This window comes from Cryobacterium sp. AP27 (genome assembly GCF_056680495.1).
The window spans coordinates 57,672-173,014 of sequence record NZ_CM155285.1 but is presented as its reverse complement, the minus strand read 5'-3'; the positions used below and the strand labels follow the sequence as shown (position 1 = coordinate 173,014).

96 protein-coding genes, 13 pseudogenes and 1 riboswitch (1 of these 110 only partly in view) are annotated in these 115,343 nt (G+C 64.8%); of the genes and pseudogenes, 44 read left to right on the top strand and 65 right to left on the bottom strand.

The window, feature by feature from the left end:
• Nucleotides 1-73 precede the first annotated feature (73 nt).
• The 3 genes and pseudogenes from AC1MB9_RS00815 to AC1MB9_RS00805 all read right to left on the bottom strand — a co-directional run.
• Nucleotides 74-562 (bottom strand): VanZ family protein, encoded by a 489-nt coding sequence (locus AC1MB9_RS00815; protein WP_479963160.1) that lies wholly within the window; start codon nt 560-562, stop codon nt 74-76.
• A gap of 133 nt (nt 563-695) precedes the next feature.
• The gene (locus tag AC1MB9_RS00810) at nt 696-1,103 is read right to left on the bottom strand and encodes a transposase (RefSeq protein WP_479964554.1); all 408 of its coding nucleotides are present in this window, start codon (nt 1,101-1,103) and stop codon (nt 696-698) included.
• A 180-nt stretch (nt 1,104-1,283) separates the two neighbouring features.
• Nucleotides 1,284-1,664: pseudogene (locus AC1MB9_RS00805) on the bottom strand (IS110 family transposase); the annotation flags it as partial.
• Between the two features lie 601 nt (nt 1,665-2,265).
• Between AC1MB9_RS00805 and AC1MB9_RS00800 the strand changes: the two are divergent.
• Nucleotides 2,266-3,227, top strand: a pseudogene (locus tag AC1MB9_RS00800) (transposase).
• Between the two features lie 81 nt (nt 3,228-3,308).
• Here AC1MB9_RS00800 and AC1MB9_RS00795 read toward each other — a convergent pair.
• A pseudogene (locus tag AC1MB9_RS00795) lies at nt 3,309-3,758 on the bottom strand (integrase core domain-containing protein); the annotation flags it as partial.
• A gap of 573 nt (nt 3,759-4,331) precedes the next feature.
• On the opposite strand from AC1MB9_RS00795, the gene AC1MB9_RS00790 reads away from it, so the two are divergent.
• Together AC1MB9_RS00790 and AC1MB9_RS00785 are read left to right on the top strand one after the other, a co-directional pair.
• Nucleotides 4,332-5,792, top strand: a complete 1,461-nt coding sequence (locus AC1MB9_RS00790) for a lipopolysaccharide biosynthesis protein (RefSeq protein WP_479963159.1) — start codon at nt 4,332-4,334, stop codon at nt 5,790-5,792.
• A gap of 83 nt (nt 5,793-5,875) precedes the next feature.
• Nucleotides 5,876-6,346 (top strand): annotated as a pseudogene (locus AC1MB9_RS00785) (transposase); the annotation flags it as partial.
• A gap of 54 nt (nt 6,347-6,400) precedes the next feature.
• Here the strand turns inward: AC1MB9_RS00785 and AC1MB9_RS00780 are convergent.
• Nucleotides 6,401-7,652: pseudogene (locus AC1MB9_RS00780) on the bottom strand (IS3 family transposase); the annotation flags it as partial.
• A 68-nt stretch (nt 7,653-7,720) separates the two neighbouring features.
• On the opposite strand from AC1MB9_RS00780, the pseudogene AC1MB9_RS00775 reads away from it, so the two are divergent.
• Nucleotides 7,721-8,029 (top strand): annotated as a pseudogene (locus tag AC1MB9_RS00775) (ATP-binding protein); the annotation flags it as partial.
• Nucleotides 8,030-8,357: 328 nt separating this feature from the next.
• A pseudogene (locus AC1MB9_RS00770) lies at nt 8,358-9,319 on the top strand (transposase).
• Between the two features lie 18 nt (nt 9,320-9,337).
• Here the strand turns inward: AC1MB9_RS00770 and AC1MB9_RS00765 are convergent.
• Nucleotides 9,338-10,231 (bottom strand): O-antigen ligase family protein, encoded by an 894-nt coding sequence (locus tag AC1MB9_RS00765; protein ID WP_479963158.1) that lies wholly within the window; start codon nt 10,229-10,231, stop codon nt 9,338-9,340.
• Nucleotides 10,232-10,893: 662 nt separating this feature from the next.
• Nucleotides 10,894-11,946, bottom strand: a complete 1,053-nt coding sequence (locus tag AC1MB9_RS00760) for a hypothetical protein (RefSeq protein ID WP_479963157.1) — start codon at nt 11,944-11,946, stop codon at nt 10,894-10,896.
• Between the two features lie 752 nt (nt 11,947-12,698).
• Between AC1MB9_RS00760 and AC1MB9_RS00755 the strand changes: the two genes are divergently transcribed.
• The 3 genes and pseudogenes from AC1MB9_RS00755 to AC1MB9_RS00745 form a co-directional block, all read left to right on the top strand.
• Nucleotides 12,699-13,490 (top strand): DUF4422 domain-containing protein, encoded by a 792-nt coding sequence (locus tag AC1MB9_RS00755; RefSeq protein WP_479963156.1) that lies wholly within the window; start codon nt 12,699-12,701, stop codon nt 13,488-13,490.
• Nucleotides 13,491-13,549: 59 nt separating this feature from the next.
• On the top strand, nt 13,550-14,686 hold the full coding sequence (gene glf, locus AC1MB9_RS00750; RefSeq protein WP_479963155.1) for a UDP-galactopyranose mutase: 1,137 nt from the start codon (nt 13,550-13,552) through the stop codon (nt 14,684-14,686).
• 428 nt (nt 14,687-15,114) lie between these two features.
• Nucleotides 15,115-15,303, top strand: a pseudogene (locus tag AC1MB9_RS00745) (helix-turn-helix domain-containing protein); the annotation flags it as partial.
• Between the two features lie 45 nt (nt 15,304-15,348).
• Here the strand turns inward: AC1MB9_RS00745 and AC1MB9_RS00740 are convergent.
• The 3 genes and pseudogenes from AC1MB9_RS00740 to AC1MB9_RS00730 form a co-directional block, all read right to left on the bottom strand.
• Nucleotides 15,349-15,467 (bottom strand): annotated as a pseudogene (locus AC1MB9_RS00740) (EF-Tu C-terminal domain-related protein); the annotation flags it as partial.
• A 268-nt stretch (nt 15,468-15,735) separates the two neighbouring features.
• On the bottom strand, nt 15,736-16,227 hold the full coding sequence (locus AC1MB9_RS00735; RefSeq protein WP_479963154.1) for an ExeA family protein: 492 nt from the start codon (nt 16,225-16,227) through the stop codon (nt 15,736-15,738).
• Entirely contained in the window at nt 16,155-16,547 is a 393-nt protein-coding gene (locus AC1MB9_RS00730; protein WP_479963153.1) for a hypothetical protein, read from the bottom strand. The genes AC1MB9_RS00735 and AC1MB9_RS00730 overlap by 73 nt, the downstream gene beginning before the upstream one ends.
• Nucleotides 16,548-17,043: 496 nt before the next feature.
• On the opposite strand from AC1MB9_RS00730, the gene AC1MB9_RS00725 reads away from it, so the two are divergent.
• The 3 genes and pseudogenes from AC1MB9_RS00725 (at nt 17,044) to pseI (ending at nt 20,342) form a co-directional block, all read left to right on the top strand.
• Nucleotides 17,044-18,048, top strand: coding sequence for an IS481 family transposase (locus tag AC1MB9_RS00725; RefSeq protein ID WP_479963152.1), 1,005 nt, complete (start codon nt 17,044-17,046; stop codon nt 18,046-18,048).
• A pseudogene (locus AC1MB9_RS00720) lies at nt 18,048-19,009 on the top strand (transposase). Before AC1MB9_RS00725 ends, AC1MB9_RS00720 begins: the two are co-directional and overlap by 1 nt.
• Before the next feature lie 277 nt (nt 19,010-19,286).
• Complete coding sequence (pseI, locus tag AC1MB9_RS00715) at nt 19,287-20,342, top strand: pseudaminic acid synthase (protein WP_479963151.1); 1,056 nt, start codon at nt 19,287-19,289, stop codon at nt 20,340-20,342.
• Here the strand turns inward: pseI and AC1MB9_RS00710 are convergent.
• The 4 genes from AC1MB9_RS00710 to pseB all read right to left on the bottom strand — a co-directional run bounded on the left by AC1MB9_RS00710 (nt 20,339) and on the right by pseB (nt 24,824).
• On the bottom strand, nt 20,339-21,757 hold the full coding sequence (locus AC1MB9_RS00710; protein ID WP_479963150.1) for a GNAT family N-acetyltransferase: 1,419 nt from the start codon (nt 21,755-21,757) through the stop codon (nt 20,339-20,341). The genes pseI and AC1MB9_RS00710 overlap by 4 nt on opposite strands.
• A 64-nt stretch (nt 21,758-21,821) precedes the next feature.
• Nucleotides 21,822-22,547, bottom strand: a complete 726-nt coding sequence (locus tag AC1MB9_RS00705; RefSeq protein ID WP_479963149.1) for a cytidylyltransferase domain-containing protein — start codon at nt 22,545-22,547, stop codon at nt 21,822-21,824.
• A 26-nt stretch (nt 22,548-22,573) separates the two neighbouring features.
• The gene (locus tag AC1MB9_RS00700) at nt 22,574-23,701 is read right to left on the bottom strand and encodes a DegT/DnrJ/EryC1/StrS family aminotransferase (RefSeq protein ID WP_479963148.1); all 1,128 of its coding nucleotides are present in this window, start codon (nt 23,699-23,701) and stop codon (nt 22,574-22,576) included.
• Between the two features lie 142 nt (nt 23,702-23,843).
• On the bottom strand, nt 23,844-24,824 hold the full coding sequence (gene pseB, locus AC1MB9_RS00695) for a UDP-N-acetylglucosamine 4,6-dehydratase (inverting) (RefSeq protein ID WP_479963147.1): 981 nt from the start codon (nt 24,822-24,824) through the stop codon (nt 23,844-23,846).
• A gap of 916 nt (nt 24,825-25,740) precedes the next feature.
• Between pseB and AC1MB9_RS00690 the strand changes: the two genes are divergently transcribed.
• The 3 genes and pseudogenes from AC1MB9_RS00690 to AC1MB9_RS00680 all read left to right on the top strand — a co-directional run bounded on the left by AC1MB9_RS00690 (nt 25,741) and on the right by AC1MB9_RS00680 (nt 28,884).
• Entirely contained in the window at nt 25,741-26,985 is a 1,245-nt protein-coding gene (locus AC1MB9_RS00690; protein WP_479963146.1) for an IS256 family transposase, read from the top strand.
• Nucleotides 26,986-27,304: 319 nt separating this feature from the next.
• Nucleotides 27,305-28,363, top strand: a pseudogene (locus AC1MB9_RS00685) (discoidin domain-containing protein); the annotation flags it as partial.
• Nucleotides 28,364-28,443: 80 nt separating this feature from the next.
• Entirely contained in the window at nt 28,444-28,884 is a 441-nt protein-coding gene (locus AC1MB9_RS00680; RefSeq protein WP_479964553.1) for a carbohydrate binding domain-containing protein, read from the top strand.
• 236 nt (nt 28,885-29,120) lie between these two features.
• On the opposite strand, the gene AC1MB9_RS00675 is transcribed toward AC1MB9_RS00680, so the two are convergent.
• From AC1MB9_RS00675 to rpoB, 22 genes are all read right to left on the bottom strand, one after another.
• Nucleotides 29,121-29,282, bottom strand: coding sequence for a hypothetical protein (locus AC1MB9_RS00675; RefSeq protein ID WP_479963145.1), 162 nt, complete (start codon nt 29,280-29,282; stop codon nt 29,121-29,123).
• Nucleotides 29,283-29,445: 163 nt separating this feature from the next.
• Nucleotides 29,446-30,639, bottom strand: a complete 1,194-nt coding sequence (gene tuf, locus AC1MB9_RS00670) for an elongation factor Tu (RefSeq protein WP_479963144.1) — start codon at nt 30,637-30,639, stop codon at nt 29,446-29,448.
• A 133-nt stretch (nt 30,640-30,772) separates the two neighbouring features.
• Entirely contained in the window at nt 30,773-32,887 is a 2,115-nt protein-coding gene (gene fusA, locus AC1MB9_RS00665; RefSeq protein ID WP_479963143.1) for an elongation factor G, read from the bottom strand.
• A 99-nt stretch (nt 32,888-32,986) separates the two neighbouring features.
• The gene (rpsG, locus tag AC1MB9_RS00660; RefSeq protein WP_479963142.1) at nt 32,987-33,457 is read right to left on the bottom strand and encodes a 30S ribosomal protein S7; all 471 of its coding nucleotides are present in this window, start codon (nt 33,455-33,457) and stop codon (nt 32,987-32,989) included.
• A complete protein-coding gene (rpsL, locus tag AC1MB9_RS00655) occupies nt 33,457-33,831 on the bottom strand; it encodes a 30S ribosomal protein S12 (protein WP_035834602.1) in 375 nt (124 codons plus the stop codon). The genes rpsG and rpsL overlap by 1 nt, the downstream gene beginning before the upstream one ends.
• Nucleotides 33,832-34,149: 318 nt before the next feature.
• A complete protein-coding gene (locus AC1MB9_RS00650) occupies nt 34,150-34,821 on the bottom strand; it encodes a spermidine/putrescine ABC transporter substrate-binding protein (RefSeq protein ID WP_479963141.1) in 672 nt (223 codons plus the stop codon).
• A 26-nt stretch (nt 34,822-34,847) separates the two neighbouring features.
• On the bottom strand, nt 34,848-35,336 hold the full coding sequence (locus tag AC1MB9_RS00645) for a DUF6121 family protein (RefSeq protein WP_479963140.1): 489 nt from the start codon (nt 35,334-35,336) through the stop codon (nt 34,848-34,850).
• Between the two features lie 75 nt (nt 35,337-35,411).
• A complete protein-coding gene (locus AC1MB9_RS00640) occupies nt 35,412-36,395 on the bottom strand; it encodes a hypothetical protein (RefSeq protein ID WP_479963139.1) in 984 nt (327 codons plus the stop codon).
• Nucleotides 36,396-36,593: 198 nt separating this feature from the next.
• Complete coding sequence (locus AC1MB9_RS00635; protein WP_479963138.1) at nt 36,594-37,292, bottom strand: hypothetical protein; 699 nt, start codon at nt 37,290-37,292, stop codon at nt 36,594-36,596.
• A gap of 2 nt (nt 37,293-37,294) precedes the next feature.
• A complete protein-coding gene (locus tag AC1MB9_RS00630; protein ID WP_479963137.1) occupies nt 37,295-37,954 on the bottom strand; it encodes a hypothetical protein in 660 nt (219 codons plus the stop codon).
• Nucleotides 37,951-39,000 carry a type IV pilus assembly protein PilM gene (gene pilM / locus AC1MB9_RS00625; protein ID WP_479963136.1) on the bottom strand — a complete coding sequence of 350 codons (1,050 nt, stop codon included), beginning with the start codon at nt 38,998-39,000 and terminating at the stop codon, nt 37,951-37,953. The genes AC1MB9_RS00630 and pilM overlap by 4 nt, the downstream gene beginning before the upstream one ends.
• Nucleotides 39,001-39,040: 40 nt before the next feature.
• A complete protein-coding gene (locus tag AC1MB9_RS00620) occupies nt 39,041-39,895 on the bottom strand; it encodes a prepilin peptidase (protein WP_479963135.1) in 855 nt (284 codons plus the stop codon).
• Nucleotides 39,892-41,454 carry an RICIN domain-containing protein gene (locus tag AC1MB9_RS00615; protein WP_479963134.1) on the bottom strand — a complete coding sequence of 521 codons (1,563 nt, stop codon included), beginning with the start codon at nt 41,452-41,454 and terminating at the stop codon, nt 39,892-39,894. Before AC1MB9_RS00615 ends, AC1MB9_RS00620 begins: the two co-directional genes overlap by 4 nt.
• Nucleotides 41,451-42,128, bottom strand: coding sequence for a PulJ/GspJ family protein (locus tag AC1MB9_RS00610; protein ID WP_479963133.1), 678 nt, complete (start codon nt 42,126-42,128; stop codon nt 41,451-41,453). The genes AC1MB9_RS00615 and AC1MB9_RS00610 overlap by 4 nt, the downstream gene beginning before the upstream one ends.
• Nucleotides 42,121-42,741, bottom strand: a complete 621-nt coding sequence (locus AC1MB9_RS00605) for a prepilin-type N-terminal cleavage/methylation domain-containing protein (RefSeq protein ID WP_479963132.1) — start codon at nt 42,739-42,741, stop codon at nt 42,121-42,123. The genes AC1MB9_RS00610 and AC1MB9_RS00605 overlap by 8 nt, the downstream gene beginning before the upstream one ends.
• A gap of 102 nt (nt 42,742-42,843) precedes the next feature.
• The gene (locus AC1MB9_RS00600; protein ID WP_479963131.1) at nt 42,844-43,251 is read right to left on the bottom strand and encodes a prepilin-type N-terminal cleavage/methylation domain-containing protein; all 408 of its coding nucleotides are present in this window, start codon (nt 43,249-43,251) and stop codon (nt 42,844-42,846) included.
• Between the two features lie 136 nt (nt 43,252-43,387).
• Nucleotides 43,388-44,617 carry a type II secretion system F family protein gene (locus tag AC1MB9_RS00595; protein WP_479963130.1) on the bottom strand — a complete coding sequence of 410 codons (1,230 nt, stop codon included), beginning with the start codon at nt 44,615-44,617 and terminating at the stop codon, nt 43,388-43,390.
• Nucleotides 44,617-46,080: a type IV pilus twitching motility protein PilT gene (locus tag AC1MB9_RS00590; RefSeq protein ID WP_479963129.1), complete on the bottom strand. Its 1,464-nt coding sequence runs from the start codon at nt 46,078-46,080 to the stop codon at nt 44,617-44,619. Before AC1MB9_RS00590 ends, AC1MB9_RS00595 begins: the two co-directional genes overlap by 1 nt.
• Before the next feature lie 29 nt (nt 46,081-46,109).
• Nucleotides 46,110-47,780 (bottom strand): GspE/PulE family protein, encoded by a 1,671-nt coding sequence (locus AC1MB9_RS00585; protein ID WP_479963128.1) that lies wholly within the window; start codon nt 47,778-47,780, stop codon nt 46,110-46,112.
• A 105-nt stretch (nt 47,781-47,885) separates the two neighbouring features.
• A complete protein-coding gene (locus AC1MB9_RS00580) occupies nt 47,886-50,789 on the bottom strand; it encodes a putative bifunctional diguanylate cyclase/phosphodiesterase (RefSeq protein ID WP_479963127.1) in 2,904 nt (967 codons plus the stop codon).
• Nucleotides 50,790-50,940: 151 nt separating this feature from the next.
• Nucleotides 50,941-54,837, bottom strand: a complete 3,897-nt coding sequence (gene rpoC, locus AC1MB9_RS00575) for a DNA-directed RNA polymerase subunit beta' (protein WP_479963126.1) — start codon at nt 54,835-54,837, stop codon at nt 50,941-50,943.
• Between the two features lie 41 nt (nt 54,838-54,878).
• Complete coding sequence (rpoB, locus tag AC1MB9_RS00570) at nt 54,879-58,370, bottom strand: DNA-directed RNA polymerase subunit beta (RefSeq protein WP_479963125.1); 3,492 nt, start codon at nt 58,368-58,370, stop codon at nt 54,879-54,881.
• Nucleotides 58,371-58,659: 289 nt separating this feature from the next.
• On the opposite strand from rpoB, the gene AC1MB9_RS00565 reads away from it, so the two are divergent.
• Nucleotides 58,660-59,529, top strand: a complete 870-nt coding sequence (locus AC1MB9_RS00565; protein WP_479963124.1) for a spermidine synthase — start codon at nt 58,660-58,662, stop codon at nt 59,527-59,529.
• Here AC1MB9_RS00565 and AC1MB9_RS00560 read toward each other — a convergent pair.
• Genes AC1MB9_RS00560 through AC1MB9_RS00545 form a run of 4 tightly spaced genes read right to left on the bottom strand, consistent with a single transcriptional unit; the run spans nt 59,514 to nt 64,523 of the window.
• On the bottom strand, nt 59,514-61,073 hold the full coding sequence (locus AC1MB9_RS00560) for a dipeptide ABC transporter ATP-binding protein (RefSeq protein WP_479963123.1): 1,560 nt from the start codon (nt 61,071-61,073) through the stop codon (nt 59,514-59,516). The genes AC1MB9_RS00565 and AC1MB9_RS00560 overlap by 16 nt on opposite strands.
• The gene (locus AC1MB9_RS00555) at nt 61,070-61,915 is read right to left on the bottom strand and encodes an ABC transporter permease (RefSeq protein WP_479963122.1); all 846 of its coding nucleotides are present in this window, start codon (nt 61,913-61,915) and stop codon (nt 61,070-61,072) included. Before AC1MB9_RS00555 ends, AC1MB9_RS00560 begins: the two co-directional genes overlap by 4 nt.
• Nucleotides 61,912-62,880, bottom strand: a complete 969-nt coding sequence (locus tag AC1MB9_RS00550) for an ABC transporter permease (protein ID WP_479963121.1) — start codon at nt 62,878-62,880, stop codon at nt 61,912-61,914. The genes AC1MB9_RS00555 and AC1MB9_RS00550 overlap by 4 nt, the downstream gene beginning before the upstream one ends.
• Nucleotides 62,877-64,523, bottom strand: a complete 1,647-nt coding sequence (locus AC1MB9_RS00545) for an ABC transporter substrate-binding protein (RefSeq protein ID WP_479963120.1) — start codon at nt 64,521-64,523, stop codon at nt 62,877-62,879. The genes AC1MB9_RS00550 and AC1MB9_RS00545 overlap by 4 nt, the downstream gene beginning before the upstream one ends.
• A 454-nt stretch (nt 64,524-64,977) precedes the next feature.
• Between AC1MB9_RS00545 and AC1MB9_RS00540 the strand changes: the two genes are divergently transcribed.
• The 4 genes from AC1MB9_RS00540 (at nt 64,978) to AC1MB9_RS00525 (ending at nt 67,545) form a co-directional block, all read left to right on the top strand.
• The gene (locus AC1MB9_RS00540) at nt 64,978-65,415 is read left to right on the top strand and encodes a hypothetical protein (RefSeq protein ID WP_479963119.1); all 438 of its coding nucleotides are present in this window, start codon (nt 64,978-64,980) and stop codon (nt 65,413-65,415) included.
• Between the two features lie 14 nt (nt 65,416-65,429).
• Nucleotides 65,430-66,569 (top strand): PQQ-dependent sugar dehydrogenase, encoded by a 1,140-nt coding sequence (locus AC1MB9_RS00535; RefSeq protein ID WP_479963118.1) that lies wholly within the window; start codon nt 65,430-65,432, stop codon nt 66,567-66,569.
• Complete coding sequence (locus AC1MB9_RS00530; protein ID WP_479963117.1) at nt 66,562-67,056, top strand: SprT-like domain-containing protein; 495 nt, start codon at nt 66,562-66,564, stop codon at nt 67,054-67,056. Before AC1MB9_RS00535 ends, AC1MB9_RS00530 begins: the two co-directional genes overlap by 8 nt.
• 102 nt (nt 67,057-67,158) lie before the next feature.
• Nucleotides 67,159-67,545 carry a RidA family protein gene (locus tag AC1MB9_RS00525; RefSeq protein WP_479963116.1) on the top strand — a complete coding sequence of 129 codons (387 nt, stop codon included), beginning with the start codon at nt 67,159-67,161 and terminating at the stop codon, nt 67,543-67,545.
• Between the two features lie 35 nt (nt 67,546-67,580).
• On the opposite strand, the gene AC1MB9_RS00520 is transcribed toward AC1MB9_RS00525, so the two are convergent.
• The 3 genes from AC1MB9_RS00520 to AC1MB9_RS00510 form a co-directional block, all read right to left on the bottom strand.
• Nucleotides 67,581-68,120, bottom strand: a complete 540-nt coding sequence (locus AC1MB9_RS00520) for a 2-phosphosulfolactate phosphatase (RefSeq protein WP_479963115.1) — start codon at nt 68,118-68,120, stop codon at nt 67,581-67,583.
• 124 nt (nt 68,121-68,244) lie between these two features.
• The gene (locus AC1MB9_RS00515) at nt 68,245-69,495 is read right to left on the bottom strand and encodes a hypothetical protein (RefSeq protein ID WP_479963114.1); all 1,251 of its coding nucleotides are present in this window, start codon (nt 69,493-69,495) and stop codon (nt 68,245-68,247) included.
• 163 nt (nt 69,496-69,658) lie between these two features.
• Nucleotides 69,659-70,099 carry an EVE domain-containing protein gene (locus AC1MB9_RS00510; RefSeq protein WP_479963113.1) on the bottom strand — a complete coding sequence of 147 codons (441 nt, stop codon included), beginning with the start codon at nt 70,097-70,099 and terminating at the stop codon, nt 69,659-69,661.
• 43 nt (nt 70,100-70,142) lie between these two features.
• Here AC1MB9_RS00510 and AC1MB9_RS00505 point away from each other — a divergent pair, with 43 nt between their 5' ends.
• The 15 genes from AC1MB9_RS00505 (at nt 70,143) to AC1MB9_RS00435 (ending at nt 84,296) form a co-directional block, all read left to right on the top strand.
• Nucleotides 70,143-70,679 carry a hypothetical protein gene (locus tag AC1MB9_RS00505; protein WP_479963112.1) on the top strand — a complete coding sequence of 179 codons (537 nt, stop codon included), beginning with the start codon at nt 70,143-70,145 and terminating at the stop codon, nt 70,677-70,679.
• Nucleotides 70,680-70,756: 77 nt separating this feature from the next.
• Complete coding sequence (locus AC1MB9_RS00500) at nt 70,757-71,419, top strand: DUF1684 domain-containing protein (protein ID WP_479963111.1); 663 nt, start codon at nt 70,757-70,759, stop codon at nt 71,417-71,419.
• 132 nt (nt 71,420-71,551) lie between these two features.
• Nucleotides 71,552-71,986 carry a hypothetical protein gene (locus AC1MB9_RS00495; RefSeq protein WP_479963110.1) on the top strand — a complete coding sequence of 145 codons (435 nt, stop codon included), beginning with the start codon at nt 71,552-71,554 and terminating at the stop codon, nt 71,984-71,986.
• Nucleotides 71,987-72,086: 100 nt separating this feature from the next.
• The gene (locus tag AC1MB9_RS00490) at nt 72,087-72,680 is read left to right on the top strand and encodes a DUF305 domain-containing protein (RefSeq protein ID WP_479963109.1); all 594 of its coding nucleotides are present in this window, start codon (nt 72,087-72,089) and stop codon (nt 72,678-72,680) included.
• A 332-nt stretch (nt 72,681-73,012) separates the two neighbouring features.
• A complete protein-coding gene (locus tag AC1MB9_RS00485; RefSeq protein ID WP_479963108.1) occupies nt 73,013-73,672 on the top strand; it encodes a M23 family metallopeptidase in 660 nt (219 codons plus the stop codon).
• Nucleotides 73,665-74,963, top strand: a complete 1,299-nt coding sequence (locus AC1MB9_RS00480) for a peptidoglycan DD-metalloendopeptidase family protein (protein WP_479963107.1) — start codon at nt 73,665-73,667, stop codon at nt 74,961-74,963. The genes AC1MB9_RS00485 and AC1MB9_RS00480 overlap by 8 nt, the downstream gene beginning before the upstream one ends.
• On the top strand, nt 74,956-75,912 hold the full coding sequence (locus AC1MB9_RS00475) for a F510_1955 family glycosylhydrolase (protein WP_479963106.1): 957 nt from the start codon (nt 74,956-74,958) through the stop codon (nt 75,910-75,912). The genes AC1MB9_RS00480 and AC1MB9_RS00475 overlap by 8 nt, the downstream gene beginning before the upstream one ends.
• A 97-nt stretch (nt 75,913-76,009) precedes the next feature.
• Nucleotides 76,010-76,261 (top strand): SHOCT domain-containing protein, encoded by a 252-nt coding sequence (locus AC1MB9_RS00470; RefSeq protein ID WP_479963105.1) that lies wholly within the window; start codon nt 76,010-76,012, stop codon nt 76,259-76,261.
• Entirely contained in the window at nt 76,261-77,721 is a 1,461-nt protein-coding gene (locus tag AC1MB9_RS00465; protein ID WP_479963104.1) for a multicopper oxidase family protein, read from the top strand. Before AC1MB9_RS00470 ends, AC1MB9_RS00465 begins: the two co-directional genes overlap by 1 nt.
• Nucleotides 77,722-77,804: 83 nt before the next feature.
• Nucleotides 77,805-79,904 carry a heavy metal translocating P-type ATPase gene (locus tag AC1MB9_RS00460; protein ID WP_479963103.1) on the top strand — a complete coding sequence of 700 codons (2,100 nt, stop codon included), beginning with the start codon at nt 77,805-77,807 and terminating at the stop codon, nt 79,902-79,904.
• Nucleotides 79,905-80,173: 269 nt separating this feature from the next.
• On the top strand, nt 80,174-81,739 hold the full coding sequence (locus AC1MB9_RS00455; protein WP_479963102.1) for a DEAD/DEAH box helicase: 1,566 nt from the start codon (nt 80,174-80,176) through the stop codon (nt 81,737-81,739).
• A gap of 108 nt (nt 81,740-81,847) precedes the next feature.
• A complete protein-coding gene (locus tag AC1MB9_RS00450; protein ID WP_479963101.1) occupies nt 81,848-82,339 on the top strand; it encodes an N-acetyltransferase family protein in 492 nt (163 codons plus the stop codon).
• Nucleotides 82,340-82,373: 34 nt separating this feature from the next.
• On the top strand, nt 82,374-83,339 hold the full coding sequence (locus tag AC1MB9_RS00445) for a nucleoside hydrolase (protein WP_479963100.1): 966 nt from the start codon (nt 82,374-82,376) through the stop codon (nt 83,337-83,339).
• Nucleotides 83,340-83,460: 121 nt separating this feature from the next.
• Nucleotides 83,461-83,718, top strand: coding sequence for an SHOCT domain-containing protein (locus AC1MB9_RS00440; protein WP_479964552.1), 258 nt, complete (start codon nt 83,461-83,463; stop codon nt 83,716-83,718).
• The gene (locus AC1MB9_RS00435; RefSeq protein WP_479963099.1) at nt 83,715-84,296 is read left to right on the top strand and encodes a sulfocyanin-like copper-binding protein; all 582 of its coding nucleotides are present in this window, start codon (nt 83,715-83,717) and stop codon (nt 84,294-84,296) included. Before AC1MB9_RS00440 ends, AC1MB9_RS00435 begins: the two co-directional genes overlap by 4 nt.
• Before the next feature lie 67 nt (nt 84,297-84,363).
• Here AC1MB9_RS00435 and AC1MB9_RS00430 read toward each other — a convergent pair whose 3' ends face one another.
• Nucleotides 84,364-84,948 carry an NUDIX hydrolase family protein gene (locus tag AC1MB9_RS00430; protein WP_479963098.1) on the bottom strand — a complete coding sequence of 195 codons (585 nt, stop codon included), beginning with the start codon at nt 84,946-84,948 and terminating at the stop codon, nt 84,364-84,366.
• A gap of 46 nt (nt 84,949-84,994) precedes the next feature.
• Nucleotides 84,995-85,420 (bottom strand): DUF6157 family protein, encoded by a 426-nt coding sequence (locus tag AC1MB9_RS00425; RefSeq protein ID WP_479963097.1) that lies wholly within the window; start codon nt 85,418-85,420, stop codon nt 84,995-84,997.
• Between the two features lie 45 nt (nt 85,421-85,465).
• Here AC1MB9_RS00425 and AC1MB9_RS00420 point away from each other — a divergent pair, with 45 nt between their 5' ends.
• The gene (locus AC1MB9_RS00420; protein ID WP_479963096.1) at nt 85,466-86,098 is read left to right on the top strand and encodes an alpha/beta hydrolase; all 633 of its coding nucleotides are present in this window, start codon (nt 85,466-85,468) and stop codon (nt 86,096-86,098) included.
• A 191-nt stretch (nt 86,099-86,289) separates the two neighbouring features.
• On the opposite strand, the gene AC1MB9_RS00415 is transcribed toward AC1MB9_RS00420, so the two are convergent.
• Nucleotides 86,290-86,733 (bottom strand): DUF5997 family protein, encoded by a 444-nt coding sequence (locus AC1MB9_RS00415; RefSeq protein ID WP_479963095.1) that lies wholly within the window; start codon nt 86,731-86,733, stop codon nt 86,290-86,292.
• A 64-nt stretch (nt 86,734-86,797) separates the two neighbouring features.
• Between AC1MB9_RS00415 and AC1MB9_RS00410 the strand changes: the two genes are divergently transcribed.
• A complete protein-coding gene (locus AC1MB9_RS00410) occupies nt 86,798-87,601 on the top strand; it encodes a LysR family substrate-binding domain-containing protein (RefSeq protein ID WP_479963094.1) in 804 nt (267 codons plus the stop codon).
• Nucleotides 87,602-87,604: 3 nt separating this feature from the next.
• Here the strand turns inward: AC1MB9_RS00410 and AC1MB9_RS00405 are convergent, their stop codons facing one another.
• From AC1MB9_RS00405 to AC1MB9_RS00365, 9 genes are all read right to left on the bottom strand, one after another.
• Nucleotides 87,605-87,991: a VOC family protein gene (locus tag AC1MB9_RS00405; RefSeq protein WP_479963093.1), complete on the bottom strand. Its 387-nt coding sequence runs from the start codon at nt 87,989-87,991 to the stop codon at nt 87,605-87,607.
• Nucleotides 87,992-88,028: 37 nt separating this feature from the next.
• A complete protein-coding gene (locus AC1MB9_RS00400; RefSeq protein ID WP_479963092.1) occupies nt 88,029-88,853 on the bottom strand; it encodes an ABC transporter permease in 825 nt (274 codons plus the stop codon).
• Nucleotides 88,850-89,860: an ATP-binding cassette domain-containing protein gene (locus tag AC1MB9_RS00395; protein WP_479963091.1), complete on the bottom strand. Its 1,011-nt coding sequence runs from the start codon at nt 89,858-89,860 to the stop codon at nt 88,850-88,852. The genes AC1MB9_RS00400 and AC1MB9_RS00395 overlap by 4 nt, the downstream gene beginning before the upstream one ends.
• A 43-nt stretch (nt 89,861-89,903) precedes the next feature.
• Nucleotides 89,904-90,845, bottom strand: a complete 942-nt coding sequence (thiD, locus tag AC1MB9_RS00390) for a bifunctional hydroxymethylpyrimidine kinase/phosphomethylpyrimidine kinase (RefSeq protein WP_479963090.1) — start codon at nt 90,843-90,845, stop codon at nt 89,904-89,906.
• On the bottom strand, nt 90,842-91,507 hold the full coding sequence (gene thiE, locus AC1MB9_RS00385; protein WP_479963089.1) for a thiamine phosphate synthase: 666 nt from the start codon (nt 91,505-91,507) through the stop codon (nt 90,842-90,844). The genes thiD and thiE overlap by 4 nt, the downstream gene beginning before the upstream one ends.
• Complete coding sequence (thiM, locus tag AC1MB9_RS00380; RefSeq protein ID WP_479963088.1) at nt 91,504-92,316, bottom strand: hydroxyethylthiazole kinase; 813 nt, start codon at nt 92,314-92,316, stop codon at nt 91,504-91,506. The genes thiE and thiM overlap by 4 nt, the downstream gene beginning before the upstream one ends.
• A riboswitch (TPP riboswitch) is annotated at nt 92,308-92,405 on the bottom strand. Its footprint overlaps the gene before it by 9 nt.
• Nucleotides 92,406-92,455: 50 nt before the next feature.
• Nucleotides 92,456-93,787 carry an enolase C-terminal domain-like protein gene (locus AC1MB9_RS00375; protein ID WP_479963087.1) on the bottom strand — a complete coding sequence of 444 codons (1,332 nt, stop codon included), beginning with the start codon at nt 93,785-93,787 and terminating at the stop codon, nt 92,456-92,458.
• Nucleotides 93,788-93,794: 7 nt separating this feature from the next.
• The gene (locus AC1MB9_RS00370; protein ID WP_479963086.1) at nt 93,795-95,426 is read right to left on the bottom strand and encodes an aldehyde dehydrogenase (NADP(+)); all 1,632 of its coding nucleotides are present in this window, start codon (nt 95,424-95,426) and stop codon (nt 93,795-93,797) included.
• A 108-nt stretch (nt 95,427-95,534) separates the two neighbouring features.
• Nucleotides 95,535-96,473, bottom strand: a complete 939-nt coding sequence (locus tag AC1MB9_RS00365; RefSeq protein ID WP_479963085.1) for a LysR substrate-binding domain-containing protein — start codon at nt 96,471-96,473, stop codon at nt 95,535-95,537.
• Between the two features lie 115 nt (nt 96,474-96,588).
• Between AC1MB9_RS00365 and AC1MB9_RS00360 the strand changes: the two genes are divergently transcribed.
• From AC1MB9_RS00360 to AC1MB9_RS00345, 4 genes are all read left to right on the top strand, one after another.
• Nucleotides 96,589-97,515: a 5-dehydro-4-deoxyglucarate dehydratase gene (locus tag AC1MB9_RS00360; RefSeq protein WP_479963084.1), complete on the top strand. Its 927-nt coding sequence runs from the start codon at nt 96,589-96,591 to the stop codon at nt 97,513-97,515.
• 95 nt (nt 97,516-97,610) lie between these two features.
• Entirely contained in the window at nt 97,611-98,411 is an 801-nt protein-coding gene (locus AC1MB9_RS00355; RefSeq protein WP_479963083.1) for an IclR family transcriptional regulator, read from the top strand.
• 57 nt (nt 98,412-98,468) lie between these two features.
• On the top strand, nt 98,469-99,761 hold the full coding sequence (locus tag AC1MB9_RS00350; protein ID WP_479963082.1) for a glucarate dehydratase family protein: 1,293 nt from the start codon (nt 98,469-98,471) through the stop codon (nt 99,759-99,761).
• Nucleotides 99,758-100,750, top strand: coding sequence for a 2-hydroxyacid dehydrogenase (locus tag AC1MB9_RS00345; RefSeq protein WP_479963081.1), 993 nt, complete (start codon nt 99,758-99,760; stop codon nt 100,748-100,750). The genes AC1MB9_RS00350 and AC1MB9_RS00345 overlap by 4 nt, the downstream gene beginning before the upstream one ends.
• A 19-nt stretch (nt 100,751-100,769) precedes the next feature.
• Here AC1MB9_RS00345 and AC1MB9_RS00340 read toward each other — a convergent pair whose 3' ends face one another.
• The 6 genes from AC1MB9_RS00340 to AC1MB9_RS00315 all read right to left on the bottom strand — a co-directional run bounded on the left by AC1MB9_RS00340 (nt 100,770) and on the right by AC1MB9_RS00315 (nt 107,135).
• The gene (locus tag AC1MB9_RS00340; protein WP_479963080.1) at nt 100,770-101,492 is read right to left on the bottom strand and encodes a sulfite exporter TauE/SafE family protein; all 723 of its coding nucleotides are present in this window, start codon (nt 101,490-101,492) and stop codon (nt 100,770-100,772) included.
• A complete protein-coding gene (locus tag AC1MB9_RS00335; RefSeq protein ID WP_479963079.1) occupies nt 101,489-102,517 on the bottom strand; it encodes an ABC transporter ATP-binding protein in 1,029 nt (342 codons plus the stop codon). Before AC1MB9_RS00335 ends, AC1MB9_RS00340 begins: the two co-directional genes overlap by 4 nt.
• Entirely contained in the window at nt 102,510-103,532 is a 1,023-nt protein-coding gene (locus AC1MB9_RS00330) for an ABC transporter ATP-binding protein (RefSeq protein WP_479964677.1), read from the bottom strand. Before AC1MB9_RS00330 ends, AC1MB9_RS00335 begins: the two co-directional genes overlap by 8 nt.
• The gene (locus AC1MB9_RS00325; RefSeq protein WP_479963078.1) at nt 103,532-104,416 is read right to left on the bottom strand and encodes an ABC transporter permease; all 885 of its coding nucleotides are present in this window, start codon (nt 104,414-104,416) and stop codon (nt 103,532-103,534) included. Before AC1MB9_RS00325 ends, AC1MB9_RS00330 begins: the two co-directional genes overlap by 1 nt.
• Before the next feature lie 131 nt (nt 104,417-104,547).
• On the bottom strand, nt 104,548-105,528 hold the full coding sequence (locus AC1MB9_RS00320) for an ABC transporter permease (protein ID WP_479963077.1): 981 nt from the start codon (nt 105,526-105,528) through the stop codon (nt 104,548-104,550).
• Nucleotides 105,529-105,560: 32 nt separating this feature from the next.
• The gene (locus tag AC1MB9_RS00315) at nt 105,561-107,135 is read right to left on the bottom strand and encodes an ABC transporter substrate-binding protein (RefSeq protein WP_479963076.1); all 1,575 of its coding nucleotides are present in this window, start codon (nt 107,133-107,135) and stop codon (nt 105,561-105,563) included.
• A gap of 316 nt (nt 107,136-107,451) precedes the next feature.
• On the opposite strand from AC1MB9_RS00315, the gene AC1MB9_RS00310 reads away from it, so the two are divergent.
• Complete coding sequence (locus tag AC1MB9_RS00310) at nt 107,452-108,462, top strand: 2-hydroxyacid dehydrogenase (RefSeq protein ID WP_479963075.1); 1,011 nt, start codon at nt 107,452-107,454, stop codon at nt 108,460-108,462.
• A 60-nt stretch (nt 108,463-108,522) separates the two neighbouring features.
• Here AC1MB9_RS00310 and AC1MB9_RS00305 read toward each other — a convergent pair whose 3' ends face one another.
• Both AC1MB9_RS00305 and AC1MB9_RS00300 read right to left on the bottom strand, forming a co-directional pair.
• Nucleotides 108,523-109,809, bottom strand: coding sequence for an ATP-binding protein (locus AC1MB9_RS00305; protein ID WP_479963074.1), 1,287 nt, complete (start codon nt 109,807-109,809; stop codon nt 108,523-108,525).
• 335 nt (nt 109,810-110,144) lie between these two features.
• Complete coding sequence (locus AC1MB9_RS00300; protein WP_479963073.1) at nt 110,145-111,095, bottom strand: hypothetical protein; 951 nt, start codon at nt 111,093-111,095, stop codon at nt 110,145-110,147.
• 294 nt (nt 111,096-111,389) lie between these two features.
• On the opposite strand from AC1MB9_RS00300, the pseudogene AC1MB9_RS00295 reads away from it, so the two are divergent.
• Nucleotides 111,390-111,656, top strand: a pseudogene (locus tag AC1MB9_RS00295) (DNA-3-methyladenine glycosylase); the annotation flags it as partial.
• Nucleotides 111,568-112,025: pseudogene (locus tag AC1MB9_RS00290) on the top strand (DUF488 domain-containing protein). The pseudogenes AC1MB9_RS00295 and AC1MB9_RS00290, both read left to right, overlap by 89 nt.
• A 234-nt stretch (nt 112,026-112,259) precedes the next feature.
• Here the strand turns inward: AC1MB9_RS00290 and AC1MB9_RS00285 are convergent.
• The gene (locus AC1MB9_RS00285; protein ID WP_479963072.1) at nt 112,260-112,841 is read right to left on the bottom strand and encodes a hypothetical protein; all 582 of its coding nucleotides are present in this window, start codon (nt 112,839-112,841) and stop codon (nt 112,260-112,262) included.
• 190 nt (nt 112,842-113,031) lie between these two features.
• Here AC1MB9_RS00285 and AC1MB9_RS00280 point away from each other — a divergent pair, with 190 nt between their 5' ends.
• The gene (locus AC1MB9_RS00280) at nt 113,032-113,520 is read left to right on the top strand and encodes a DUF2231 domain-containing protein (protein WP_479963071.1); all 489 of its coding nucleotides are present in this window, start codon (nt 113,032-113,034) and stop codon (nt 113,518-113,520) included.
• Nucleotides 113,521-113,749: 229 nt separating this feature from the next.
• On the opposite strand, the gene AC1MB9_RS00275 is transcribed toward AC1MB9_RS00280, so the two are convergent.
• On the bottom strand, nt 113,750-115,343 hold the 3' portion of the coding sequence (locus tag AC1MB9_RS00275) for a trehalase-like domain-containing protein (RefSeq protein WP_479963070.1). 800 nt of this gene lie beyond the right edge of the window; only the last 1,594 of its 2,394 coding nucleotides appear in the window; its start codon lies off the right edge, out of view; its stop codon occupies nt 113,750-113,752.

Below are 115,343 nucleotides of genomic sequence, written 5' to 3'. Positions count from 1 at the left end.
TATGCTACCGCCCAGTTCACGAGCCACCGGGTGCGCGCATGGCACGCACCCAAGATTGCGCAAAGACTGTTGTCTAAACGCGCACGCCACGCTCCCACAGCGCACGAGCCACGAGCTTTTCGTCGCGGGAGTAGACCGCATGACGCAAGATGACCGCGAGAATGATGCCGATGAGCGCTCCGATCGAGTTCGCGACCACGTCGATGATCGTGGCGAATCGCGCCGACAATGCCACGGCCTGTGTGAACTCAATTCCGATGGACAGTGCCGGGCAGAGAATGGGGGCCAGCCATAACACCCTGTTCGGCAGCAAAAGCGAAACAAGAAAACCTACCGGCAGAAACATCGCGATGTTTGCCGTGAACTCGAGCTTGTGGTAGCCGAACCACGTCGGAATTCCGTTGCGGTGAAGCACCGCCAGGAACTTCTCAACAGCAGGTCCGTATTCTTGGTCGAGTGGCGTCGGCCACATCGTCGCCAGAAGGACGATGCCAAGGCACACAACAAGCGCGATGGTGCTCAGCCATTCCCGCGCTCTACTCTTCGGCGGATTGCCATCCATGTTCGTTCCCCCGTGTCGTGGCTACAAGACGAGTATGCACCCCGATGCTGCAAAACCCTCGTACGGACCCGGCGGAGCGGGTGAACAGGACGGTGCCCTGGCCATTAGAATGGCCGCAGGGAGCCGCTTGTCATCACAGAAGCTTCGTGGCTGAGGCGGTGTTGAGGTGCCGGTAGATGCTCCGGGCGAAGTAGCGTTTGAGGATCCGGCGGATCTCTCTGTCGGTCTTGCCCTCGGCGCGTCGGCGTTCGACGTAGGCGCGGGTGCCGGAGTCGTGGACCATTCGGACCATGGCGATCACGTTCAATGCGCGGTTGAGTTGTCTGTCTCCTCCGCAGTTGAGGCGATGTCGTGTGGTGTTGCCCGAGGATGCGGGGATCGGGTTCACGCCAGCGATCGAGGCGAACGCTGCTTCGTTTCGGACCCGCCCTGGGTGTGACCACGCAACGAGAGTCCTGGCTGTTGTGACCGGGCCGATGCCGGTCTTGTGGAGGAGCTCGCCGGCGGGGCTGGTTTCAACAATGTCGCGAATGCGAGTCATGTTCTGGTCGAGCTCCGCGTCGAGCTCAAGGATTCGTTTGGCCAGCCGGATCGCCTCGGCCCGGGCCGTAGCGGCGGCAATGGGTTCTGTTCGGGTGCGCCAGCGGGCCGCCTCAGCGATCTTGCGTTGGCCGAGCGGGCGACGCGCGTCGATGCCAAGGTCGGTGATACGTAGCAATGCGGTGAGTGCGTTTACGGCCCGAGTCCGTTCGCCAGCGAGTTCGTCACGAGCGGTGAGGAGGATCTGTGTCGCGGCGCGTACGCCGTCATCCTGCCGAGGGGTGCGGAGTTGGTCGGTGGGCAGGGACAGCACAGCGGGGGCGATCCGTCGTGCGTCGAGCGGGTCGGGCTTACCCAGGCCGCGCCGGCCACCACTCATGCGGGCGGCCTCGACGACGCGGTAGCCAGCGTCAGCTACGTTGCGAGCCAGCTGAGCACCGTAGCTGACTGCTCCCTCGATCACCCAGAGCGCATCGGTGTCACCGCTCGAGCGGCGCCCGGCCCAAGAGATCGCGCGGGAGCGACCAGCCGCGGTATTCGGGAAGGTCTCGGTTCCGAGATGCTGACCTGTCGCCGCACAGCGTTCCGGTTCCTTTCCTTGAGATGGGCGATGTTCCGGTCACTGAAGACCGGCGCCAGTCCGGAAGGAATAACTTCGGGGCATACCTGTGATGAGCCACGACCTCGCAGGGTCGGGCATGCTTCTAATTAAGCCAGTGAGGTGGGCCGGGCCAGCGTCGGTCACCCACCGCGACCGAACAGTTCATAGGCAAGGCACCCCGCGAGGAGGCCAGTTTTGTCATGAGTCACAACCACGGCGGAGCGACCAACACCAACTCTGCCAGCCAGTCCCGGACCAGCCAATCCAATCCAATCCAATCCAATCCAATCCAATCCAATCCAATCCAATCCAATCCAATCCAATCCAATCCAATCCAATCCAATCCAATCCAATACTCACAGTTTGTCAAGGCGTTTGCGTTGATGCGGCGGCCGTCAGGGTTCGGTGGATCTGCCTCGTGATGTAGCGCTTCAGGCAGCGCATGATCTCCCTTTTCGTGCGGCCCTCGGCGAGGCGCTTGAGGACGTAGGCGGGGACTGTCTCTTAAGCGGTGTTTCCGGCCTGACGCGCTGGACATAGGTCTGGCGGGAAGGGTGCCGTGATGACGACACTTGATGCTGTGACGAAGAAGACGAAATCTGAGCCCACCCGTGAGTCGGTGGCTGCGAAGGAATGGGTGCGCCTGGCTAAGGAGCAGGGCCTGGCTCTGGACGGTCCTGACGGTCTGCCGGGCCAGTTCACCAAAACGTTTCTCGAGGCAGCGCTGAACGAGGAAATGACCGATCACCTCGGCCATGAGAAGAACCGTGCCCCGGACGAGCGCGACGACTCCAACGTGCGCAACGGGACGAGGTCCAAAACGGTGGTCAGTCCCACGACGGGGCCCGTGACCATTCAGGTGCCTCGTGACCGGGACGGCACGTTCACTCCGGCCATCGTGCCGAAACGACATCGCCGGCTGACCGGGGTGGATGAGATCGTGCTGTCGTTGTATGCCCGCGGCCTCACCACCGGGGAGATCAGCGCGCACTTCAACCAGATCTCCGCGCGCAGGTATCGAAAGAGACCATCTCCCGCATCACGGACAAGGTGATCGAGGAGATGCAAACGTGGCAGTCCCGCCCGCTGGACGGCGTCTACGATTGGGATGCGATGAAACGAGCGGTGAAACCGATCTATACCGCGCTGACCGTCGACGCCGCACGGGCAGCTCTGGACGAGTTGACTGAGACCTGGGGCAAGAAATACGGTGCGATCATCCGGTTGTGGGAATCCGCGTGGGAAGAGTTCACCCCGTTCCTGTCCTACGACCCCGAGATTCGCCAGGTGATCTGCTCCACGAATGCGATCGAGTCGCTGAACGCCCGGTACCGGCGGGCCGTGCGTGCTCGAGGACATTTCCCCACCGAGCAGGCGGCCCTAAAATGCTTGTATCTGGTCACTCGCAGTCTCGACCCCACCGGAGTCGGCCGAATGCGATGGACGATGAGGTGGAAGCCAGCTCTGAACGCGTTCGCCATCACCTTCCGTGACCGCTGGCCGAACGCAGAATCCTACTCATGAAAAACGCCGGAAACACCCTTAACGAGACACACTCGGCAAGTCACCCGTCGACCGCGTTCACAACGTCAACGGGAAGAACACCTAGGCAGCTGGTTCAACATCGGTTGGTTGCTCCTTCTGTTCAGCGTTTGTGGTCTCCAAGGGTTTGTTGATCCAGGTCGTTCCCGGCAGAGCGAGGATCTTGGGATCGATGGTGGTGAAGAACCTGTGCGGGCTCGCTGCGCGTGCGGTCTGTAGGACTGCGGAGCGGTCCTTGGCGGTGGCGGCCGCGACGCCGCAGTGGGCATCGGCGGGGGTGTTCAACCCGATGCCGGTGTGTCGATGATTGTGGTTGTAAGTCTCGATGAAATCGGCCATGAAGCTGCGGGCGTCGCCGAGGTTGGCGAAGCGTTCCGGAAATACGGGAGCGTATTTCAAGGTCTTGAAGCGGCCCTCGCTGAACGGATTATCGTTGCTCACGCGGGGCCTCGAGTGCGACCGGGTGATCTCCAAATCTGACAACAGCGCGGCAACAGTTTTTTTCAATCGCGACTTCGTAAGCGGAAAGATGGGCAAGTTTCTGAGCCGGCGTGATCGAGCGTCTCCGCGTTGGACCACCCGACCTCGGCCCCTCGGGGTTGCTGTTGTTCATAGCACTATCGTCGCGCACGACGCTCCTCGATGGGCTGGACATGGTGAATCGGATCTTAGTTCTCGCCCTGCGACACGGCGAACCTGCTCTTAGCTGCTGGCCTCACCCGATCCTGACACGCGGGGACTGTCCGAGATATCCGCGGCAGGTCACACCATCGCAAGGTTAGTTCAGCGCACAAGCGAGGCCCCGCGCATATGTTATTCTCGTCACCGGGGCCGGCGGGACCGCCACGTGAACCCTACCTATGCCTCGTCGGTGCGCTGAGGGAAACCTATGACCTGCACTGACGCAGCGCACCCCGTTGCTGGTATAAGAAGATCTGTAACGGCGTGCAGCGGCTGTATGTTTTATTTGCCCTGAATGGAGCTGAATTGGAGCTGATCCGGTGTCTGAGCTGAGGGACATCCCACTGCGTGTCATCCCGGCACTCTCAGAGCCGCTATTGGCGAGAAGTCGCATAACTCTCCGCCATGACTAGTACCGCTCGTCGGCTCGTCGCTGCTGGTGGTTTGTACACGCTGGCCACTGTCGCACCACTCTTGACGCTTGTAGCCGTTACCCCTTTGGTCACTCGAATACTCTCGGCAGACGAGTATGGGTCAGTCGCAGTAGCCATTAGCGTCTATCAGTTCAGCTCGGTCCTGCTGGCGTTCGGCCTTCCCGTCGTCGTCACCCGCAATGCGCTCATCGCTGGAGGTGGCTTCGCAACTGCCTCCGGTATCGCAGTGGCGGGCTCCGTGATTTCTGTTTGCATCGGCGCGGTCTTCATAGTCTCGGCTCCACTATGGACCAGTCGAGTCTTCCCTGGAACGCCCCCCTCTGTCGTGGCTTTCGCGATCTGCGCGGGGACAGGGCTCGCTATCATCACACTCGTGCAAGCGCTTATGCGTGCGGCCGAACGCGTATGGACTTTTGTGTTCATCGGAGCCGCAGCCGCATTCATTCCCCCTGTTATCGGACTCGCACTGATACGTGCGTTGGATGCGAGTTCAGCACTTTACGTCGAAGGCCTTGCCTTAGGGTATGGTCTGGTAGCGCTAGCCTCTCTGTCAATCTGCGTTAGACATGCGCGGCCAACAACCAATCTGCGAGAGCTTCTCGACGCCTTGCGGATCGGAATACCAACGGTCCCGCACTCCCTAGCGGTGCCGCTGCTCCTGACAATTGCGCTCTCCATCGTCATCCACTCAAGTGGTCCAACGGTCGCGGGTAGGGTCCAAATTGCGGCGCTTCTGGGTACCTCCATCGTGACCGTTTTGAATGCCTTGAACAACGCGTGGGCACCGTTGATATACAGCGCGCCGAACACGCGACTCCGACAAGTGCTCGGAGACTCCACCTTCGTCGTTGCTCTTTGCGCGCTACTTCTAATGTGTGGCTACGCTGTGATTGGGCCCATGGCGATCGGCGTCGTGGGTGGTCCACTAATCACGGGAAGTACTGTCGCCCGAGTCTCAATGATTATCGCGTTTTCGAGCGTCTTCCACGTACTTTATCTTGCGAACATTCATCTCACATTTCTGTCGGGTCGCACGCTGCCATTGGCACTCCTTACGCCGCTTTCGGCAAGCCTCGCACTAGCGGGCATGTACGTGTCCATGCAGCTCAACGCAACCCCACTGGGCGTGCTCATCGCCTTCGGGGCAGTTTGGCCGGTCTTTTATGCCCTCCAAGCGATATTCGCGTTGTTTCTCGCCGCCCGCGGTCCGTACAATATGGCGAACGTGCGCTGGGCTTTGATCCCGCTGTGCATCTCGGCGCTAGTCGCCTTCCAGGCGACGTTAACCTCGCCTCAACCCCTCAACAGTGTATTCGCGTCAGTCGCGGCCCTCATCGCAGCATCAGTCGTGTACGCGCTCAAGAAGCGCGCTCAAGAAGCGCGCTCAATACGAAATTTAGAGACGTCGCACGGAAACGCCTTCGTTACTTAGCCTCAATACCGTTCGGGACTGTAAATTATTTGGTGTAAATCCGGAATAGAGTTACTCAGATGTTTGATGCAAGTGCAGACGTGATGGAGGTGGCAGCCGTGGCGGCGGTGAAAACGGATGACGTGGTTGATGGCCGCCTCCTGGAGCAGCTGGTGGGCCGGGCCCGTGAGCAGGGCGTCGCCCTGACGGGCGAGACCGGGCTGCTCGGCCAGTTGACGAAACTGGTGCTGGAGTCAGCGCTCGAGGGCGAGATCACCGATCACCTCGGCTATGACAAGCACGAGCGCCGAAGCGGCGTCGAACGCGCGCAACGGCTCGCGAACCAAGTCGGTCCTGACCGATATCGGGCCGGTGCCATCTAGGTCCCGCGGGACCGGGACGGCTCGTTTCAGCCGCAGATCGTGCGCAAACACCAGCGGCGCCTGTCCGGGGTGGATGAGATGGTCCTGTCGCTGTCGGCCCGCGGGCTCACCCACGGTGAAATCAGCGCCCACCTGGCCGAGGTATATGGCGCCGAGGTGTCCAAAACGACGATCACCGACCGGGTGGTTGAACCGTCCCGGGTTTCTTGCCGCCGTTTTGTTGGCGGCTTCGATTTTCATCGGGCCGTTTGTCCCAGCGTAATAGTTGAGCTCATATTCGGCTGGCGGCATGTTCCCCAGAGCGCTGTGTAGTCGCCGATTGTTCTGCCAGTCGAGCCAGTCGAAGGTGAGTTTCTCGACGTCGGCGAGGGTCTTCAACGGGCCCGTGATGAAGGGTGAGTTCTTCGCTACGGCCTCGTTCTTGTAGAGGCCCATGACGGTCTCGGCGGCCGCATTGTCATACGCGTCACCCACCGTCCCGATGAATGCGACCAGGCCCTCGAGCGCGACGGTCTCCGTGAATCTAATGGACGTGCATTGCGAGCCGGCATCGCTGTGATGGATAAGCCCGGGCTGGACGGTGTGTCCGGCGTTGTCTCGGCGCCAGAGCGCCATCTTCAAACACACCTCAACGAACGGCGTGTCCTTGACCGTGGATGCATGCCAGTCGACGATCGCACGAGAATACAAGTCGATCGCGAAGGCCACATAGACGAACCCGCCCCACGTCGGCACATACGTGAAGTACGTCACCCAGCTGTGGTTCGGGTGGGGCGCGCTGAAATTGCGTTTGAGTAGGCCAGGTGCGCGGGCCGAATCCTTCCCGGTCGTGACGGTGCTACGCGGCTTACGGCCGCGAACGAGGCCGTTCATGCCTTCCAGTCGCGCATCAACCGGTCCACGGTGTGCTTGGACACGCCGACGAACTCACCGCGGCTCAGCCAGGCCGTCATCTTCCGGCGGCCATAGAGAATCTCCGGCTGTTGCCGGCCCTGCACGTCCCGCGCCTTCAACGCTTTGAGCCGATCCAGGAGGACAGCGTCGCTGCGGGTCCGAACCGCGGCAGCGCGAATCTTCCATGCACGATACGACCGGGAAGTGACCGCGACGCCCTGCTCTCGCAGGACGCCACACGTCAGCTCGGCTCCATGGCCGTTCGCCTTCATCTCAACGACGAATGCGACTATGGACGGTTGCGAGGGTCGAGCTCCCTCGCGAAGAAAGACGCCGCTGCTTTCAGGATCTCGTTGGTTTCCCGCAGGTCCCGGTCTTCGCGCTTGAGGCGCTTGATCTCCTCGAGCTCTTCGCTCGTTGGGCCGGTCCGTTCTCCGGCGTCGGATTGCGCCTGCCTGACCCACTTCCGCAACGTCTCCGGGCCGACATTGAGCTTAGGTGCGAGGTCGCGGCACGCGGCCCACATCGACGGGTAATCCTTCACACGATCAAGCGTCATACGAACCGCTCGCTCGCGAACCTCATCTGGGTATTTCTTGGGCATAACCGAATCCTTTCACTAGAAAGAAAGCGGCCGGAAATCAGGGACGGTTCACCCACCGATCCGACGACAGCGTCACCCGAGTCGTCACCCGCATCCTCCGCGCCGACTTGATCGTGGTCGATGACATCGGCCTGCTCCCCGTCGGCACGGACGCCGCCGAAGGGCTCTATCGCCTCGTCGACGCTGCCTATGAAAAACGGTCCATCGCGGTCAGCTCAAATTTGCACCCCGCCGGGTTCGACGAGCTCATGCCCAAAACCCTCGCGACCGCGACCGTTGACCGGCTGCTACATCACGCCCACGTTTGCCAAACCACAGGCGAATCGATCCGCCTCACCGAGGCCCTCGCCGGGAAGGGCGTCACCCCGATGACCTAACCCGCTCCCACACATGGCCAACGCCACCAACCCCTGGTGGGCAGATCTGTTGGCCATGACTGGGCAGTTTTCATGGCCACCAGCGGGCATTTCTACTGGCCGCCCATGGGCAGTTCGGATTGGCCATTGACAGGCACCACAGGTGGTGCCCATCGAAGCCAATATTCATCGGTGGATCTGCCTCGTGATGTAGCGCTTCAGGCAGCGCATGATCTCCCTTTTCGTGCGGCCCTCGGCGAGGCGCTTGAGGACGTAGGCGGGGACTGTCTCTTAAACGGTGTTTCCGGCCTGACGCGCTGGACATAGGTCTGGCGGGAAGGGTGCCGTGATGACGACACTTGATGCTGTGACGAAGAAGACGAAATCTGAGCCGACCCGTGAGGCGGTGGCTGCGAAGGAATGGGTGCGCCTGGCTAAGGAGCAGGGCCTGGCTCTGGACGGTCCTGACGGTCTGCCGGGCCAGTTCACCAAAACGTTTCTCGAGGCAGCGCTGAACGAGGAAATGACCGATCACCTCGGCCATGAGAAGAACCGTGCCCCGGACGAGCGCGACGACTCCAACGTGCGCAACGGGACGAGGTCCAAAACGGTGGTCAGTCCCACGACGGGGCCCGTGACCATTCAGGTGCCTCGTGACCGGGACGGCACGTTCACTCCGGCCATCGTGCCGAAACGACATCGCCGGCTGACCGGGGTGGATGAGATCGTGCTGTCGTTGTATGCCCGCGGCCTCACCACCGGGGAGATCAGCGCGCACTTCAACCAGATCTCCGCGCGCAGGTATCGAAAGAGACCATCTCCCGCATCACGGACAAGGTGATCGAGGAGATGCAAACGTGGCAGTCCCGCCCGCTGGACGGCGTCTACGGTTGGGATGCGATGAAACGAGCGGTGAAACCGATCTATACCGCGCTGACCGTCGACGCCGCACGGGCAGCTCTGGACGAGTTGACTGAGACCTGGGGCAAGAAATACGGTGCGATCATCCGGTTGTGGGAATCCGCGTGGGAAGAGTTCACCCCGTTCCTGTCCTACGACCCCGAGATTCGCCAGGTGATCTGCTCCACGAATGCGATCGAGTCGCTGAACGCCCGGTACCGGCGGGCCGTGCGTGCTCGAGGACATTTCCCCACCGAGCAGGCGGCCCTAAAATGCTTGTATCTGGTCACTCGCAGTCTCGACCCCACCGGAGTCGGCCGAATGCGATGGACGATGAGGTGGAAGCCAGCTCTGAACGCGTTCGCCATCACCTTCCGTGACCGCTGGCCGAACGCAGAATCCTACTCATGAAAAACGCCGGAAACACCCTTAACGAGACACACCCCGGTCAGCCGGTGGATCGAGGCTTAGGCCGCGCGTCCACGGCAGACGGCCCCATGATCGTGCAGGCGAAAATGGATTAGAATAACTCATCCAAAAAAGAAGCAACATACCAAGTGACGCATACGACATGTAATTGTTCACAAGGTTAGCGGTCGTGATCAAAAGAACAATCCCGACTCCAATCCAGTCCTTCGTGTTGACACTCATGGTGACGGCCAACGCGACCACCAATACGATCAGGATCAGGCCGACAATCCCGCGGTCGAAATAGATCTGTATAAATCCGTTGTGCGAATGATTCGCCGAACTCATGCCAGAGAAGTCGGGTTCCACCCCAATTCCCGCGCCCAAGACTGGTGAGCTTGCAGCCTGAGCGAATGTCGATGCCCAAAGATCCGTGCGCCCAGTGAGAGTTGAGGATCTTCCGACAACGGCAAAGGCTCGGTCCACGAGGTTCGAGTACCCAACGAATATCCCCGCAACTGCAGTAACGCAGAAGCTCGCGCCCGCGAAAGCCAACGTAAGTTTGAGTCGGTGGACAAGCAGTAACCAGACGAGCCCAATACCCAATACGACTAATGAGGCGACAGAATTCGAGATGACGACTGCTGTCACGTTGATCGCGGCCATAGCAAAGTGCCACCATCTATTCGCCGTCAGGAACCGCGAGAATGCGATAAGCGCGCCGATGCCTGCTGAAAAGCCGAAGTCGCTATTCCATATGAAAACCCCTATCGGCTGTATTAGCCTACCCTCTGTCGGATGATCGACAACTATCGTGCTTATCGCCGGGACCACAAATATTAGAATGATAGACACGGTTGACGTACCGGTGAACAGCCACATGAGAAGCCGTTTTATGTCGATCTGGCGGTCCATTATTACCATTGAGCACGAGAGAAGAACAATCGTGCACATACCCGCCAGTGTTGTCGTGGATTCGATCGTGTTTGATGTCCAAAACAGAGTCAGTGCACTCCACACAACGAAGGCGACAACAAGGAAATTTCGCAACATTAGCTGCGCTAGTGGCCTAATCAGGCTTATCGCAAGCACGACGCTCAAGCTGGCTGCAAGGACCCGCAGTTCAAAGTATCCGTGAAGCCAGCCAGCTCCAACACCCGCAGTTGCCAGAATCGCGATGCCTAGAAGGAAAAGTCTCCACACGGTAGCGGCATCGTTACACCTTCGGGTGCTCTTGCGCATGCGGTGCATAGCTTTCGTCAATCATCTCTCGAGTAGAAGTTGTACGGTTAGATCTGCGAGCAGACACGTGACCTCGAACAGCGGCTTGGCATCTCATGCGCTGGGTATCTCTCATCTCCGCGCAAGTTTCTGGGAGACGCGCTGAGAGCACGCCAGTGCACCGACGTGCACGACAGGAAAATCATTTCCGTGTCGGCTTCGTCGCCAAGTCCCATGGAGTCTACCGTGCAGACTATACCGAAACTCTCCGTGGGCGTTGATTGATGGTTCGATGCGCACGAGATGACTGCCGCTATTTGACGAGATTGACCAACGCCTAATCCAATCGCCTAGCATTACACACCACCCATCGCCGGATGTCTTGAGATAGCAAGTCGGAGCGATTCGACCGCACGGGGAATGTCTATTGGTGAGAAGACCATTGACGACAACTCGGCCTCTTGCGATGAACGAGCGAGAAGCGCCCCGTCGAGAGGTTCCTCGGACAACCACGACAACTCGCGACCGACCGACACACCAGGCAGGCGATAGAGACTGACCCCAACGCCAAGATATTGCGCCTCGAATGCGAAGGTTGACCTCGGCGCGTATATGTGATCCTGCGCCCTTAGGCAACGCAGGAAATCACTCGGTGTCGCATGGTCAATTGTAACGTTTACGAATCGTGGGTCCGTGTCGTATGGGTATGTGTCGCGTGGGTGGACCCGCAAAATAATCGCCTCTGAAGAATCGACCGCTATCGCTGTTGCGATGGCATTAACCTGAACGCGATGCGCCTCTTCGTGGCCGTGAGCGGAGAGTGCGGACGTCAGAAGGATCGTTCTGCCAGAGCCGTGCAGCAGCAGTGGTTTCTCCGCGAGCCATATCGGCCCAACCATGAGAATGGATTCTTGCAGTGCACCACGAGCTACCAGGAAGTGTCGATTTAGATCACCGACCGTCCATAGAACGTCGGCAGAGTATGTATTTGCAAGTGACCCGAGAAGCGTCCCAACAATCGGCATGGCCGCAAGTGCGTCCGAGAATCCAGAACGAACCGTCGGGTCGAACAATAATCCTCGAAAATATGCGATGTGGGTGGCATTCGATATCCGCCTCACGAGTCGATGTTTAAACATCGAGAAGCCCGACAAGATTACATGAGGGCGGAACTGGCGGGCGAGATTAACAAACTGGACGAGCGCACGCACTTTGGCGTGTAAGTCACCATAGCCTGCGTGCGGGACCGTGACTCTAGCGAACTCGACTCCGCATGTATCAAAGTCTCCGATAGTCGACGGTACGACGATCATGACCTTCAATGGATCACCGAGCCGCGCGACGACGGTTAGTAGCTCTTCGAGTTCCTCACGGACATCGGCACATATTAGGATTCGAGGAGTTGCCATCTCCTTGAGCATATCGCTCCGGCAACGTTTGAGCGTAGCTAGTGTCCTACGTCGGAAGTTCGTTGGAGAAGTCGTGGGAGGGATTCCGGGATGTGTTCTGCGGATTTGGCCCAAATATAAGGTCTTCGGGTTTTCGTTCCACGCTTTCACCCAGGTGCGCAACGCGGCGGAAAACCGCCTATGGTGGCCCCATATTCATGGCAAGCGACACCCGGTCACGAACCTCTGCTGCGTGTTTTTTCGGCACAACCGAATCCTTTCACCAGAAAGCAAGCGGCAGGAATCAGGGACGGTTCAGGCAGCGAATGCAAGCTAGAGTAGATGGGATGATCATCGTAGTTGAACGAACCAGAGCGGAAGCCTTCCACGCCGGGGGCAATCGCACCTGACGATTCGACTGTGCGCAAGACTTGAGAGATTACTTTTCCAACCGGATTTTGCCTCGAGTTATTCTCAGCTCAAATGCTTACAGCCGTGGGTCGTGATGCGACAGCGCCAAAACAACACCCACACGTGGCGATTTAGATCTACGACGAGAGGTACGCAAGCCGCAGAGCCGGCCACCGAAAAACTCGCGTGCACAATATTTCTGAGAATCGTTCGAGGTTGGACACTCCCGATCACCTGCACCGGTTGCTTATAGCGTTCGATAACCGCGCCGTGGGAATTCTCTCGGCGAGCAGATCATCAAGCTGAAGCGTGCGAGCCCGCACCTCCCCGCCCTGAATATTCACGCCGAACGGAAAAGACGGATGAGTGACATTATGAACCTTCACGGGGGTGCGCGCATGATTGTTGCCACGCACAAGCCTGCGGAGATGCCGAAAGACGACTTCTATCTCCCCGTCCACGTCGGCCATACGCTCGCGCGGAGTGACTTCGGCTACCAGCCGGATGACGAGGGCGAGAACATTTCGGACCGCAATCGGTCGTATTGCGAGCTGACCGGGCTGTACTGGGCTTGGAAGAATAGTGATGCACAGGTCGTCGGCCTTAGCCACTATCGTCGCTATTTCGTCGGGGCAGGAGATGGCCCCAACGGATCGAAAATCCTTTCGGGTGGTGAGGCTTCGCAGCTGATGGCCGAGTTCGATGTCATCCTCGGATTTCCCCGCAACTACTACATCGAAACAATCGATTCCCATTACAGAAACGGGCATCACGGTGAAGATCTTGATGTATTGCGTTTGGTCATATCCAATCATCATCCCGCTGAGCTACCGTCGTTCGATCGCGTGATGTCGGGGCGGCGCATGTCGCTATATAATATGTTTCTCATGAGGCGTGAAGACTTTGACGCTTACGCGGAATGGCTCTTCGAGGTCTTGGCAGAGACCGAGGAGCTCATCGATGTCTCTGGACGTTCGGACTATCAGCAGCGCACCTTCGGGTACCTTGCAGAAAGACTGCTCAACGTGTGGGTAGAGGCGAATCGTTCTCGTTTGAGGGTCGGTACGAGGCACATAGTGAATACAGAGGGCGAGCCGAAGATCAAGAAGGGGATCGGTATCCTTCAACGGAAGTTCTCGACGCGCTCACACTGATATTCGTTTCGCGCGACTAGTTGAATGTCGACGCGATCAACACAAAGGCACTATTCGCAATGGATCTACTTATCGTCGGCGCAGGGTTCTTTGGATTGACGATTGCAGAACGCGCGGCTTCTGCGGGCCGTGACGTCGTCGTCATCGACCGGCGGCCGCACATTGGCGGAAACGCCTATAGCGCACCTGACCCTGACACTGGTATCGAAGTACACCAATACGGTGCTCACCTTTTCCACACCTCGAACCGCACAGTCTGGGACTACGCGAACAGGTTTACGCAGTTCAATGGATATAAACATCGGGTGCATACCAATCACCAAGGTGTCATCTATCCGCTGCCGATCAACCTTGGGACGATCAATCAGTTCTTCGCAGCCGCGTACAGCCCCTCAGAGGCACGTACGCTTATCCGTCGACAGGCTGAGGAGTTCGATGCGACGACTGCTGACAACCTCGAAGAGCGGGCCATTGGGCTCGTCGGGCGACCGCTGTATGAAGCCTTCATCAGGGACTACACCGCGAAGCAGTGGCAGACCAGCCCGATCGAGCTGCCTGCGGCAATCATCAGCCGGCTCCCGGTTCGGTATACGTACGACAGTCGCTATTTCAGCGACAAGTGGGAAGGCTTGCCGCTGGATGGCTATACCGCCTGGCTGGAACGGATGGCCGACCACCCGCGGATCGATGTTCGCTTATCGACAGATTTCTTCGACGAATCTCAACCACTTAACAAGAGCGAAACCGTAGGGCGTGTACCCATCGTGTACACCGGTCCTGTCGACCGGTACTTCGACTATCATGAAGGCGAACTCTCCTGGAGGACCCTCGACTTCGAGCAGGAAGTGCTCGACATTGGAGACTTTCAGGGCACGGCCGTGATGAACTATGCTGATTCATCAGTGCCTTTCACTCGAATTCACGAGTTTCGGCACTTTCACCCCGAGCGAGAAGATGTCTACCCGCCTGACAAGACGGTCATCATGAGGGAGTTTTCGAGGTCCGCAGGCCGAGAGGATGAACCGTACTACCCGATTAATACGCCTTCCGACCGCACTCGACTACTCGCCTACCGTGAACTCATGAAGGGAGAGCCCAGCGTATTTTTCGGCGGGCGTCTCGGCACCTACCAGTATTTGGACATGCACATGGCCATCGGTTCAGCTCTCTCTGCTTGGCAGAATGAGCTTTCGTGAACCGGTCGCAGAACATGAGTGGATACTGCAAGTACACCTACCGTTCTCTCAAGTGCATTCTTCTCGCGCATAGAGCCGGGAGGGTCCACATTCCGCGCTGATATTACTGCACGACGTCGTGTTGCTTCTCAGGCGATGACCGTGGCATGAGTAGCTTCGGTCCTGCCAACAGCGGGGCGCGTTCGCGCTCCACACCATTGTCTGCGGCCAGAACTTGAGGTTGTCCGCACCGTTCACATTACACTTTCAACTAAAGGGCCATCCATTTCGCGGTCGCTCCCGCTAAGGTCTATTGAGCGGGGTGAGAGTGAGAGTGCGCGGTTGGCTGTGTGGGCCCGTTCGACGCTGGTGACGTGAGGCCTTGAAAAAGGAGGACCTCCGGTGCTTAGCGGAGATGTTCAACGTCTCACTTCAAGACGGAGGTCCTCATGTCACACATGAATGCCAGGTTGAACGATCGCGGAAGGGCCCTGCTGGTCGAAAGGGTTCTCGGTGGTCGACCGGGGGCGCACGGCGCCAAGGAACTCGGCATCTCCCGGCAGTGCGCCTATGGGTGGGTGCGCCGCTATCGTGCCGAGGGCGAGGCAGGTTTCCGTGACCGGCCGTCGCGGCCGCACGCGAAGCCGTCCCTGACCAGAGCGCGAAGCGGCCGTTTTGGAGCCCGTGGTGAGGATGTAGAACTGCGGGCGGTAGTTCGCGTAGAACGGGTTGTGACGTCCACCCTCGTTCTTGCTGAGGATTACGCGGTGCCCTCGAAGTCGGTGTGCGGCGTAATCGAACCCGCACTGAGCACACGAGCACACATCGCGCCCGTAGTTGCGACCTCAATCTCACGCAGGAGGTAAACGCCGACCTAAAACAGGGCCACTAATGCCGATTGAAAACAGGGCCACTATTCGTGTTTCTACTATGTGTTGTCCGTCGCGTTATCTGACGATGGCGGCGTCATCTTTGGTGACGATGTCCGGGTGTAGAAAAGCCCCGCCGGAGGATTCCGGCGGGGCTTTTATCCGGATGGTGACGTGGCGGTCGTCAGCGGTGACGCGAACCTATTCGCTGTTTTCGGTGATCGCCGATTGCGCGGCGGCCAGGTCGACGATGGCCTTGTCAGCAGTGTAGATCGCGATGAGCGCCGCGAGTGCGAGGTTGTTCACCGCCCGCGGATAGCCGCGCGAGGTGAGGTGGATAGCGTGGATCGCATCGTCCGAGAAGAGCGGGTCGGACCGGCCGGCAAACTTGAGGTGCTGCCGGATGTAATCGGTCGTGTCGCCGGCATCCACGCCGGTGATTGTGTAGCGGGTGGAGAGGCGTTGATCCAACGCCGAGAGAACGGCAAGTTTCAGCCGTCGGCGCAGGGTGGGCTGGCCGATGAGGAGCATCGCGAAGTGCGAGCCGGTGTCCATATCGGCGTTGGTGAGGAGGCGGAGTGATTCGAGGTCGGTGTTGGTGAGCAGGTGCGCCTCATCGATCACGACCACGGGCAGTCGGGCTCGTTCGTCGAGTTCCCCGGCGAGCAGCGTCGCGGCTTGCGAGGCGAGCACGCCGGAGACGAACGCCGGGTTCCGCCGAGCGCGGTGACGATGCGGGTGTGGATTCCGCGCATCGTGATCATCGGGTCGGGGATGTAGATGATTGGGTGCCGTGAGGGCTCGAGCTGGGCGAGGGCGGCGCGGACGGCGACAGCTTTCCCTGCGGCGACTTCGCCGCTCATCACTCCGAGTTGGCGTTGGCTGACGCACCAATCGATGCGCGCGATTGCTTCCCGATGCGACGGGTGCGGGTGCAGCCCTTGCGGCGGAAATATCGCGGGCGAACGCATGCGAGTGAAACCGTAGTGCGATTGCAGGGTGTCGATACTCATTGGGCGGCCTCCGTAACGGTCGGCATGAAGACGACCGCGGGCCGGGTTGTGGTGGACGCTTTGTCGAAACTGATTGGTTCCCCAACCATGGTGCCTTTGTGGCGGTCTCGACCAGGCGCAGGTAGTCGATGCCGGACGCGGCGTTCTTGGCGCCGGTCTCGGCGCTGTCGGCGGCCGCGTTGGCGGCTTTCTTGTGCATGTGTCGTCGGATTTCGGCCAGCACCGCGATGCCCGCCGGGACGCCGTTCCCGGCGGAGAGGCCGTGGCGAGTTCGGAGGATCGCCGCCGTGTCGATGTCGTCGACGGGGTTGTTCATGGTGTTCGGCTCAAGCATCGAGGCTTCGGAGAAGTAGAGGCGTTCGACGGCTGCCCGATCGGGACTGACCCGGCTAGGTGTTCTTCCCACGGAGGTTGTGTGCGTGGCGTGAGCTGAAAAGGTGAGGACCTCCGGTATCGATATGGGTTACGACGCTCATTCGATGCCACGGACGCCCTCATGTCTTACGTTACTCACCTCAATGCGCCCCTGACACCGGCGGGGCGCCGCAAACTCGTTGAACTGCTCGTCGAGGACGGGTGGGTGCAGGCCCGTGTGGCCGAGCGCTTCCAGGTCTCCCGGGCCACGGTGTCCAAATGGGTGCGCCGTTACCGGGCGGGCGGTGTGTCGGGCTTGGCCGATCGCTCGTCCAAACCGCACCGTTCGCCGGCCCAGACGGCCAGGCGCACGGAGCGGCGGATTGTCGCGCTGCGCTTCACCCGGAGGTGGGGACCGCACCGGATCGGCTACCACCTGCACTTACCGCAGTCGACGGTGTCGAAGGTCCTCAACCGGTACCGGATGCCGCTGCTGGGGAATGTGGATCTGAACACCGGGCTGGCGGTGCGCAAGCCCCACGCCGTCCGCTACGAACACGCTAACCCGGGCGACCTGGTGCATGTGGACGTGAAGAAACTCGGCTGCATCCCCGACGGTGGCGGCTGGCGCACCCTGGGCACAGCCGGCAAGAAGAACAAGAAGAAGTCCTCGCCGACCGGTTATTCGTTCCTGCACTCAGCGATCGATGACCACTCCCGCGTGGTGTATTCAGAGATCCTGACCGACGAGAAGGGCGCCACCGCAGCCGGGTTCTGGGAGCGCGCGAACGCGTATTACCTCTCGCTGGGCGTCACGGTGCTGCGCGTGCTCAGCGACCACGGATCCTGCTACCGCTCCGGCGTCTTCAACACGGCCCTCGGCGACATCAAGCACAAGTTCACCCGGCCCTACCGGCCGCAGACAAACGGGAAAATCGAACGCTTCCACCGCACCCTCGCCTTCGAATGGGCCTACGCCCACCACTACGCGTCAGACCAAGCCCGCGCGACCACTTACCAAGATTGGATTCATAGCTACAATCACCACAGACCCCATACCGGTATCGGCGGCAAGTCGGAACTGTCTCTTAAGCGGTGTTTCCGGCCTGACGCGCTGGACATAGGTCTGGCGGGAAGGGTGCCGTGATGACGACACTTGATGCTGTGACGAAGAAGACGAAATCTGAGCCCACCCGTGAGTCGGTGGCTGCGAAGGAATGGGTGCGCCTGGCTAAGGAGCAGGGCCTGGCTCTGGACGGTCCTGACGGTCTGGCGGGCCAGTTCACCAAAACGTTTCTCGAGGCAGCGCTGAACGAGGAAATGACCGATCACCTCGGCCATGAGAAGAACCGTGCCCCGGACGAGCGCGACGACTCCAACGTGCGCAACGGGACGAGGTCCAAAACGGTGGTCAGTCCCACGACGGGGCCCGTGACCATTCAGGTGCCTCGTGACCGGGACGCCACGTTCACTCCGGCCATCGTGCCGAAACGACAACGCCGGCTGACCGGGGTCGATGAGATCGTGCTGTCGTTGTATGCCCGCGGCCTCACCACCGGGGAGATCAGCGCGCACTTCAACCAGATCTCCGCGCGCAGGTATCGAAAGAGACCATCTCCCGCATCACGGACAAGGTGATCGAGGAGATGCAAACGTGGCAGTCCCGCCCGCTGGACGGCGTCTACGATTGGGATGCGATGAAACGAGCGGTGAAACCGATCTATACCGCGCTGACCGTCGACGCCGCACGGGCAGCTCTGGACGAGTTGACTGAGACCTGGGGCAAGAAATACGGTGCGATCATCCGGTTGTGGGAATCCGCGTGGGAAGAGTTCACCCCGTTCCTGTCCTACGACCCCGAGATTCGCCAGGTGATCTGCTCCACGAATGCGATCGAGTCGCTGAACGCCCGGTACCGGCGGGCCGTGCGTGCTCGAGGACATTTCCCCACCGAGCAGGCGGCCCTAAAATGCTTGTATCTGGTCACTCGCAGTCTCGACCCCACCGGAGTCGGCCGAATGCGATGGACGATGAGGTGGAAGCCAGCTCTGAACGCGTTCGCCATCACCTTCCGTGACCGCTGGCCGAACGCAGAATCCTACTCATGAAAAACGCCGGAAACACTGTTAACGAGGCACACCCCGTCGATCAACGATGGGCTGGACAGGATCGGGGACTTCCGCTCTCGCCCTACATCAACAGCGGCCTTGCTCTGAGCTGGCCTCACCCAACCTGACACGATGGGCCATGCCAACCAGGGAATCTCGGAAGGCAGTGGCATATCCAAGCGCCAGTACCCGCAGAGTGGAGTTAGACCCGAGTGCCGTAGGGTTGAGACGTCTAGTTTTCGCGGTTCAAAGTGCCGTGACAGAAATGGAGCGGCACATGAGTCGGAATGAAATCGCAATCGATGGGGTCAAGATTGGCCCCGCGCATAAGCCTCTTGTGGTGGCCGAAATATCCGGAAATCACAACGGCGATTTGCAGCGAGCCCTGAGCATCGTTGACATGGTTGCTGAGTCAGGCGCCGGCGCAGTCAAGCTTCAGACGTACACCGCGGACACTCTTACCATCAACGCCCCACAGCCGCAGTTCAAGATTTCAAGCGAGCACCCGTTGTGGGGCGGATCTTCGCTCCACGACCTCTACTCGGTTGCATTCACGCCCTGGGAATGGCATGAGAAAATCTTCGCCCGGGCGCGCGAGCATGGATTGATACCCTTTTCAAGCCCATTTGACGATACCGCCGTTGACCTACTGGAAGATCTTGATGCCCCGCTGTACAAGATCGCATCGCTGGAAATCGGCGACCTGGCGCTTCTGCGACGAGTGGCCAGAACAAACAAACCCATAATTCTTTCAAATGGAGCGGCTACGCTGGCCGATTTGGACCTCGCGGTTCAGACCATTCGCTCCGAGGGCAACGACAAAATCGTTGTTCTGGCATGCACCTCGTCGTATCCAGCATCGCCCGCCGAGTCGAATCTGAGGTCCATCCCGATCATTCGCGACGCGCTCGACGTGCAGGTTGGTCTCTCCGACCATACTCTCGGCATTGGAGCCGCAATCGCTGCCGTCGCGTTTGGCGCCACCGTGGTCGAAAAGCATGTCACGCTTTCGCGATCGGATGGGGGCATCGACTCCGATTTCTCGCTCGAGCCGGCTGAGCTCAGCGCCCTCGCGCGCGAATCGGAGACCGCATGGTTGGCCTTGGGCGAGCCGACGCTTCGCCCCACCGCGAGCGAGTCGGAAAGCCTGCGGCTTCGACGCTCCCTCTACGTTGTTCAAGATGTTCGGGCGGGAGACGCCATTTCGCCAGGCAACGTTCGCTCCATTCGACCTGCCGGTGGTTTGGAACCCCTTTTCCTTCCAGTGGTCATGGGGCGGACCTTCTCGAAAGACTGCAGCCGCGGGACACCGCTCTCTTGGAGTCATTTCTAGAGCTGTTTGCGCATCGAGACCAGCAGTGACTTATCGTCGTGCTCCTCTTCCGTGTATCCGGCGGCTCGGAACAGATTCGCGGACGCGTGATTTTCACGTCGCATAACGGCATACATCGCGTGGGCCCTGTGCGGCAAACCTTGGAGGTGTCGCTCTGCGGCCGCAAGAACATCAGCGCCTAGGCCCCGTCCCCGGAGACCGGGGGCCACAGCGATTGATATCTCCCAAGCGTCGGCCGACGGTTCGGCGAGGTCAAATCTGACAGTGGCAATCGGGCGTTCGTTCTTACTAACGAGGAGTAGGTAACGGTCGGGGTCTTCCATTGCCTTAAGCACCCACGAATGGTGGTTTTCCCATTCCAGCGGAGTCGTCTCGCGTGATGCCGCCCTGACCATTGGATCATTCCGCCAGTCAAAGAGAAGGCTCGCATCCCCTTCCGCGACCTCTCTCACTTGATAGCCTGCTTTCCGACCCAGCATGCTCTCCCAGGCAGAAACGATTCGTTCTGATCCGCGACCATCTACGAGGTGTTGCCCCCGCTGAGCAGCGTCCTGCCGGAGACGCCAGTCGGTCAGGAGTGTCGTCATCAGACCTTCCCGAACGTCCTGGGGCACGGCACAAGCGATCGGCCCAAGTCCGACGACCAGACCGCGTGAATTGGCAAACTCGTAGTTGTCCCGCTGGTTGTCAACAAGCTGGACAAGGGCAGTTGGTACCCCCATGCAAAGTAGCTCCCAGAGAGAAGTTCCGGCTGCAGAAACGGCGACGTCGGCAGAGTGAAAAAGTTCGATCGCCGCTGCGCTTGGTTCATGGAGGACGAATCTGACACTGGGTGTTGAGGAAGGGAGAGAATTCCAGCGGGCCCGATCGACGATCACCGAGCACACTGCGGACACCCCAGTCCCGATGACGACGCGCATAAGTCCGGCTGTCGCATTCAGCGCGTCAGTACCCCCGAGCATCAAGACAATTCGCACAGGCGCGGATTGGTCCGGCTGGTCAATGCCCGAGCGTCTGCTCGCCGCGACCCGCCTGACCGATTGGCGCAAGGGTACAAACGCCGCTCCGCGCAGGATGCGGTCCGAGCCATCATCAGGCCGATAGGACGCCGCTGATGATGGGCTCGCGTCGATTACAAGGTCTGCCGCACGCCGACCATACTCGGTATCTTCTATCGAGCTAAACAAAATGCCGGCGCCGTTGAGGCTTGCGCGGTAGTTTCCGGTCAATCCGTAGTGATCCAGGTGAACAATATCCACGCCGATCTTCGTCGCGGCTTCTACGAGACCTTCGGGTGTGCCTTCTGCCGGGAGGCGTCGAATGCCCTTCAACAGGTCCTGGCCGAACGGTACCGTCACATCTCCGCTAAATGAGACGTCCCAGCCGCGGGATATCGCTTCCTCGATGAGGGACACCGACCTAACCAAGTGCCCGACGCCGCCCTCTTTGCTTGCGTCGCAGCGAACTAGAACGTGCACGTTACCCCTCCATCAAAGCCTTTTGTTCGACACTCGCATTGATAGAGACAATTTCGGGGTGCCGAGCCAGCGCGTCTACGAGGTCTCGCCATGCTGGAGGGCGATCACCGAGTATTTCCACTAACTGCGTCAGCGCAATCGCATCGGCTTCTTCGTCAAGAGTGACGCGGAATTGATTGTACGCCGGTCGGAACACTAGTCCCGCGCACGCGTACGCGGCGTCATGCTCGTAGAGGGAACTCGTTACGTGAACGCGGTGATAGTCACGAGCTTGCGCATCGGCCTTGCGTAAGGCCGCAGCTGCCGCGAGCTCAACGTCAAGTCCGCGCGGGAGGGTACGGTCCAAGGTCGTTGAGACGTAGTCCAAGGCCGGATTGCATTTCCACACAGCAACAACTTGGTCGATCACTTCAGGATCCAGCAGAGGGCAATCAGAAGTGAGCCGGACCACAGCGTCCGCTTCGCTAGCATCGAGGGCGACAATGTAGCGCGACAAAACGTCGTGCTCATCGCCCCGAACGACTCGAACACCGATTTTCGAGCACATGTCGACAATGGCCTGGTCATCACTGTGAGTCGAAGTCGCGACGATTACGTCATCCACGTTGGATGCTTTCGCTGCGCGAATCACCCATTCGAGTACCGGTCGACCGCCGAGGTCGCGGAGTACTTTGCCCGGTAGCCGCGCCGACCCCATCCGAGCCTGAATCACCGCTATGACATTCATTGAAACCGACGAGTCTGCGTTAGTTCTCATTGTTCGACGATCTTGAGTACGGTCTCAATCACGCGTGCGACCTGACTGTCCGAAAGGCCAGCGTACATAGGTAATGAAATCTCCTGACGGTAGTACTCCTCGGCGACTGGGCAAAGGCCCCGCTGGTATCCCAAGTCCTCGAAAACTGGATGCCAGTAGACGGGCATGTAATTTACTTGGACACCGATGCCGGCAGCGCGAAGCCGGTCGAATATCTCCCGCCGGCGGTCGGCAGGGACCCGCAATGGATAAAGATGCCAAGTCGGACTGGCGTCGGTGGGACACCCGGGGGTTCGCAGACCGTCGACATTAACAAAGGCCGCATTGTATTGGCGATGAATTTCGGCACGACGTTGCTTAAAGGTTTCCAACCTCTTGAGCTGGCTAAGCCCCAGCGCCGCGAGCACGTCGGGGAGTCGGTAATTCAGGCCAAATGAATGAACTTCCTGATGCCACGCGCCCTCGTTCGGGCGCCGCAGTTCGGTACTTTCGCGAATTAGCCCGTGGTTTCTAAATCTGCGGCCGATCCTTTCGACCGCGCTGTCGAGGGCAACGACCGCACCACCCTCTGCCGTAGTCATGTTTTTCGTTGGAAAAAACGAGAATGTGGTGATGTCTGCCTGCTCACCGACGCGTCGACCCGCCCGGGTCGACCCGATCGCGTGTGCAGCGTCCTCAATAAACAGAGCATTTGCCTCGTGGGCGAGGTCCGAGAACGCTCTACCATCCACGGGAACGCCGGCGTAGTCGACTGCGGTGATCGCTCGTGTTCTCGGCGTCACGGCACCATGCGCTGCCTCCAGAGACAGGTTTCCCGTCGACTCGTCGATATCGGCAAAAACTATTCGTGCTCCTTGGAGCGCCGCCGTCGCCGCCGTCGCCACAAAGGTGAGTGGTGTCGTGATCACTTCCGCGCCGTCGCCAACTCCTGCCGCCGCATACGCGACATGCAAGGCCGACGTCCCCGAGTTCACTGCAATCGAAGCCCTCGCTCCGACATACTCCGCTATGGCCTGTTCAAATTGGGTCACGGTGGGCCCTGTTGTAAGCCAATCGCTCTGAAGAACGTCGGCCACTGCTTTCAGATCTGTGGCGTCGATCGACTGCCGCCCGTATGGAATCATGACGTCGCGCTCAATCCACGCTCACACATGTCCACGACTTTCCTCACGGAAAGCCACCTGCGGCTGGTGTTCGAGTGGTACGCGAATCCAACTACTGCACATGAGTCACTCGGGGCACCCCCCCGATCGCCCAATGAATCGCTCATTCCTGAGCCAGAATCTCGCGGATTCCCTCCACGCTCAACCACTTTTCGTTCGAGTCGGATTGGAAGCTAAATCCGTCCGGCACTGGAACGCCGCCCTCCGGAGCTGTGTAGCCCCAGCCTGCAATGTGCGGCATCACTACATAGCGGTCGCCGAGCGCGACAGTACGCCGAGAATCATCTGTCGCGATCATTTCCTCATGGAGCTTCTCTCCGGGGCGAATCCCTATCTCGTGCGTCACTGCGCCTGGTGCGACAGCCTCAGCCAAGTCAGGGATCCGAATCGACGGAATGCGCGGCACGTAAAGTTCACCACCCGACATTATCTCGAATGAATCAAGGACAAACTTCACGGCCTGGGGCAGAGTAATCCAGAACCGGGTCATACGACCATCGGTGATCGGCAGCGAATTACCTTCAAGAGCTAAATCGCGCCAAATGGGAAGAATACTTCCGCGGGATCCACTGACGTTGCCGTATCGCACGACGCTGAAGCGAGTTTCATAAGCAGCGGCGTAATGGTTAGCCGTGATGAAAAGACGGTCCGCGCACAGCTTTGTTGCGCCGTACATGTTTACGGGGCTGGACGCTTTGTCGGTAGAGAGGGCGACGACCTTCTTCACCCCACTGTCGATGGCAGCATCGATTACGTTCTGCGAGCCCCGAACGTTCGTTTCGACGAATTCAAACGGGTTGTACTCCGCAGTGTCAACTTGTTTCAGCGCTGCTGCGTGGATGACAAAGTCGACCCCGTGAAACGCTCGCATGAGTCGGTGACGGTCGCGGACGTCTCCAATGAACCAGCGGAGCCGAGGGTCATCATTGAAAAGCTTCCGGCATTCCAACTGCTTGAGTTCGTCCCGGCTCAGAATAATGAGGCGCTTGACGTCGTGATTGTCCAAGAGTTCTCGGGTGAGCGCCTTCCCCAAGGACCCTGTACCGCCGGTGATGAGGACTGTTGCCCCGCTGAGTTCTGACATCTGTTTCCTTCATCTCTGCGCGCATGCGGCAGCTCTTGCTCCCCCACGAAGGCTTCAGTATTGTGCTTAGTCTATTGCAGCGCGCGTGACGTAGGCCCGACTAACGGCCCTCGAACCATGCCCGTAATTGCACAAGGCAGACGCGTTAAGTGTTTGAATTGCCCACTCACGGTATGCGTTAGAACGCAATCTCGCGTTCAGCACCCATCCGGGACGCACACTTTAGGTTAGAGGCAAGTTTAGCACTAGAGCTCTGCCCGATTGGAGGGGCGGTTTCTCAGCGTTGATACCCCCAGATTCCTGGAAAGGAGTGCCAGACTTCGCGCGACTGGCGCATGCCGCGCCAGACATTCGCGGGTGTGAGACCAAAGGAGGCCAAACGAAAACCGGTCCTGCGAATAGAGATTCAGGGCATGCATCTGCTTCCGCGTCAAGTCTCGATGCATACGAATCGCCATGCTCGCCATGCTGACCCGCCACCTCCACCCGTGTATCGCCAAAGAGTCGAGTTGCCCCCCTACCGCCCCGTTTGAGACATGGCGTAGGCGACGGAGGCGCCCTCGCATCCGGCTGTCAGAGTTCTCCCGAGTTTGTGGGGCCGCCAATCGCCATCCTGGTCGGACAAGGCTTCCCATGGTGCTTCCACCAGGACCAGATCAAGGATTCGCTCGAAATTTCGATAGAAACCCACTCGATCTTCGAACGACACAATGGTGAATCTCGGATCGTCGCGGGTTATTGGTGCTGAGACCTGGCTATTGAGGCCACGCTCCGTGCGCCCTTCACCGCAGTTGCGGGTCATGTCCCATTGAGTGGTGTGGTTTCCCCGCTTTGAGCGTTGCTTCGTCAACGCAAGGAGCCATCGTGCGATGGTCAGTGAGTACCGACTAAAGCAACTCACGAAGGACACCACACGATGGCTCTAGACCAGTCTGCCCTGCTCAACCTGCTGGGAGAACTCAAACTCACCGATGTCACCGACCGCATCCGCGTCGCGACCGAAACTCTGTATCAAGAACTCATCGATGCGGAAGCGAGCGCGTTCATCGGCGCCGCCCCGTTTGAACGCTCCGGCGACCGCACCACGTACCGCAACGGCACCCGGCCACGGACTTTGAGCACGACCGCCGGGGACCTTGATCTGAAGATCCCGAAGCTGCGCGCCGGGTCGTTCTTCCCCGCCCTGCTCGAGCGCCGCCGCCGCGTCGACCAAGCCCTGTTCGCCGTCGTGATGGAGGCCTATGTCCACGGCGTCTCGACCCGAAAGGTCGACGACCTCGTCAAGGCGCTCGGCGCTGATACCGGGATATCCAAGTCGGAAGTGTCCAGGATCTGCGCCGGCCTCGACACGGAAGTGGCCGAGTTCCGGGACCGGACCCTGGCCGCTCAGGACTTCCCGTACGTGTTCCTCGACGCCACGTACTGCAAAGCGCGCGTCGGGCACCGCATCGTGTCCCAGGCCGTCGTCGTCGCGATCGGCGTCGCCGCCGACGGACGGCGGGAAGTCCTGGGGTTCGACGTGGGCGACAGCGAGAACGAAGGCTTCTGGACCAGCTTCTTACGGTCGTTGAAGACCCGCGGTCTCGACGGGGTGAAGCTGGTCATGTCTGACGCCCACACCGGGCTGAAGAAGGCCATCGGCACGGTCTTCCAAGGCGCCGGCTGGCAGAGATGCCGAGTGCACTTCATGCGAAACGTCCTCGCCGTGGTCCCGAAAGGATCCCAGGAGATGGTCGCGTCGATCATCCGCACCATCTTCGCCCAGCCCGACCGCGAGCACATCGAGAAGCAATTCCGTGAGGTCACCACGATGCTCAGCCGGTCCCACCCGAAGGTCGCGGCGATGCTCACCGATGCCCAACCCGACCTGCTCGCTTTCGCCGCGTTCCCGCGGCGTCACTGGCGACAGATCTGGTCGACAAACCCGTTGGAACGGGTCAACAAGGAGATCAAACGCCGCACCGATGTCGTCGGCGTCTTCCCTAACTCCGCCGCCCTCCTCCGCCTCGCGGGCGCAGTCCTGATCGAGCAACACGACGAGTGGGAAGCCGGCGAACGACGCTACTTCTCCGAAGCCTCGATGCTCGAGCTGGCCACAATGAACAACCCAACCGAGGTCATCGACGAGGCGGTGACCCTCCCAGAACTCGCTGCCGCCTAAACTAAAACAACTGACCCGCACGGTGACGATGAATTACACCACCCGGCGGGACGTGACCCAGTTGCGAATTGCTTTCTGGGACAAGCGGACACCATTGATATCCCCGAAACCATCAAACTACGGTCGCATCCTTCGAAAATGCGGTGCTCGGGACGGTCCTGTTGTCAGCGCGCCTTAAGCGAGTACCTGCTGACTTCTTCTCTGTGCACGGCTATTGGAATCCAGGTTGGCCCGAGATTCCGGAGGCCCGCAAGTGGCTCGACGCCGCCAGCGGGGCGGGCTTCCCATCTACGTCCCCGAGTGGAATGCGCTGCCGTCGATGGAGCAGGGAGCGGGAAACGGTGCAGACACCAACTCGAGCAACGGCGGGTCGGGCTTCGTCGAAAAGCGCATGTTTCTGGCCATCGATTCGGGCGCCGCGAAGATCTTCTACTTCACTCCCGTAGAGGGCTACTCCCCCAATCTTGCCTACAACGGCGATCTCGGGCTGATTACCGTGGATGGCCACCGCAAGTCCTCCGGCAACGTGTTTGAGCTCTACTCCCGTGTCGGAACGACCCGAGTTGCGGCTGACATCGCTGGGGCTGGTACGAACACCAATGACGTGTATGGGCTGGTGACGAAGGAGCCCTCCGCGGCGAAGGTCGCCACCCTGCTCTGGAACACCACGGCAAGCGACCTCACCATGGCGGTCAATCTCTCGGGCTTGCCCTATGAGGAGGAAAACTTCCGGGTCACAGAACGCGTCAGCAGCTCCACGCAGGCCAACGGCTTCGCCGACGGATCCGACATCGTCGTGCCAAGTTATCCAAGCCAGAGCGAGCATGCGGCGATCGTGAAGGACTTGGTGCACGAGAGTTCAGAGTCATACGCGGAAGAGGTGAGGGTGCCTGCCCACGGAATCGTCAGCCTGGAGATCGAGCCGAGTTTACGGGCTGCAGGCAGCCTTCCAATCACGGCCCAGCCAGCGCAGACTAATCTCGCCGCCTCCGCACTGGGCGCGATCGCGACAGCAAGCAGCTCAGTTGAACAACCCGAGTCTGGCGTTGCCAGGCTGACGAACGGGCAACGCCATGAGATCGAGTTCGGGGCGCACCCGATCAGGGGCTACACATCACAACCACAGGTCGAAGCGGCCTCGGCCGAGTGGGTGCAGATCGACCTCGGGCGCGCGCAACCGGTGGACATTGTGATGCTCTGGCCACGCGACTCGCAGGCGCAACAGGGCGTGGGTTTTCCTGATGACTTCACCATCGAAGGCTCCAATGACGGGAGCGACTGGCACGCACTCACGACCGAAACCGGATACACGGCAGGCGAAGACATCGTCGGCCCGCAACAGTTCGCGTTCAAGGCCACCGAAGTGCGTTATCTGAAGGTGGCCGCAACTCTGCTCACCGATGGCGCGCACGATCAGGCTTCCCAGTACACATTCCAATATCGGTCTACCGCAACGGCGTGGTCAACGGCGGGTTCGAGTCGGGTGGTTTGGATGAGTGGCAGGCAAAGGGTGACGTCACGGTGCAGTCAGCATCAATTCGAGGCGGTCTCCATGCCGTGGCCCTATCCGGCGATGGGTCGAGTGTTTCAGCGCGGGTGGAAGGCCTTCTGCCCAATACGGCGTACACGTTCGGCGCCTATGTGCGGCCCGAGACGGCCGATGACGCTGCCGTTGTCAAGGTGTCGGACTTTGGTTCCAAGGCCCGGACGGCCACGGTTAGATTGTCCCAATGGGGTCCAGCCTGGGTAACCTTCGCCACAGGTCCGGACGACACGAGCGCGGTGATCGAGTTCTCCAAACACGCGGGCACGGGTAGCGCTTGGGGGGACGACTTCGTTCTTACCCAGGGGGCGACGATGGTACCCGATGTACACGCGACCGAAGGACCGGGAAGTTAGCGGCGGACACCGAGAGGATTCTCCTGTGCAGCGCCCACGATGACGAGCCCGCGTAGCTGGCCGCCAGTAGGTTCACTTGTGTGCGGCAGGGCGTAACAAACCCAAACGCGCTGGCCCTCACCGCGTTTCAGGAGGGCTCGCACCGTCATCCGATGAACGACGGAGACCCGGCGCCCGGCGCGGTCCGTATTCGATCGGGGCGCCGGGCGCTTCGGGTCGGCTCCCAGGCCGACCGGCTAGCGGTCGTTGGTTGCGTCGCCACCGAGGTGCTTGTCGGCCGCTTCGAGGGCGTCTTGCACCTTGTCGGCGCGTTTGCCACCTGTGGCCTTGTCGGCGGCAGCGCGGGGTTCAATGACTTGGGCCGATTTTGCGGAGCGCGCGGGGCTCAGGAGCGGCACTGGGGGCAGGCGCCTCGACAGGCTCGACCAGCGCGGGGTTGCGTGGGCAGGGGCGGCCAGCGGTGCGCTGGTTGAGCCAGGCGCGGGTGAGTGAGGCGCGGCTCACGGAGGGACGAAAAAAAGGGCCGGTCCCGAAGGACCGACCCTTTCCAGTGAAGCGGTGTTACTTGATGATGCTCGTCACCGTTCCGGCGCCGACGGTGCGGCCACCTTCACGGATAGCGAAGCCGAGGCCCTCTTCCATGGCGATCGGCTGAATCAGCGCGACCGTCATGTCGGTGGTGTCGCCGGGCATGACCATCTCGGTGCCCTCAGGCAACGTGATGACGCCGGTGACGTCCGTGGTGCGGAAGTAGAACTGCGGGCGGTAGTTCGCGTAGAACGGGTTGTGACGTCCACCCTCGTTCTTGCTGAGGATGTACGCGGTGCCCTCGAACTCGGTGTGTGGCGTAACCGAACCGGGCTTGACGACGACCTGGCCGCGCTCAACGTCTTCGCGCTTCGTGCCACGAAGAAGAAGTCCACAGTTCTCGCCGGCCCACGCCTCGTCGAGCTGCTTGTGGAACATCTCGATTCCGGTGACCGTCGTCTTCTGGGTCTTGCGGATTCCGACGATCTCGACCTCGGAGTTGATCTTCAGGGTTCCACGCTCGGCGCGGCCCGTGACGACGGTTCCACGACCGGTGATCGTGAAGACGTCCTCAACCGGCATCAAGAACGGCTTGTCCTTGTCGCGGACGGGGTCCGGAATGAAGTCGTCGACAGCCTTCATGAGCTCAAGGATGTTGGCGGTCCACTTCGGGTCGCCTTCCAGCGCCTTGAGTGCGGAGACCGCTACAACGGGAGCGTTGTCGCCGTCGAAGCCCTGGCTGGAAAGCAACTCGCGAACTTCGAGCTCAACGAGCTCCATGATCTCTTCGTCGTCAACCATGTCGGCCTTGTTCAGGGCGACGAGCAGGGTGGGGACGCCAACCTGCTTCGCGAGCAGAACGTGCTCGCGGGTCTGGGCCATCGGGCCGTCAGTAGCGGCAACCACGAGGATTGCGCCGTCCATCTGAGCAGCACCGGTGATCATGTTCTTGATGTAGTCAGCGTGGCCCGGAGCATCGACGTGCGCGTAGTGGCGCTTGTCGGTCTCGTACTCAACATGCGAGATGTTGATGGTGATGCCGCGCTGGCGTTCCTCGGGAGCCGAGTCAATCGACGCGAAGTCGCGCTGAACGTTGATCTTGGACGGGAACGTATCGGCGAGGACCTTGGAGATCGCTGCAGTCAGCGTGGTCTTTCCGTGGTCAACGTGACCGATGGTTCCGATGTTTACGTGCGGCTTTGTCCGCTCGAACTTGGCCTTGGCCACTGTGGGTCCTCCTCAGGACTCGCGTGCAAATTCACGATTGTCGTTGTGACCAATCGGGGATGCGCTGGATGTGTCTACTTATGTTACTCGGGCCAGGTGGCCTAAGCGATTCGGCCCTAAGGCCACCTTCAGGCTATTCGCCCTTGTTCTTGTTGATGATCTCGTCGGCAACAGCCTTCGGGACCTCCGCATAGCTCTCGAAACTCATCGAGTACACGGCGCGTCCTGAAGTCTTCGACCGCAGGTCACCGATATAACCGAACATTTCGGAGAGGGGGACGTGTGCGCGAATTACCTTCACGCCCTGTGCGTCCTCCATGGTCTGAATCTGCCCACGACGCGAGTTGAGGTCTCCGATTACGTCACCCATGTATTCCTCAGGGGTGCGAACTTCGACGCTCATCAGCGGCTCAAGCAGTACGGGGTTTGCCTTGCGAACGGCTTCCTTGAAGCCCATCGAGCCGGCAATCTTGAACGCCATCTCCGAGGAGTCGACGTCGTGTGCGGCACCGTCGAGCAGGCTTGCCCGAACGCCGACCATGGGGTAACCGGCAAGGATACCCACGTGCAGGGCGTCCTGGATTCCGGCATCCACGGAGGGGATGTATTCACGCGGGATACGACCACCGGTGACCTTGTTCACGAACTCGTACGACTTGTCCGCAGTGATTTCCATCGGCTCGATCGCGATCTGAATCTTCGCGAACTGGCCGGATCCACCGGTCTGCTTCTTGTGCGTGAAGTCGTGACGCTCGACGGCCTTGCGGATCGTCTCGCGGTACGCAACCTGGGGCTTGCCGACGTTTGCTTCCACGTTGAATTCACGCTTCATACGGTCGACGAGGATGTCCAGGTGAAGTTCACCCATTCCCTTGATTACCGTCTGGCCAGTTTCCTGGTTCTGCTCGGTACGGAACGTGGGGTCTTCTTCGGCCAGCTTCTGGATCGCGAGACCCAGCTTTTCCTGGTCCTGCTTGGTCTTCGGCTCGATGGCAACCTCGATAACCGGGTCAGGGAACGTCATCGACTCAAGTACGACCTGGTTGTTCGGGTCGCACAGGGTGTCGCCGGTGGTGGTGTCCTTGAGGCCGATGACCGCGTAGATGTGACCGGCGGTCACGAAGGCCACCGGGTTCTCCTTGTTGGCGTGCATCTGGAAGATCTTGCCGATGCGCTCTTTCTTGCCCTTGGTCGAGTTGGCGACGTGGGCTCCGCTGTCGAGGCGGCCGGAGTAAACGCGCACGTAGGTGAGGCGACCGAAGAACGGGTGCACCGCGACCTTGAACGCGAGCGCCGTGAACGGCTCGTTCGAGTCCGGGTGACGCATGATGATCTTCTCTTCGTCGCGCGGGTCGTGCGCCTCAATGGCAGGCACGTCGAGCGGCGTCGGGAGGTAATCGATGACAGCGTCGAGCATCGGCTGAACGCCGCGGTTCTTGAACGCAGAACCACAGAGAACCGGGTAGATCTCGCTGTTGATCGTGAGCTTGCGAATCGCGCCCTTGATCTCGGCTACGGTCAGCTCTTCGCCGGCGAAGTAGCGCTCCATGAGGTCATCGTCGGTCTCCGCGACGGTCTCGAGCAGAAGCTGGCGGTATTCCGCCGCCTTCTCAACGAGGTCGGCCGGGATCTCTTCGATGGCGTACTTCGAGCCCATCTCCACGTCACCCTTGGAGTCTCCACGCCAGGTGAGTGCGCGCATCTGAACGAGGTCTACGACACCCTCGAAGCCAGACTCTTCACCAATCGGCAGCTGGAGAACCAGCGGCTTTGCGCCGAGGCGCTTGATGATGGTGTCGACCGTGAAGTAGAAGTCCGCGCCGAGCTTGTCCATCTTGTTGACGAAGCAAATGCGGGGAACGTCGTACTTGTCGGCCTGACGCCACACGGTTTCGGACTGGGGCTCAACGCCCTCCTTGCCGTCGAATACGGCAACAGCACCGTCGAGGACGCGGAGCGAACGCTCCACCTCCACGGTGAAGTCAACGTGACCCGGGGTGTCGATGATGTTGATCTGGTTGTCGTCCCAGAAACACGTCGTCGCAGCGGAGGTAATCGTGATTCCACGTTCCTGCTCCTGCGCCATCCAGTCCATCGTGGAGGCGCCGTCGTGCGTCTCACCGATCTTGTGGTTGACACCCGTGTAGAACAGGATGCGCTCAGTCGTGGTGGTCTTGCCAGCATCAATGTGAGCCATGATGCCGATATTGCGGACCTTGCTCAGGTCGGTGAGCACGTCAAGTGCCACGGGGGTCCTCCGGAAGGGTAGGGGTGGGAAAAGTGGAACAATGCCGCCGGACGGGCACGTCGAGAACAGGTCTCGACGTGCCCGACCAGTGGTGCGTGACTACCAGCGGTAGTGAGCGAAGGCCTTGTTCGCCTCGGCCATCTTGTGCGTGTCTTCGCGACGCTTCACAGCGGCACCAAGGCCGTTGCTCGCGTCGAGAATCTCGTTGGTGAGACGCTCGGTCATGGTCTTCTCGCGACGCGCCTTGGCGTAGCTCGTCAACCAACGCAGCGCCAACGTGTTGGCGCGGTGCGGCTTGACCTCAACGGGCACCTGGTACGTGGAGCCACCAACGCGGCGCGAACGCACCTCGAGGGTCGGGCGCACGTTGTCGAGTGCCTTCTTCAGCGTGACAACAGCATCTGCCTCGTTCTTGGCAGCGACACCGGCGAGTGCATCGTAAACGATGCGCTCAGCGAGGCCCTTTTTGCCGTCGAGGAGAATCTTGTTGACCAGCTGGCTGACGATGGGTGCACCGTAAACCGGGTCGGCTACTACGGGGCGCTTGGGAGCGGGACCTTTACGAGGCATTACTTCTTCTCCATCTTTGCGCCGTAGCGGCTACGAGCCTGCTTGCGGTTCTTGACGGCCTGGGTGTCCAGTGCGCCGCGAATGATCTTGTAACGCACACCGGGGAGGTCCTTGACACGGCCTCCGCGCACGAGCACCATCGAGTGCTCCTGCAGGTTGTGGCCCTCGCCGGGAATGTAGGCGGTGACTTCGGTGCCGTTGGAGAGCTTGACGCGGGCGACCTTACGCAGAGCCGAGTTCGGCTTCTTCGGGGTGGTCGTGTACACACGAGTGCATACGCCGCGCTGCTGCGGGTTGGACTTCAGGGCGGGAGCCTTGGTCTTGGTGACCTTGGGGCTGCGGCCCTTTCTGACCAACTGCTGAATGGTGGGCACTAATTACTCCTTGTTATTGCTGCACGGTGACAGCTTTGTGATGGTTAGCATTCGACGTTCCGTTGCCGGCGCATCGAGTTCATCTGGACCCGTCGTTCCGCACGAAATCGTTCTCGTTCGGTTCAATGGGTATGCCGTGGGGGCTGCTCGGAGAGCAAACCCTGCAGTGTGGCTGCCGCGGCTGTCCGCGTGTCGTTTCTACTCACCTTCACAGGGGTAATCCGGGGCACACTTAAGGCGCACGACAAAGCGCACACCTTGCAACAATAACCCGCCCGGATGCCTGCGGTCAAATGGAGCGAACCGGGCCGATCGGGCTCAGGATCCGCGCGGCCACAACGGCGAGTCGAGGGTGCTTTCCAGGTCAGCCAGCAGCGCCTGTACCTGCGGTTCGACGAATTCGGCGACGCCCGCGCGTATCCGCTTGCGATGCAGTGCGAGCTCCGCGCACAGCCGCCGTCCCGCCTCGGCGGCGAACTTGTCGGCGATGGCCACCTCGCCCAAGACCGCCGCCTTCTCCTCGGCGCTGAGCGGCGGTGCCGGCAGTTGCGGTTCTGGTTCTGGTTCGGCCGTTTCGACGTCGGACCACTCGGAGAGTTCCGCGAGGGTGAACAGGTACGGGGCCTCCGGCGCCGCTGGCGGGTCGAGGTCCAGGCCCTTGTATTCGGGGTCGAGTCCCTCGCGTGGGCGGTAGAGCCGCCGGGCACGCCGCGCTTCGTCGAGGCGCAGCTCCCGGGCGAGCAGGGGAAGGTGTTGCTCCGTGTACTCGTCAACGGATGCGTCCACCACGATCTTCATGCGCATCGCGAGGGCGTGCTGCACCGCGTGCGGCACATCTTCGTTGAGGCCGGCCGCGGCAATGACGGGAGATCCGAAGCACTGGCGGCACAGGCGGGCGCGACTGCGATGGGTTCCGGGTCGCCATCTCGGCAACCAGCGCAACCAATTGTCAACCTCGTGGCTGACCCGCGTCTCTACGGACCGCTCCATACCGCTAAGGATACGCGAAAACGGCCCTAATCGCCCCGGCGCTCCCACGGCCACAGGGGGCGGCCGCCGGAGCCGACGTGCGCGGCGAGCAGCCACGAGTAAAGCAGAGTGACCAGGAACGCGAACACGGCCGTGAGACCGGCGAAGGGGCCGAGCAGCAGGTCGAAGGCCAGCGTGGTCGCGCTTCGGACATCGCCGGTTCCGACGAAGATGAACACCGCCCCCGCCGCGGGAAACAACAGCCAGCCGACCACGCCGGTGACGATGGAATACCCGAGCATCACCCGCTGGTTTTCCGGCCGGGTGCGTATGCCGATGAGCACCATCCGCACCAGCACGAACACCACGACCACGCCCACAATGCTCGGCCCGACCAGGGGTCCGGCCTGCGGGTCGGGGATCACCTCAGCGTTGGTGAGCAGGCTTCCGACTCCGAGCACGGCGACAACCAGCGCCGCATAGAGAACGACGGCGAACAGGGCCAACACGATTGCGTACTTCTGGTACTCACGCACGACGTCTCCTCCCGCCTGAACCGCTCGGCGCGGCGCTGACGGTGCGCCGAGCGGCCGCCACCGTGTGGGTGGCGACTAGTTGGAGAGGTGCGGGCCGTCGGCGAGGAGACGCTCGTACTCCGCGCGGGCCTCAAGGTTGCGCTTGGTCACGCGCTTGCCGCGCTGGGCGATCCACGCGCCGGTCCAGATGGGAACCTCGCGGGCGATCACTGCGGCCGCGATGGCGCCGGGGTTCAGCCACTGGGTTGAGAGGAACCGGGCGGCTTCCTCGGGGTTGAGGTTCCACGCCTGCACGGTGAGCAGCGCACCACCGATGTAGGAGAAGTACACGACGACGGCCACCAGGAAGCCGAAGAGCACGTAGGCCCACCAACCGCCGCGGTTGACGATGGCCACCAGAATGGCCAACGCGAGGAAGAAGAAGATGACCGGAATGTAGAACACCGGGCGTACGGCGAATTCGGTGAACGTCGTCGCCGCGACCGAGATCGTCGTGCTGGTGATACCCGCAATGACGAAGATGGCAGCGGCGTAGAGCACCGTGAAGATGGCCGTGGCGATCAGGGCGATCAGGATGCCGCCGCCGCGGTTGCTGCGGTCGACGGGCTTCTGCGGCGCCTGCACGTAGATGGGCGTCTGCGCGGCAGGGGGCGTCGCGGAAGCCGGCACGGGAGTCGGCTCGGCTACCGGCTCGGCTACCGGCTCGGCTACCGGAACGTAGGCGGCCGGCACAGCGGCGGGAACGGGGACGGGCTCGGAGACGGCGGGGGCCGACGCGACGGGACGCACGACATCCGTGTCCGCCTGCTCGTGCTCGTTGGCCGCACGGTCGCTCGGGGCGGCGTAGTCGTCGGCGAGGGTCGGTGCGGCGGCGTGCGATCCGGTGCCGGTGACGTTCTCGGGCTCTTCGGTCGCGGCGGCGGCGGCGTAGTCGATCTCGAAATCCCTGCGGTCGGCGGCGGGTGAAGCAGTCTCGGTGCCGGGAGTTTCGTGCTCAAGCGGCGTCGCGGCATCCGTCTCGGGATTCTTCGTGCCGTCGTTGAATGTGTTGTCGCTCATGCTGCACTCCTCGTGGCCTGAATGGGGGCTGACCGGGACATAGTACCAAGCCCTGTCTCCGTAAACCCGAAAGGCTCGGCGCGTCACGCCAAACCGTAGAGCCTCAGCCAGCCTCGCGCAATGGTGTCACCGAAATGAATCCCGATCCGGCCGCGGCGATCGCGGCGGTGGACCGCCATGGTGGATCGCTCGGACCGTCTACCCGGCGGCGACCGTTGCGGGCGACGTCGTTTCGGCCGGCACGAGTACGTAGACCAGCCCGGTGATCGTGGCGACAATGTCGGTCGTCGCTTCCCCGGCACCGTCGGCGGCTGACGCCGTCGAATAGCCCGTGACGAGAAAGAGTCGCTTGCCGGTTTGAAGCCCGCTGATGAAGTTGAGGGCGTTGCCGTAGCTGCCGGTCACGTCGACCGTCACTTCCAGCGAGGCAAAGTTCGCTGCGGTGATCTGCGGGCTCGTCACGGGAGGAGCTCCGGCTACGGGAGCAACCGGCTCGGTACTGGTAGAACCGGACTCGGCCGCCGGTGTCGCGACGGCCGCGGCGCCGACCGACGCGTAGGGCACCGCCTCCGCGACGGTGATTCCGGTGAGCGTCACCTGTGAGGCGCCGGCGAGGGCATCGAGCTGGTTCACAAACGCCGGCATATCCGTTCCGGACGGTACGGATTCGCTCAGGGGCGTGAGCTGCGCCTTGAGCTCGTCAATCCCCTCGAAGTCCTGCCTCAGCTGTTCGAGCACCGCCGCCTGCCCCAGATTGGAGGCTTCGACCGAGGCGCGGTCCTGGTCCGAAATTGCGGCGGCGGCCAATTGCGGTTGCACAACGAGAAGCCCTCCAAGGGCGACGGTCACCACCATGGCGAGTACCAGAAAGGTGAGCCAGATTTTGTTCTTGTCCACGATTACTTCTCCTCCTCGACGAAGCGCTCAGCGAAGGCGGCATCGTTGATGTGCATCGTGATGTTGACCGTGTACACGCCGGTTGCCGTGTCCAGATCCACCGAGCCCGGAAGGGCGTCTGCGAAACCGGGCAGCGTGGCCAACGAGATCAGCCAGGTGGGCACGTCCGGCAGAACCGGGCTGGTGGCTTCAAACGTCACTGTGGCCACCCGCTCCCCCTGTAGCGGAGCCGTCGGCTGAGCATAGATGGCCAGCGGCGACGAGGAATTGATCGTGACCGATTGGATGGCCACGCTCGGGGGAAGTTTCGCCTGCACCTCTTCGAGGTACTTCTTCCAATCGATCTCGGTGGACACTCCCACGCGCTGGGCGGCCTCGATCTGATCGACCTGGCCTTGTACGGTGCGTACCTCCACGTACTGGGCCTGTTCAGCCACGATCCCGGCGGTGCGGGACTGCTCAACGGCGAGGCGAGCCTGCGCCCGAAGCGCCAACGCTGTTGCTCCGGCACTCCCGGCGAGCGTGATGACCAGCACGGCGATCACACCGACGATGAGGCGTCGACGCAGCAGCGAAGCCGCACGTTCCTTGTGCACTTCCGGCGGCATCAGGTCGCCGCGAGGTTCTCCACCGATGACCAGCACACCGTTCGCCCGGCTCATGCCGCCCGCCCCAATGCGAGTCCGAGAGCCACGGTCAGCGCGGCACTGTGCCGACGGATCTCATCGGCATCGATGTTGCGGCCCAGCGCCACCGACGAGAACGGATCCCCGATACTCACGCTCAGTCGCGTCAGGTCGGCCAGCGCGCCCGGGAGCCCCGCCAGCTGGGCTCCACCGCCGCTCAGCACAATCCTGCTCACCGGATCAACCGGGCGGGTGTTCACGAAATAGTTGATCGTATTGCGGAGACTCGACAGCTGTTCGCGCGCGATCCCGTAGATGACTTCCACGGCGGTCTTGTCCTCCGGCGCCACATGTCCCGTCGCCAGGCCCAGGCGACGTTTCAGGAGCTCCGGGTCTTCCGCCTCGCTGCCGAGGGCACTGAGCAGCGCCTGGGTGATGTCGTTGCCGCCCGTGGCGATTATTCGAACGAACTGCGGAACCCCGTCCGTGGCGATCACGACGCTGGTGGTGCTCCCGCCGATGTCAATGAGCGCAACGGTCCCGGCGACACCCGGCCGGGAAAGCAGCACCCGGCTGAGAGCGAAGGGGATCATGTCCACGTCAATGGCCGTCAGCCCGGCCAGCTGGGTGGCGCGCACATTGCCGAGCACCGCTTCCTTAACCGCGGCCAGCAGCAAACCCCGCACCATCGGCCCGTGTTCCCCGGCGACCTCGGCGATCGGATAGAAGTCGAGCACCGCATCGGCGACGGGTACCGGCAGCATGTCCTGCACCTCGAAGGGCAGGGACTGCCGGATGCGCGCCTGCGACATCTTCGGCACCGTCAGGTCGCGGGCGAGCACGCGCTGGTTTCCCACCCCGAGAACGACCTTGCGGGATTTGAACCCTCCGGCAGACCACAGGTGCCGGAGCGCCGTGGCAACGGTGTTGGGTTCAAGCACCTCCCCGCTGCTGACCGATCCGTCGGGAAGCGGCACCTCGAAATAGCGCAGCACGGTGGGCCGGGCCTTGCCCGGGTCTCCCACTTCGACGGCACGCACCGAGTTGTTGCCGATGTCTATTCCTACGACACTCGTTGTCATGTGCGTGCTCCTTCGCTGCTGCCTCTGAACTGCTTCATCGCTATGCCAATCCCACTAGTGTCAGGTAACCGTGCCACACCGCGGAGCCGAAGAAGATTCCGACCCACGCGCCCGCGAGCATCCACGGGCCGAACGGAATACCGCTCTTGCGGTTCGCGCGTTTCGTGACCAGCAGGGCCACGCCGAAGAGACCGCCGAGCAGGAACGCCGCGAACGCGCCCACCGCCAGGGGCCCCCAGCCCAGAAAGCCGAGAAAGAGTCCCAGCACCCCCGCGAGTTTGACGTCGCCGAGGCCCATTCCGCCCGGGTAGGCCACCGCCATCAGGAAGTACGCGAGCCCGAGTGCCGCGGCCCCGATGCCGGCCCGCAGCAGCGCCCCGTAGTCTCCGGCGATGGCACCGGCCGCTCCGAGCAGCACCGCGCCGACGATGAAGCTCGGCAGCACAATGGCATTCGGCAGGGTGTGGGTGTCCAGGTCGATCAAGGCCAGGGCCACACTGACCGCGGCCAGATACAGGAAGGCCAGCAGAACCAGCCCGGTCACGAGATACGGCCCGTCCCGGGTCAGCCGGCCAAGGCCGGCGGCCGGGCCCGCCGAGACATCACCCCACAGCACGACCCACCCGACTAACGCAAAGAAACCAGCTGTTCCCAACTCCACCAGCGGGTACCGCACGGAAATTTGGGTTCCGCAGGCCCGGCACCGGCCGCGCAGTGCCAGCCACGACAACACCGGAACGTTGTCGTAGGGCTTGATCTCTGCCGCACACCGGGGACATGCGCTGGGTGGCGACACGATCGAGCGCCCGATCGGCACGCGATAGATGACCACGTTCAGGAACGATCCCACGAGCAGCCCGAGGATGCCGATCGTCACGATCGAGATCGCCGTCACCGTGCGATTTCCCGGTAGCCGCCGAATTCCGAGTCCTCATAGACGGCGGGGGCGTTCCACTTCTGCCGGAGGGAACCGTCGCAGGCCGTCACGCGCACCTTTGAATAGAACGTTCTGAACGGATCGCTCGGATCGGCGAACATGCACCTCCCGAAGGTATCGATCATGAGGTAGCTCGAGGCGTAATCGCCGGTGTTTTTCACCCGGGTCCACTGCTGCTTCGTTGAGCCGTTGCAGGCCTGAAAGACCAGGTCTCCGCTTCCCACTCCAACCGCGGGCACGGTGAGGCACCGTTTTCCGCTGGGCGAGTTGACGTAGATCGCCTGGGGACCGAGGCTCGACTGACCGACCGGCGGTTCGGTGTAGTACCACTTGTGGTTCCACTTGAGAAAGCTGCCGGTACTCGTCGGGTCTTGCTTGCATGGGTACACGATCATGAACGAGCTGTTGATCTGCTCATCCGTCACATCGGCGCAGCGGCCGAATTCGGCGTAGTTGACGAGTTGGTGGGTGTCGTAGCCGGCCGCACCGGCGCCGACCAGCGAGGACGGAGCGAAGGTGCCGTTGCAGCCCCATCGTACGTAGAGTTCCTTGTACTCTTTCGCCGCCGAGCCGTCGCCTGTGTCCGGCGACAGGCAGTAGTTGCTGGGGCCGCTCGAGATGTCCGGGTTCTGGCCCCGCCAGGAATAGTCTCCGGTCCAATTCCACAGCTGGCTCCACCGGTCGGGGTTTGTCGGTGCGAGGCAGTCTTCGAGCCGCGCCTGCTGACGGTTGGTGTCACCGGCCTTCTTCGGACCGGTGACGCACAGCGGGGTCTCACCCGCGACGGTCGTGCTGGCCAGGATCAACTGATAGTCGCTCGAGTAGGCCCACAGCTGAAAATCAGAGCCGGTGCACTCGCTCTTCGGAACGAAATCGATGTTCGGGTTGTTCTTGGCGTTCTTCACCTCGAGGCAATAGTCGCCATTTGAATTCCAGATCATTCCGCCCGACACATTGGCATTGCTGACCTTGAACTTGTACACGGCCGAGAGGGCGCGGTCGCCGTCGTCGGGGGTTGCCGGCGCCGTGGCGTCCTTTCCCCCCGAGTACACGTAGGCATACTTCGGCACGCTGGCCACGCCGCCCGAAGTCGAGCACGGCAGGTCGTTCGATGCCCGCCAGGCGTCGTTCTCCTTCGTCGGGTCTTCGGAGAAATATTGGATTGTCACGGTGTAGAAGGCCCCGGGGTCGGCCGAGGCGGTGACCCTTCCTGTGACAGTGCAGGGAAGCTTGGCAGGGTCGCCGTAGACCTGCCCCGTGACATCCGCAACGCCCGCCGCCGAACGGATGAGCCCGAGTGCTGTTTGCAGGCCGGCCTGCGCCGAATAGACCGTGCGGGTGTTCTGCTGCGCGTTTCGGACCGGGGCACCCTGGCTGAGGATCGCGCTCAGAAGCACGACCGACAGCCCGGCGGCGAGCACCATGAAGAAGATGGCCGTGAGGAGCGCCACCCCGCTTTCGCTCCCGTCACGATTCCAACGTGCATCTCGCCATTCGTTGAACTTGGGTGTTTTCACGGTCGGTTTCCTGCCGGGCACACGGGTGTGTCGCTTTCCTTGTTGTTGTCGAGGTCCAGGTTGCTGGGCGAACTGATCGAGCTGTTGCGAGCCACGAATGACGTGCTCATCGCCGCCCCCGCGTCGAGACTGGCGCTGCCGGCGTGAATGGTGACGACCAGCTGTTGCATGGTGGAACCCGAGACGGACGCGGGCTTGAGCTCGAACGGGTAACCCACGCCGCCGTCATCGATCACGTGATTCTGTTTCGTGGACCAGGCGCCGACGGTTGCGCTCGGCAGGTCACTCCAGGTGCGCGATTCGAGCCGACCAAGGCTCGGCGAGTAGCGCCACTGCGTGCACGTTGTCACGCCGCTGACCGAGCTGGCACCGGGCGTGCGGAATTCGACGTAGCGGGAGCCGCCCGCACCGGCGCCGGGAAAATTGACGGCATCCGCATACCGCACCTGGCGGTCGAAGGCACCGAACACCGTGAGGGTGAAATTCGACGCCTCGGAGGTGGCCTGCGACCGGGATGCGTTCTGGGCCAGGGTGACGGTCGTGCCGAGAATCATCGCCATGAAGATCAGGAAGATGCTCATGGCGACCATGAGTTCGATGAGAGTCATGCCGCGTTCGGTGTCGTGCGTGCCGGGGGTTCGGCTGTCGCGCTGCCGGCCAACGCGCCTAACCATTGGTCTGCCACTGCAGATCGAAGTGCGGGTCGACGAGGCTGGTGGTCTGGTACGAACATCCGGCCGCGCAGCCGGAGCCAGCCGTCCAGCGCACGACGACGATCACGCGGATGAGCCGTGTCGTGCCCGTGGGCGTAGCGTCGAGCTTGCAGTTGCCGGTGCCGGAGGTGGCCTGATAGCAGGTGCCGATGAGAGTGTCGGTCGTGTACTTGGTGCCGCTGCGGGTGGCGCTGGAGGAGATCGGCACGATCGGGGTCGATGAGGCCACGGCCGCCGTGTCCCACCCGGCGTACGTGTCGGAGAGGCCGCCCAGGCCGGCATTCGCGCTCCATTGCGCGGTGACGGCGGATTGCGTTCTACCTCGAAACAGGTAGCTTTCCCCGGTTACGGAGTTGGTGCCCGCAGCCTGTGCGCTCACGTGCTCCATTGCCTCGTTGGCGACGGTGACCGCGAGTCCCTGCCGTTGTTGTGCCGCCGCCGATGTCTGACTCGTGATGCTGAGTCCCACGACCGCGGTCGCAATGATGCCCATGATGCTGATCGCCACGATCACCTCGATGAGCGTCATGCCCGCGGATCCCGCCGCCTGGGCGCGCTGACTGGGCAGTTTCACGACGTCTCCTTGCGCGTCTCGACGGGATAGAGGTCGTGCGGGGCGCCGCCTCAGCGACGCCCCGCACGTGAGGGCGTCGCCGCCCTGGCTGTCGGTTACTTGTTAGCCAACAGCATCGGCCCACGGCTGGAGGCCGCCGTCGGCGCTGTCGTAGGTCTGGCTTCCATCGGTGTTCGTGTTCGAGCCCACGATCGTGTAACTCGTCTCGGCAGTTGCATCCACTGTGATGGTGTTTCCGGTCGAGAACAGGACGTCTCCGTCGAAGTCCTTGTACGAACCATTGTGGTCGGTGCCGTAGGTCTCGACGACGACGGCGGCGCTCTTGAGGTCGGAGGCGACGGACGCTTTCCAGGCGCTCTCACGCTGGTTCAGGAACACCGGGATCGCGATGGCGGCGAGGATGCCGATGATGATGATGACGACGAGAAGCTCGATGAGCGTGAAGCCCTTCTGCTTCTCGTCAGGGTTCTTTCGACGGCGGTCAAGTTCGATAAGGCTTCTTCTGAGCACGAGTGTTCCCATCCATAGTTGCGCCGCCCCCCGATTGATCGGAACGGAATTCTCTAAAAGTAACAGGATATTTTCAGGTTTTACCCCAATACGAGGGCTGAACGGCAAGTTGTCACCGTCGCGTTACCGAAGCGTGCTACTGAACCGCGCCGGAGATGCCGAAAATGGGCATGTAGAGTGCCACGACCATGCCGCCGATCACGACGCCCATGAAGGCGATCATGATCGGTTCGATCGCGGCCGTGAGTTGCTCGGTGGCGGCCTGAACCTCATCCTCGTAGAAGTCCGCGATTTTATTGAGCATCGTGTCGAGCGAACCGGCATCCTCGCCGACGGCAATCATCTGGGTGACCATCGGCGGAAACACGGGCTGGGCGAGGAGCGGGGCGGAGATCGACTGCCCCTTGCGCACGGAGTCGGCTACCTGCACGAGCGCGTTCTCGATGACCCAGTTTCCGCTCGTCTCCCCGACGATCTTGAGTGCCTGCAAGATGGGAACGCCCGCGCCGATCATGTTCGCGAAGTTGCGGCTGAACCGAGCGACGGCGATCTTCGTTAGCAGCGGGCCGAACACCGGGATCTTCAGCTTGATCGGGTCGATTCGCCTGCGTACGGCGTCGTCGTTCTTGTTCGCCTTCCACCAAATACTGACGGCCACGATCAGCACGACGGCGATCGGGCCCACCCAGACCATCGAGTGGGAGATGTCGACGAGAATCTGGGTCGCAACCGGAAGCTCGCTGCCGAGGCCCTGGAACATGTCCTCGAAGATGGGCACGATGAAGATCAGCATGATGACCACGGCGAGCAGGGCCATGATCAAGACCAGTACCGGGTAGGTCATCGCCGACTTGATGGTGGCGCGCAGCTTGACCTCCTTCTCGAAGTTGGCCGCGATCGATTCCAGCGCCCCCTCGAGAAAGCCGCCGGTCTCACCCGCCCGCACCATGTTGATCATGATCGGCGGGAAAGAGTCGACATGCTTGCCGAACGACTCGGAGACCGAGACTCCGGTTTCCACGTCGTCGCGCACCTGCTTCAAAATCTTGGTGAGCGGCTTGCTCTCGGTCTGCTCGGCCAGGATGTTGAGGGTGCGCAGCAGCGACAGCCCCGAGCCGATCATGGTCGCCATTTGCCGGCTCATGATCGCGAGGTCTTTGAGCCCGACGCCCTTGGTGAACCCGGGGATCGAAATCTCCCGGTTGAGCCCGGTGCCTTCGTCGGACTGCGTGATCGAGACCGGCGCGATTCCCATGGTTCCGAGGCGGGATGCGACCGCTCCTTCGCTCGCGGCGTCCAGTCTGCCCTTGACCCGCTTGCCGCTGGTGTCGCGGCCGACGTAGGCCCAGGCCTGTGCGGTGGCCATCAGCGTTCCGGGGTGGAGAAGTTGTCGCCGTAATCGATGCCACCGCTCATGCTGCGGGAGGCGGCATCCATCGAGGTGTCGACGCGCTTGATCAACTGGGCCAGACTCTCCGTGTCGCGGGCCTTGTCCATGGCGGATTGACGCGTGATCTGGCCGGCGTCGACCAGCTCGGCGAGGTGCTGATCCATGGTGTGCATGCCCTCGCCCCCGCCGGCCAGCATCATCGAGGAGATCTGGTGGGTCTTGCCCTCGCGAATCAGGTTGGCGATGGCCGGGGTCGTCACGAGAATCTCTGTCGCGACCACGCGCCCCTTGCCGTTGGCCTTCTTGACCAGCGTCTGGCAGACGACGCCGCGAAGCGTAGCGGCCAGCTGGGTGCGGATCTGGCCTTGCTGGTGCGGCGGGAACACGTCGATCATGCGGTCGATGGTCTGCGCGGCATCCTGCGTGTGCAGGGTGGCGAAGACGAGGTGGCCGGTCTCGGCGGCGGTCAGCGCCACCGAAATGGTCTCGAGGTCGCGAAGCTCACCGATCAGGATGATGTCGGGGTCCTGGCGCAGCACATGCTTGAGCGCCGCGGCAAAGCTGTGCGTGTCGTGGCCGACCTCGCGCTGGTTGACCAGAGACTTCTTGTGCTTGTGCAGAAACTCGATCGGATCCTCGACGGTCACGATGTGGTCGGACCGGGTGCTGTTGGCCAGGTCGACCATCGCCGCGAGGGTCGTCGACTTGCCGGAACCGGTGGGGCCCGTGACAAGCACGAGGCCGCGCGGCAGCAGCGAGAAACGACCGACGGAATCGGGCACGCCGAGGGCCTTGAGCGGCTTGATCCCCCGCGGGATCAGCCGGAAGGCGGCGCCGATCGAGTTGCGCTGGTGGTAGAAGTTCACCCGGAACCGGGCACCGACCGCGGTGTACGCGAAGTCGAGTTCACGTTCCTCGTCGAACCGCACCCGGTCGCCGATGGAGATGATGCTGTACAGGGCCGCGTTGACCTTCTCCTGCATCCAGACGTCGAGGCCCTCGATCGGCTGGAGTGCACCGTCCATCCGGATGGTCGGCGGCGCCCCCACGGTGATGTGCAGGTCGGACGCTTCAAGCTCGAGCACCAGGGTGAGCGCGTCGATCAGGTCGGGGTCGGCCTGACGGCCATCCGGGCCGATGTGGGGCGGGGCCGACGGGCGAACGGGCGAACGGGAACCGTTCGGTACCGTGTGCGGGGCCGCTCGCCGTCCGGGGACGATTTGCGGTGCGCCGGGCTGGTGCGGGCCACCGCCACCGAGTGCGGGCACGGCCAACGGCAGGGTCTGCTGCTCGCCGGTGTCGAGCCTCTCGGCATCCGCGAGCGCACCGTCATCATCGTTCTCGGCCGAGCGGCTGGGCTCGTCGACCGGTCTCGGGTCCCACCAGGAGACGTTCTCCCCCGGCTGGATCGCTGGAATCTCGTAAATCGGCTTGTCCATGCAGTTATCCCCTTCGGCATGCGCGAACGCTATGCGACGACTCGCAAAATCTCTTCAATCGAGGTCAGGCCCATTCGGACCTTCTCCCATCCGTCTTCACGCAGCGTGATCATTCCCTCTGCCCGGGCGGCCCGGCCGATATCGGCGCTGGACGCGCGGTCAACGGCGAGACGCTCGATACTCTCGGACACCGTCATCACCTCGTGCACCGCAATGCGGCCACGGTATCCGGTCTTCGAGCAGTTCTGGCAGCCGACCGGCTGGTACAACGTCGGCAGAGGCAGGAGAGGGTCGAAACCGAACTTCAGGCCGTCCAGGTGGTCGGCGGAGTAGTCACCGGGCGCCTTGCAGCGATCACACAGCCGGCGGGCGAGGCGCTGAGCGACGACGCAGTCGAGGGCGGAGCCCACGAGGAACGGTTCGATTCCCATCTCGGTCAGTCGGGTGATCGCGCTCGGGGCGTCGTTGGTGTGCAGGGTCGACAGCACGAGGTGTCCGGTCAGTGAGGCCTCGATGGCGATCTGCGCGGTCTCGTGGTCGCGGATCTCCCCCAGTAGCACGACATCCGGGTCGCTGCGCAGGATGGAGCGCAGCGCACTGGCGAAGGTGAGCCCGGCCTTCGGGTTCACCTGCACCTGGTTAATGTCCTTCATGCGGTACTCCACCGGGTCCTCGACCGTGATCACGTTGATCTCGGGCCGGGCGACGGAGTGCAGGGTCGTGTACAGCGTGGTCGACTTGCCCGAACCGGTGGGCCCGGTGACCAGGATCATCCCGTAGGGCTTCGAGTAGGACTTCTTGTACGCCTCGTAGTTGTAGTCGAGCAGGTTCAGGTCCTGCAGGCTCATGGTCGTGCTTGAGTTGTCGAGGATTCGCATGACGACCTTTTCGCCCCACACCGTGGGCAGGGTCGCCACGCGGAGGTCGATCTGGCGCCCGCCGTGGCTGACCGACATGCGGCCGTCCTGCGGTTTGCGCCGCTCCGCGATGTCGATGTCGCTCATGATCTTCAGCCGCGAGATCACACCGTTCTGGATGCTCTTCGGCGCGCGCTGCATCTCGTGCAGCACCCCGTCGATTCGGTAGCGCACCCGCAGGTTCTGCTCGCCGGGTTCGATGTGAATGTCCGAAGCCTTGTCCTGGATGGCCTGGCTGACGAGCAGGTTGACGAACCGCACGATCGGCGCGTCGTCGTCGGGCGAGTCGGATACTCCGAAGGAGTTGGCCTCGACCGGGGCGTGCTCCTCCTCCATAGTGGTGGTGAGGTTGCTGAGCTCGTCGTCCGCACGGTGGTAGCGGGCGATCGCGGCGAGCAGATCGCCGCGCTCGGAGACGACCGGGATGACCCGCATCTTCGCGGCCTCGCGAACATCGTCGACGGCAAAAACGTTGCCGGGGTCGACCATGGCGACGACCAGGCGTCCGGCCTCGATGGCGATCGGCAGCACCTGATGGCGGCGGGACAGCGCCGCGGAGACAAGCGAGACGGCGAGCCGGTCCACCGGGTATTCCAGCAGTTCAACGAACGGCAGCCCGGCCTGCTCGGCGCGGGCCTTGGCGAACTGGATTTCGGAGATGACTCCGGAATCCACCAGGGCGCGCACCGCGGTCTCGTCGGCCGGATCGCCGGCCAGGAGCTTGTCGAGGTGCTCGATCGGCAGCAGCCCGTGCAGAATCAGAATTTCGGTCAAGGTTGCCATGCCAGCCTCCACCGATCACGTTACGTAGCTGTGAGCCTATATCGGATGCCGACCCGCCACCACCTCAATGGCACCTATTCAGGGGATAGAGCGGCCGTAGGCCGTCTACGAACCGACGAGTTCACCGAAGTGCACGTCGGGAAGCGGGGTGGGACCGGGCTTGGAGAAAAGGAAACCCTGCCCGTATCGACAACCCATCCCGATCAACAGTTCTCGCTGCGCGGGTGTTTCTATCCCCTCCGCGACGACGTCGAGATGAAGGGAATCGCCGAGGCGGAGGATTCCCTCAACAATGGCCCGATCATGGTCCGAACGCTCCAGGTCCCGGATGAAGGTGAGGTCGATCTTGAGCAGGTCAACGGTGAATGACCGGAGGTGGGTGAAGGACGAATAGCCGGTGCCGAAGTCGTCGATGGCCAGTTTCACTCCGAGGCCGCGGAGCTCCTGGAAGGTGCGGGCCGCGGAGTCGAGTGCTTCGAGAACCGCGCTCTCGGTGAGTTCCAGCCACAGCTGGTCGGCGGGAAGCTCGGTCTCCGTGAGGAGGCGTTTGACGACCGAGCCGAAGTCGTCCTGCACGAACTGCCGCGGGGACACGTTCACGCTCACGGCCATGCGCCCGTCCAGGGACGCCGCCGCCCGGCAGGCCTGGCCGAGAACGGTGGTGCCGATTCCCTTGATCAGACCGACTTCCTCAGCGATCGCGATGAACTCCCCCGGAAAGACGAGGCCCTTGTTCGGGCGACGCCAGCGGGCGAGTGCCTCCGTAGCGACGACCGTCTGCTGCTGCAGATCCACGATCGGTTGGAACCACGTCTCGATCTCGCCGAGTCGCACCGCGTCGCGCAGGGCCAGCTCGGTGTCCAGCCTGTGTTCAATTCGACCACGCAGGTCGTCGTCGAACACCTCGTAGCGCGCCCGGCCCTTGTCCTTCGCCTGGTACATGGCCTGGTCCGCGTGCCGCAGGATGGATTCGGCATCGTCGTGACCGAGGCCGAACGCGATTCCGATGCTGGCGTCGACGGATGCGACCTGGTCACCGATCGGGATCGGCCGACCGATGGCCTGCTGCAGCGCGTCCGCGATTGTGTTCACGTCCTGGTTGCTGTGCACCCCCGGGCAGATCACGACAAATTCGTCGCCGCCGATGCGGGACACGGTGTCGGTGGACCGCGCATGCATGCGCAGCCGGATACCGACCTCCGTGAGTACCGCGTCCCCCGCATGGTGGCCCAGGCTGTCGTTGACGAACTTGAACCGGTCGAGGTCGATGAACAGCACGGCGACGCCCTGGCCGCTCCGCGAAGCCTGGAGCAGCGCCTGATTGAGCCGATCCAGCAGCAACAGACGGTTGGGCAGGTTGGTGAGGGGGTCATGGAAAGCCAGGTGCTCCACGCGCGCCTCCGCCAGCCGACGGGCGGTGATGTCCTCCAACTGGTACAGGAATCCCCCGGTGTGCTCGCCCTCGCTGATCTCCGCGATGCTGACCTTGACCCAGGTCTCGGTTCCGTCGTCGCTTCGCATCCGCCGGTCCATGCGCTGCCTCGTGGACGGTCCGTCCGTGGCGCTGGGCTGAGCGTCACGGCGGTCGACGACAGGCATGAAAATCTCGTCAATATGACCCGCCACGAGCCCGGTTGATCGCCCGGCGAGGTCAAAGAGCCGCTTGTTGGCTTCCAGCACCACGCCGTCGAGCGAAACGATCGCCGTGCCGAGCGGCGAAGAGGCAAAGGCCGCCTCGAAACGTGCCCGTGCAGCGGCGGCGGCTTCCTCGGCAGAGCGCAGCTCGGTGATGTCGGTCACGGTGCCCAGATGCCCGGTCACGGCAGAGGTGAACTGGTCGCGGATCGGCGCGGTGCTGACCTGCACCCAGTTGACCTTGCCCGTGGGGGTGAGGAAGCGCAGCGTGGTGACGTAGCCGATCCCGGCGCCAACGGCGACGCCCCACGCTCCGGACACCCGGTCGAGATCGTCGGGATGCATGGCCTTCGCCCATCCGTCTCCCAACGACTCACCGATGGTGAGGCCGCTCAGGGCCAGCCACTGGTCGTTGGCGGTGAGCAGCCCGCCGGCGGAGTCCAGCTGAACGATGCCGACGGGGGCGATCTTGATGAAGGTGTGCAGCTTGTCGGCTACCGCGCCGAGCTCGGTGGTGCGATCGTCGACGGCATACTCCAGGGTGCGATTGAGCACGGCCAGAGCGCCCATCGCCTGGTCGCGTTGACCGTCGAGTTCGCGCAATTTCACGGCGGCGAGCCAGGTCAGGGCGAGACCGAAGACCGTCACACTCGCGATCAGGATGGCGACGCCGAAGACGGCGTCGTACCAGTCCTGGCGCTGGCCCCAGAGCCGCATGCCGCCCAAAAGAAACGGGGCGATGAAGAGGAACGGCACGAACCGGCGCGTCATCTCGCCCGCGCTGCCGTGATCGCGCAGCAGCCCGATGAGTCCGACCCGGGGATGCTGCAGCAGCACGGCGACAGACAGGATGGCGATGCCCAGAGCGGTGTGCAAAGCGATGCTGGTGAACCCGGCCACCGTGTACAGGGACGAGACGCCATACCCGTACCCGAGCAGGGCAACGAGGCTGACCATGAGCGCGGCATAGGCAAGGATTTGCATCAGTGCGGTGCGCATCAGACGGCCCGCGACGGCGCCCGATCCGACCAGGACCATGGCCACCGCCGTGCTCGGCGCCATCCGTGGTTCCTGGCCGCCCAGGTCGATCCCCGGCACCCAGCCGGCGATGCCCAGGGTCGATCCCATCCCATAGCCGATGAGAGTCACGACCGAGAGGGCAACGGTGGCCAGGGCCAGAGTCAGGCCGACCCCCCGCGGGGTGAACGTGAGGGACAGTGCCAGCACGATCAGGGCGATCGCCGTTGTCGGCTTCATCGGGACCAGGCCCGGAACCACGCTCGTGAGTGCGGCGGTCTGGGTGTACCAGCCGAGCAGCACGAGCAGTCCGACGACAGCGACGAATATCGTTCCGATCCGCTGTGGTACCTGCATGGTGCTTCCCCCGGCTCACCTCTGCAGAACTGCAGACGTCCCGATGAGTTTACGCGGGCTGTGGGGCAGCACCACAACCAACGCGCGAGGCGATGCCCAGAGCACAAAAAAGGCCCCCACCGCATGGTGGGGGCCTTTCTCGTATCAGGTGTTAGTTGTACGTACCGGGAGTCAGGTCGTCCGACGAGAAACTGTCGAAGTCGACGAAGCTCAGGTCACCCTCGGTGAACGTGGCATCTTCGGTGAAGATGCGGTTCGGGTAACGCTCAGCCTTGGCTTCCTCGGTTGCCTCGACGGTGACGTCGCGGTAACGCGGGAGACCGGTTCCGGCCGGGATCAACTTACCGATGATCACGTTTTCCTTCAGGCCCATGAGGGGGTCGCTCTTGCCCTCCATGGCCGCCTGAGTGAGAACCCGGGTGGTCTCCTGGAACGACGCGGCCGACAGCCAGGACTCGGTGGCCAGGGATGCCTTGGTGATACCCATGACCTCCTGACGAGCCGAAGCCGTCTTGAGGCCCTCGGTGAGCGCGCTGCGGTTGAGGTCGTTGTACTTCAACCGGTCAACGAGCTCGCCCGGAAGCAGGCCGGTGTCGCCGTGCTCAACGACAGTCACCTTGCGAAGCATCTGACGAACGATGACCTCGATGTGCTTGTCGTGAATCGGCACACCCTGCGAACGGTAGACGTCCTGCACACCGCCCACGAGGTGCTTCTGCACCGCGCGAACACCCTTGACGCGAAGAACTTCCTTCGGGTCGACGGCGCCGATGATGATCTGCGTTCCGAGGTCAACGTGCTGGCCGTCCTCAACGAGGAGGGTCGAACGCTTGAGCACCGGGTAGGCAATCGCTTCATCGCCGTTGTCGGGCGTGAGGATGACCTTGCGGCCCTTGTCACTGTCCTCAATGGTGATGCGTCCCGCGGAGTCAACGATCGGCGACGCACCCTTGGGGGTGCGAGCCTCGAAGAGCTCCTGAACACGCGGCAGACCCTGGGTGATGTCGTCGGCGGATGCCGACCCACCCGTGTGGAAGGTACGCATGGTCAGCTGGGTACCGGGCTCACCGATGGACTGCGCGGCGATGATACCGACGGCCTCACCGATGTCGACGAGCTGGCCGGTGGCGAGCGAACGGCCGTAGCAGACCGCACACACACCGACGGACGACTCGCACGTGAGCACGGAGCGAACCTTGATGGTCTCGATGCCGGACGCGATGAGCTGTGCGATGAGCACGTCTCCCACGTCGGCGCCGGCCTCGGCCACAACCGCGCCGGCGGCGTCGACCGCGGGTGCGGCCAGGCTGCGAGCGTAAACCGCGTTCTCAACGTTCGGGTGAACGCCGAGCACGCCGGAGGAATCCCGCTCGCCGATCGGCAGTTCGAGGCCCTTGGTCGTTCCACAGTCGTCTTCGCGGATGATGACATCCTGCGAGACGTCCACGAGACGACGGGTGAGGTACCCCGAGTCGGCGGTACGAAGCGCCGTGTCGGCCAGACCCTTGCGAGCACCGTGAGTAGCAATGAAGTACTCGGCGACGGACAGGCCTTCGCGGTAGCTCGAGATGATCGGGCGAGGGATGATCTCACCCTTCGGGTTGTTCACGAGGCCTCGCATACCGGCGATGTTTCGCACCTGCAGCCAGTTACCACGAGCACCAGAGGTGACCATGCGGTTGATCGTGTTGTCCGACGGGATGTTGGACTGCATGGCCTTGGCGACGTCCTCGGTTGCCTTGGTCCAGATCTGAATCAGTTCCTGGCGACGCTCGAGGTCGGTCGTGAGACCCTTCTCGAACTGTGCCTGGACCTTTGCGGCCATCTTCTCGTAACCGCTGACGATCTCCTTCTTGTTCGGAGGCGTCAGGATGTCGCTGAGCGCAACGGTCACACCGGAGCGAGTAGCCCAGTAGAACCCGGCGTCCTTGATCCGGTCGAGCGTGGCGGCCACTTCGACCTTCACGTACCGCTCGGCCAGGTCGTTGACGATCGTCGACATGGTGACCTTGTCGGCCACCTGCTCGAAGTACGGGTAGTCAACCGGAAGCGCCTCGTTGAAGATGGCGCGGCCGAGGCTGGTGGTGACCAGCACGGTACCGACGGCCTGGCCGCCCACAAGCTCCACGCCTTCGGGCTGCGTGCCCTCGGCGAAGTACTTGTCGGCGAGACGGATGCGCACCTTGGCGTTCAGGTCGAGCGACTTCTGGTCGAAGGCAAGAATCGCCTCGGCGACGTTGGTGAAGGCACGGCCTTCGCCGATCACGCCTTCCTTCATCGTCGTGAGGTGGTGCAGTCCGATGATCATGTCCTGTGTGGGCAGGGTCACCGGACGACCGTCGGACGGCTTCAGGATGTTGTTCGAGGCGAGCATCAGGATGCGTGCCTCGGCCTGGGCCTCAACCGAGAGGGGAAGGTGAACAGCCATCTGGTCACCGTCGAAGTCGGCGTTGAACGCCGCACAGACGAGCGGGTGCAGCTGGATGGCCTTACCCTCAACGAGCTGAGGCTCGAAGGCCTGGATTCCCAGGCGGTGCAGGGTGGGCGCACGGTTGAGCAGAACCGGGCGCTCGCGGATGATCTCCTCGAGCACGTCCCAGACCTGGGGGCGTGAACGCTCAACCATGCGCTTGGCGGCCTTGATGTTCTGAGCGTGGCTCAGGTCGATCAGGCGCTTGATCACGAACGGCTTGAAGAGCTCCAGGGCCATCTGCTTGGGCAGACCGCACTGGTGCAGCTTCAGCTGCGGGCCGACGACGATGACCGAACGGCCGGAGTAGTCAACGCGCTTTCCGAGCAGGTTCTGACGGAAACGACCCTGCTTGCCCTTGAGCATGTCGCTCAGGGACTTGAGGGCACGGTTGCCGGTACCCGTGACCGGGCGACCACGACGACCGTTGTCGAACAGTGCGTCAACGGCCTCCTGCAGCATCCGCTTTTCGTTGTTCACGATGATCTCGGGGGCACCGAGGTCAAGCAGACGACGCAGGCGGTTGTTGCGGTTGATCACACGACGGTACAGGTCGTTGAGGTCGGACGTCGCGAAACGGCCACCGTCAAGCTGCACCATCGGGCGCAGTTCGGGCGGGATGACCGGTACGACGTCGAGCACCATCGCGGCCGGCGAGTTGCCGGTCATGATGAACGCGTTGACCACGCGCAGGCGCTTGATGGCGCGGATCTTCTTCTGACCCTTGCCTTCAGCGATCTGCAGGTGCAGGTTTTCGCTCTCGGTGACGAGGTCGAACGCCTCAAGGCGCTTCTTGATGGCCTCGGCGCCCATGAACGCCTCGAAGTACATGCCGAAGCGGTCCTGGAGCTCGTGGAAGACGGAGTCTTCGGGCTTCAGGTCGCCGACCTTGAGGGTGCGGAAGTCTTCCCACACGCGCTCAAGGTGCGCGATCTGCTCGTCCAGGGACTTGCGAACCTGGCTCATTTCCTTCTCGGCGGCGTCTTTCGCGCGCTTCTTCTGGTCGCTCTTGGCGCCCTCGGCCTCAAGTGCTGCGAGGTCGGTTTCGAGGCGCTGCAGGCGATCGGCGATGCGCGAGTCACGGCTGTTCTCAAGGGTCTTGAGCTCAAGACGCAGCTCGTTCTCGAGTCCGGGCATGTCCTGGTGACGGCCGTCTTCGTCGACCGAAATGACCATGTAGGCGGCGAAGTAGATGACCTTTTCGAGGTCCTTCGGAGCCATGTCGAGCAGGTAACCGAGGCGAGACGGCACACCCTTGAAGTACCAGATGTGGGTGACCGGGGCGGCGAGTTCGATGTGGCCCATGCGCTCACGGCGCACCGACGACTTCGTGACCTCTACGCCGCAGCGCTCACAAACGATGCCTTTGAAGCGCACGCGCTTGTACTTGCCGCACGAGCATTCCCAGTCCCGGGAAGGGCCGAAGATCTGTTCGCCGAACAGACCGTCCTTCTCGGGCTTGAGGGTGCGGTAGTTGATGGTTTCGGGCTTCTTGACCTCACCGTGCGACCAACGACGGATGTCGTCTGCCGTAGCCAGGCCAATGCGAAGCTCGTCAAATGTTGTTACGTCGAGCAATTTCTCTCCCTTGGAAAGTATTCGAGTCTCAGTGGCCGGGCTTAGATGTCGTCGATGGTCGACGACTCAAACCGGGTGGAAATGTTGATTCCGAGCTCCTCCGCTGCGCGGAAGACCTCGTCATCCGTGTCGCGCAGGCTGACGGCGGTACCGTCGGCCGAGAGGACCTCGACGTTCAGGCACAGCGACTGCATTTCCTTGATCAGAACCTTGAAGCTCTCGGGGATGCCGGGCTCCTGGATGTTCTCACCCTTGACGATGGCTTCGTACACCTTGACGCGGCCGAGGATATCGTCGCTCTTGATGGTCAGGAGCTCCTGCAGGGCGTAAGCGGCTCCGTATGCTTCGAGCGCCCACACCTCCATCTCACCGAAACGCTGTCCACCGAACTGCGCCTTACCACCCAGCGGCTGTTGCGTGATCATGGAGTACGGACCGGTCGAACGAGCGTGGATCTTGTCGTCGACGAGGTGGTGCAGCTTCAGGATGTACATGTAGCCGACAGAAACCGGGTCCGGGAACGGCTCGCCGGAGCGGCCGTCGAAGAGCACGGTCTTTCCCGAGGAGCCGATGAGGCGGTCGCCGTCGCGGGTCGGTGTCGTGGATTCGAGGAGACCCTCGATCTCGACCTCGAGCGCGCCGTCGAAGACCGGAGTGGCGACCTTCGTGCCCGGTGCAGCACTGTGAGCCTGCTCCGGAAGACGCTCGGCCCACTTGGGCTTGCCCTCGACCTGCCAGCCCTGCTTCGCGATCCACCCGAGGTGGGTCTCGAGAACCTGACCGAAGTTCATGCGTCCCGGGATACCCAGCGGGTTCAGGATGATGTCGACCGGTGTTCCGTCGGCGAGGAACGGCATGTCCTCGATCGGCAGAATACGGGAGATGACGCCCTTGTTACCGTGACGACCGGCGAGCTTGTCACCCTCGGTGATCTTTCGCTTCTGGGCGATGAAGACGACAACACGCTGGTTGACGCCGGAGCCGAGCTCGTCGTCGCCGTCCTGCGAGTCGAAGACCTTGACACCGATGATCGTGCCGCGCTCACCGTGGGGCACCTTGAGCGAGGTGTCGCGAACTTCGCGGCTCTTCTCGTTGAAGATGGCGCGGAGCAGGCGTTCCTCAGCGGAGAGCTCGGTCTCGCCCTTGGGCGTGACCTTGCCGACGAGGATGTCGCCGGGGCGAACCTCGGCTCCGATGCGGATGATGCCACGCTCGTCGAGATCGGCGAGGAAGTCAGGCGACACGTTGGGAAGGTCGCGAGTGATCTCTTCCTTGCCCAGCTTGGTGTCGCGGGCATCCACTTCGTACTCTTCGATGTGAATCGACGAGAGGGTGTCGTCCTTGACCAGGTTCTGGCTCAGGATGATCGCGTCCTCGAAGTTGTAGCCTTCCCACGGCATGAATGCCACGAGCAGGTTCTTTCCGAGTGCGACCTCGCCCTGGTCCGTTGCGGGACCGTCGGCGATGACTTCGCCGACCTCAATGCGCTCTCCGGCATTGACGATGACGCGGTGGTTGAAGCTCGTGCCCTGGTTGGAGCGTGAGAACTTGCGCAGGTAGTACGTCTGCGTTCCGCCCTCGTCAAGCTGGATGGTGACGAAGTCAGCAGACACTTCGCCGACCACACCGGCCTTCTCGGCGGTGAGCACGTCGCCGGCGTCGATGGCCGTGTAGCCCTCCATGCCGGTTCCGACGAGCGGGCTGTCGCTGAGGAGCAGCGGGACCGCCTGACGCTGCATGTTGGCGCCCATGAGCGCGCGGTTTGCATCGTCATGGTCGAGGAACGGGATGAGCGAGGTTCCGACCGACACCATCTGGCGCGGCGAAACGTCCATGTAGCCGATCTCTTCCGCGGGGAAGAGGTCAACCTCTCCACCCTTCTTACGGGCGAGAACGCGGTCTTCCGCGAAGTGCGAGTCCTTGGTCAACGGAGCGTTGGCCTGGGCGACGATGAAGTCGTCCTCTTCGCTGGCGGTGAGGTAGTCGATCGTCTCGGTGACCTTGTTGTTGGTCACGCGACGGTACGGCGTCTCAATGAAACCGAAGGCGTTGATCCGCGCGAACGAGGCGAGCGAACCGATCAGGCCGATGTTCGGGCCTTCCGGGGTTTCAATGGGGCACATGCGGCCGTAGTGCGAGGGGTGAACGTCTCGCACCTCGACGCCGGCACGGTCACGGGACAGACCACCCGGGCCCAGCGCGGACAGGCGACGCTTGTGCGTCAATCCGGCGAGCGGGTTGTTCTGGTCCATGAACTGAGACAGCTGCGACGTACCGAAGAACTCCTTGATCGCGGCGACGACGGGGCGCACGTTGATCAGGGTCTGCGGGGTGATCGCTTCGATGTCCTGCGTGGTCATGCGCTCGCGAACGACGCGCTCCATGCGGGACAGGCCGGTGCGCACCTGGTTCTGGACGAGCTCGCCAACGGCACGGATACGACGGTTACCGAAGTGGTCGATGTCGTCGATGTCGATGTTGATGTCGGCGGTCTTGCCGTCGCGCAGGCCGACAATCGTCGAACGGTTGTCGTGCAGCGACACGAGGTACTTGATGGTGGCCAGGATGTCCTGGAGCGTCAGTACCGAGTCGCTGAGCGGAGCCTCAAGGCCGAGCTTGCGGTTGATCTTGTAACGACCAACCTTGGCCAGGTCGTAACGCTTCGAGTTGAAGAAGAAGTTGTCCAGCAGAGCGCGGGCAGCCTCAGCGGCGACCTGCTCTCCCGGGCGCAACTTGCGGTAGATGTCCTTGAGGGCTTCTTCCTTCGTGAGGATGTTGTCCTTCTCGAGGGTGAGCTCGATGGACGGGAAGCCCTTGAACTCTTCGAGAATCTCTTCGCTCGAGAGGCCGAGGGCCTTGAGGAAGACAGTCACGGACTGCTTGCGCTTGCGGTCGATGCGCACGCCAACCTGGTCGCGCTTGTCGATCTCGAATTCGAGCCATGCACCACGGCTCGGAATGACGCGAGCGGAGTAGATGTCCTTATCGGAGGTCTTCTCCTGCTGGCGGTCGAAGTACACGCCGGGCGAACGCACCAGCTGCGACACGACGACACGCTCGGTGCCGTTGATCACAAAGGTGCCCTTGGGCGTCATCAGCGGGAAGTCACCCATGAACACGGTCTGAGTCTTGATCTCACCGGTGAGGTGGTTCATGAACTCGGCGTTCACGTAGAGGGGTGCGGAGTAGGTCTTACCCTTCTCCTTGCACTCGTCTACGGTGTACTTCTCCGGCTCGAGCTCCGGGTTGGTGAAGGAGAGCTGCATCGTTTCGCCGAGGTCTTCGATGGGAGAGATCTCTTCAAAGATCTCATCGAGCCCGGTGCGATTCGGCAGATCCTGGCGTCCGGCCTTCTGGGCCTCGGCGACGCGAGCCTTCCAGATGTCGTTGCCGACGAGCCAGTCAAAGCTCTCGGTCTGCAAAGCAAGCAGATCCGGAACAGTGAGGTGGTCGCTAATCTTCGCGAACGAAAGACGCTCAGCTGAGCGGCCGTTCTTGGGTGAGTTGGTGGTTGCGTTGCGCGCAGCAGCCAAGGAAATAACCTCCGTGGACCCCGTCAGGTCTAGTTACTGTTATTGGTGAAGAACTCCACAGACCCTGAACGAATGAATTCTTCGCACGGAATGTGCCGCAAGGTGGCTTGAGCACGCAAAGCCGACCGCAATATGAAGGCAGAGTTTGTCTGGGAGCGCAAGGATCAACTATACGTGCCCCCTTGCGGGATGTCCACTCATTTGTTGACCTTTTCTGGATTCTCGGGTATAACCCAGTTTTCGACGCGGGCTCGGAGGGCGCAGACTGGAGCCATGAGTAGCGAGAGTAATGAGTAGGGGCGAGCCGGAGCATCCCTCGGCCGTCTTGAAGTTGAGCGGCCACCTGGCCGTGATCGAACCCGACCGGTTCACCCCCGGCAGTTTTCAGTTGGTCGTGGATGGCACGCCCCAGTCCCACGTGAACCTCGAGCACCCCGACGAGTTGTTCTTCGAATACATCCAGCGGATCGGGCATGTGATCGACCTGCTCGGCGACCCGCACGAGCCGATCACGGCCGTGCACCTCGGCGCGGGGGCGCTCACCCTCCCCCGCTACGTGGAGGCGACCCGGCCGGGGTCACGCCAGCAGGTGGTGGAGATCGAAAGTGATCTGATCGACCTCGTGCGCGCCGAGCTGCCCTGGGACAAGCGGGCGCAGCTGCGCGTGCGGCACGGCGATGCCCGCGAGGTGCTCGGCAAACTCCCGTCGGGCCTGCACGGCACGGTGGACCTCGTGGTCATTGACATCTTCTCCGGTGCGCGCACGCCCAAGCACGTGACGAGCAGGGAGTTCTTCGCCCTCACCGCTCCCTTGTTGTCGCAGCGCGGTGTGGTGGCCGTGAACGTGGCCGACGGGCCGGGGCTCGCGTTCGCTCGCGGGCAGGCGGCGACGCTCTCCGCGGTGTATGAGCATGTGATCGGTTTCGCGGAGACGCAGGTGCTCAAGGGGCGCCGCTTCGGCAACATCGTGTTCATCGCGGCGCACACACCCATCGACCTCTCCTGGGTTCAGCGACTGCTCGCCGGCGGTCCGCACCCGGCGAAGGTGATCCAGGGCGCGGAGCTCGCCGCCTTCATGGCTGGTTCGCTGGTGGCCACCGACGACACGTCCACGCAGTCCCCGCTGCCGGGTCGCACGGTCTTTCAGATCGGCAAATAGCCGGTGTGCGTGCGGTGGGCGGCGAGCAGCTCTCGGGTGAATGGATGCTGCGGCGCCGAGAACAGCGCAGCGGCCGCGCCCTGCTCCACGACCGCACCGTCCTTCATCACGAGTATCTCGTGACTGAGCGCCCGCACCACGGCGAGGTCGTGTGAGATGAAGACCATCGCGAGCCCCCGGGACGCCTGCAGCGAGGCCAGCAGCTCGAGGACCTGGGACTGAACCTGCGCGTCGAGCGCCGAGACCGGCTCGTCGCAGACGAGGATGCTCGGCTCGCGGGCCAGCGCCCTGGCAATCGCCACCCGCTGCCGCTGCCCGCCGGACAGCTGATGCGCCCGACGCGGGAGCAGGGCGTCGCTGAGTGCGACCTGCTCGAGCAGGTCGATCGCGCGCGCCTTGCGTAACCGGGGCTTTGTACCGTCGAGAGCGATGGCCTCCGACATGATCTGCAGCACGGTGGCGCGGGGGTCGAAGACGCTCAGGGCGTCCTGGTGGATGATCTGGATCGCGCCGCGACGACCGCGCCGCTCCGACTCCGGTACCTCGCTCCAGGGCCGACCGTGGAGGCACACCGAGCCGCGGTTGGGCGAGAGAGCGCCCAGCAGCATCCGCGCCACTGTGCTCTTGCCGGAGCCCGATTCACCCACGATGCCCACGGTGCCGCCGGCGCGCAGCTCGAACGACACCCCGTTCACGGCCGTCAGCGGCCCATAGGACTTGCAGAGGTCGCGTGCGGCCAGCACCACCGGGCCCGCCGTCGGCGGCGCCGCCACCTCTCCCAGCGAGGCCGCCGCGAGCAGTTCGCGCGTGTACGGATGCTGCGGCGACGTAAACAGCTCCGCCGCGGCCTGCAGCTCCACGAAACGTCCGGTCTTCATCACGGCCACCTGGTCGGCAAGCGCACGGATGACGCCGAGGTCGTGGCTGACCAGCAACAGCGCGAGGCCCGAGTCCTTGAGCTCGCGCAGCAGGAGAATGATCTGTTCCTGCACGGTCGCATCGAGGGCGGTGGTCGGTTCGTCGGCGATCAGCACGCTGGGCGACCCCGCAAGGGCCGAGGCGATGAGCGCGCGCTGGCGCAGCCCGCCGGAGAGCTCGTGCGGGTATTGCCGGGCACGCGTGTGCGGTTCGGGCATGGCAACCTGCCCGAGCAGTCGGAGTACACGGCGGGAGCGTTCGGCGCGGCCGAGCTGTGGTTCGTGCACCTCGAGCGGTTCGGCCACCTCGGCGCCCACTCGGCGGAGCGGATCCAGGGAGACGAGGGCGTCCTGGCTCACGAGCCCCACTCGTGCGCCGCGCAGGCCGCGCCAGCCCCGCTCGTCGAGGGCACGGGCGTCCACGCCGGCCACCGTGAGCTCATCGGCCGTGACGCCGGGGCCGGCGATCCCGATCAGGCTGCGGGCGGTCAGCGTCTTGCCCGCGCCGGATTCCCCGACAATCCCGAGGCACTGCCCCGCTTCGATGCTGAACGATATCCCGTCGACCACGGCTGTCGTCGATCCCGGCGGCACCACTCGCAGGTTGCGCACGCTCACGACGCTCACCGCTGCCGTCCCGCCGAGCGGGCCCGCAGGTACCGACCGAGAACACTCGTGGACACCACGGTGGCGGTGATCACCAGCCCCGGGAACACGGCGATCCACCAGGCGGTGGCCAGAAAGTTGCGCCCCTCGGAGAGGATGAGACCCCACTCGGGCGTCGGGGGCCTCGGACCGAGGCCGAGAAAGCTCAGGCCGGCGGCGGCCGTGATGGCGGTGCCGATTCCCATGACGGCCATCGACAACAACGGTCCGAGCGTGTTCGGCACCACGTGACGAAGCACGGTGACGGCCCGGGAGACCCCGAGCGTGCGTGCGGCCTCCACGTACCCGGAGCGCGTCACCGAGAGCGTCTGCACCCGCGCTACGCGTGCGTAGGCAGGAATCACCGCGATGGCCACGGCCAGGAGCAGGCTCGCTTCCCCCGGCCCGATGATCGCGATCACGATCAGCGCGAGCAGGAACTCCGGAAACGCCATCACGATTTCGATCGCCCGGCTCAGCACGCCGTCGCCGACCCGACGCGTCAGTCCGGCGAGCGAGCCGATCACCAGCCCCGCCACGACGGCGATCATGGTGGCGCCGAAGCCGATGGCAAGCGAATACCGGGCGCCGTGAATCACGCGCGCGAACACGTCGCGGCCGGCCTGATCCGTGCCGAACGGATGCCCCGGGCCCGGTGCCAGCAAGGCCTCGCCGATGTTCGTGCGCAGCGGGTCGGCGGCGGTGAGGGCCCCGGGTGCGAGCGCGGACAGCACCAGGAGCACCAGGAAGCCGGCGGCGCCCCAGACGGCCGGGGCCGGCATCCGTTTCACGGTTAGTCGATGCGCTGCGGCGAGAATGCTCATGCGTAGGCCAGCTCGGCCCCGAGTCGGGGGTCGATGCGGTCTGCCAGCAGATCGACGAGCAGGTTGACCAGCGAGAACGAGGCGGCGGCGAGCACGATGATACCGAGCACCACGGGAACGTCGCGGTCGACGATGGCGCCGAGGGCCACCCGTCCGAGACCGGGTCGGGCGAAGACGGCTTCCACGAGCACCGAGCCGCCGAGCAGCGATCCCACGATGTAGCCGGTGAGCGTGATGCTGTTGGCCGCGGCGTGCCGGAGGGTGTGACGCAGCACGAGCCGGGTGTGGGTGGCGCCGCGCGCGCGCACCGTGTCGACGAAGGGCAGCGCAGCTGCGGCGTCGAGGCCCTGCCGCAGCACCTGGCTGAGGATTCCGGCCACCGGGATTGCGAGGGTCGCCGCGGGCAGCACCAGGGCGCCGAAACCGCCGGTGTTCACCACCGGGAACCAGCCGAGTCCGAAACCGAACACGCTGATCAGCACGAGGCCGATCCAGAAGGTGGGTGACGAGACGGCGACGAGTTCGAGCAGTCCGGCCACCGGCGCGGTCCGGCGGCCGCGTCCGAACAGCGCCGATCCGAACGCGAGCAGTACAGCGAACGCGATTGCGAGGGCCATCAGCTGCACGGTCGGCGCGAGCTGCTGGCCGATCACGTCGGCGACCGGCTGTTGCATGCGGTACGAGGTGCCGAGGTCACCCTGCAGCAGGCGTGACAGGTAGCGCACGTATTGCACGGGCAGCGGGTCGGCGAGGCCCCAGTCGGCACGGATTTGGTCGCGCACCTGCTGAGACACGTTTCCGAGCCCGACGAGCACGTTCACGGGGTCGCCGGGAATCAGCCGTAGCGAGAAGAAGCCCGCGGTGGCGGCGCCCCAGACCACCAGGAGCACCCCGCCTATCCGCCCCATGAGGCGGTGGCCCGGTCGGCCGGATCGGCGGGCGCGGCCGTCGCGGCGCCCGCTCACGGAGCGGTGGTGAGGGAGGACTCGTAGAACAGGGGCTGCCCGTACAGGTCGAAGTTCAGGTTCTTGATGGCCGTGCTGTACGCGGTGATGGCCGTCGGCACGGTGATCGGGACCATGGCCACATGGGTCGCATTCCACTGCTGCAACTGCTGGTAGAGGCCCTCGCGAACGGCCGGGTCACTCGTGGCGATGGCGTCGTCGAGGAGTTGGTCGACGACCGGGTCGGCGGTGGTTGAGCCGTTCTTGTAGCCGCCGCTGTGCAGGTGGGCGCGCAGCACGTCGGCGTCGACGCTCGGAAAGCTCCAGTCGGAGAGGTCGTAGTCACGCGCCTCGAATGCCTCGTAGTACTGGGCGATTTCGAGGTTGTCGCGCACGATTTCGAAGCCGAGCTCGCGCAGGTCGGACTGCACCACGTCGCCGAGGCTCGCGTTGGCGTCGGAGACGGGGGTGTAGGCGATCCACTGGGCGCTGAGCCGCACGCCGTCCTTCGTGCGGTAGCCCTCGGAATCGCGCCCGGTCCAGCCGGATGCGTCGAGCAGGGCGTTGGCCTGGTCGGGGTCGAACGCCCAGCTGCCTTCGAGGCTCGGGTCATAGGAGTTCGGCGTGGCCGGGGACAGGATGCTCCAGGCGCGGTCCGCCTGCCCCTGGTAGATGCTCTCCACGGCCGGACCGATGTCGACGCCGACGGCGAAAGCGCGGCGTACGTTCTCGTCGGCGAACACGCCGTGGGCCTCGTTGAGGAACAGGGTGTACGGCAGCCCGGGCATCGTCACGTTCTCGATCGTGAAGTCGTCGCCGATCTGCCCCACCGTGTTCGGGGTGATGTCACTCGCGATTTGCGCCTCGCCGCTCGTGAGCGCTCCGGTGCGCACCGCCGACTCGGGCAGGATGCGGAACTCGAGGGTCTCGATCGCGGGTGCGCCCTGGTGGGTGCTGCCCTCCGGCGCCCAGTCGTACTCGTCGTTCGCCGTGAAGACGATGCTCTGGTCCGGGGTGTACTCACTGAGCACATAGGGGCCGGTGCCTACCGAGATGCCCGGCCCACCGGCGGGTAGCTGCGCGGCGTTGTCGCGGAGAGTAGTCGGCGAGTAGAAGCCGAGCTTGGCGGTGCTGACGGCCTGCAGGAACGGCGCGTAGGGCTGACTGAAGTCCACGCGTACGGTGAACTCGTCCACGACAGTGGTTCCCGCGTAGAAGCCGCCGGTTTCGGCGTATCCGATCAGGCTCGCGGCATCCGCTGACGCCGTTTCGGGGGCGACGACGTGCTCGAAGTTGGCCTTGACCGCCTCCGCGTTGAAGGGTTCGCCGTCGTGGAACGTGACGTCGTCACGCAGGTCGAACGTGTAGTGCAGGCCGTCGTCGGAGACCTGCCATGACGTGGCGAGCCACGGCACGAACGAGCCGTCGGCCTTCTCATAGACCAGCGAGTCGAAGGAGTTGCGCATCACGAGGGCGGTGGCCTGGAACGCAGACGAGTGGATGTCCATCTTGCCGCCGCTGAGCGTGCCGCCGTTGATGGCGTAAGTGAGCGTGTTCGTGCCCGCGGTCGGTGCGGTGGCGGCGCATCCGGTGACGAGGGCTGCGACGGCGACGGTTGCGACGGTTGCGCGCAGCCAGGATGATGCGTGGGCGCGAACGCGCATAGACGAAGGTCTCTTTCTCAGCGGTGCGGTGACACGGGCACAGGTACTGACCCCGCCCCTCAACGGTACCCGTCGACTCCGCCCGTCCCCCCACTTCCGCACTTCCCCAAACCGGTCTTTCTCCCGACACGCCGCGTCCCCCGCCCACTTTGCCCGGCGTGTCTCACATTCACCGGTTTTAGCGCGGCACGGACGGGTGGGAGAGGAGACAGGTCGGGCATCCAAAACCGGTCGAGGGCAAAACGTTCGCCCGGTCGGTTCCGCGCACACCGGCGGATCTTACGGAATTCACGGCGCAGCGGAGTTAGGCTGAAGAGTCCAAATTTTCCCGCGACCGCATGGTCGCCGAAGTCAGGAACACACCCTGAGCATCATTACCGGTTACGACGCGATCACCCTGCGTGAAAAGGTCGACCTCACCGCCGCCACCGAGCGTCTCGACGAACTCGGCAACATGCGCAGCCTCTCGGCGCTCGACGAGAAGGTCAGCCTGCTGCGCCTGCTCGGGCGTCTCGACGAGGCCTGGGAGATTGCCAACGAGGCCTGGCGCCTGTCCCGCTTCACCGGCGACCGCGAGCAGGCCGTCTCCAGCCGCATCCGCCGCGCGCAGGTGATGCAGTACCAGGGCAAGCTCGACGAGGCCGCGACTGAACTCAACCACTGCATTCTCGACGCCGAAACGCATGAGTGGATCAGTGCGGCCGCCGAGGCCCGCCACAACCGCGGCAAGGTGCTCTTCGACATGGGCGAGCTCGAATCCGCCCTCTCCGAGTTCACCGCCGCGGTCTTCCTGCGCGAGAAGGACGGCGCAACCGCTGACGAGCTCGAGGCTTGCCTGATTGCGGTGGCCGTGGTCGAATCGTTTATCGCGGAGCGCGCGCCCCGCAGGTAAGGAGGGTCTCGGCCATGAGCATCCGTCTCCGCCTGGCCGGCGGACTCGCCCTGGCGGCCCTTCTGGCCCTCACCGCCTGCTCGTCCGACACCCGCGTCACTCCCCCGACGTCGACCCCCGGCTCCGACACGTCGACCCCACCCGTCTCAACCGTTCCGGTGCTGCCCACGGGCGAACCGGTCGCCATCGCGAGCGGGCTCGACGCACCCTGGTCGGTGTTGCGGCTGCCCGACGGCGGCGCGCTCATCAGCGAACGAGACACCACGCTCGTGCGCGAGCTGCTGGCCGACGGCACGCTGCGCGACGTCGGCTCGGTCACCGCAGCGCGCCCCGCCGGGGAGGGCGGCCTGTTGGGACTGGCCTTTCAGCCGGGCGACGAGTGGGTGTACGCCTACCTCACGACCGACGCCGACAACCGCATCGAACGGATGCCGCTGCTGGGCTCCCCCGGCAGTTTCGGGCTCGGCGCCGCCGAGCCCGTGCTCACCGGGCTGCCGAAAGCGTCGAACCACAACGGAGGGCGCATCGCCTTCGGTCCCGACGGGATGCTCTACGCCACCGTCGGCGACGCCGGCACCCCGGACCGCGCGCAGGACCTCGACTCGCTCGGCGGCAAGATTCTGCGCATGACCGCCACCGGCGCGGTCCCGGCCGACAATCCATTCGCCACGCTGGTGTATTCGTACGGCCACCGTAATCCCCAGGGCATCGCCTGGGACTCGCGTGGTCGGCTGTGGGCGAGCGAGTTCGGTCAGAACACCTGGGACGAACTCAACCTGATCGAGCCCGGCAACAACTACGGCTGGCCGGAAGTGGAGGGGCTCGGCGGCACCCCGGACTACGTGGATCCGGTGCAGCAGTGGCCCACCTCCGAGGCGAGCCCGAGCGGAATCGCGATCGTGAGCGACACCCTGTTCATGGCGAGCCTGCGCGGAGAGCGGCTGTGGAGCGTCGACGTCTCCTCCGGTGTTGACTCCACCACAGTCACCCCCGCCGCGTGGTTTGTGCACGACTATGGTCGCCTGCGCGACGTGGTGGCCGGCCCCGGGGGCACTCTGTGGTTCATGACCAACAACACGGATGGCCGGGGCCGACCCACCGCCGGCGACGACCGGCTGTTCGAAGTGCGCCTGGAGGGTGCGGCGAATGGCTGATCTCGACCGGGTGCGTCACTGGGCCCACGCGCTCATCACGCTGCACCTCGACCCCAGCTGGTCGTTTGCGTTCGACAACGCCAAGAAGCGCGCCGGACTCTGCAATTTCACGCAGAAGCGCATCACGGTGTCGCGGTACCTCGCCGCCCGGTACGACGACGACGACGTGCACCAGATCCTGCTGCACGAAGTGGCCCACGCCATGGCCGGCCCGCGCGCCGGGCACGGACCCAAATGGCGCATGGTCGCGCACAACCTCGGCTACGACGGCAAGCGCACTCACGACGGTGAGATCGCGGACGAACTCGCCTCCTGGGTGGGGTCCTGCCCGGCAGGTCACACGCATTTCCGGTATCGGAAACCCACAAGGGCCCTCGCCTGCGGACTGTGCGGGCGCGGATACCGCGTGGAGAACGTGATCACGTGGGCGCATCGGGAAATCTCGGCGGCAACGCGGCGACGGGCGGCGGCATCCGTCGGTCGTTGATTGTTGCGGTCAGGTAAACACCGCCGCCGGGGGTCTTGCCCCGCGGCGCTCATGCGAGTTGACTGATGCTGCGCAGCCCGCCTGCTGGAGAGGGACACCCCCATGACCGTCACGAGAATCAACACCGCATCCGTGCACCGCAACGTGGCCTTCGCGCAGGGAACCCTCGTGGACGCCGGCCGGCAACTCATGTTCATCGGCGGCCAGAACGGCGTCAACGCTCGCGGGGCGATCGTTGGCTCCGACACGCTCAGTCAGACCCGTCAGGCCCTGCGCAATCTTCTCGCGGTGCTCGCCGAGGTGGGAGCGACACAGGAGAACGTGGCCAAGCTCACGATGCACCTCACGGAGAGCGCCGACCTGAGTCAGGCATTCGCAGCCTCGGCAACAGAATGGGGCGACCATCCCACCGCCATCACCGTGCTGCGCGTGGCCGGGCTCGCCAATCCCGAGTTTTTGGTGGAGATCGACGCTGTCGCCGCGCTGTAGGGCCAGCGCGCAGTACAACTACGGGCTGAGCACAACTACAGGCTGAGCGCGGCCACATCGCGGCTGTTGTCGAGCCGCGCAGCGAGGCGCACCTCGGCGTCGCGACCGAGCGCCGCAAGCACCTGGCCGCTTTCCGAGGCGCTCACGAGGTGTCGCACGGCCTGTTTGAGCCCCACAAAGGCTGCGGATGCCGCGGCCGCCTCCGGTGAGCAGTGGTCGATGCCGAGTGAGATGAGGGCGTCGATCACGGCGCCGGAGGCGAGGAGATCCTCGACGGCGAAGCGCGCCGATCCGTCGCCGCGCAGGCCACCGGCCGCGATGACGGCCACCGAGAAGCGGTCGCCTTTTTCGGACTGACGGGCGAGCACCCACGCCGCGACGGCGACGCGATTGCCGAAACCGGCGGTGATGACCTGCGTGTCGTCGGGGCCGGGAACGACGGGGGCGGCGGCACCCGCCTCTGGCAACACATCGACGACGACGACCGCATCCACGAACGGGGCAAGCGCCTGAAACCCGGACTGGCCCCAGTCGAAGCGAACCTGATACTTGTGCTGTGCTGGCGCGTCGGTCATCCGTTCAGGTTATCGCGAGCGACTCAGAGACCGGGTCGCAGGGCAAGTCGCGGGGTCTCGACGGGCTCGACCAGCGAGATGGGGGCGACGCGAGGATCGGCGCGCGGTCGGCTACAGGGGGCGGTCAGCGGGCGTCGTAGCGCGCCAGGGCGTCGGCATCCGTTGCGTGGGTCATGGCGCGCCTCGCGTTGTCGAGGGCGATGACCGGGTCGGCCTCCGCCTCGGCGAGCGCCAGCTGCCGCTCCGCCTCGGACAGCCGCGTGCGAGCGGCCGCCTGCACGCGTCCGCGGTTCCCGTCGATGAAGTCCCGGGTGAGCGAAATCTGACCACGAGCCGTGAGAAGCGCCCCGGCGAGCGCGGTACGGGCGTTCTCCAGGCGCAGCTGACGGTTGCGCGCCTCGGAGCGCATCACGTCGAGCCCGTCCATGACCTCACGCAGACGGGCGAGGTCGGCTGCGGGATCACTGAGCCGACCCGGTTCCCCCAGCTGGGCGAGCACATGCGTGGCCTCCGCTATCACCCGGTTGAGGTTGGCGCTGGTGTCGGCCTCGTCGTGTGAATCGCGCAGCCCGCGCGCCTCGGTGAGCTCGATCACGGCCGCATCCGTCGCCCGCCCGAGGTTGGCAAAGCCGATGTGCAACTCGTCTTCGCCGCTCTCGATCGCATCCAGCAGCTGCGCGGCGGTGAACAGTCCGTGCTCTGCGGCGCTCATCTGCTCGCCAACCGGGTCGCCGGCGGTGAGCCGGTTCGCGGCGTTCTCGGCGGCCTGCCGGGCATCGTTGAGGGCGGTCTGTGCCCTCGCGACGTTGGTACTGATCGGGGCGAGGGCGTGCGTCGTGTAGCTCAGGGCGAGACGGTCGAGGCTTCGGGCGCCACTCTTCACGCGGTCGGCGGCTCGATCCAGCCGACGCACCAGCTGCTCCAGTGCCTGGGGTGCGGTACGTTCCACGCCGCGTTTCTTGTCGAAGTCGCGGGTCTGCGCCTCGAGGCGCTGCGTGGCCTCGTCGGCCAGGGCACGAATCTTCTCGTTCCAGCGGCGGACTTCGGGCGCGGTGTCCGGCACGACGTCATCGAGTTTCTGTTGCAGAGCGAACGCCTCGGTCAGCTGCCGCCGGGACAGGGCGAGGGCCGAGGCGAACTCACGCGTGGCGTTCTCGCCGAACTGGGCGATGGCGAAACCGAGCTCGTCCGTGGCGTCTTGCACGAGGTCATCCGCTCGCACGAGGCTGATCGACGCGGACCGCACAAGTTCCGCGGCAGCGGCACTTTCGAGGCGCAGGCGAGCACGGGTGCGACGACGGGCGAGGCCCACGAGAACGCCGATTCCGACGAACACGAATCCCAAGACCACGAGTGAGGGCAAGAGCGCGTCCATGCGCCGAGTCTAATGAACCGAGACTCGACGTACCGTGCGCGCCGCGGGGCCATGTCGTCCCCGGGGGCGGGGCCGGGCAGACGAACGTTGCCGAATCGGACAATCGTGCCACGTGCGCGGGGCGCAGTTGTCCGCTGCGGGACCTTTTCCAGGCGGGGCCGCGCTAGAGGTCGTCGGCGCTCGGGCGACGCATCTGCTGGCGGATCATATCGAAGTCGTGGCGGGAGATCTCGATCAGGCCTCGCCGCAGCTGGTATCCCCAGTTGGGATCGCCGCGGGTGAGCTCCAACACCGACAGGAGCGGTCGAATCGACGTGGCCACGGCCTGCGGGTCGTAGTCCGCGCGGCGGCGCCACGGCTGGAATTCCGTTCCGGGGTCACCGATCGGGGCTACGGCGGCATCTGTAATGCGGGCGATGGCGGTGAATTCCCGCAGCACTTCACCCTCAAACGCGGTCTTCGGGGAGTAGTACACCAGCCCGTCGGACTCCCCCATGCCCGCGAGCGTCGTGCGCGCGGCCTGGCTCGCGTGGGCCATGCCCGTGTGAACGCCCCGCAGCACCTGCTCGCGCTGGGCGACCCCCAGCCAAAAACGAATTGCCACGTATCAGTTGTACAACATCGAAGCGGCACGCACACTGGTGAGCATGCGCGTACTACTCAAGAAGGTGCTCGATTGTGATCCGGATGCCGCCTGGCGCGCCATCCGCAGCCCCGCTGTTTTCCGAGAGGTCAGCTCGCCGCTTCTCGCGGTGGACTCCCTCGAACCCAACGGTTTCCCGACGATGTGGCAGCCCGGTGACCACCCGGCCAGCTTTCGCGCGCTCGGACTCGTTCCGATGGGCACGCAGGTGATTCGGCTCGCCGAGCAGAACGAACGGCCCGACGGCGTGCGTATCCTGCGGGACACCGGCCGCGGCGTCTCCGGCGCCCTCGCGGCCGTCACCCTGTGGGACCATCGCATGGCGATCGCTCCGGACCCGGCCGGCACCGGCAAGACGCTCTACCGCGACCAGCTCATTTTTCGCGCCGGCCTCGGCACCATTGCGTTGTGGCCGAGCTTCTGGGCGTTCTGGCAGGTACGGATGCTGCGCCTCGAGCAGCTCGCGCCCACGTGGCGCCACGACGTGGGCGTCGACGCGCCCGCCCCTGTGGACGGCGACAGGGAGCTCGAGCAGACGTGAGGTGCCGTGCGGGCCGCCCGGCGGCATCCCTGGCAATCGGATGGCAGCGGTGGCCGCGCCGACGGTAACCTATTGGCATGAGTTCTTCCCTCGGGGCATTGCAGATCGGTGACTGGCGTCGTCGCGTGTTCGGACTGTACGCGGGGGTGCGCCAGCTGAGCGTGCAGAGCCCGGAGGCCGGGCATGAGCTGTGGCGCTCCGGGCGGGACGAACTGTTTGCGGGGCATCCGTCGTCACCGCTGCTGCCCGACGATCGAGCCGCGTTCACGGGCCTGCCCATCGCCGCCTACGACCCGGACTGGCGCTTCGAAGTGGAGGTGCACCGGGCCGACCGCCCGCTGCGCATCACGGTGGACACGGGAACGGACGGCACCGTGCCCTTCGACCTGGTGGGAACCGTGCGACTGCCCTACCTCGGGTCGCTCGACGTGTGGCATCTCGGCAACTACGGCGGTGGGCTCTTTCTCCCGATCAAGGACGGCCTCGCCGGCAAGCCCGGCGGCACCTACGGCGGAGGCCGCTACCTGTTGGACACGGTCAAGGGCGCCGACCTCGGCCCGGGCGTCGACGACGACACGCTCATTCTCGACTTCAACTTCGCCTACAACCCCTCCTGCGCCTACGACCCGATGTGGGCCTGCCCGCTCGCGCAGCCGGGAAACACGATCGATGTTGCGGTGCCCGTCGGTGAGCTCTACAACGGTGCGGTCTACGCCGCTGCGGCCACGCGCGATTCCTGATCGGCTCCCGCGCGGGGCCTTCGTTCCTGTACGCGGTTCCCCTCTCAGCCGCGCAGGCGGACGATGGGCTAATGTTCGAGGTGACGACGGGGAAATCTATACCCCCGCGACCGGACAAACGACGGAGGTGACATGACGGTAAATCAGGCCACGCGCCCTGAATCCAGCCGTTTCCTGTCCCCTCTCGTCACGTTGATCGCCCTAGTCGCCTTGCTGTTCGGCGTGTTCGCGCTCCACTCGGAAGCGACCGGGCACGACATGCACATGGCTCCGGCATCGCACTCCGCCACGGCGAGCGCCGCCGTCGCTGCCTCGGCCGTCGCTGCCGTGGGCGTGGTCGCCCCCGTGGTTGCGTCGCTCTCCACCGGGTCGCACGGCGGAATGCTCGACTGCGCTCTGCTCGCGATGGCCTGCGTTCTGCTGCTCGTGCTGATCGCTCTCGTCGTTCTGACCCGGTTGCCCGCCACCTATCGGCGCCTTCTTGAGCCCGGCGGCCTGCTGGTGCGCATCGTCGCGCTTCCCGCGGCCCGGCCCAGCCTCACCGCTCTGTCCATCAGTCGCGTTTAGACCACGCTGTAGCCCTGTAGCCCTGCGGCCCTTCGTGGCCGCGTCGCTGTGCCGTACCCACGGCCGCTCGGTCTGAACCTTGACGATGAATGGATGCACAATGCTCAAATCACGTACGTTTTTTTATAGCGCCGTGGCCCTGGCCGCAGCGCTCGCCCTCAGCTCCTGCGCCGGCGGCGGCCCCGCCTCCGACTCCACGAGCCCCTCCGCCGAAGCTCCCTCCACGGCCTTCAATGTCGCTGATGTGACGTTTGCGCAGATGATGATCCCGCACCATGAGCAGGCTGTCGAGATGAGCGATGATCTGCTCGCAAAAGAGGGCATCGACGAACACATCGTCGACCTCGCCACTGCGATCAAGGCCGCTCAGGAGCCGGAAATCGCCCAGCTGAGCGACTGGTTGGTCCAGTGGCGCGCAGACGACAGCAGTATGTCGGACATGCCGGACATGGGCGACGGCTCCGACGGAATGATGTCCGACGACGACATGATGGCACTTCAGGACGCCGCCGGAACCGACGCCGGTCGGCTGTTTCTCCAGCAGATGACGGTGCACCATGAAGGCGCCGTCGCCATGGCGCAGCTCGAAATCGACAACGGCGAAAACGCCGATGCCCGAGCGCTGGCCGAGAACATCCTGACCACGCAGACGGCGGAAATCTCCGTCATGGCGAAGCTCCTCGCCACCCTGTAGCGGTTCGCCGGGGTGGCGCAGCGTCGACCCGTGAAGCGCCCCTGTCTGTGCGCCCGTCCTTATCCACATCCCCCCTCAAGGACTTTTTTTGATGCAGTTTTCACCATTTGCTCGTTTCCCTCGTGTTGCCCCGGTGGCCACACGTGGATAGTACCGGCCACGTTGCAACCGCACCGGCAGTGCCCGGCGCACCGCCAGCCATGTCTCGGCGAGACACCCGTGCGCTCGAAAACCGCGTGCGGTCGAGCCGATCCGCCCCGCGCCGGCCGAAGGCGGAGCGAACCGCGCGGACGCGGGTACCCCTACGCCAACGCGTCGGCACGGGCGGCGTCATGGCGATGATCACGCTCTTCACCGTGAGCGTTTCCCTTCCCGCTTTCGCTCTCGACCAACCTGCGTCACAGGCCTCGGCGACATCGTCGGGTCATTCCCCGGGCGAGCAAAGTCTCCGCTTTTCCAACACGGCGTCGGTGCCGATCCAACGTGACGGGTTCACTGTCACCGACATCCCCAAACCCGCGTCGTACACCGAGGTCGCCGGCAACGGTGAGTGGGCCAGCCTCAGTCAGAGCCAACTCACGGATCAGGGCTGGGCCCTGCCCGTGCTGGGCCACATCACCAGCCCCTTCGGCCCGCGACCGAACAAACCCGTCGGCGGCGTCGGCGATTACCACAGCGGAACCGACATCGCCGCTCCCTGCGGCCAACCCGTGTTCGCCGCAACCGGCGGGACGGTCATTAATTCCGGCTATCAGGGCTCGTACGGCAAATGGGTACTCATCGACCACGGGGATGGTGTCAAGACCGGTTACGCCCACAACGGCACGCTCCTCGTCGACGCCGGACAGACCGTCGCCGCCGGAGAGGTCATCGCCCTGGTGGGGAACACCGGTGCGTCAAGCGGATGCCACGTGCATTTCGAAACCCGCGTGGATGGAACGCAGATCAACCCGGAGCCGTTCATGAGTTCCCGAGGAGTGTCCCTTGACTGAGTCCACGAGGGTTGCTCGCGCCATTCGTACCGGGATCGCGACGATGGCCATCCTGGCGATGCTCGCCGTCGCGGCGCCGGCCACCGCGGAGGAATACCCGACCTGGGCCGAGGTAGAGAGTTCTCGGTCATCCGAAGCGGCAAAACAAGCACAGATCGAGGCAATAACCTCGCTGATCGACGGCCTCACGGCTGAAGTGGATGGTGCGCGCGCGGAGGCAACCAGGCGCGCGACCGAGTATGAGACGGCGCAGAGCGCCTTCGACGCGGCAAGCCTCCGGGCGACGACCCTTAGAGCTGAGGCGGATGAGGCCACGGCTCTGGCTGCTCTTTCTGCCGAACAGGCGGGACGTTTTGCCGCTCTCCTCGCCCGGTCCGGAACCAGGGACGTGTCGATGACCCTGTTCCTGGCACACAATGAGGCCGATGAGCTGCTGAACCAGTTGGGCTCCATGAGCAAGCTGACCGAGCGAATGAGCCTGATCTATGAAACGGCGACAGCCGACCGAAACTCCGCCACGGCCGCGACCGATCAGGCCACGGTGGCCCAGGAGGCACGGCGAGAACTGGCCGGCGCAGCCGAAACGGCGTTGGCGGACGCGGTGGAAGCCAGCGCCCGGGTAGAAACGGCACTCGCCAACCAACAGGAGATGGCCGGCACATTGCAGGCACAACTCACCGTGCTGACCGAGGATCGCGCGGCGACGGAGGCCGACTACGCCACGGGCGAAGAGGTACGCCGTGCTGCGGAGGCAGCCGCCGAGGCAGCGCGTGCAGCCGCGGCCCACGCACAGGCACAGGCCCGTGCACAGGCAGCAGCACAGGCAGCAGCAGCAGCCGCAGCCCGCCCGGGGCCGTCCATCGGCGGCAGCGCTCCCGTCAACCAGGGCTGGACGTTGCCGGTGTACGGCCGGATCACCTCCGTCTACGGCCCCCGGCTCAGCAAGCCCGTGGCCGGAGTCGGGGCATTTCACTCGGGCACCGACATTGCCGCCGGGTGTGGACAGGGCGTGTACGCCGCGTCCGGGGGAACCGTCGTCTACGCGGGCTGGCTGGGTTCGTACGGCAACTGGGTGCTGATCGACCACGGTGACGGCACGCAGACCGGGTACGCCCACAACAGTTCCGTGCTCGTCACCCGCGGGCAGCAGGTTTCGGCGGGAGCAACCGTCGCTCTCGTCGGGACAACGGGCGCGTCATCCGGCTGTCACGTGCACTTCGAGGCCCGCGTCAACGGTGCGCGTGTGAATCCGCAACCCTTCATGAGCTCACGAGGAGTCACTCTTGGCTAGATTCAGCCTGTCCCACCGCCCCGCCCGAACGCTGTCGGCGGCCCTGCTCAGCACTCTGGTCCTCACCGGCTGCTCCACGCCCGGATCGAGCCCGGATGCCACCTCCGCGGGGAACGCACCGGTCCCGCAGGCGTTCGAGCACGTGCACGGTCTCGGTGCCGATCCCCTCACCGGAAATACGTACGCGGCGACCCACCAGGGAGTGTGGCTCATCCCCACGGAACGTCTCCCCGATTCGTACCTCGACGGAACACCACGCAGTAGCACGGCCGTACCGACCCAAATCGCCGGCCGGGCGCAGGACACCATGGCGTTCACGGTGGCGGTTCCCGGGCACCTTCTGGCGTCCGGCCACCCCGCACCGGGTGAGCAGACCGACCTGCACCTGCCCAACCTGGGGCTTATTTCCAGCACAGACGGCGCCATGTCCTGGTCGGCCCTCTCCCTGGACGGGGAAACGGATTTTCATGATCTCGCAGCGGTACGCCTGGACGACACGCTGCGCGTTTACGGGTATGACGCCCGCGCGGGGAGCCTCCTGGTGAGCGATGATTCCGGCACCACGTGGTCGACCGGAGCCACGCTGCCGCTACGCGATCTGACGGTCGATCCGTCACAACCTGATCGGGTCTTCGCGACAACAGCCCAGGGGCTCGCCCGGAGCGTGGATGCCGGTCGCAGCTTTGAACTCGTGGCCGGCGCTCCCGTGCTCCTTCTGGTTGAGGCCGTCGGCGCCTCCGCCGGCGGAGGCGTGGTCGGAATCGACGGCGAAGGAACACTCTGGCGTCAGGAGGCCTCCGCCGACACATGGACCCAGATGGGGACAACCACGGGACCTCCGGATGCCTTCACCGTCGTCGGCGGCTCCTCACCCTGGATCCTTGTCGCAGCCGGCGGCGGCATTGCTGCGAGCGACGACTACGGCCGCACCTGGACGGAGCTACTGTGAGAACATCACTCCCGTCATACCCCCCTGGGTATGATGTGGTCAGGTCGGGCGCAACGTGCGACCGGATGGCTGAACACCCGAACGAACGGAGAATCTGATGATGTGGGGCACAGCAAATATGGGATGGTCGTGGGGATTCGCACTGCTGGTGATCGCGGGCCTGGCCCTGATCGTCTATGTGGTCGTTCGTTTGCTCTCCAACACGACGGGCGATGCCGGCCGGCCGCCGACACCGGGGCCGCCCGCACCGACGCGCGCCCGGCTGATTCTCGATGAACGCTTCGCCCGGGGGGAACTCACCGCTGAGCAGTATCGCGATCAGCTGCGCACACTCGGCGAAGAGCAATAATGCGACCGATCACTCGGCGCAACGCCCTACTGCTGGGCGGGGCGGGGATTGCGGGCGTCGCCGTCGGAGGAACCGGACTGCTGGCGAATCAGGGAGGGTCGTCCCTCACACCGTCGGAAGTCGACGCCGGCGGCGAGTTCATTGAACCCACTGAGCTGCGAAGCGCCGGCGGCGCTCTCGCCGTCGCTCTCGAGTCTGCCTCCGGGCAGGTAACCATAGCGGGGCGAAGCGTACGGGCACTGGGCTACAACGGCGGCACGCCAGGACCCACACTGCGCGTTCGAGCGGGCGACACCCTCAGCGTGAGCCTCCACAACGGTCTGACAGACCCGAGCAATCTGCACGTGCACGGCCTGCACGTCTCCCCCGAAGACAACAGCGACAATATGTTCGTCACCGTTCAGGCCGGAGACTCTTTCGATTACCGGTACGAGCTGCCGGCGAACCACCCGCCGGGCGTGTATTGGTATCACCCGCACCAGCACGGCTTCGTCACCGACCAGGTGTTCGGAGGTCTCTTCGGTGCCATCATCGTCGAAGACGAAGAACCGATCCCCGCGACCCGGGAGCGCCTGCTTGTGGTCTCTGACATGACCATCGGCTCGGCAGGCTCGATCCCCGGCGCAACATTCATGCAGAAGATGTCCGGCCGCGAGGGAGAAATCGTGCTGGTCAACGGACAGCTCAACCCGGCACTGACGGCGCGCCCCGGCGAACGGGAGCGCTGGCGCATCGTCAACGCCTGCGTGTCTCGGTACCTGCGACTGCGCCTGGACGGGCAGCGGATGACCCTCCTCGGAATCGATTCCGGACGCTTCACCTCCGCCCGCGACGTCGATGAGATCGTGTTGGCACCGGGCAACCGGGCCGATCTCCTCGTGACCGGGGCCGCCGGAACCTCCGTCCTGCGCACCCTCCACTACGACCGCGGAGCGTCCGGCGGAATGATGGGCGGAGATTCCGCCCCGAACGCCGATGACAGTCCCCTGGCCACCCTCACCGTGGCGGGTGAGACGGCCGAGGAACCGGGGGACCTCCCCCGCCAACCCGTTCCGCGCGATCTGCGAACCGCGACCGTGACCGCGCGGCGGGAGCTGGTGTTCGCCATGGGCATGGGCGCCATGGGCGGTGGCATGATGTCACCCACGATCAACGGCCGCGCCTTCGACCCCTCCCGAGTCGACGAAACCGTTCAGTTCGGCAGCGTCGAGGAATGGCTGCTCACGAACACCAGCACGCTCGACCATCCGCTGCACCTGCACGTGTGGCCCATGCAGATTGTCGAGCAGGGTGGCCGCGCCGTCGACGCTACGATGTGGCAAGATGTGGTCAACATCCCGGCACGCAGCACCACCCGAGTGCGTATCGCCTTCGACGACTTCGGCGGGCGAACCGTTTACCACTGCCACATTCTCGATCATGAGGATGCCGGAATGATGGGCATCATTCAGGCGCGCTGAACCCACCCGAACACCCGGACGCGACCGAAAAAATCGTCCGGAAATCGGGTCAAGATACCCCCATAGGGTATATATTGGGTGTCATGACTACCCCGCACACTCATCCGGAACCGTCGGCCGTGTCCAATGCACAAGCGGCCGGACCGTCATCTCGGCCCGACCACGCGGAGATGACGCCTGCGTCAATGGACCACTCGGGCCATGGCGGCCACGCAGATCACGTCGGCCAGTTCCGGCGACTCTTCTGGACCATGTTGGTCATCGCCGTTCCCGTGGTCGGCTTCAGTTCGATGTTCGCCATGCTCGTGGGATACCCCCTGCCCTCCAGCGGATGGGTGACCTGGATTTCCCCGCTCCTGGGCACCGTGATGTACGTCTGGGGTGGCCGACCATTCCTCACCGGCGCGGTCTCCGAGCTGAAAAGCCGCAAACCCGGGATGATGCTCCTGATCGCACTCGCGATCACCGTGGCCTTCGTCGCGTCCTGGGGGGCCAGCGTGGGCTTCATCGATCGCGAGCTGGACTTCTGGTGGGAGCTCGCCCTTCTCATCGTCATCATGCTCCTGGGCCACTGGATCGAGATGCGCTCCCTGGCACAGACGTCCACTGCCTTGGAGTCTTTGGCCGCACTACTGCCCGACGAAGCAGAACGCGTCGACGGCGACGTCGTGGTACTCGTCTCCCCGACCGACCTCGTGCTGGGCGATGTCATCGTCGTGCGCCCGGGTGGACGAGTGCCGGCGGACGGCCTCGTCACCGAAGGCACCGCCGATGTTGACGAGTCGATGATCACCGGTGAATCACGCCCCGTCTCCCGGGCACCGGGCGACCACGTCGTCGCGGGCACGGTCGCGACCGATTCGGCGCTGCGCGTGCGAGTCACCGCCGTCGGCGATGACACGGCGCTGGCCGGCATTCAACGCCTGGTCGCCGAGGCGCAGGGATCATCATCGAAGGCGCAGCGCATCGCCGACAAGGCCGCCGGCTGGTTGTTCTGGTTCGCGCTCGGCGCCGGTGTGCTCACCGCCATCACGTGGACGCTGCTCGGGCAACCTCAGGATGCCGTCATCCGCACGATCACCGTTCTGGTGATCGCCTGCCCTCACGCGCTCGGCCTCGCGATCCCCCTCGTGGTGTCCATCGCAACGGAACGCGCGGCGAAGGGCGGAGTGCTGATCAAGGATCGCCTGGCCCTCGAAAGCATGCGCACCGTCAACTCCGTTCTCTTCGACAAGACCGGAACCCTCACCAGGGGCGAGCCGACCGTGTCGCACCTCACTGTCGTCGACGGTTACACCGAAGATGACCTCCTCGCGTGGGCGGCCTCCGCGGAAGCCGACAGCGAGCATCCTCTCGCCCGCGCCATCGTGACCGCCGCCCAGGGCAGAACGGTGACCGTCCCCCGCGCGACCGACTTCCGCACCTCCGCCGCCGTCGGCGTCTCCGGCACGGTGGCGGGCCACGAGATCAGCGTCGGCGGTCCGAGCATGATCGAGAGCCACGGCGCCCGCCCGCTCGGTGTCACGGAGGAGTGGAAGACGCAGGGCGCCATCATTCTGCACGTGTTGCGGGACGGTGCCGTCGTCGGCGCCATCGGCCTGGCCGACGAGATCCGGGATGAGTCCCGGCAAGCGGTCGACGCCCTGCATGCCCTGGGAATCCAGGTGGTCATGATCACCGGCGACGCTGAAGCGGTGGCACAGTCCGTGGCCGCTGAGCTCGGCATCGACCGCGTCTTCGCCGGGGTTCACCCCGAAGACAAGGCCAGAAAAGTGGCCGAACTGCAGGGTGAGGGGCGAAAGGTCGCCATGGTCGGTGACGGCGTCAACGACGCACCCGCGCTCGCCCAGGCGGATGTCGGTATCGCCATTGGCGCCGGCACGGATGTGGCCATCGCGTCGGCCGGCGTCATCCTCGCCAGCGACGATCCGCGTTCGGTGCTGTCGGTCATCGAGCTGTCCCGGGCCAGCTACGCGAAAATGAAGCAGAACCTCTGGTGGGCAGCCGGGTACAACCTGATCTCCGTCCCCCTCGCTGCCGGCGTCCTCGCCCCCATCGGCTTCATCCTGCCCATGGAAATCGGAGCGCTCCTCATGTCGGCGTCGACCGTTGTGGTCGCCGTCAACGCGCAGCTGTTGCGACGCCTGGATCTGCGTCCGGATTCCGCGGTGGCGGGCCGCTGAGCGGCGCGCCATCGGGAGCGTGGGGCGCACGTTGTGATTCGTGGGGTAGAGTAGGGGTACTTGCGAGTGCGTAGTTGCGCTCGCTGCGTCGTAGAACGCCCTCTTCTCATCGCGGCAGCCCCCGGGCCGGCCCGATTTCGGAATGAAACATTCTTACGGCGAACGGATGTGCCCTTCGGCACCTTCGCCATGTGAATCCTCCTGGTTCCGGCAGCCGCATGCGCGGCCTCGGTTCGGGCGAGGAGCCTGATGCCCGAAAGGCACCACTCTTGACTGAAGTTAAATTTAGCGCGCTCGGCGTGCCCACCCCCCTCGTAAACGTGCTCTCCTCACAGGGAATCGACAACGCGTTCCCCATCCAGGTTGACACCCTGCCCGACACCCTCAAGGGCCGCGACGTTCTCGGACGCGGAAAGACCGGCTCGGGCAAGACTCTCGCCTTCTCCATCCCCATGGTGTCCCGCCTCGGCGGCACGCTGGCCGGCGGCAAGCGCCGCCCGGGTCGCCCGCTCGGCCTGATCCTTGCGCCCACCCGCGAACTCGCCACGCAGATCACCAACGCGATCACCCCGTTCGCCGAGGCCTACGGCCTCAACACGACCACCATCTTCGGTGGCGTGTCGCAGAACCGTCAGGTGTCCGCCCTCAAGTCGGGCGTCGACATCGTCGTGGCCTGCCCGGGCCGTCTCGAAGACCTCATGAAGCAGGGCTTCGTCAACCTCGACTCCGTCGAGATCACCGTGCTCGACGAGGCCGACCACATGGCCGACCTGGGCTTCCTGCCCGTCGTCACTCGCATCCTCGACAAGACGCCGTCCAACGGACAGCGCATGCTCTTCTCCGCCACGCTCGACAACGGCGTGGACAAGATCGTGCGCCGCTTCCTGCACGACCCGGTGACGCACTCGGTCGACGAGGCGAACAGCCACGTCTCCGCCATGACCCACCACGTGTTCGAGGTCACCGGCGTCGATGCCAAGAAGGACCTCGTCCAGAAGCTGGCCTCGGGCAGCGGACGCCGCATCCTCTTCATGCGCACGAAGCACCAGGCCAAAAAGCTTGCCAAGAACCTCACCGACTCCGGAATTCCCGCCGTCGACCTGCACGGCAACCTCTCGCAGGTCGCCCGTGACCGCAACCTCGCCGCCTTCAGCGCCGGCACCGTCAAGGTGCTCGTCGCAACGGACGTCGCGGCTCGCGGTGTGCACGTTGACGACATCGAGCTCGTGATTCACGTTGACCCGCCCGCCGAGCACAAGGCGTACCTGCACCGCTCGGGCCGCACCGCCCGAGCCGGCAGCGCCGGCGACGTGGTGACCGTGGTTCTGCCCGAGCAGAAGCGCGACACCGACTCCCTGCTGCGCAAGGCCGCCATCAAGGTGACCCCGCAGCGCGTCGACTCCTCCTCCCCCGCCGTGGACGCCCTCATTGGTGATGTTGCCGCCTACGTGAAGCCGCTTCCTCGTGTTGAGCCGCAGCAGCAGCAGCAGCGCCAGTCGCAGGGTGGCCGCTCGCAGGGCGCCAACGCCCAGCGCAAGCGCGTCAACCGTGACGAGCAGGGCGCCGGCCGCGGTGGCCGCGACGGCGGACGCGATTCCGCCCACCGTGAGGCTCGTGGCGGACGTTCGAACAGCAGCGACGCGGCTTCGGCCGGCGGCGCACGTCGCGGCGGCGGCCGTCCGGCCACATCCGGACGCAGCCAGAACGCCCCGGCAGGCACTGCGGCGGGCCGCTCCGGCGGACCCCGCGTCGGCAGCCTCCAGGTCGGCGGGCTCGTTCGCGGGTCCGGCTCCGGCGGAGCGGGCCGCTCGGCTCCGCGCCGCTCGCAGGGCTGAGGCATCCGCTTCAATTAGCTGCTAAAAACGGGCCGGTCTCTCGCGAGGCCGGCCCGTTTTGCATGCCCGCGGCAAAAGCCGGTGTACAAATGCAGGTACAGTCGCTACATGAACTCCACTGTTGTCGTTCGGCCCGTTGAAGAAGCAGATGCCGACAGCCTCGGCCGCGTACACGCGACCTGCTGGCACGAGACCTATGATCACCTGCTGAGCGCGGCTGCCCTGTCTCAGCTGCGGCCAGAGCGCTTCGCCGCCCTGTGGCGCCGGTTCACCGCACAAGGACCGGACTACCGCCAATTCGTCGCCGTTGTGGACGGGGACATCGTCGGATTTGCCTGCAGCGGTCCGTCTCGCGACGCGACGTCGCCGGTGGACAATGAGCTCTACAACATGTACCTGTTGCAGGCCTCTCACGGCTCCGGTCTGGGCCAGAAACTCTTCGACGCCGTCGTGGATCCCGGTGAATCGATGCTGTGGGTGGCCGCCGACAATCCTCGCGCCCATTCTTTTTACGCCCGGAACGGCTATCGCCCCGACGGCCTCGAACGCAATGAAGAGGTGCTCGGCGAGCAGCTGCACGAGGTTCGGCTGGTTCGCTAGGCCCAACGGCGGCGGCGCGAACTAGGCTGAACGGATGCCTACCGCACCCACCATCCCGGTCATCCTCGACGTTGACACCGGCGTTGACGACGCCCTCGCCATTCTGTTCGCCGTCGCCCACCGCGGCATCGATGTGCTGGGCATCAGCTGCGTCGCCGGAAACGCCTCCCTGGAGCGTGTTGTGGAGAACACGCTGCGCATTCTGGACGTGGCCGGCGCTCCGGACATTCCCGTGGCGGCCGGGGCCCGTCGCCCGCTGCTCGAACCGGCGCGTTCCGCCTCGCACGTGCACGGCGAGGGCGGACTCGGCACATTGCGGCTGCCGCCGAGCGACCGCACCGCGGTGCCCGGCAGCTCAATCGAGCTCATGCGCTTACTGATCGAGGCCAGCCCGCGGCCGGTCACCCTCGTGGCACTCGCCCCGCAGACCAACCTGGCTCTGATGCTGCGCCAGTACCCCGACCTCGCCGACAACATTGAGCGCATCGTGTTCATGGGCGGCTCGGCGACCGTAGGCAACGCCACCGCGGTGGCCGAATTCAACGTCTGGCACGACCCGGAAGCGGCCGCGATCGTGCTCGACTCCGGCATTCCCACGTTCATGTACGGGCTCGACGTGTTCAACCAGGTGGGGATTGCCGAGCCGACGGCATCCGCTCTCGTGGACGGCGATTCCCTGCTCGGCCAGGTCGTGGGCGCACTGCTGACGAACCGCATCATGCTCGGCGCCGACCGGGCGAGCGAATACTCGGGACTGATCGGTGACGCCGGCGCCGTGTGCGCCCTCGTGGACCCGGGCGCGCTGCGCACCGAGCTGCGACCGGTGAGCGTGCAGCTGGCCGGCTACGGCCGCGGCCAGACCCTGGTCGACCTGCGCCTGCACCCGGGCGAAGACATCGTGCACGGCCTGCACGAGGAGTGGGCGGCCGTTGAGGTGGCCCTCGACGTGGATGCGCCCCGCTACGAGCGCCTGTTCCTCGACACGCTCGGCCTCAGCTAACGCAGCAACCCGCCTCGCTCGATGGGACGTTCGGCGTCGGTTGAATCGCGCGCTGAGGGCTTACGGCCCTGTTTGTCGATCGCGAGCAGCGATAGCCTTTCAAGAAAATGGAGGTTTGACCATGTACGGATGGGGCGGCGACAGCTGGGGAATGACCGGCTGGATCATAATGGCAGTGTTGATGGTCTTGTTCTGGGGCGGCGTGATCACCGTCATCATCGTGGTTCTGCTGCGGCGCCCGCACTCCGATCAAGGAACGAGCGCGGTGCGCCCCACGCACCATCAGGCGGAGGTGATTCTGCACGAGCGTTTCGCCCGCGGAGAGATCGATGAAACCGAGTACCTCACCCGTCGCACCGCTCTTCGCCGACCGGAATGACGACCGTTCGAAAGTGGTCGACCGGGGTGTGGGTGATCGTGGGGACTCTGGCCACGGTGTTGCTCGCCGGGTTGTCCCTCGTGACGGTCGGCCTCCTGGGCGGCGGGTTCACCGCCGGCGGGCCCGGATCGCGGTCCGGGGACTGCGCGGCGCCGAACCTCTCGGGAACGGTCGTGAACGTCACCACGACGGACATGGGCGGGCCCATGATGGGCGGAGGCCACGGTCCATGGTCCGGTGCCTCCATGCGATTGCGCGCCGACCGGGCCACTGTTGAACACGGGACGGTGTCGTTCCTCGTGACGAACAGGGGAAACATCAGTCACGAAATGGTTGTTCTGCCCCTTCCCGACTCTCACATTGTGGGCACACGAGCAATCGCCGGCGACCAACAGATCGACGAAGCGGGCAACCTGGGCGAGGCATCCAACACCTGCGGTGACGGCGGGGGCGAGGGAATCCTGCCCGGAACCTCAGGCTGGATGACCGTCACCCTGAAGCCGGGACAGTATGAGTTGGTCTGTAACCTCCCCGGCCACTACGCCGCCGGAATGTACACACAACTCACCGTCACCTGACCGGGCACCTGAAGAACGGATGCGCCGGTGCCGGCCGGCCCGGCGCATCCGTTTTGTCGGTGATTGGCTAGCGCAGCAGACCGACGGAGGCCATGGCGTTGCGCAGAAGCGCTCCGCGACCGCCCTCCATCTCGGCCGAGACGGCTGGGGACACGGCCTCCTCGGGGCTCATCCAGGTGATTTCGAGGGCGTCCTGGCGGGGGTCGCAGGTGCCGGTGACGGGAACGACGTAGGCCAGCGACACGGCGTGCTGCCGATCGTCGGTGAAGGCGGAGATGCCCGGCAGCGGGAAGTACTCGGCGACGGTGAAGGGTACCGGGCTGACCGGAAGCTGCGGGAAAGCCATCGGGCCGAGGTCTTTCTCCAGGTGCCGGAACAGCGCATCGCGCAGCGTCTCGCCGTACAGCACCCGACCCGACACGAGGGTGCGGGTCATCTCGCCGGTGGGCCGGGCGCGCAGCAGCACGCCCACCTCCACGACCTGGCCGAGGCCGTCGACTCGCACCGGCACGGCCTCGATGTAGAGAATGGGCAGGCGGCGCCGAATCTCGGCAAGCTCCACATCTTTCAGCCATGCGGGGTTGCTGCTCGGAACTGCGGAATCGCCCTTGGGCATCCAGTCCGGGTCGGGGTCAGGTGTGCGCACGCTCATGGACTCATTCTTGCGCACCGGCGACCCGATTGCGCACGGACGGCGGTCAGCGACGCGTGCTGCGCATCGCGCGGGTGAGCGCCACCGGCTCGCCGTCGGGGGCGACGCCCGAGGCGAAGGCGGCGTACTCGCGCGTTCCCACCGCGTACAGCGCCACGTGCCCGGTGGCGTCGGCATGGATGCCCCAGCCGTATTGTTTGCCGAGGTCGCTGGATCTGAGGCAGGCGCGACCCACACCGAAGTACTCCGCGCGGGCACCCGGCCGATCGGCATCCGCGATCTTCGCCCGGTCGGCGTACACCGAGAAGATCACGTCGGCCGAGGTGTATTCATACGGCGATTCCGCGATCATCCGCCACATACGCGCGACGACGCTGTCGGATCTTGCCCCGCCCGGCGGGATCATCCCGCACGTTGCGGTGGAATCGGGGGCCACGGCAATGAAAGTATTGAAGTAATCAACGCCGCTCATGCGTCGATAGTAAATCGGGAGGCCCCATTGGACAACCACAACGTCGTGCCAATCGACACCGACGCCGTACTCTGGTCTGCCGCCGGGGCCGATCGCGTCGGCAGACCGCTGCTGCTCATCCTGCACGGCTACGGCTCACACGAGGGCGACCTGTTCTCCCTCGCCCCGCACTTGCCGCTGGAGCCCGTGATCGCCGCGCTGCGGGCACCGATCCCGGTCGGTGACGGGTGGTCGTGGTTTCCGATCACCGACCCGAACGTGGACGCGGACGTCGTGGAGTCGGCCGTGGACGATGCGGCCACCGCCGTGCTGGCGTGGCTCGACAATCTGGCGGAGCCACCGGCATCCGTGGGGCTGCTCGGATTTTCGCAGGGCGGAGCGATGGCTCTGCAGTTGATGCGCCGCGCCCCCGACCGATTCGCCTTCGCCGTACAGCTGTCCGGCTTCGTGTCTCCCGGGGCGAGCACGGGCGACGAGCGGCTCGCCGAGCGTCGCCCGCCGGTGTTCTGGGGGCGCGGAACGGCCGACCCGGTCATTCCGCGCGTGGCCGTGGATCGCACGCAGGCCTGGCTGCCCGCTCACAGCACACTCACGGAACGCATCTACGAGGGAATGGGGCATTCCGTGTCGCAGGCCGAGCTCGCCGACATCGTGTCGTTCCTGCGCGACCGCTACTGACCCCGGTCCCGTCTCGGTCCCGTCCCTACTTCAGGAGATCCGCCGCCACAGGCATCCGGTCCCCCGCAAACACGCGGCAGAACCGGATGCCGTGGCCGAATCTCCTGAACTAGCCACACACCGGCGCGGCAACGCGCACCACGCAGGCCCGCGGAGGCAGGGCAGCAGAGGCCCGGCAGGCCCGGCGAACGCTAGTTGGTTCGGGTTTCTTTCGCGAGCTCCTGAGCGGCCTTGCGCTCGATGTGCGCCTTCTTCGCGGCACGCTCGGCGTCGCGGTCTTTCACGGCGATCTGGTCGGCACGAACACCGGCCTGGGTGGAACGCTCGAGTACGAGCCATGCCGGCGGCTGCTGCAGCAGGGCACTGATCTCGGCGGTGGTCATCGGTTCGGTCGCGCCGCTGCGGGCGAGCCCGGAGATCGACACGCCGAGCTTGGCGGCGACGACCTGCTTGGGGTGGGGGCCGTTGGCGCGCAGCTCAACGAGCCATTCGGGCGGGTTCTCCATCAGCGCGGCGAGCTCGGTGCGGGTCACGAGCGCGGTCTGGAATTCAGCGGGTGCCGCGTCGAGCAGAATCCCGAGTTTCTGGGCCGCCGTGGCAGGCTTCATGGTCTGGGGTTTCTTTACGGACGTCATCCCCTAAGCGTATAGCCTGAGAGCACCCCCTTTGGGGCTTTTCCGTGCTGCAGAAGAGGATGCCTTGAGCTTTTCCATTGCCTTCGTCGCCGGTGTGACTCCCACGAAGTGGACTCGCATCTGGGCCGAGCGTCGCCCCGAGGTTCCGCTCGAGGTTTTTCGTACCGAAACCAGCGAGCAGGTGAGCGTGCTTCTCGACGGTCGCGCCGAGGTCAGCCTGGTGCGTCTGCCCATCGATGACGCCCAGTTGAGTGTCATCGGTCTCTACAACGAGGTGCCCGTCGTCGTCGCCGCAAAAGGCCACGAGATAGCGGATGCCGACCTCGTCGCGCTCACGGACCTCGCCGACGAGCACCTGCTGCAAGACCCCGACGATGTCCCGGCCTGGCGTGACGTGGCGACCGAGGTGCGGGACGGCATCCGCCGTGCGCTTCCCGTTATGACAGACATGGACGAGGTGATGGAGCAGGTCGCGGCCGGGGTGGGCATCATCATCGTGCCGCACTCCATCGCGCGCCTATACGGTCGCAAAGACGTGATCTCTCGCCCGGTCGACGGGGTTCCGGAGACCCAGATTGCGCTCGCGTGGGTCACCGCAGACACGAACGACGACATTGAAGAGTTCATCGGCATTGTGCGCGGACGCTCGAGTGCCAGCTCCCGCGCCCCGGCCTCCGCGGGCGAGGCGCCCGAGCCAGGCGCACGCCCCCCGCGCAAACCCAAGAAGACCGACAAGGCCAAGGCCGCGGCCAAGGCCCTGCGCGTAGCCGCGGCGCAGGCCAAGCCCGCCGCGAAGAAGAAGAGTGACTCCTCCCCGGGGCGCACTCGGCCCACCCGCAACCCGAAGAACGGCAAACGCCGCAATTAGCCGTTACGTGCTGTGCAGCACCGAGAGGATGTTGCCGGCCGGGTCGGTGAACCAGGCGATCTCCGGGTTTCCGCCACGTTGAATGCCCTTGGCGTCCTGCTCGGAGAACTGGTCATAGCGCAGAAATTCGACGCCGCGCTCGATGAGTTCGTCGACGGTGACGTCGATGTCGGCGACGACGAAGTTGAGAATGGTGAAATTCGCGGGCTCGTGGTCGGGCTTGGGGTAGATGATCACCTCGGCACCACCGGGCAACACCAGGCGCAGCAGACCCATCTCACCTTCTGTGCGCACCTCCAGGCCGAGCGTTTCGGCGTAGAACGCTGCGGCGGCCGAGATGTCGTTCACGGCGAACCCGCCGAACGCGTGCTGGATACCGAAGGTTGTCATGTCAGGCTCCTTGCTTTCGGTGTGGTGGACGGAAAAGCTAGCGCGAACTGATCGATGCGAACTTGCGGATGCACAGCGGCACGAACACGACCAGCATCACCGTGATGCCGGTGAGCGACGTGAGAAACGGATGCTGCATCGTCCAGACGTCGGGCACCGGGGCGGTACCGAGGTTGCCGAACAGCTGCCGCACGGCCTGCACGAGCGAAGACACCGGGTTCCACTCGGCGAACACACGCAACGGCGTCGGCAGGGTCTCGCTCGGTACGAACGCGTTCGAGATGAACGTCAGCGGAAAGAGAACGAGGAACGAGGCGTTGTTGATCACCTCGGGGCTGCGAACGCTCATCCCGAGCAGCGCCATCACCCAACTGAACGCGTAGCCGAAGAGCAACAAGAGGCCAACACCGGCCAGGAACTCGAGCGGGGTGGAGTTCACTCGCCAGCCCACCGCGAGCCCGGTGAGCATCATTATGACCATCGAGATGGTGTTGAGCGCAAGGTCGCCGTTGGTGCGGCCCACGAGCACCGCCGACGGCGTCATCGGCAGACTGCGGAACCGGTCGATGATGCCTTCCTTCAGATCGAGTGCCATGGCGGCGCCCGAGAACGTAGCTCCGAAGACCACCGTCTGCGCGAAGATTCCGGCCATCAAAAACTGTACGTAGTCTGTGCCCTGCACCGCGATCGCGCCGGCGTACACCTGGCTGAACAGCAGCACAAACATGATCGGCTGGATCACGGCGAAGACGAGCATGTCAGGCGAGCGCTTGATTTTGATCAGGTTGCGCTTCGTCACCGTCCACCCGTCGGAGTACCACTCCGTGAGCGGGTTCCAGCTCGCTTCGGTCACCGTGCTCATGCGGCCTTCCCCGCCTTCGTCTTGGCCGACGCCTGGGCGTCCGGGTCTTCGTCCTGGCTGAGATCCGCCTTGTGTCCGGTGAGCTTGAGAAACACGTCGTCGAGGGTGGGCCGACGCATTCCGGCGTCGTGCAGCTCAATGCCCGCCGCCCCGAGCTCCGCGAGCACGTTTTGCAGGGCCTGCGGGCCGTCGTTCACGGCCACGTCCACGCCGCGCCCGTCCGTCGACACCGTCGCCTCCCCCACGCCGTGACGCATCAGGATGCCCCGTGCCGCGCCACTGTCGCCGCCGTCGACGAGTGCGACCTCCAGCCGGTGTCCGCCGATCTGCGCCTTGAGCTGGTCGGACGTTCCCTCGGCGATCACCTTGCCGTCGTCGATCACGACGATGTCGTCGGCGAGCTGGTCGGCTTCCTCCAGGTATTGGGTCGTCAGCAGCACTGTCGTGCCGTCAGCGACGAGCTTCTTGATCACGGCCCACAACGCGATCCGGCTGCGTGGGTCAAGACCCGTCGTCGGTTCGTCGAGAAAGAGCACCTTCGGTTTGATCACGAGCGCTCCGGCGAGGTCGATGCGACGCCGCATGCCTCCGGAAAATCCCTTGACCGGTCGGTTCCCCGCCGCGGTCAGCTCGAAGAGGTCGATGAGTTCCTGCGCTCGGCGCCGTGCCGCCGCACCGCCGAGGTGGTACAGCCGTCCGACCATTTCGAGGTTTTCGAAACCGGTCAGGTTCTCGTCGACGGCCGCGTACTGGCCGGACACGCCGATGATGCGCCGCACGGCCTTGGGGTTCGCCACGACGTCGATTCCGTCGAGGAAGGCGGTGCCGACATCCGGTCGAATCAGGGTGGTGAGCATCTTCACGACGGTGGTCTTACCGGCACCGTTCGGGCCGAGCAGGGCCTTGACGGTACCGCGCGGCACCGAGAGGTCGAGCCCGGCGAGCGCGTGCACCGGTCCGCTCTTCGACTTGTAGGTTTTGGTCAGGCCGGTGGCCTCAATGATCACGGTGCGGATTCCTTTGGCTGCTGGTGCACGGGAGGATTAAATGCTAGTCAACGGGCATAGCCTTGACAACCGGTTTGCGGGTGGTGACGGCATCGGCGGCCGCCCACAGCGCCGCGAAATGGTGAATGGGACCGTTGCCGCGCCCCACCTGCAGGGCGTCGGCGTGCCGCAGGCTGTCGGTGACCCAGTGCTTCGCGGCCGCGAGCGAGCGTTCCCAGTCGCCGAGCAGCACCTGTTGGGTGGCGATTGCGCTCGAGAGGGAGCAGCCGGTGCCGTGCGTGTTGCTCGTTGCCACGCGCTCCGCCGCCAGCTGCACGACGGTTCGGCCGCCCGAGAACGAGCCGGCGGCGTCGACGAGGGCGTCGGGTGAGGCGTCACCGCCGAGATGTCCGCCCTTCACGAGCACGATCACCCGGTGCGCGGCCGATACCGTGAGAGCCTGGGTGAGGGCATCGGCCCAGGTAGCCGCCTCGCGCGCCTCGGCGAGAACGGCCAGCTCTGGAAGGTTCGGGGTCACGATGTGGGCACGGGAGAGCAGGTCGCGCAGGGCCGCTTCGGCTGGTTCGTCGAGCAGGCGGTCGCCGCTCGTGGCGACCATCACCGGGTCGAGCACCACGATCGGCGGTCGGGTACGACGCAGCCAGCCGCCGACCTCGTCGATCACGGCGACGGTGGAGAGCATGCCGATCTTCACGGCGTCGATCACGACGTCGTCGCTCACCGCGTCGAGCTGCTCACGCAGAAACGACACCGGTGGTACGTGCACCGCGCGCACCCCCCGCGTGTTCTGGGCCACAAGCGCCGTGACCACGGCCATGCCGTAGCCGCCGTTGGCCGAGACGCTCTTGAGATCGGCCTGGATGCCGGCCCCGCCCGTCGGGTCGGTGCCCGCGATGCTCAGCACCCGTGGAATCACCCGGGCGCCCGCCGTGACGGAACTCGTTACGTCCGCGGTGGGCGGACCGTGCTGCAATGGCGGGCTCATGCGGCGCCCGCCCAGGCCTCGACGAAGGCGCGGGTGGTCTCTGCGGGGTCGGCGGCGGCGCAGATTGCCGACACCACGGCCATGCCCGCCGCCCCGGCGGCCCGCAGATCGGCGGTGTCCGCCAGGCCGACGCCGCCGATCGCCACGCACGGCAGCGTGGTCGTGGTCGCGAGGCGTTTGAATCCGGCGACGCCGAGCGGTTGCGGGTGGTCCTTCTGCGTGAGGGTGGGACGAATGACGCCCATCCCGAGGTAGTCCACGGTTCCCGGCGCCAGCGCGTGCACGTCGTCCAGATGGGCCGGCCGATTGGCGGTGAGGCCGAGAACGGCGCCCGGGCCGATCAGTGAGCGCACCAGGTGGGCCGGCAGGTCGGATTGCCCCACGTGCACGCCGTCGACCACGGCACCGGCCGCTCGGGCGGCCAGGTACACGTCGACCCGGTCGTCGATCACCAGGGTGCAGCGGCCCGCGGTGATCCGCGACGCGGCCAACAGCAGCGCGTACAGTTCCCGCGTGGACGCGGTCTTGTCGCGGAGCTGCACGATCGACACTCCCCCGGCCACGGCCGCCTCGATCACGCCGAGCACGCCGCGCGCCCCGCTCAGGCCCGGGTCGGTGACCAGATACGTCGACAGGGCCAGGGGTGCCCGTGGCCCGCTCATGCGATCACCGCCCGTTCGCGCACGTCGTCGACCGTGACCGCGGCGAGCGCGTCGAGGAACGCCACGGCGAAGGTTCCCGGTCCGCGCGCCGCGAGCGCGGCCTGTTCGGCGGCGATCGTGTACACCACGCAGGCCGCCACGGTCGCCGACAGTCGATCGGGGCCGAGGGACGCGAACGCCGCGATGACCGCTCCCAGGGCGCAGCCGCCACCGGTGATGCGGGTCAGGAGCGGCGTGCCGTTGGTGATCCGCACATCCGTGTGGCCGTCGGTCACGAGGTCGACGGCGCCCGAAATCGCCACGATCGCCCCGAAGTCACGCGCGAGGGCATGCCCGGCGGCGAGCGCGGCCTCGGCGGCGTCGGTGGAGTCGACGCCGCGTCCGCCGGTGCCGGTCCCGGCGAGCGCGAGGATCTCGGAGGGGTTTCCGCGGATGATCGTCGGTCGGAGCGCTGCGAGGTCGTGGGCGAGGGCAGTGCGCACCGGCAGCGCCCCGATGGCCACCGGGTCGAGCACCCACGGCGTACCCGACGCGGATGCCGCCCGGGCCGCCTCGAGCATCGCCACACGCTGCTCAGCATGCGGGGTGCCCAGGTTGATCAGCAGCCCGGATGCGATCGGAGCGAACAGCTCCGCCTCGCCGGGGATATCCACCATGGCGGGTGAGGCGCCGACGGCGAGCAACGCATTGGCCGTGAAATTGGTGACCACGGCGTTGGTGATGCACTGCACGAGCGGAGCTGTGCGGCGCAGATCGGTGAGTAGCCCGGCCGTGGCCAGGGCGTGGTCGTTCTCCAAGCGAGAGTTCACTCGCGACATCCCTTCGCTAGTTCTGACTAGATCAGGTTCAACGGGTGTGTTCTCAGCAGTCTCAGGCGACGGCACCCCGTGTCACGCGCCCCAGCCTACCGGGGTGTTGCGCGAGGTGACACCCCGGGGCGCTCGGTGATCACGGGCGGTCGAGGGCGGGGCGTTTCGGGTCGAAGCGCCAGCCGGGAATCAGGTACTGCATCGCCGCCGCATCATCCCGGGCACCGAGACCGCGACTGAGATAGAGCTCGTGCGCCGCCTGGAGACGCTCCTCGTTGATGGTGACACCCAGTCCTGGCGTCGTTGGCACCGCGATCTGCCCATTGCGAATCTGCAGGGGCTGCTCCGTGAGGTGCTGCCCGTCCTGCCAGATCCAGTGCGTATCGATCGCCGTCGGGGTTCCGGGTGCCGCCGCGGCCACATGGGTGAACATCGCCAGTGACACGTCGAAGTGGTTGTTCGAATGCGACCCCCACTGCAGCCCCCAGTCGTCGCAGAGCTGAGCGACGCGCACCGAACCGCTCATCGTCCAAAAATGTGGATCGGCCAGGGGAATATCGACGGCGTTCGAACGGATGGTGTGTCCCAATTCCCGCCAGTCCGTCGCGATCATGTTCGTCGCGGTCGCCAGCCCGGTGGCGCGCTTGAACTCGGCCATGATCTCCCTGCCGGAGTAGACGCCTTCGGCCCCGACCGGGTCTTCCGCATACGCCAGAACGTCGCGCAGCGACCGCCCGACCGCGACGGCCTGTTCCAGCAGCCAACCGCCGTTCGGGTCGAGAGTCACCCGGGCCTCGGGAAACCGGGCGGCGAGCGCGGTGACGGCCTCGGCCTCCTCCCACGCGGGGAGCACACCCCCCTTGAGCTTGAAGTCCTTGAACCCGTAGCGGGCATAGGCGGCCTCCGCGAGGCGCACGATGCCTTCCGGGTCGAGCGCGGCCTCGTGCCGCACCCGTGCCCAGTCGTCCGCGCCGGCCTCGGCCGGCAGGTACGGCAGGTCGGTTTGCTGCGAATCGCCGACGAAGAACAGGTATCCGAGCGTGTCGACGAAGTGCCTCTGCTGCCCGTCCCCGAGCAGCGCGGCCACCGGAACACCGAGGTGCTGCCCCATGAGGTCGAGATGGGCGGCTTCGAGCGCCGTGACGACGTGGATGGTTGTGCGCAGGTCGAACGTCTGCCCGCCGCGGCCGCGGGCGTCACGATCGGCGAAGCGTGACCGCACGGCCCGGAGGGTGTTGAGGTAGCTGCCGAGTGCTGCCCCCACGACAAGCTCCCGGGTGTCGTTGAGCGTCTGCCGAATGGCTTCGCCGCCCGGAACCTCGCCCACGCCGGTGTTGCCGTTGCTGTCGGTGAGCAGCACGATGTTGCGTGTGAAGAAAGGGGCGTGCGCACCACTGAGGTTGAGCAGCATGCTGTCGCGGCCGGCGACGGGCACGACCCGCATCGTTTCGATGATCGGAGCGGCACTCATGAGCGTGTCATTCCCGGCCCAGGTGGCCGTCGACCTCGCGCCAGATATCCCGCGGGTTGGCGTCGGCGAGTTCGTCCGGCAACAGGGCTGCCGGCACATTCTGGTAGCTCACCGGGCGCAGGAACCGGTCGATGGCCAGGGTCCCGACCGAGGTGCTCTGCGCGTTCGAGGTGGCCGGGAAGGGGCCACCGTGCACCATCGCGTGCACGACCTCGACCCCGGTGGGCCATCCGTTGAACAAGACCCGGCCCGCTCGGAGTTCTGCCGCGTCGAGCAGCGGCCCGGTTCCCGGCTCGGCACCATCGGAGTGCACGGTGACGGTGAGTTGTCCTTCGAGCCGGTCGAGGATCTCGCTCATCTGCTCCACATCGCGCACGGTCACGACCAGGCTCGCCGGACCGAAGACTTCGGCCTGCAGCGCGGGGTCGGCCGTGAAGGTAGCGGAATCGGTCGCGAAGATCTGCGGGACCCCGCACACGGAAATGTCGTCATCGGGCCGGCCACTGGCCACATTTCGCACGCCGTCGTGCGCGCTGAAGACCGCGGCACCGCGCGTGAAGGCGCCCTGGATGCCGGCACTGAGCATGGGTGTACCGCTCGACTCCGCAACGGCGGCCGCGGCGGCCGCGATGAAGTCCTGGGCGTGCGGGCCCTCGGGCACGAAGACGAGTCCGGGGCTGGTGCACAGCTGGCCGGTGCCGGTACTGAGGGAGGCGACCCATGCCCGGCCGAGGCCGGCGGCGTTGCCGGCAAGAGCACCGGGCAGCACGAAGACGGGGTTGATACTGCTCATCTCGGCATAGACCGGGATAGGCTCGGCACGGTTGGCCGCCGCTTCCACGAGGGCCAGGCCCCCGCTCCGCGAGCCGGTGAAGCCCACGGCCTTGATCCGCGGATGCGTCACCAGGGCAATGCCCACCGTGGCCCCGCCGCCGAACAGCAGCGCGAAAACACCCGGATGCAAACCGTGGGTCGCGACGGCGTCGGCGATGGCCCGGCCCACGAGCTCGGAGGTTCCCGGGTGGGCGCTGTGCGCCTTGACGATGACCGGGGAACCGGCGGCCAGCGCCGAAGCGGTGTCACCGCCGGCCACGGAGAAGGCCAGCGGAAAATTGCTCGCGCCGAAGACGGCGACCGGGCCCACGGAGATTCTGCGCAGGCGGATGTCCGGGCGCGGCAGCGGCGCCCGATCAGGCTGCGCGGCATCGAGACGCGCACCGTGGAAGTTTCCCTCGCGAAGCACCGCCGCGAACAGCCGCAGCTGCCCGACGGTGCGGGCCGTCTCGCCGACGACTCGGGCGCGAGGCAGGCCGGTTTCGGCGATGACCTGGTCGGTGAGCGTGGAGCCGAGGGCGGCGATATTGTCGGCAGCCGTCTCCAGGAACGCGGCGCGCGTCTCGGGGCTGGTCTTGCGGTAACTCGCGAAGGCGTCCCAGGCAAGTTCGGCGGCACGGTCCACGTCAGCGACACCGACCAGCCCATAGCTGGGCGTGAGGGTGCTGCCGGTGACCGGGTTCACGCCGGCGATGGTCCCCTGTGTTCCAGATACGGCCTTCCCACCGACGATGGAGGCGCCGGTGAGGTGCTCGGCGGCGTCGGTCATGGCGAGGGTGTCCGGCTGGGTGGTGGGCGCTGTCATGAAGCACTCCTTCGGGATCGTGGTGAGGCTGCAGGTCTCCAGCCTAGGAACGAATCGATACGCATCCAAGCCGAAATCCGCATACATTGATACCCGAAGCGCATGATTTTACGAGGTGGGCGGCAGATCCAACCCGGAATCGAGGTCCGTGTCCGGCAGCGCGAGTATCTCGAGCGCCCGTTGCACCGCGGGGTTGGCGCTGTCCGCGCCCCAGGCCACGTCCAGATGCACACTGTTGAGACTGTCGGCGGGCGAGCGGGAATCGAGGTCGCGGAACACGACGCCCCGCGGCGCGAAGTGCTGGGCCGACGCCGGAACGAGCGTGAGGCCGAGGCCGGCCTGCACCAGGGCGAGAAGAGCGGGTACCTGACTGGCGTACTGGATGACGACCGGCTGACTGCCGCTGGCGGCAAACAGGCGCAACAGCAGATCGTGGAAATATCGAGCCTCCGTCGGCGAATACATCAGGAGTCGCTCACGGTCGAGTTCCAACAGAGAAACCGGTCCGGTCTTTTGGGCCAGGCGACCGTCGGCGGGCAGGGCGGCGACCATTCGTTCCGACATGATTTGCCGGGTTAGGATCCCGGGACGGGCCACGAGCGGGCGAAGGAGTCCGAGGTCAACGGTGCCCTTGACCAGCTCGTCCATCTGGTCTGTCGTGACAAGTTCGCGCAAGGTGAGGCTCACGTCCGGCATGTGTTCGGCGGCCCGGCGCAGCAGCAGGGGCAGGGCGCTCTGCGCCGCCATGGCCGTGTAGGCCACCGTCAACGTCCCGGCCGCACCGGAGGCGACCCGGCGCACATCCACGGCCATCTTGGCGGCAAGGTCGAGCACACGGCGGGCGCTCGGCAGAAGCGACCGGCCGGCCGCCGTCATTTCTACCCGCCTGCTTGTGCGGTGAAACAGCAGGGTGCCCATTTCGCGTTCGAGCATCTGGATCTGCCGGCTCAGCGGGGGCTGGGTGATGCGGAGTCGCTCGGCGGCCGCACCGAAGTGCAGCTCTTCGGCGACCGCGATGAAGCATTCCAACTGCACCAATGAAAACATCGATCTACTCCTTGTATCAGTCTGTCCAGATTTTAGCTTGGAGTTGAATCGATTGCACTTTATCGTTTTCGACAGACCCGCTGCGAATCGGCAGCCGACCATAAGGAGTCATCCAGTGCTCGACGGCATACTGTTTTTTCCCATCACGCCATTCCACGGGGATGACACGGTCAATCATGTGGCGCTGCGTGCCCACCTCGAACACGGCATCGGCTTCGCTCCCGGTGGCATCTTCATCGCCTGCGGAACCGGCGAGTTCCATGCGCTCGCCGTGGATGAGTACGCCGAGATCGTGCGCACCGCCGTGATGACGACGAACGGGCGGACTCCCGTGTTCGCCGGCGCCGGCGGTCCGGTCGCGGTCGCCAAGCTGATGGCGCGGGAGGCCAAGGCAGCGGGGGCCGACGGGCTGCTACTGCTGCCGCCATACCTGGTGGGCAGCCCGATTGACGGACTCCTCGCCTATGTGCGCGCTGTCGCCGCCGAAACGGACCTGCCGATCATCGTTTACCACCGCGGTAATGCCCAGTTCACGGTGCCCAGCGCCGTCGAGGTCTCCACCGTGCCCACCGTCGTCGGCTTCAAAGACGGCGTCGGCGATCTGGACCTCATGTCCCGCATCGTGCGAGCCGTGACGGATGCCACGACCGCCGCCGGTAAGGAGTTCCAGTTCTTCAACGGATTGCCCACGGCCGAGGCCTCGCAGGCAGCGTATCGGGCGATCGGCGTTGAGCTCTATTCCTCCGCGACCTTCGCCTTTGCCCCCGAGCTGTCCGTCGCGTTTTACGATGCCCTCCAGGCGGGTGACCACACGCTCACCGCGGCGCTCAACCGAGAGTTCTTCCACCCGCTGGTGGCCTTGCGCGATCTGATTCCCGGTTACGCGGTCGCCCTGGTCAAGGCCGGCGCCGCGCTCGGCGGCATCGACGCCGGTCTTGTGCGTCCGCCGCTGCGGGATGCATCCCCCGAGCACGTGCAGGCACTCGCTCGCATCCTCGCCGCCGGACGCGCGGTACTCGCCACCCGGGAGGTCCTCGTGTGATCTGTCACACCTGAAGCCGCTGTCCACCCATGTAGACGGAGCCCGGGTGCTCGACTAGGCTCGCCAGCACATTGGGGTCAACGAAGGAGTTGGAAATGTCGCTTTCATCGGACGCGGCGACCGGGGTGCGCGACGTCAAGTCCGCATCCCGCACGGTCGAACTTCTCGAGTTGCTTGCAGGTCGGCACAACCGTCCCACCAGCATCCGTGAATTGAGCGAGGCGATGAACGTGCCGCGCAGCAGTCTGCACGCGCTGCTGCGCACGCTCGCCAAGCGCGGCTGGGTGCGCGGCGACAGCTCCGGTTCGATGTACATCATCGGGATCCGGGCGCTGTTGGCCGGCACGAGCTATCTCGATGCCGACCCGTACCTCCCGATCGTGCGGACCTACCTGGACGAACTGCACGAGCAGTTCGACGAGACCTTTCATTTCGGTCGGCTCGACGGTTTCGACATCGTCTATCTCGCTACCCGCGAGTCCAGCCAATACGCCCGGTCGTACAGCCGTGTGGGCCGGCGCCTGCCGGCCTACGCCACGTCGCTCGGTAAGGCCGTGCTGGCCCAGCGCGGTGGCGCGGAACGTGAGGGGCACCTCCCCGTCGATTTGCTCGCGCTGACGCCGACCACCCTGGTGGAACGCGTCGACCTCGACGCCGACCTCGCCCACACCGCGGCCCGCGGCTTCGCGATCGACAACGAGGAGAACACCCCCGGTTTGCGCTGCTTCGCGGTGGCGCTTCCCTACGCCGACCCGACCTCCGACGCGATCAGTGTTTCTATCCCCCTCGACCGCCTCACCGCCGACCGTGAGGCGGACATAACCTCCGCCCTGCGGCTTGCCGGGCAGAAAATCTGCAGCATTGTGCGTCCTCTCAAGGACGCCGCCTGGATCTGAACCCGGAGCTCGAACCAGCTGCGCCGGGAGCCACCATCAACAAGGAGCACTCTCGCCGTGAACAGCCGCACCCTGATTTCTGAACGCCACCTCGTGAAGACCATCACGATCACCCCCGTCGCCTTTCGTGATCTGCCGCTGCTGAACACCGTCGGTGTGCACGAAACGTTTGCCCTGCGCGCTATCGTCGAAATCGAAACCGACTCCGGCTACCTCGGCGTGGGCGAAACCTACGGCGACGCCCCGCACCTGGCCCGCCTCCGTCTGGTAGCCCGCGAGCTCGTCGGGGTTGATGTGTTCAACATCGGGGAGATGCGCCGTCGTATCGTGGGAGCCCTGCGCGGCGACACGACGGTCGGCGGACACGGCATGAGCGGCATGGTCACCGGCTCAAGCACGCCCGACCGCGTGCTCTCGCCCTTCGACGTCGCCGCCCTGGACATACAGGGCAAGGTCATCGGCCGGCCCGTGAGCGACCTGCTCGGGGGCGCGGTGCGCTCCGAGGTGGCATTCAGCGGCTATCTGTTCTATAAGTGGGCGGGGCACCCCGGCCAGGAGGAGGACTCCTGGGGCGCCGCCATCGACACCGCCGGCATCGTGGCCCAAGCCACTCGAATGGTGGCCGACTACGGCTTCACGGCCCTCAAGCTGAAGGGCGGCGTTTTCACCCCCGAGGAGGAAATCGACGCCATCCTGGGGTTGCGCCGGGCATTCCCGGCGCATCCGCTGCGCCTCGACCCCAACGGGGCGTGGACGGTCAAGACGTCCATCAAGGTCGGGCGGGAGCTTGAGGGCGTGCTCGAGTACCTCGAAGACCCCACGCCGGGGATCGCCGGGATGGCTCAGGTGCGTCGGGAGGTGCCGATGCCTCTCGCCACGAACATGTGCGTGGTCAGCTTTGACGATGTCGCCCCCGCTGTGCGCGCCGGCGCCGTGGACGTGATCCTCTCCGATCACCATTTCTGGGGAGGGCTGCGCCGCTCCCAGGCTCTCGCCGGCATCACCGAAACGTTCGGGCTCGGACTTTCCATGCACTCCAACTCACACCTCGGCATCAGCCTCGCCGCCATGGTGCACCTCGCCGCGGCCACCCCCAACCTCGGCTACGCCTGCGACACACACTGGCCGTGGAAGGACACGGATCAGGACGTCATCGTTCCCGGCGTGGTCTCGTTCGCGGGCGGTTCGGTGGCTGTTCCGACCACACCCGGCCTCGGCGTGGAACTGGACCGCGACGCCCTCGCGCGCCTGCACGAACAGTACCTGAAGTGCGGGCTGCGCAACCGGGACGACACCGGGTACATGCAGCGCATCCAGCCGGATTACGAACTGCTCAGCCCACGCTGGTGAGCGCCCCCGCACCCCTGCGGGTGCTCGTCACCGACGGCATCATGAGCCGATTCATTGACGTGCTCACCGCGAACGATCCCCACAACCTGTACACACTCGCGAACACGTGGTCGCCGGAACAGGTGCTGCAGGCCATTCCCGACACGGATGTGCTGGTCTGCTCCTCGATGACGCCTTCCCTGGCGGCCGCCGGTCGCCGCCTGCGCCTCGTGCACGTGACGGGTGCCGGCTTCGACAAGATTCCGCTCGCGGCGCTCGCCGCCCAGACGCGCGTGGCCAACACCTTCCACCACGGTGAGCCGATTGCCGAGCACGTCGTCATGGTCGCGCTCATGCTCTCACGGCGCGTGATCGCGGTGGACCGACAGATGCGGGCGGGAGTGTGGCGCACGGTCGCCAACGATCCCACCGTTCCGTTCCACGGGTCCCTCCGCGGGCGAACCCTCGGGCTGCTCGGGTTCGGGGGAATCGGTCGGGAGGTGGCGCGCCTGGCTCTGGGCCTGGGAATGCGCGTGCAGGCCGTGCGCAATAACCCGCACGGCGCGGTACCCGACGACCTTCCGCTGCACTGGGTGGGCGGCCTCGATGAATTGCCTCACGTGCTGGCAACCTCAGACGTGCTGGTCGTCACCGTGCCGCTGAGCGACCGAACGCGCGGCGTGATCGATTCCGATGCGCTGCGCCTGATGCCGGCCTCGAGCATCCTGATCAATGTCGCCCGGGGACCCGTCGTCGACGAAGACGCGCTCTACGCGGCGCTTGTCGAGGAACGGATCGCGGGCGCCGGCCTCGACGTCTGGTGGGGCGCCCCGGACGCCGATGGCGCTCCTCCGCCCGCGGTGGCCCGCTTCGCCGGTTTCGATACCGTCGTGCTCACGCCGCACTATTCGGGACATGCACGACAGACCTTCGAGCTGCGCGCCGCGGACATCGCCGCCAACGTGCAGAATCTCGCGGAAGGCCACCCGCTCGTCAACGTCGTGCACTGAGCGACCGGCCCCGCCGAGCTCACTGCGGAAAGATCTGGGCCGCTATCAGGACCAGCGCGCCGACGGCGGACGCGGTGAGCGCGGTGAGGCGCAGCCGGCGGTGGTCGAGCAACCGGTTGGCGTAGCGGGAGAGCAGGTAGCCGAGCAGAACCGCGGGGATCATCCACGCCGCCAGCTGCAGGGTGTTCCTGCTCACCGCGCCGAGCACCGAGAGCGCCACGAGGGAGATCGTCGAACCCACCAGAAAGAACGCGCTCATCGTGCCGCGCAGCCGCGCACCCTGTGAACGTTGCCAGATGAGTGCCATCGGCGCGCCACCGATCGAGGTGGCCGTACCCATCAGTCCCGAGGCGGCACCGGCCGTCATGAGTGTGAGGCGCCCCGGTACCGGGGCCCAGCCGGTGAAGGTCGCGATCACGCCGGCCAGGACGACGACCGCAACCGCCCAGGCGAGGCCGCCGGGCGGAAGCACGACCACGAGCCACGCGCCCACGAGGCTGCCCGGAACGCGCCCGATCAGCGCCCAGCCTGCGCCCCGCAGATCCAGGTGGGCGCGTTCGCGCACGGCGCCGATCGCGGTAATGACGACGGCGAGGATGATGATGGTGCCCGGCAGCAGGGCGGGATCGATGAGGCCGATCACCGGGGCGGCCAGCATCCCCATGCCGAATCCGATCGAGGCCTGAAGCGCCGACGCCGCAATGACGGCGACGGCGATGATGCTGATCTCCAGTACGCTCACGATCTGCGGGCGAACAAGTCCGTCACAGGGATCGGGAGCATCGGGAAGTGGCATTCGGCGATGTGTTGGGGTTCGTCGGTCGAGGCGGTGGCGGGGGGTGCGTCGGTGGCGCAGATGTCTTGTGCTTTCCAGCAGCGGGTGCGAAAACGGCAGCCCGACGGCGGGTCGAGCGGGGAGGGCATTTCGCCTTCGAGCACGATGCGGTTCCGGGGTGTGGTGCCGCTGACGTCCAGGCGCGGTGATGCCGACATCAGGGCGGCGGTGTACGGGTGTCGGGGGCGGTCGAAGACCTGCTCGGTGCTGCCGGTTTCAATGATGCGGCCCAGGTACATCACGGCGACCCGGTCGGCGACGTGCCGCACCACGGACAGGTCGTGGGAGATGAAAATGTACGCCACTCCAAGGCGTTGCTGCAGGTCGTTGAGCAGGTTGAGGACCTGCGCCTGCACGGACAAATCCAGCGCGGAGACGGGTTCGTCGAGCACGATCACGTCGGGGTCCAAGGCGAGGGCGCGGGCGATGCCGATGCGTTGGCGTTGACCGCCGGAGAATTCCTGCGGCGACTTCCCGGCGTCGCTGGGCCGCAACCCGACGATTTCCAGCAACTCGCGCAGCCGCCCTTCTCGGGCCTTTTTGCTCGGGTACAGGCTGGTGTGGGTGGACCACGGTTCCGAGATGATTTCCCCGGCGGTCATGCGGGCGTTCAGCGACGCGAACGGGTCCTGGAACACCATTTGCACGCGTCGGCGCCACGCCAGCAGGTCTTTTCCGGTGAGGGCGAACGGGTCGGTACCGTCGAAACGGATGCTGCCCCCGTCGGGGCGTTCGAGCATCAGCAGGGTGCGGGCGAGCGTCGATTTTCCGCACCCGGATTCCCCGACGAGTCCCAGCGTTTCGCCGCGGCCGACCTGCAGGGTGATTTTGTCCAGGGCGCAGAGCACGTTGTTGCCGCGGCCGGGCACATGGAAGTTCTTGGTCAGGTCATGCACGTCCAACAGGGGGACGGGCGGGGTGGTCTCAGACATGGGCGAGCTCCTCAGAGAAGTGGCAGGCGACGGCGCGCTGCGCGCCGTCCGGTTCCAGCGACGGGCGCACCGCGCGGCAAATGTCCTGCACGAGCGGGCAGCGGGACTGATACACGCAGCCGTCGGGAATGCGGTGCAATTCCGGCGGCGAACCCGCGATGGACGTGAGGTCCTGCCCGCGGCCGACGTCGGCGGGAACGGAGTCGAGCAGTCCCCGCGTGTAGGGGTGGTGCGGGGCCCCGAACACCTCTTTCACCGGCCCGGTCTCCACGACGTTGCCGGCATACATCACCGCGACGGTGTCCGCTTCCTCGGCGACCAGGGCAAGGTCGTGGGTGATCAGCACCACCGCCATGTGACTGTCGGTGCGCAGATCCCGCAGCAGCTTCATGATCTGCGCTTGCACCGTCACATCCAGGGCCGTCGTGGGTTCGTCGGCGATCAGCAACCGCGGGTTCAATGCCACGGCCATCGCGATGAGAATGCGTTGGCGCATCCCGCCGGAAAACTGGTGCGGAAACGAATCCACCCGCGACTCCGGCTCGGGAATCCCCACCCGGCCCATCAGCTCGATCGCTTTCACCTTCGCGGCCTTCTTCGACAGGCCCTCATGAATCCGAAACGCCTCCCCCAACTGCGTTCCCACGGTATACACCGGGTTTAACGCGGTGAGGGCATCCTGAAACACGATCCCCAGCTCCGGACCGGCATAGGCGAGGCGTTCCTTCGCCGTCAAAGCAGCCAAGTCGGTGCCGCCGAGCACCACCGTGCCGCCGGCCAGATCAGCGACCGGATCCAGCAACCCGGCGACGGCCTTGGCCGTCATCGACTTCCCGCACCCCGACTCACCGAGCAGGGCGAGGGTGCGGCCGGACAACGCCTCGAAGCTGACATTGTTCACCGCCCGCAATACACCTTTCGGGGTGCGCAGATCCACATTCAACCCGGTGACGGTGAGCACGACGTCGTCGTCGATCATCGACGCACGCGGGACAGTTACGGTTGCTGATTTCATCACAGCACCTCCTTCACGGGAAGACGAGAAATCAGACGCTTACGCGGCAACGTGAGGCGCCACCGCTGGGCCGGGTCGGTCGCGATCCGCAACCACGCCGCGAGCACATTCGCCGCGACCGTGGTGATCATGATCGCCAGGCCCGGGAAGAACGAGAGCCACCAGGCGGTCTGCAAATACTGCCGACCCTGGGCAACCATCAACCCCCAACTCACGTCGGGTGGCTGAATACCGATCCCCAGGAAACTCAACGACGATTCGGCGAGCATCACGTAGCAGAACTCAATCGTCGCCAACGTCAGCAGGGTCGGCAACACCACCGGGATCACATGCCGGCGGATGATCGCATTGGGCCGGGCGCCGAACGTGCGGGCCGCATCAACGAAGGTGCGGCTCTGCAGCTCCGCCGATTCCGCACGGGCCGTGCGCAGATAGATCGGAATCCGCGTCACCGCGAGGATCAACACGATGTTGGCGGCGCTGGGCGAAAACACGTACAGAATCACCACCGCGAGCAGCAGCGACGGGAAACTCATGATCACGTCGGCGACGCGCATCGACGCCGTCTCACGCCACCCCCGGTGATACCCGGCCCACACCCCCCACAGGGATCCGATCACCAGGGAAATCCCCACCGCCGGCAGGGCCACCGACAACGTCGTCTGCGCGGCCACCACCAACCGCGCCAACATGCTGCGGCCCAGCGAATCACTGCCCAGGATGAATGCCCACCCGTCCGAGAAGCTGAACGGCGGTCGGTTCGTCGCCCCCAAATCCTGCCGCGTCGACAGGTCACCCATCAACGTCGGACCGAACACCGCCGTCAACCCCACCATCACCAGCACCACGGCCGCGACACTCGCAAACCGGTCCTTGAGCAGCAACCGAAACAGGCTGACCTTCTTATCGGCGACGCTCTCACTACGCGGCAGCGCGATCGCCTCCGTGCCCGGAGGAGCCACCGCACGCCCACCCAGGGGCAGCTTCGTATCGTTACGCGGAGGTCTGGACATGACTACTCACTTCCTTTCGACTCAGCCGCCGCCAGGACCGGGCGTCGGGCGGACATCTTCCGACGACCCGCCGGCCGCACCCGAGCATCCAACCCGGCATAACCCAAATCAATCACAATGTTCAAAATGAAAATCGACACCGCCGTGAGCAACACCGCCGCCTGCAACACCGCAAAATCACGCTGCAAAATCGAATCGATCATCAGCTTCCCGATCCCCGGCCACCCGAAAATCGACTCCACCACCACGGCGCCATTGATCAAACTCACCGTCAGGTCCCCCGCCACCGTCAACGCCGGAGCAGCTGCGTTCCGCAACGCATGCCGCGACACGACCCGAAACTGACTGGCGCCCTTGCTGCGCGCCAACTTGATATACGGCTCCGACAACGACGACACCATCGCCCCGCGCACAATCTGCACCAACACCCCGAACGGCCGCAACAACAACGTCGCAATCGGCAACACCCACGAACTCGCCCCGCCCACACCCGACGTCGGCACCCACCCCAGCGTGATCGCGAACACCCAAATACCCATGATCGCCAACCAAAAATCCGGCACACTCGCCGCCGCCATCGACACAAAACTCGCAATCCGGTCCGCGACTCCGTTGGGCTTCAACGCCGCCCAACTCCCCACAATCACCGCCAACACAACCGCGAGGAACATCGTCATCCCCGCCAACTGCAGGGTGGCCGGGAAAGCCCGCAACGCCATGGCAGCCGCGGACTCCCCCGTACGAAGAGACTCACCAAAATCCAACCGCAGCACCCCACCGAAATAGTGAGCCATCTGCAGCAACAACGGATCATCCAAACCGTTCTTCGCCGTGAAATTCGCCCGCATCTCCGCCGTCGCATTCAACGGCAAATACAAACTCGCCGGATTACCCGTCAAGCGAGCCAGGGCAAAAACACCCAAGATCACCACCAACAACGGCACCGCACTGGACACAATCCTGCGTCTAAGAAATGTCAACATGAGTCTCTTCTACCTTCAACGACCGGCGTCAGTTAGCTCGCGGGGGTGATTTCCGCGAGGCGCAGTTCATCGCCCGACGAGGAATTCGGCGTGTAGTCGACGCTGGCAGCCTTGCCGAGTACTCCGGTCTGGTGCTCGATGTGAGCGTACTGCACGATTTCTTCGTTCTGATAGTTGAAGATGTCCTCGTAGGCCTGCGCACGGTCATCACCAGACTTTTCGCCGGCAGCGGTGAGCATGGCGTCGAACTCGGCCGTTCCGAAGGTGCTTTGCGCTCCCGTGCTGGTCATGTACTGTTCGACCGTGAAAGCGGCGTCCCCGGCCTGGTTGCCGTGCTGGATTAAGAGCGCGATGGCTCCGTCGTCGGTCACGAAGGGGCGCAGCTGATACTGGAGGTGCTGGGTGGTATCGACCATTTTCAGCTCCACCGTGAGGCCGGCCTGGCTGAGCTGCTCCTGCAGGACCTGTGCCATCTCCGAGACCTTGGGGAACTGCGCGTTCCGGGCGACGATGGTGATCTTCTCATCCACCGGCACGCCATCGGCCTTGGCTTCGGCGACGAGCGCCTTGGCCTTCTCCAGGTTGAATTCCCACGGCTTGAGGTCGGGGTCGTGTCCGATGATTCCGGCAGGTACCAGCTGAGCGGCAACGTCGGCCTCACCCTTCTGGAGGGAATCGACGATCCCGGTCTTGTCGACGGCGAAGTTGATCGCCTCGCGTACCCTGATGTCGTTGAGGGGTGCGATTTCGCCCGTGAGACGCAGCGCCACGGTTTCATTGTTCGGGTAGCTGACTGCCAGATCCCCGGCGCCGTCGTCGGGGCCGAGGCCCATCGCGATGTCGGCCTCGCCGCTCGTGATCATGGCGGCCCGGACGGTGCCCTCGGAACGCCACTGGTACTCAGCGGTGGCATAGGCGGGCGCGTCACCCCAGTAGCTGTCGTTGCGTTCCAGCGTCAGCTTCGTGCCCGCGTCCCACTTCTGAATCTTGTAGGGGCCGGTGCCGATCGGCTCGCGAACCTTGTCGGTGGCATCCGTCGTGACGGGTACCATCTCGACGAAGGACAGCCGGAGCGGCAGAATGGGGTCGGGCTTCACGGTCGTGACCGTGAGGGTGAGGTCGTCCACGGCCTTCACGACGAGGTCGTCATCGCCGAATACATATCCTTCGACGTTGCAACCGAGATCCGAGTTAACGGTGCGGTCGATGGTGAACGCGGCGGCTTCCGCGTTGAAGGGCGTTCCGTCCTGGAAGGTGACGCCGTCGCGCAGGGTAAAGGTCCACTCGGTATCGCCGGTGGCTTCCCATTCGGTGGCGAGCAGGGGATCAAGGTCGCCGGTGGAGGGGTTGCGTTCCACGAGAGGTTCGGTGATGTTCGAGCGGACGACGACACCCGTGGAGGTGAGGCTGGACTCACAGGGCTCCAGGGTGGGCGGCTCCTGCGTCAGCACGACCCGAACCGTGTCGGTGGTTCCGTCGCCACCCGAGGGCGCTGAATTGGCGACGGAGCAGGAGGTGAGGAGCAGAGCCGCACCGGCGGCGAGCGTGGCTCCGACGGCGATCCCCCTGGCGGGCGATCGGGTGCTGCGCAGAAAAGAAATCGACATTGGTTCCTCCGAAGTTGGATGATGCACAGACCCGATGGCGCTCCCCCGTGCGGCCTCTCGTCTACAGATGAAGCTTAGGTCTGTGCTTGTAGACACGCCCCAGCTTGTGCGGCGCTTCGGACTACGTCAAGACACGAATTCGACTCGCTGCGGCCGCCATGCCGTCCGCACCGCCGATCATGCCCTCCGGTCGCCCAGTGGCGGTCCCGTGCACCGCGGAATTCCGCGGAAACCGGTGGTTTCATTCACCGCGGGTATCGATCCATACGAATTGCGTGTTGGACGTGCATCGGTGGCGGAACGTAATCTGCAGAACGTGACTATCAATTCAGAGCTCCCTATTAAGAGTACGTCGGCCCCCGTCCGCAGCACCGGTTCGACCCCGACCGGCCGCGTTCTCCAGGTGGGCCCGCTGCACCCCGCCGTGGAGCGATCGATCGTGGCGGACCACGCCGCCGTCCGGCTTCCCGACGGGGAGGAGCGGGCGGCGTTCCTTGCCGAGCAGGCCGCCACCTTCACCGTGGCGGTGACTTCCGGAAAAGTCGGAGTCGATACGGCGCTGATGGCCGCCCTGCCCGAGTTGCGCGCTGTGGTCAATTTCGGCGTCGGTTACGACACGACCGATGTGGCTCAGGCGAGAGAGCGCGGCATCGTGGTGAGCAACACCCCCGATGTGCTCAACGGCTGCGTGGCGGACACTGCCCTCGCGTTGCTCCTCGACGTCTTCCGCCGCACCTCGGCCGCAGACCGCTTTGTACGGGCCGGCAATTGGCTGGGTGGTAATTACCCGCTGACTACGAAGTTCAGTGGCAAGCGAGTCGGCATCGTCGGTCTGGGCCGGATCGGCCGCGCCATCGCCACCCGGCTTGAGGGATTCAACTGCGTGATTTCGTATCACAATCGGAACCCGGTGACCGATGTCGACTACCACTACGTCCCCACACTCACCGAGTTGGCCGGGTCGGTGGATGCCCTGGTCGTGGCCGCAGCGGGCGGGCCTGACTCGGTCAACCTGATCAACGCCGAGGTACTCGCCGCCCTCGGCCCACAGGGCTACCTGATCAACATCGCCCGTGGCAGCGTCGTCGATGAAACCGCCCTCGTCGCGGCGGTTGTGGACGGCACGATTGCCGGCGCCGGCCTCGACGTGTTCGCCGATGAGCCTCGTGTTCCCGGCGCCCTCCTCGGCCGCGACAACGTGGTGCTCTTTCCCCACCTCGCCAGCGGGACGCATGAAACTCGGGAGGCCATGGCCGAGCTCACCGTCGCCAACCTGGAACAGTTCGTGCGCTTCGGCACCGTGCTCACACCGGTCACCGCTTCCTGAGCGGGGCCTGCGAGGGCCTGCCCCCGGCCTGTCGATGTCACCGCAGGCCGCCGCCTGTCCCTACAAGCGGGCGAGGCGTTCGATGTCTTCGAGGAACTCGTCGGCGACCTCCGCCGACACGGTAGTGCGGGTGGAGAGGATCGCGTCGACGTAGTCGGCGGTGCTGGGGCCGGCCAGGCCCGCGGCATCCGCGTCGGAATGAAGCGACTTCTCCAGTGCGTTCTGTGACGCCCGATGCGCCGCATATTCGATGTCGGCGGGCGAGAATCCCTCGCTCTTCTCCACGAGGGTGTCGAGGTCGACGACGCCGGCAACGGCCGAGGGGATGTAGCGCTCCCAGATGGCCTCGCGCGCGGCCACGTCAGGCAGCCCGATGGGGATGACGTAATCGAAGCGGCCGTGGCGCAGGAACGCGGAGTCGAGGGCGCGGATGAAGTTGGTGGCACACACGAGCAGCCTGTCGGGCTGGTCCCGAAACGCGGGAATGATCTTCAACAACTCGTTCGTCACCCCCTGCATGGCGGAGGGCGGATCGCCCTGACGTTGCGCGGCGATCTCCTCGACCTCGTCGATGAACACCACGGCGTGTTCGAGTTCGGAGATCTTGAGGAACGTTTCCCGCAGCGCGCCCGCGAGGCCCTGAGGGTCGGCGGCGAGGCGTGACGGAAACACCTCCACGAATGACCACTCCAGTCGGGACGCGATCGCCTTGGCGAACGTGGTCTTGCCGGTTCCCGGAGGGCCGAAGAGCACCACGGCCTTCGGCGCCGAGACACCGTACTGCTCGGCGAGGTCGGGCTTGGCGAGCGGCAGAACCAGCCGTCGTTCCAACAGGTCCTTCTCCCGTTGCATGCCACCCACCTTGCTCCACAGGTCCCGCGGAAGCACGCGGCCGCCGAGCTCGGTGAGGAGCTTGAGTTCCTCGCGCTGAACCGGGATGTGCCGTTCGAAGTAGCGCAGGTTCTTCTTCATCTCGAAGCCGCGGTTGAGGAACGCGTCCACACGAGTCTCGGACTCGGGCATGAGCGCGGACAGTTTCGTCATGCCGTCGGGCGCCATCCGGCTCTCGAGGGCGGCGAGCAGGGCCGTGCCGATGCCCTGGCTCTGCCACTTTTGTGCGGTGGCAAGGAACACGACCCATCCCTGCGCGTGGGCGGCGCGGCTCACCGCGGCCCCGACCACCTCGTCGCCGTGCACGGCCACGACGGCGTAGTCCTTCTGGCACGAGGCCAGAACCTCAGAGAGTCCGTAGACCGGCTCCAGGTCGGAGGCCTTGATCTCTTCCCACAGGCGCAGAATGCCGTCGAGATCGTCGGAGTGAAAGTCGCGCAGACGCCAACCGGTCATTCTCTACCTCACATCTTTGGGTGTGCTGCCAATCTACGGCACCGCCGCGAGCTGTCCGTGCCGCCCGTTCCCTCGTCGTCCCGCCCGCACCGCGCCCGACGGGATGCGGATGCTCACTTCGAGGCACGCTCCGCGGCGAGCGGGTTGCTTCACCATCTGGTCGTGTCCCGGCGGCCCTCTCGCGGCACGCTGCTCAACTCGTCACGTCTCGGCAGGCCCGATAACCGGGCCGCATTGTTCGGCGCAACAGCCGCCGGCCGGAAACGGACACCCGACGGGGGCGGGCACAGATATGGCCGGGAGCGCGCGCTCCCGGCCATGTGCAGGTGTTGCTGTTAGCGGCCTGCTGTCGCGTCAGCGTCAGCTGAGGTGTCGGCGTCCGCGTCCGCGTCAGCGTCGGCATCGGCGTCGGCATCGGCGTCGGCATCGGCGTCGGCATCGGCGTCGGCATCGGCATCGGCGTGCGTGTGCGCGCCGGACGTTGCGTCGGCGCGCGTGTGTGCGCCCGAGTCCACGTTGGCCTGGAGATGCTCCGCGATCTTCTGGATCTCGGCGCCGTATTCGCCCGCGAGACCCTTGGCCTCGATGGAGTCGGCGGCAGCCGAGCGCTCAGCGGCGGGGGTGTCCTTGAGCGCCGTCAGGTCGTTCTGCAGCTCGGTCGGCAGGTTCGCGAAGAGGTCCGGGTTGTTCAGAAGCGCGCTCGTCACGGTCTCTGCTGTGGCCTGGGCCTTTCCGCCGCGTCCTTCCTCGGCATGGGCGGCGTCGGGCGACACGAGAGCGTGCACGGCCGCGGCCAGTGGGTGCTTCGGGTGGTCCTGCACGGCCGTGGCGATCTTCTGCGCATCGGCTCCGTATCCGCCGTCAAGGGCGGTGGTACCGATCTGGGCGGCGAGCGCGTCACGCTCGGCGTCGGAGGCCGCGTTCAGCTCGGTGAGATCGGCCTGCAGGTTTACGGGAAGGCTGGCGAAGAGCTCGGCGTGGCTCTCAAGCGTGGTCGACACGTTCTGTGCCTTTTCACCAATGCTGCCGCCCTCGCGGATGTCGGCGCGCAGCTGCTGCTTGACCGCGGCGATGACGTCGTCGGTGCTGCCGGCCGTGCCCGCGGCCGAGGCGCTGGTCGTGGTCGAGGTTCCGCTGGTGTCGGTGACCTGGTCGAGTGGGGCCGCCTGGGCTCCCACGGCACCGAGGCCCAGCAGGGATCCGGCGGTCATCACGGTGACGGCGCCGCCGAACAGCTTCTTCTTGAGGGGAGTGTTGAACGCCTGGGGGGTGTGGTTCTGGGGCATCTGTAATTCCTTTCGATAGCTCGTGACCTCCGACGGGGGCGGCGGCCACTTGGGCATGGCCCGAGCATAGGTAGGCCTTCGTTGCCGAGACTCCGTGACGGCTGGGTACTCAGGTTCACGCGCGGGGCATTTGTGCCGATACAACTCGCTCGCTGACTGCCTCGGAAGGGCGCGGCCGGCATCCGTCGGTGCGGTTTTCGGCCCGGGAGGCTCAGCCTTCTCCCACCACTTTCACATGGAGCGGCGAGGGGTGCTGCACTCGCGTGCTCGGGTGCCGGGCCTGGACGAAAACGCATGGGACACCCATACAATTACCTGATGAGAGATCTAAACGGGTGGAGTCCCGCGAGTCGCGATTTTTTTGCCCGCGATGTACTCGACGTCGCCCCGGCGCTTCTCGGGTGTGTCCTGCAACGCACCGACGCGGAGGGCACGATCTCGCTCAGGATTACCGAGGTGGAGGCGTACGCCGGTGACCGCGACCCCGGAGCACACGGCTACCGGGGGAAGACGAACCGGAACAAGACCATGTTCGGTCCGTCCGGGCACCTGTACTGCTACTTCACCTACGGCGACGAAGCGGGACGTGCAGGTGCGCCGGGTGTACGAGGCGGCGGACGCGCAGGATGGTATCCGCGTTCTCGTGGATCGCCTCTGGCCGCGCGGGGTGACGAAGGAGAAGGCGCGCTGGACGAGTGGCGCAAAGACGTGGCACCGTCCACGGAATTACGCAAATGGTACGGCCATTCTCCGGCGAAGTTCGCCGAGTTCACAAGGCGGTACCGCATCGAGCTCGCACGGGGCGAGAGGAGCACCGCGCTGCAGCATTTGCGGGAGCTGACCACCGGGCATCGCCTGACATTGCTCACCGGCACCACACAACCCGACATCAGCGAAGCCGCGGTGCTGGCCGACATCCTGAGCCGCTGAACACCGCGCATACGATTTCAGCGCGGATCCTGGCCAGGGGAACCACGGTCATCGCCTCGCCTCGCACGTGGATCAGCCGGCCGGTGGGCGGCGTGCGGTTTCCGCTTCAGGAGATCCGGGATTCGGCATCCGCTCGTCCGAGTGTTCTCGGGAGGAGGCCACGTGCTCGGGGACGGATCTCCTGAACGAGCGACGTGGGACTGGTGCCCGAACCCGGGAACAGGGGGTGACGGATCAGGCGGACCAGTAGCCGGTCATGGCGAGGAGTTCGGTCTCGCGGTCGGCGCCGTCGGGCGTGGACACTGCCGGCGGGAACACGCCCATGGTGCGCCACTCGCCCACCTGGGGCACGATCTGGTCCCAGAGCTTTTCCACGAGCGACTCGCCGAGGGAGAACTCCAGACCCAGGAAATGCGCAATCGACCAGGCCTGGAAGGCACGGTAGACGCTCACATGTTGCAGGAATTCGGCGAGCGCAAAGTCGCCATAGCTGAGGTGCACAATCTTGTCCGGGTCGAGGTCGGCGCTGACGGCGGCGGTCGCCCGGTCGTTGATCCGGTCATAGCTCGCGATGGCGTCTTCGCCGAGCAGGTCGCCGTCATGGGCGGTGCCGACCTCGTCGATCGTGCGTCCGGCCACCACGTCGGGCACCCAGGCCTCGTCGAACGCATGGTATGCGAGGATATCCCGCAGCGTGGGGTTCGGCGTGCGAGACCAGCCGGCGGGGGCCATCATCGCGAGGTGTTCGGGAGTGAGGCGGTCGATGACGGAGCGCAGGGCGGCATCCGCCTCCAGGAACAGGTCTCTCTGCTTCATGACGGCAAAGTAGCACGGGAGCTGGGGCTCGGCAACGGTTCGGCGTCGACTCGGGACGGCGTTCACCGAGCCGCTACCCGGGCCGCCTACGATGAGCAAAGCCTGTCATCTGTGACGGCCCGCCTGTCGCGTTATCGCGTTGGTGCCGGGTTGGAGCAGATCGTGACCGGCCCCAGCCGCGAGGAGACTCATGTTCGACACGATATTCGGCCTTCCCCTGCATCCCCTCCTCGTGCACGCGACCGAGGTCATGGTGCCGACCGCCGCCCTCGTGGTGCTGGTCGCGGCGCTGTGGCCGCGGTTTCGGGCCTGGGCGCGGCTGCTTCCGCTCGCCCTGGCGCTCGTAGCCCTGGTGCTGGTGCCGCTGTCGACCGAATCGGGGGAACAACTTCAGGCTCGAGTCGGACGTTCCGCGCTGGTCACCGCCCACGCGGACATGGCCGAGGGACTCCTGCCCTGGGTAGCGGGGCTTGTGGTCGTCGCGGGCGCCCTGCTCTGGTGGAATGCCCCGAAGCGTGCGTCGGCCCGGACTCGCACGTGGGTCGCTGTAGTGCTGGCCGTGGCCGCCGCGCTCGCCTCCGCCGGAACCACGGTGCAGGCCATTCGCATCGGGCACAGCGGCGCGACGGCCGTGTGGTCGGACGTCGTGAGCGCCCCCACGCTGCCCGACGACCGGTGACGCCGGCCGTTCCGCGGCCGCATCACCGGCATCCCTGGCCCAGCGACACACCCGTGCCCGTCGCTAATTCAGGAGATCCGGCGCCGATGCACCCGCTGGCCCGCGTGATTGCGCGGGCCAGCCGGTGCCAGGCCGCGGATCTCCTGAAGTAGCAACGCCGGCGCGCGCCGACAAGCGGATGCCGCAGCGTGCCCGAGAGGCAGGCCGCGGCATCCGTCAGACGACCGGGTCAGGCAGTTTCGGCGAGCACGTACGGCACCGCGTCGCGCTTGCGGTGCTCGTCGAGCAGCTGCGCGCACCGGATGAAGCCGAGGTGCGAGTATGCCTGCGGGTGGTTGCCGAGGTGCGTTTCGGTGGCGGGGTCGAACTCCTCGGAGAGCAGCCCGGTGGGTCCGACGAGGGTGACCAGTTGGTCGAAGAGGGCTTCGGCCTCGTCGAAACGACCGCTGAGGAGGTACGCCTCGATGAGCCAGGTGGTGCAGATGTGGAAGCCACCCTCGAGTCCGGGCAGTCCATCGTCGTAGCGGTAGCGGAACACCGTCGGGCCGACGCGCAGCTCGCGCTCGACGGCGCTGACGGTCTGGTAGAAGCGCGGGTCCGACACGTCGAGCAGTCCGGACAGTCCGATGTGCAGCACGGCAGCGTCGAGATCGGGGCTGTCGTAGGCCACCGTGTACGACTTCACGTCGTCATCCCAGCCCTCGCGCAGCACGTCTTCGCGAATCGTTTCGGCGAGCAGCTCCCAGTGCGGTTCGGGGGTGCGGCCGTGGCGGGCGGCCACGCGCAGCGCCCGGTCAACCGTCACCCAGCACATGGTCTTCGTGTACGTGTGGTGACGCGGGCTGCGGCGGGCTTCCCAGATACCGTGGTCGGGTTCGTGCCACCGGCTCGCGACGGCCTCAACCATCTGCGCGAGCAGGCCCCACTGAAATTCGCTGATCTCGCCGTTGCGTGCCGTCAGGGTGTCGATGAGCTCGGCCACCGGGCCGAACACGTCGAGCTGCACCTGGTTGTCGGCGGCGTTTCCGATGCGTACCGGGCGTGAGCCCGCGTAGCCCGGCAGCGACTCGAGGCTTGCCTCGGTGGAGAGCGACGATCCGCTCACCGAATAGAGCGGATGCAGCCACTCGGCTCCGGGGCTGCGCTCCAGAATGTCGTCGAGCCAGAGCAGGAAGCCCTCTGCCTCGGCGGTCGACCCGAGGTCGGCGAGCGCCTTCACGGTCATGGCACCGTCGCGCAGCCAGCAGTAGCGATAGTCCCAGTTGCGGGTGCCCCCGATACCCTCGGGCAGCGAGGTGGTGGACGCGGCCAGCACGGCCCCGGTCGGTTCATAGACGAGCGCGCGCAGAACGAGGGCGGAGCGGCCCACGAGGGCCGGCTTCACGCTGGGCAGGTCGAGGGAGCTCACCCAGGCGCGCGACGCGGTGGCAACCGCCGCGCGACGCTCGCGTTCGGTCGAGGCCTCCGGGGGCACGGGCTCGGTGTCGCCGCACCGCATGTTGAGCACGACCGGTCCGTGAGAGAGGTCAACGATCGCGGTCGCGGTGGCGTTACGGCCGTCGGACGTGATGGCGAAGTCCATGCCGGGCGAGGACAGCGTGATGGGGTCCGGCGTGCCGGTGATGTGCACGCCGAGGGAATCGGCGTGCATGTTGAAGTATGCCGCCGCGTAGTCCGGGCGAGGTGCGAAGACCACACGCGCCAATCCGGTGCCGGTGAGCACGCGCACGAGGCTGGTGATTCCGAGCGGTGACGGTTCGATGTAGTCAGTCACCGTCACATCCGCCCAGCGCGTCTGCACGATCATGGTGTTGTCAAGGTAG

What these genes read in the sequence shown, in the direction of transcription:
- AC1MB9_RS00815 (WP_479963160.1), bottom strand. Translation starts at nt 562, where the DNA reads ATGGATGGCAATCCGCCGAAGAGTAGAGCGCGGGAATGGCTGAGCACC.
- AC1MB9_RS00810 (WP_479964554.1), bottom strand. Translation starts at nt 1,103, where the DNA reads ATGACTCGCATTCGCGACATTGTTGAAACCAGCCCCGCCGGCGAGCTC.
- AC1MB9_RS00790 (WP_479963159.1), top strand. Translation starts at nt 4,332, where the DNA reads ATGACTAGTACCGCTCGTCGGCTCGTCGCTGCTGGTGGTTTGTACACG.
- AC1MB9_RS00765 (WP_479963158.1), bottom strand. Translation starts at nt 10,231, where the DNA reads ATGGACCGCCAGATCGACATAAAACGGCTTCTCATGTGGCTGTTCACC.
- AC1MB9_RS00760 (WP_479963157.1), bottom strand. Translation starts at nt 11,946, where the DNA reads ATGGCAACTCCTCGAATCCTAATATGTGCCGATGTCCGTGAGGAACTC.
- AC1MB9_RS00755 (WP_479963156.1), top strand. Translation starts at nt 12,699, where the DNA reads ATGAGTGACATTATGAACCTTCACGGGGGTGCGCGCATGATTGTTGCC.
- glf (WP_479963155.1), top strand. Translation starts at nt 13,550, where the DNA reads ATGGATCTACTTATCGTCGGCGCAGGGTTCTTTGGATTGACGATTGCA.
- AC1MB9_RS00730 (WP_479963153.1), bottom strand. Translation starts at nt 16,547, where the DNA reads ATGAGTATCGACACCCTGCAATCGCACTACGGTTTCACTCGCATGCGT.
- AC1MB9_RS00725 (WP_479963152.1), top strand. Translation starts at nt 17,044, where the DNA reads ATGTCTTACGTTACTCACCTCAATGCGCCCCTGACACCGGCGGGGCGC.
- pseI (WP_479963151.1), top strand. Translation starts at nt 19,287, where the DNA reads ATGAGTCGGAATGAAATCGCAATCGATGGGGTCAAGATTGGCCCCGCG.
- AC1MB9_RS00705 (WP_479963149.1), bottom strand. Translation starts at nt 22,547, where the DNA reads ATGAATGTCATAGCGGTGATTCAGGCTCGGATGGGGTCGGCGCGGCTA.
- AC1MB9_RS00700 (WP_479963148.1), bottom strand. Translation starts at nt 23,701, where the DNA reads ATGATTCCATACGGGCGGCAGTCGATCGACGCCACAGATCTGAAAGCA.
- pseB (WP_479963147.1), bottom strand. Translation starts at nt 24,824, where the DNA reads ATGTCAGAACTCAGCGGGGCAACAGTCCTCATCACCGGCGGTACAGGG.
- AC1MB9_RS00690 (WP_479963146.1), top strand. Translation starts at nt 25,741, where the DNA reads ATGGCTCTAGACCAGTCTGCCCTGCTCAACCTGCTGGGAGAACTCAAA.
- rpsG (WP_479963142.1), bottom strand. Translation starts at nt 33,457, where the DNA reads ATGCCTCGTAAAGGTCCCGCTCCCAAGCGCCCCGTAGTAGCCGACCCG.
- AC1MB9_RS00650 (WP_479963141.1), bottom strand. Translation starts at nt 34,821, where the DNA reads ATGGAGCGGTCCGTAGAGACGCGGGTCAGCCACGAGGTTGACAATTGG.
- AC1MB9_RS00640 (WP_479963139.1), bottom strand. Translation starts at nt 36,395, where the DNA reads ATGAGCGACAACACATTCAACGACGGCACGAAGAATCCCGAGACGGAT.
- AC1MB9_RS00630 (WP_479963137.1), bottom strand. Translation starts at nt 37,954, where the DNA reads ATGAGCCGGGCGAACGGTGTGCTGGTCATCGGTGGAGAACCTCGCGGC.
- pilM (WP_479963136.1), bottom strand. Translation starts at nt 39,000, where the DNA reads ATGACAACGAGTGTCGTAGGAATAGACATCGGCAACAACTCGGTGCGT.
- AC1MB9_RS00610 (WP_479963133.1), bottom strand. Translation starts at nt 42,128, where the DNA reads ATGGTTAGGCGCGTTGGCCGGCAGCGCGACAGCCGAACCCCCGGCACG.
- AC1MB9_RS00595 (WP_479963130.1), bottom strand. Translation starts at nt 44,617, where the DNA reads ATGGCCACCGCACAGGCCTGGGCCTACGTCGGCCGCGACACCAGCGGC.
- AC1MB9_RS00590 (WP_479963129.1), bottom strand. Translation starts at nt 46,080, where the DNA reads ATGGACAAGCCGATTTACGAGATTCCAGCGATCCAGCCGGGGGAGAAC.
- AC1MB9_RS00585 (WP_479963128.1), bottom strand. Translation starts at nt 47,780, where the DNA reads ATGGCAACCTTGACCGAAATTCTGATTCTGCACGGGCTGCTGCCGATC.
- AC1MB9_RS00580 (WP_479963127.1), bottom strand. Translation starts at nt 50,789, where the DNA reads ATGCAGGTACCACAGCGGATCGGAACGATATTCGTCGCTGTCGTCGGA.
- AC1MB9_RS00565 (WP_479963124.1), top strand. Translation starts at nt 58,660, where the DNA reads ATGAGTAGGGGCGAGCCGGAGCATCCCTCGGCCGTCTTGAAGTTGAGC.
- AC1MB9_RS00555 (WP_479963122.1), bottom strand. Translation starts at nt 61,915, where the DNA reads ATGAGCATTCTCGCCGCAGCGCATCGACTAACCGTGAAACGGATGCCG.
- AC1MB9_RS00545 (WP_479963120.1), bottom strand. Translation starts at nt 64,523, where the DNA reads ATGCGCGTTCGCGCCCACGCATCATCCTGGCTGCGCGCAACCGTCGCA.
- AC1MB9_RS00540 (WP_479963119.1), top strand. Translation starts at nt 64,978, where the DNA reads ATGCGCAGCCTCTCGGCGCTCGACGAGAAGGTCAGCCTGCTGCGCCTG.
- AC1MB9_RS00535 (WP_479963118.1), top strand. Translation starts at nt 65,430, where the DNA reads ATGAGCATCCGTCTCCGCCTGGCCGGCGGACTCGCCCTGGCGGCCCTT.
- AC1MB9_RS00530 (WP_479963117.1), top strand. Translation starts at nt 66,562, where the DNA reads ATGGCTGATCTCGACCGGGTGCGTCACTGGGCCCACGCGCTCATCACG.
- AC1MB9_RS00525 (WP_479963116.1), top strand. Translation starts at nt 67,159, where the DNA reads ATGACCGTCACGAGAATCAACACCGCATCCGTGCACCGCAACGTGGCC.
- AC1MB9_RS00520 (WP_479963115.1), bottom strand. Translation starts at nt 68,120, where the DNA reads ATGACCGACGCGCCAGCACAGCACAAGTATCAGGTTCGCTTCGACTGG.
- AC1MB9_RS00515 (WP_479963114.1), bottom strand. Translation starts at nt 69,495, where the DNA reads ATGGACGCGCTCTTGCCCTCACTCGTGGTCTTGGGATTCGTGTTCGTC.
- AC1MB9_RS00505 (WP_479963112.1), top strand. Translation starts at nt 70,143, where the DNA reads ATGCGCGTACTACTCAAGAAGGTGCTCGATTGTGATCCGGATGCCGCC.
- AC1MB9_RS00500 (WP_479963111.1), top strand. Translation starts at nt 70,757, where the DNA reads ATGAGTTCTTCCCTCGGGGCATTGCAGATCGGTGACTGGCGTCGTCGC.
- AC1MB9_RS00495 (WP_479963110.1), top strand. Translation starts at nt 71,552, where the DNA reads ATGACGGTAAATCAGGCCACGCGCCCTGAATCCAGCCGTTTCCTGTCC.
- AC1MB9_RS00490 (WP_479963109.1), top strand. Translation starts at nt 72,087, where the DNA reads ATGCTCAAATCACGTACGTTTTTTTATAGCGCCGTGGCCCTGGCCGCA.
- AC1MB9_RS00485 (WP_479963108.1), top strand. Translation starts at nt 73,013, where the DNA reads ATGGCGATGATCACGCTCTTCACCGTGAGCGTTTCCCTTCCCGCTTTC.
- AC1MB9_RS00470 (WP_479963105.1), top strand. Translation starts at nt 76,010, where the DNA reads ATGATGTGGGGCACAGCAAATATGGGATGGTCGTGGGGATTCGCACTG.
- AC1MB9_RS00465 (WP_479963104.1), top strand. Translation starts at nt 76,261, where the DNA reads ATGCGACCGATCACTCGGCGCAACGCCCTACTGCTGGGCGGGGCGGGG.
- AC1MB9_RS00460 (WP_479963103.1), top strand. Translation starts at nt 77,805, where the DNA reads ATGACTACCCCGCACACTCATCCGGAACCGTCGGCCGTGTCCAATGCA.
- AC1MB9_RS00450 (WP_479963101.1), top strand. Translation starts at nt 81,848, where the DNA reads ATGAACTCCACTGTTGTCGTTCGGCCCGTTGAAGAAGCAGATGCCGAC.
- AC1MB9_RS00445 (WP_479963100.1), top strand. Translation starts at nt 82,374, where the DNA reads ATGCCTACCGCACCCACCATCCCGGTCATCCTCGACGTTGACACCGGC.
- AC1MB9_RS00440 (WP_479964552.1), top strand. Translation starts at nt 83,461, where the DNA reads ATGTACGGATGGGGCGGCGACAGCTGGGGAATGACCGGCTGGATCATA.
- AC1MB9_RS00435 (WP_479963099.1), top strand. Translation starts at nt 83,715, where the DNA reads ATGACGACCGTTCGAAAGTGGTCGACCGGGGTGTGGGTGATCGTGGGG.
- AC1MB9_RS00430 (WP_479963098.1), bottom strand. Translation starts at nt 84,948, where the DNA reads ATGAGCGTGCGCACACCTGACCCCGACCCGGACTGGATGCCCAAGGGC.
- AC1MB9_RS00425 (WP_479963097.1), bottom strand. Translation starts at nt 85,420, where the DNA reads ATGAGCGGCGTTGATTACTTCAATACTTTCATTGCCGTGGCCCCCGAT.
- AC1MB9_RS00415 (WP_479963095.1), bottom strand. Translation starts at nt 86,733, where the DNA reads ATGACGTCCGTAAAGAAACCCCAGACCATGAAGCCTGCCACGGCGGCC.
- AC1MB9_RS00405 (WP_479963093.1), bottom strand. Translation starts at nt 87,991, where the DNA reads ATGACAACCTTCGGTATCCAGCACGCGTTCGGCGGGTTCGCCGTGAAC.
- AC1MB9_RS00400 (WP_479963092.1), bottom strand. Translation starts at nt 88,853, where the DNA reads ATGAGCACGGTGACCGAAGCGAGCTGGAACCCGCTCACGGAGTGGTAC.
- thiD (WP_479963090.1), bottom strand. Translation starts at nt 90,845, where the DNA reads ATGAGCCCGCCATTGCAGCACGGTCCGCCCACCGCGGACGTAACGAGT.
- thiE (WP_479963089.1), bottom strand. Translation starts at nt 91,507, where the DNA reads ATGAGCGGGCCACGGGCACCCCTGGCCCTGTCGACGTATCTGGTCACC.
- AC1MB9_RS00375 (WP_479963087.1), bottom strand. Translation starts at nt 93,787, where the DNA reads ATGAGTGCCGCTCCGATCATCGAAACGATGCGGGTCGTGCCCGTCGCC.
- AC1MB9_RS00370 (WP_479963086.1), bottom strand. Translation starts at nt 95,426, where the DNA reads ATGACAGCGCCCACCACCCAGCCGGACACCCTCGCCATGACCGACGCC.
- AC1MB9_RS00365 (WP_479963085.1), bottom strand. Translation starts at nt 96,473, where the DNA reads ATGTTTTCATTGGTGCAGTTGGAATGCTTCATCGCGGTCGCCGAAGAG.
- AC1MB9_RS00355 (WP_479963083.1), top strand. Translation starts at nt 97,611, where the DNA reads ATGTCGCTTTCATCGGACGCGGCGACCGGGGTGCGCGACGTCAAGTCC.
- AC1MB9_RS00335 (WP_479963079.1), bottom strand. Translation starts at nt 102,517, where the DNA reads ATGTCTGAGACCACCCCGCCCGTCCCCCTGTTGGACGTGCATGACCTG.
- AC1MB9_RS00330 (WP_479964677.1), bottom strand. Translation starts at nt 103,532, where the DNA reads ATGAAATCAGCAACCGTAACTGTCCCGCGTGCGTCGATGATCGACGAC.
- AC1MB9_RS00320 (WP_479963077.1), bottom strand. Translation starts at nt 105,528, where the DNA reads ATGTTGACATTTCTTAGACGCAGGATTGTGTCCAGTGCGGTGCCGTTG.
- AC1MB9_RS00315 (WP_479963076.1), bottom strand. Translation starts at nt 107,135, where the DNA reads ATGTCGATTTCTTTTCTGCGCAGCACCCGATCGCCCGCCAGGGGGATC.
- AC1MB9_RS00305 (WP_479963074.1), bottom strand. Translation starts at nt 109,809, where the DNA reads ATGACCGGTTGGCGTCTGCGCGACTTTCACTCCGACGATCTCGACGGC.
- AC1MB9_RS00300 (WP_479963073.1), bottom strand. Translation starts at nt 111,095, where the DNA reads ATGCCCCAGAACCACACCCCCCAGGCGTTCAACACTCCCCTCAAGAAG.
- AC1MB9_RS00285 (WP_479963072.1), bottom strand. Translation starts at nt 112,841, where the DNA reads ATGAAGCAGAGAGACCTGTTCCTGGAGGCGGATGCCGCCCTGCGCTCC.
- AC1MB9_RS00280 (WP_479963071.1), top strand. Translation starts at nt 113,032, where the DNA reads ATGTTCGACACGATATTCGGCCTTCCCCTGCATCCCCTCCTCGTGCAC.